Below are 112,318 nucleotides of genomic sequence, written 5' to 3' on the forward strand. Positions count from 1 at the left end.
GTCAGCCATCTGCCGCAAATTCACGGCCAGCGCCAACATGCCCCCCTCGTCCAACCCCGGCTCCTCCTCATGCACCGCATGCACCGCAAGACACCCGGCTGCGCGCTCAGCCCTCAGGTCAACTCGCGCAGCAATCCGTTCATGGTGCAAAAACGGCAACACGTAATAGCCATAGACCCGCTTGTGCTGTGGGGTGTAGATCTCCAGTCGATAGCGAAAATCAAACAAACGCTCGGTGCGACTGCGCTCCCAGATCAGTGAATCAAACGGTGACAACAACGCACTGGCGGGCACCTTACGCGGGACTTTCGGTTCAGGCGCACAATAGGCCAATTGCTTCCAACCCTGAACCTGGCAAGGGACCAACAACCCCTCCTCCACTAACTCCGCCACGCGCGCACGGCTATCGCCAGGTTCCAGACGGAAATAATCACGCAGGTCTTTTTCAGTGCCTACACCCAATGCGCTCGCCGCCTGCAGCAGCAAACCTCGCTGCGCCTCGGCTTCGCTCAAAGGGGCTTGCTGGAGAATCTCGGCGGGAATCACGCGCTCCGGCAAATCATACAGCCGCTCGAACCCACGACGCCCGGCGACGGTCACCAGGCCCGCCGCGAACAACCATTCCAGGGCATGTTTTTCATCGCTCCAATCCCACCACGGGCCGGCGCGCTCCTGGCGAGTCGACAAACTGCCGGCACCCAAGGCGCCCTGCTGCTCGACGACGGCCAGGACCCGGCGAATGGTGGCCTGCTGCTCACGGCCAAAACGCGCCATCTGCTGGTAAATCCCCTCCCCCCGGGCCGCCCGCGCCATGCGCCAGCGCATCAACGGGTAAAGCGCCATCGGCAACAACGAGGCTTCATGCCCCCAATACTCAAACAGCGAGCGTCGCCGGCCCTGGCTCCAGGCCGCTTGCTCAAGAATCGCAGGGCAATAGTTGCCCAGGCGAGAGAACAACGGCAGGTAATGGGAACGCACCACGGCGTTGACCGAATCGATCTGCAGCACGCCCAGGCGCTCGATCAGGCGATTGACTTGCGCAGCCTTGATCAACGCAGGCGGCTGGCGGCCGGAGAAACCTTGGGCCGCCAGCGCCAGACGCCGAGCCTGCTTAAGAGATAAGGACAGTTCTGCGGGCATGTGCATCTCCTTGTATGCTCGCAACCTACCCTACCGCACCCCATGTTGTGTAGGGGCATCCAAGTCATTTGCGCAGCGGGTCTTCCCAAAAGTGGCGCTGGCTTTCCAACTCGACATCGGCGCGGCTCAGGCCGATATCCTTCAACGCATCGTCACTCATGGCGGCCAAATCAATACGCTCGCGGTACAGAGTCTGCCAGAGCGCTACCCTTTGAAACAGGCCACTAAACGGCCGCTTCGCCATCAACACAAAACCTTTTTGACCTTTCATCATCTCGCCCTCCAGTTGGGATGACTGAAGTCTGTGCCTGGGGTTATGATCAATCCAACGAATGTTTATTATGCAATACATCTCGGAGATTGATGAATTGTCCAGCTACCCAAGTATCGACACCGAAGTGCTGCGCACCTTCGTCGCCATTGCTGATCAGGGCGGTTTCACCCGCGCGGGCGAGCAGGTCAACCGCACCCAGTCAGCGGTGAGCATGCAGATGAAACGCCTGGAAGAAGATGTATTGCAGCGCAAGTTGTTCGAGCGCGACGGTCGGCAGGTCAAGTTGACGCCAGAGGGGCAGGTGCTACTGGGCTATGCCCGCAGGATCCTGAAACTGCACAGCGAGGTGTTCAACACCCTGCGCGAACCGCATATGGTCGGGCTGGTGCGCCTTGGCACACCCGATGACTACGTCATACGTTTTTTACCGGGCATCCTCAAGCGTTTCTCCAAGGCTTACCCACTGATCCAGATTGAAATGCATTGCGAGTCGTCAACGGTGCTGATGCAGCGCCGGGACCTGGACCTGACTGTCGTCAGTCGCGAGCCAGGTAATGACATCGGCGAGCCGCTGCGTCATGAACGTATGGTTTGGGTCGCTACACCCTGCTTCTGCGTGGATGACCACGCCACGCTTCCCCTGGCCGTTTCCGGCATGGACGGTTTCTGCAGCCAGTGGCCGCGCGCGGCGCTGGATGCCGAGGGACGCGATTATCGCCTGGCGTATCACAGCTCAAATGGTGCCGCAATCCAGGCAGTGGTGGGTGCCGGCCTGGCGGTGACAGCCACCATGGAAAGCCTGGTGACCGAAGACCTGCGGATATTGGGCACAGCCGAAGGCTTCCCTGCCCTGCCGTCGATCAATTTGCGGCTGCTGCGTAATCCGCGCACCACCTCCCCCATTACCGAGTGCCTCGCCGAGCACATCATCGAGGGCTTCAAACTTTAAAGGTCAACATCACCGCACAGACCACCAGGAAGCCGCAAAACAGGCCACGCAACAGGCGCTCAGGCATGGCATGGGCAACCTTCACCCCCCAACTGATGCTTAACAACCCGCCCACGGCCAGCGGTACGCCGATCGCCCAGTCCACCTCATGGTGGTAGGCGTAGGTCACCAGGGTCACACTGGTGCTGGGCAGCGCCAGCGCCAGGGACAGGCCTTGGGCAACCACTTGGCTGGTGCCGAAAAGGCTGGTCAACACCGGCGTCGCCACCACTGCGCCGCCAACACCAAACAACCCTCCCACAGACCCCGAGGCGGCGCCCAGCACACCCAGCCACGGCCACGAATAACGCATCTGCGCCAAGGGTGGCGCATTGTTGGTGAACATGCGCAAAAGGGTGTAGGCCGACAACGCCAGCAAAAAAGCGATAAACCCGAGCCGCATCACGTCCGCATTGATGCCCACTGCCCAGATTGAGCCCAGCCAGGCGAAACAGAACCCCATGACGCCCAGCGGCAATGCATGGCGCAACTCAATCCGGTTACGCTGGTGGTAACGCCACAACGCGAGCATCACATTAGGCACCACCATCACCAGCGCCGTGCCTTGGGCGATTTGTTGATCCAGTCCAAACAGCACCCCAAGTACCGGGATGGCAATCAACCCACCACCGATGCCAAACAAGCCACCGACTGTGCCCAGAAGCGCACCCAGCACCCCATACATCGCTAAATCCGCCACCACGCGCACCTCCAATCCCGAGCCTGCATGCTACGCAGTCCGCTCTAGTATGGAAACGCACAGCAACGCACAATGGCTATGCCAACTTCGCACAAGCAGCATTGCCATGAACCCCAATACCTTGACCGATCAGCTAAGCCTGTTTCTTGACGTGCTGGAAGCAGGAAGCTTCTCCGCAGCCGCCCGACGCCATCCCTTGACGCCCTCGGCCGTCGCCCGGCGGATCGACAACCTGGAAAACTCGGTAGGCAGCCGGCTATTTTTGCGCAGCACTCACGCGGTGATACCGACACCAGCCGGCCTGGCCTTTGCTGAACGAGCACGGCGGATTGTCAGTGAGCTGCAACTGGCACGGGCGGAAGCAGTGTCCTTGAGCCATGCGCCTGAGGGGTTGATCCGTGTAGATGCCCCCGCGGCCTTTGGTCGGCGGCACCTGGCACCGGCCATCGCCGACTTCCTCAACGTCTACCCCGGCCTGGATGTACACCTGCACTTGATCGACAGCTTCGTCGACATGCAAGGCGAGCACCTGGGCAAAGTCGACCTGGTCCTGCGGGCCGGGCATATCGTCGACTCCCGGCTGATTGCCACACCCTTGGCCAGCATCGTACGCATCGCTTGCGCCAGCCCGGCCTACCTGAAGCATCGCGGTACTCCTACTCATCCCCGAGAACTGAGCGAGCATGACGGCCTTGACTGGGAAGGCCTCGCCCCGCTGTTTGCCTGGCGCTTCGAGTTGGATGGGCGCAAGGCCAGCTACCGCCCGCAACGCATCCGCATGAGCGCCAACAATGCCGAAGCGCTACTTTCGGGTGCCCTGGCAGGGTTAGGGGTCGCGCACTTGCCGACCTGGCTGGTCAGCGAGTACCTGGTGCGTGGCGAACTGGTGCCACTGTTCTGCGAAAACGGCCTGCCCTCCCCGGAAACCGCCGGGATTTATGCGCTGCGCCTGGAGCAGCATGCCAACGCCCGCAGCCGGTTACTGCTGGAATACCTCAAGGCACGTTTCAGCCCTGTTCCACCCTGGGATCTGGCTTTGCAAAGCGGTTTGGGCTGACCGTTCGAACAGAATTATCTGGCGCGTTAAAGATTTGCCCGCTAGATTCCCGCTCAGACACGTTTTTAAGGCACAGCCATGACCACGACACCCGACACTTGCGAATCCTTGCTGCTCGACAACCAGCTATGCTTCGCCCTGCACTCCACCTCCTTGTTGATGACCAAGGCGTACAAACCCTTGTTGCAAGCCCTAGGCCTGACCTACCCGCAGTACCTGGCGCTGATGGTGCTGTGGGAAGAGGACGGCTTGACCGTAGGTGAGATCAGCCGCCGCCTGCTGACCGACCCGGGATCCCTAACACCCCTGCTCAAGCGCCTGGAAGCAGAAGGCCTGTTGAGCCGCACCCGCAGCCGGGAAGATGAGCGCGTGGTGGTGGTAGAACTGACTGACGCCGGGTGGGCCTTGCGCGATAAAGCCATGGATATTCCCCAGTGCATCCTCGGCGCCAGCCGCCTGGATATGAAACAACTGCGCAAGCTGCAAGCTGACTTGTTGGCCTTACGGGCAAATCTGCAAAGCAGCCTGTAGCTTCTTTCTGGATGAGCTGCGCCCCACTCGTGGCGCAGTCATCCTGCCTCCTCCTGCCTGAAGTGGTGCGGAAAAGGAAAAGTCCTATGTTCCGCCCTACAAAAGCTACGGCATAAAGCCCCCTTTCGCACAGCCCGCATCAGCGGCAGGAAATGACCTCTAATTATTTTCAATAATTTATATTGCGCGCAAACCATTAGCGCAGTACATTTACCTCGACATTTACTTAGCACGCAATTATTTAGCGCAAACAACGAGGAATACACCATGCAAACTCTCTACACCGCAGTCGCCACCGCCACCGGTGGCCGTGATGGTCGCGCCGTTTCAAGCGACAACATCCTTGACGTCAAACTCGCCACACCGAAAGAGCTGGGCGGTGCCGGCGGCCAGGCCACCAACCCGGAGCAGCTATTCGCCGCCGGTTACTCCGCTTGTTTTATCGGCGCCCTGAAATTCGTCGCCAGCCAGACCAAACGCAAAATCCCGGATGACGCCTCGATCACCGCCCATGTCGGTATCGGTCAAATCCCCGGTGGTTTCGGCCTGGACATTGACCTGCACGTGAGCCTTCCCGGCCTGGCCCAGGATGATGCGCAAAGCCTGGTCGATGCCGCCCACCAAGTCTGCCCGTACTCCAACGCCACCCGTGGCAACGTCGATGTACGCCTGCACGTAACCGTCTAATCCCTACCTGACCATCGGAGATGACCATGAACACTTTTGGCAAAACCCTGACCGGTACCCTGCTCGCTTTGTCCATCACCAATGCCTTCGCCGCTGCTGGTGACGTCGAACACAACACCCAGGCATTTCTTGATGCACTGAACGCCGGTACCGGTAAACCGATGGAGCAACTGACGCCCAAAGAAGCCCGTGCGGTTCTGGTCGGCGCCCAATCGGGGGTAAAGCTGACCCTGCCCGAGGCCGACATCAGCCAAAAGACCATCCAGGTCGACGGCCAGCCCCTGGACTTGACCATCGTGCGTCCAGCCGGGGTCAAGGGGGCATTGCCGGTGTTCATGTTCTTCCACGGTGGCGGCTGGGTATTGGGGGATTTCCCGACCCACGAACGCCTGGTGCGGGATTTGGTGGTGGGTTCAGGAGCGGCGGCGGTGTTCGTCAACTACACGCCATCACCGGAAGCCCACTACCCGGTGGCGATCAACCAGGCGTATGGCGCAACCCGCTGGGTGGCCGAGCACGGTAAAGAAATCAACGTTGATGGCAAGCGCCTGGCCGTGGCCGGCAACAGCGTCGGCGGCAACATGGCGGCCGTGGTCAGCCTGATGGCCAAGGACAAGGGCACGCCGGCAATCAAGTTCCAACTGCTGCTGTGGCCGGTGACCGATGCCAACTTCAACACCGCGTCCTACAACCAATACGCCGAAGGTCACTTCCTCACCAAGAACATGATGCAGTGGTTCTGGGACAACTACACGACTGACGCCAAGCAACGCGCCGAGATCTACGCTTCGCCGCTCCGGGCAACCACCGCACAACTCAAGGGCCTGCCACCGGCGATGGTGCAGACTGCCGGCGCCGACGTGCTGCGTGACGAAGGCGAAGCCTATGCCCGCAAACTGGATGAGGCCGGCGTACCAGTGACCGCCGTGCGCTACAACGGCATGATCCACGACTACGGCCTGCTCAACGTGGTCAGCCAAGTACCAGCCGTACGCTCTGCGCTGCTGCAAGCCTCGGGGGAACTCAAGCAACACTTGAAATAACGGCATGCAGTAAAAACAGCACCCACGAAAAAGCCCGACTCATGGTCGGGCTTTTTCGTATCGGTGATGCCAGAATTACTTCTTGGCGCGACCTTTGTACGAACCACCTTCACGGGTGTCGATCTCGATCATGTCGCCGATTTCGATGAAGTCAGCCACTTGCAGTTCGGTACCGTTGCTCAGTTTGGCAGGCTTCATCACCTTGCCCGACGTGTCACCGCGAGCGGAGCCTTCGGTGTAGTCAACCTTACGCACGATGGTGGTCGGCAGCTCTACGGAAACCAGGCGCTCTTCGAAGAAAATAGCTTCGCAGACGTCTTCCATGCCTTCTTCAATGAACGGCAGAACAGCTTCGATATCTTCAGCGTTCAGCTCGTACATGGTGTAGTCAGTGGTGTCCATGAACGTGTAGGTGTCGCCGCTGATGAAGGACAAGGTCGCTTCTTTGCGGTCGAGGATCACGTCGTCCAGTTTGTCATCGGCGCTGTAGACGATCTCGGTCTTGTAACCGGTCAGCAGGTTCTTCAGCTTGGTCTTCATGATTGCGCTGTTACGACCAGACTTGGTGAACTCAGCTTTCTGAACCAGCCAAGGGTCGTTTTCGAGACGGATCACTGTACCGGGTTTCAGTTCTTTACCAGTTTTCATTGCGAATATCCGAATTTGGATGGGATTTACAAAAATCTAGGCCGCGTATCATATCCAATTTAGGTAAAACTGTACCAGCACCGTCGCAAGATCGGCCTGCAAGCCCTGTTCCAGACACCATTTTTCAGCATGCGCAGTCAGTTGCGGCCAATGCTCAAGCAGCACTTTCCAGCTATGAGCCATATCGCCATCAGCGTTCCAGGCCTGCCAAAGCGCGACCACCGCAGCTTTGGCCGCCGGCGACAAGGCCTCGGTATACAGCTCAAGAAAGGCGTCAAGCTTGTCCAGGTGAATGTCTTCGTCCTGGCGATAGATGTGCCACAGCAGTGGGCGCCCGGCCCACTGGGCACGCACGAAGGAGTCCTCACCGCGCACGGCGTTGAAGTCGCAACACCACAGCAGGCGGTCATATTGCTCCTGGCGTACGAATGGCAGGACCTGCACGGTCAAGGCGCCTCGTTGATGGACATCCCCCACCGTCAACCCTTCCACGCCCAGCCAGCGCTGCACATCGCCGAGGATACGACCTTCCGGCACCAGCAGATGAGTGGCGTACCCATCTGCTGCCAGCACGTCCAGCCAACTGGCGAGCCCGGCGTTTTCATAGGCGAACAGCGACATCAGCCGCGTACCTGTAGCTGCAAACACGCCAAGGCCTTGCAGGAACTGCCGCTGGGCGACAGCGTCCTGTTGAAATGCCTGGCGCTGCTCCAGCAAGCCAGCTTCACGTAACAAACCACCGGTTCCCGGGCGAAAGCCGGGAAAGAAGAAGTACTTCTGCACGCCCTTGAATTTCACCGACGGCAGGCCGTGACAGCCGACTACCCAGTCTTCGGCGCTCAGGTAATCCAGGTTCATCCACAAAGGTGTGCGCTCGCGCTCGGCCATGGCCTCCATGTAGTCGGGCGGTAACTGGCAGGCGAACGCGGCGATCACCACATCGGCCGCCGCCGTCACTGGCCACTGCGCTGGCCAATGGCGTACATCAACACCCTCTTGCCATTGCTGCGCCCGCTGCACATCCACCTGTGGGCACATGCGTTCGAACGCCCGCAGGTCATCGACCCACAAGCGCACGGCGCAATCGTGTTCGGCCACCAATTGCCGGGCCAGGCGCCAAGTCACGCCAATGTCGCCGTAGTTGTCGACGACGCTACAAAAAATATCCCAGCGGGCTTTCATTCCGGGCTCCAACGATCAAAGGCTCGATTGTCCGTATAAATGCCTCGATGCAGAAGGCTTGATTGCGATTATTCTGCGCAACAGCTGTGCGACAATCGGCAACACCCACGTAACCTGCCCCACCCCAAATGCCAGTTCTGGCTGCAACAGGAGCAGAATGCGCCCAATGAAAAGAGCCAGGCCAACGTCTTGCAATGTTGCGATTGATGATCAAGCAGAGCCATGAATAAACACGCCGTCCACCAATTGATTCTGGAAAAGCTCGCAGTCGACCTCGATATCGCCCAGCGCGCCGCACAAACCGCCTATGAAACCGCGACACACGAAGAAAATATCGCGGAAAACAAATACGACACGCTCGGGCTGGAGGCTTCTTATCTGGCGGCCGGGCAGGCCAGGCGCGTCGAGGAAATCAAGCAAGCGCTGATACTCTGCCAGAACATGAACCTGCGTGCTTACGATGGGCAACGAGGTATTGAGGTAGGCGCACTGCTGGGGCTGGAGGATGAAAACGGTCGCCAGCAATGGCTATTTTTAGCGCCGGATGCCGCGGGCTTGAAGGTTAATGTAGTTGGCCAGCCGGTGACCGTCATCACCCCACGCTCCCCTTTGGGCAAAAGCCTGCTGGGTAAGCTGGAGGGCGACGAGGTGGAAATCCTGGTGGCTGGCGCCCGGCAACAGTTTGCGGTTACCGAGGTCAAGTAAGCCGATCAGTGAACCGGCAATTCAACGCCGTCGAACAGGTCTTCCAGTTCCTGCTTGTTATGGCACTGGATCGCCTTGGCCATGATTTCGCGGGTCAGGTGCGGTGCAAACTTCTCGATGAAGTCGCACATGAAGCCCCGCAAGAAAGTACCCCGACGGAAACCGATCTTGGTCACACTGGACTCGAACAGCTCGCTGGCATCCAGCACCACCAGATCGCTGTCGAGCTTGTCATCCACCGCCATCTTCGCGACGATGCCGACCCCCAGCCCCAGGCGCACGTATGTCTTGATGACATCGGCGTCGGCGGCCGTGAATACCACTTTGGGCGTCAGGCCACGATGACTGAAAGCTTCGTCGAGCTTCGAACGACCGGTGAAACCGAACACATACGTAACGATCGGGTATTCAGCCAAGGCTTCCAGGGTCAGCTTCGGCAGCTTGGCCAGTGGGTGCCCCTGGGGAACCACGACGCAGCGGTTCCAGCGATAACACGGCATCATCACCAAGTCGCCGAACAACTCCAGGGCTTCGGTGGCGATGGCAAAATCAACGGTGCCGTCAGCGGCCATTTCAGCGATCTGCATCGGTGATCCCTGGTGCATGTGCAGGGCTACGTCCGGGTACTGCTTGATGAAATCGCGGATCACCGGGGGCAGCGCGTAACGGGCCTGGGTGTGAGTGGTTGCAATCGACAGGGTGCCTTTTTTCTCGTTGGAGAATTCCTGGGCGATCTGCTTGATGCTTTCAACTTTGCGCAGGATCTCGCCAGCGGTAGTGATGATGCGCTCGCCGGCCGGAGTGACGCGGGTCAGGTGCTTGCCGCTGCGGGCGAAAACTTCGACGCCCAGTTCGTCTTCGAGCAGGCGGATCTGCTTGCTGATACCCGGTTGCGAGGTGTAAAGGCTTTGAGCAGTAGCTGAAACGTTGAGGTCGTGGTGCGCCACTTCCCAGATGTAGCGCAATTGTTGAAGCTTCATATGCATCCCTCAAAGCAGATAGACGCCACGGTATCAGCGACGATATATAACTATATTAAAGGTTGTAGTGATAAATCTAGAACTTTTTATCGAATCCTCACCCTCACACGTCCTCATTGCGCCTGCACTGCAACAGCGGCACCAGGTATACCGGTACCAGCGACAACTGCAATATTCGTGCAGCGGTTCGCCCCAACGGCGTTGCCGACCCATCGGCCTGGCTGTGACTACCTACGATCAACAAATCCACCGAGAGTTTCTGCGACTGCTCGAGAATCACCTTGCACGGATCGCCCTGAATCACTCGCACAGAGCGGATCAGCTTGAGGTCCTGCTCGCCCTCCCCCAACTCCTCGCGAAAACTGTCCAGCACCCGTTGCTCGATATTGGCCATCACCGTCGTCAGGCCCTGGCTCTGCCACTCACTCAAGGCCTGCTCATCAAGGTAGCTCTGCAGCACCGATTCGGCGAATAGTCCGATGGGCTCCACCACGTGAATCACATACAACTCGGCATTGAAGGTTCGCGCCAGCGTCAGCGCATGTTGCATCACATAAGGCGCATACAGTCCCAGGTCAGTGGCAAATAGCATCGAACGAATCATAGAACCTCCTGGCCTGCCAGGATGGCGGAGATTGATTCAGCTTAGCAGTGCCTTCGAGTGTGCGATGGACTTAGCTCCCTGCCTGGATTTTAAGCTCGTTGCTGATGCCATGCGGCACATGCCCGGTGGCCACCACCTCCCTGGCTTTCTCGCAATGACCGGCCTGATCATCGAAAAACACATCCGCGGCAAACGCCTCAAGAAACGCCGATTTTTCCAGGCCACCGAGGAACAGCGACTCGTCCAGTCGAATGTCCCACTCACGCAATGTACGGATCACCCGTTCGTGAGAAGGCGCCGAACGCGCCGTCACCAATGCCGTACGGATCGGGCAGGCATCGTCGGGAAACTCCCGTTGCAACAGGTTAAGCGCCGCCAGGAAACCCTTGAACGGGCCACCACGCAAAGGCTCGCGCGCCGATTCGCGCTCGCTGGCCTGGAAGGCTTCCAGGCCGCCCGATTGATAGATTCGCTCTGATTCATCGGAAAACAACACCGCATCACCGTCGAAGGCGATCCGCAATTCTGCACTGGACGCCCGGCGCGCGCCCCCGGACAGAATGGTTGCCGCCGCAAACCCGGCATCCAGGGCGCTGCGTACATCTTCGGCGTGGGTCGAGAGAAACAAATGACAGCCAAACGCCGCCAAATAAGGATAAGGGCTACGCCCACCGACGAACGCGGCACGGGAAATATCCAGGCCATAATGCTGGATCGAATTGAATACCCGCAGCCCGGTATCGGCGCTGTTGCGTGACACCAGCACCACCTCGACCCGGGCCCGGCCCAGGCTGGCGTTAAGACTCAAGAGTTTCTTGACCAGCGGGAAGGCATCACCCGGTTCGAGGGTTTCCTCCTCATGGTCAATCTGATATTTGCGGTACGCCTCGACACCTTGCGCCAGGTAGACCTTGTGGCTTTCACTCAGGTCAAACAGCGCCCGCGAAGAGATCGCCAGCACCAGTTTGTCGCCCATCCCTTTAGCCATGCTTTTTCCCCCGGCTCAAGCGTTGCGTCGATCGATAAAACTCAAGGCCTGGTAGAGCGCCTGCATCCGCGGCAACTCACAACCCGCGGCCTTGGCGGCGGCCAATGGCCGGGCGTAGATAGCCGCCAGCTCCAGCGGGCGTTTGTGTAGATGATCGTGGTACATGCTTGGCCAATAGTCGGTCAGGCTTTCAGTCATGGTAAACATCTGCTCGGCATAACTCTCGGCGATTTCATGGCCGCACGCCTGGGCACCCAGCACTACTTCGGCCATCAACGCCTGAATCAGCTCGCGGCTTGACTCATCGGCCATCAATGCCGTGGTCCCGGCGCCCAGCAACACAGAAAGACCGTTATACGGCACATTCCACACCAGTTTATGCCAGCGGGCCTGATGCAGGTTGGCCATGGCCTGGGAGTCGATACCCGCCTGGCGAAACAAGGCGGCGCCCTCTTCGACAATCCCTTGCCGCCTGAGGTCATCGTTGATGGCACTACCACTGTGATAGCCGAGGTTGATCCGCCCCAGCGCCTGATGCTCGACCACCCCGGGAGCCGAACGATGGACGCAGATATAACAAAGGCCACCGAGCAAATGCAGCGAGCCCGGCAGGTGCTCACGCAAGCTGTCTTCGACGTCCAGGCCATTTTGCAGCACCACTACCTTGGCATCCGGGGCTGCTACCTGGGCAATGATGGGCGCCAACTCAAGGTTGCCGGTGGTTTTCGTCCCGACCAGCAGCCAATCACAAGGCGGCATGTCCGATGCCCGGGCATAGGCCTGGACCGGGTGCAGGCTCAACGCGCCATGGACCACGCTGTTGAGGTGCAGGCCACGGTCATTCACCGCCGCGTATTCGCTGCGCAATAAAAAATGCACATCAAACCCGGCCCGCGCCAGCATCAACCCGTAAAAGCCACCGATGGCGCCGGTGCCGATAATACCGATCCGTGGCGGGGTTGCTTGCGTCATGGTAAATCCTCCGGGTGTGCGGGTGAGCGCCTGGTTAACGGCTTCGGCAAGATCACAGGCTATACAGGCGCACCTGCAACTGCCCGTGGAATTGACCCTCGCACATCACAAACAACCCAGGCAAATGAAAAATCCCGTTGCGCTCGACCGCACCGCCATTGTGGGCGGCGACGCATGCAATTACCCACGCGCCTGAAACCAGGCCACGGCCATCGGGATGCATACCCCTCACTCGGCGCTGGCGCTGGCTATCCAGGCTATTTGCCCCGTGGTGCTGCAACGCCCAGGTCGCCTTAGTTGGCCTTTGTGCAGCCAACGCTGGATTAAAGCGGCCTCTGCCCATTGTCGAGCAGGCTTGTTACGCGCTAAGGTTCCTCCCCCCTTGCACTTAAATCATGCTGTGCTCCGCCGCACGGGGATCGCTGGCGGCCGGCACCCGTGACCCTGACGAGTAACACGATGGCTGATTTACCGATCAATGACCTAAACGTCGAATCCAACGAGACCCTGATCACACCCGATCAGCTCAAGCGCGAAATCCCTTTGAGCGACGCTGCCTTGCAGACCGTCACCAAGGGCCGCGAAGTCATTCGTAACATTCTCGACGGCACCGACCACCGCCTGTTCGTGGTCATCGGGCCCTGCTCTATCCACGACCTCAAGGCTGCCCACGAGTACGCCGAGCGCCTCAAGGTACTGGCTGCCGAGGTATCCGACACCTTGTACCTGGTGATGCGTGTCTATTTCGAGAAGCCGCGTACCACTGTTGGCTGGAAAGGCTTGATCAACGATCCGTACCTGGACGACTCGTTCAAGATCCAGGACGGCCTGCACATCGGTCGCCAGTTACTGCTGGACCTGGCGGAAATGGGCTTGCCGACGGCAACCGAAGCCCTGGACCCGATTTCCCCGCAATACCTGCAAGACCTGATCAGTTGGTCGGCCATCGGTGCGCGCACCACCGAATCCCAGACCCACCGGGAAATGGCTTCCGGCCTGTCCTCGGCCGTGGGCTTCAAGAATGGCACCGATGGCGGCCTGACCGTGGCGATCAACGCCTTGCAGTCGGTCTCCAGCCCTCACCGTTTCCTGGGGATCAACCAGGAAGGCGGCGTGTCCATCGTGACCACCAAGGGCAACGCCTACGGCCACGTAGTGCTGCGCGGCGGTAACGGCAAGCCCAACTATGATTCGGTCAGCGTGGCCCTGTGCGAACAGGCGCTCACCAAGGCGAAGATCAAGCCCAATATCATGGTCGATTGCAGCCACGCCAACTCCAACAAGGACCCGGCCCTGCAACCACTGGTGATGGAGAACGTCGCCAACCAGATCCTCGAAGGCAACCAGTCGATCATCGGGCTGATGGTCGAAAGCCACCTGAACTGGGGTTGCCAGTCGATTCCCAAGGATTTGGCCGACCTGCAATACGGCGTGTCGATCACCGATGCCTGCATCGACTGGTCCGCCACCGAAACCACCTTGCGCAGCATGCACACCAAGCTCAAGGACGTACTGCCCAAGCGCTCGCGGGGCTGATAAAGACTGCGAACACAAGAACGCCGGGCTTTTAGCCCGGCGTTCTTGTGTTCGCAACTGCCCTATTGTGGCTCAGAGCTTCGCTGCATGACGCTGATGGCGCTCCATGTAGCGTTCCACATAGGAGCAGGACGGGATCACCGTGTAACCATGATCTTCGGCATATTTCAGTGCTTCCTCGGTGAGTGCCGCAGCGATACCGCGGCCCCGCAACGCGTTGGGCACAAATGTCCGATAGATATCCAGGGTCTGTTTCCCAAGGTCCATATAGGTCAGGTAGGCACGATGACCGTCCACATTGGTCTCGAACTGATGACCACTCTGGTCATGGTGGATGGACAACGCCTCGCTCATCACTACTCCTCGCGGGTCTTGGTTTATGACCCCTACCTTACCGATGTTTTTCCGGCGAAGGAACATCTACGCCACCCCGTGCCGGTTACGACAACGAGAAAAGCCGCCAGTGTCCTGCACTAGCGCACACAACCAGCCTGCAGGAATAGTAGGCGCCAATCGCGAAATTGCTCAAGGCCCGCCCCTCATCCATTGCCGCTGGCAGGCATAGAAAGGGCCAATCGAAAATGCCTGGGGTCGATGGCCTGAACATTGCCGGCAGTTGAAGCTTGAGACGAACATTCACTGTTTAAGTCACCTCAACATGCACAAAAGATACCGATTGACGAAAAGACAATCTGAACAAAAGTGTCAATACCGATATATAAATTGGCGTGTGCTTACAAGGCTTAACACCTGCTGGCTGGCCCTTGCAGGCGGGATCGGATTTTCGGCAGAGTGCAAAAAACTGGATATTTTTTATACAAACTCTCAAAAGATTAGCCAAAATAGAATCGGCGCAATAATTTTTTTTGCTTCTTGCGCTACGTCCGTTTACTTACTACAAGTAATGGGTAGTATGTACGCCGTCTATTAGCTCACTCTGAGCAAGTAGCCATTAATAGAAAGTCCTTGAAGGGGAACACGATGAACAACGTTCTGAAATTCTCTGCTCTGGCCTTGGCCGCAGTTCTGGCTACCGGTTGCAGCAGCGTCTCCAAAGAAACCGAAGCCCGCCTGACTGCAACTGAAGACGCAGCAGCTCGCTCCCAGGCTCGTGCAGACGAAGCCTACCGTAAAGCTGATGAAGCTCTGGCTGCTGCTCAAAAAGCACAACAGACTGCTGACGAAGCTAACGAGCGCGCTCTGCGCATGCTTGAAAAAGCAAGCCGCAAGTAATAATCCTCCGGGGTTATTATCAAGCCGATCCATTTTTGGATCGGCTTTTTTATTGCCCGAATTTCGCGCCGCCCCGCCTTCCCTTGCAGAAGCGAGGCGAATACCTACATATCGACCGGCGCGCTGGACACCATCGGAGCCTGGCCTGGCACTGCGATCTGCGTGGGCAAGCCATCTTCAGCGGCGACAACATCGCGCACCTCGTCCCAATTGACCCGCAGGTTATTGGCCAGGTCCTCATTCTTGAGCAGGGCGTTGATCACCGCCGTGTGCTTGTCCACTACGGACGGAGTGCCATCATCGTTTAGTGGCGTATGAGCTTCCAGGTAAACCTTGCCACCACTCATGCCAAACTTGTAGGCCTCGCTGATGATCCGCACGGAAGTGCCCACCGGCACCATGCCGGCCATTTCCAGCACGTTGTTGTTGAACATGCGAAAGCAACCGTGGCTGGTGCGGGTACCAATGCCGAACTTCGCGTTGGAGCCGTGGATCAGGTAGCCCGGCGTGCCCAGGGTGAACTTGAACGGCCCCAGGGGATTGTCCGGGCCTGCTGGCACCACATTGGGCAACGGGTCACCATTGGCGGCGTGCTCGGCCTTGATCGACGCTGGAGGTGTCCAGGTCGGGTTAGGAGTCTTGGCAATAATGCTGGTGTGAGCAATCGGAGACCCCCAGCCTTCACGGCCGATCCCCAGCGGGAAGGTATAAACGACGTTCTGGCCCTTGGGGTAGTAATACAGCCGATACTCCGCCAGGTTGATCACGATACCTTCCCGGGGACCCGGCGGCAGGATGAAGCGCGTCGGCAGCACAATCTCGGCACCCGCCCCCGGCAACCAGGCATCAATGCCCGGGTTGGCCGCAACCATTTCCGAATAACCCAGGTCGTAGGTGGTGCCCAGGTCGGCAAAGGTATCTTCGTATTTGGCCTTGATCACCTGGACCTGGCCGACAATGTCTTCACCCGGCGGCGGCAGAGGCAACTGCAAGGCAGCGGCAGGGCCCGCGGCACAAAGCGCAGCGAGAGACAGGCAGCAGGTGACAGCGGAAAGGCGAGACAACATCCGGGAATACCTTCGCAGATCGACGGGTAGTAGAACTTGATTGTACACGGGAGCCCGGCGGGGCACCCACATTCAAAGCTCGAAGCGCAACTCCGGCCAGATGGGCGGGGTACCGCGCTTCTGGGATTCGAGAATGGCCCGGCACAGCGGGCACAAACGCTGATCGTGAAAGAGCGAGCGATCCACCGATGACCAGCGCGGCTGGGCAGGCAATAACGTGCCGCAGAGCGTGCGGTCGATTGAGCCGCCCAACTCCAGTTGACGCGTTACCAGATGCACCCGGACTTCCTGGCAGGCGAACAGATCCAGCTGTTCGTCAGGCTCGATCAGTTGATAGGCAAACAAGGACCAGGCAGGGCGCGACATCGAGGGCTCCAAATCGGGGGGGCGCCACCTTAGCCGAAAGACCGCGGCTAGAAAAGCGTCATAGCAGCGGTTTTAGCGCCGGCCAGACATTTTCCAGCAACTTGCCCTGGGCTCCGACCGCCGGATGCAATTGATCGGCCTGCATCAGCTCTGGATTCCCCCCCACGCCCTCAAGGAAAAACGGCACCAACGGCACCTCCTTCTCCTTGGCCAGCGTGCCATATACCTCGGCAAATGCCTTGGTGTAGCGCGGGCCGTAATTGGGCGGCAACTGCATGCCCAACAGCAGTACCTTGGCACCGCCAGCCTTGGACTGGTCAATCATCGACGCAAGATTTTGTTTCAATTGAGCGGGAGGCTGCCCGCGCAATCCGTCATTGCCTCCCAGCTCAAGAATCACCAGGTCCGGCTTATGCTCTGCAAGCGCCGCCGGTAGCCGCGCCAGGCCTCCGGCACTGGTATCACCGCTGATAGATGCATTGACCACTTTATCGTCGAAACCTTCGCTCTTGAGCCGCTGCTCCAGCAACGCGACCCACCCTTTGCGGGTATCCAGGCCGAAACCGGCACTGATACTATCGCCAACGATCAGGACTGTACCCGCCGCTGCGTTCTGGGCCATGCACATCAAGGCCAGGCCAGCACTCAAAAACCACATTCGCATCGGATTCTCCATGGGCGCACGTATTCTCACCGCGCGAAACCTTAGCAAAGTGGTTCCCAGCGCGGAAGGTGAACTGACCATCCTGCACCAACTGAGCCTGGAACTGAACAAGGGCGATAGCCTGGCTATCGTCGGCAGCTCCGGTTCCGGCAAATCCACCCTCCTGGGCCTGCTGGCCGGCCTCGACCTTCCCAGCAGCGGCGAAGTCACCCTCGCCGGGCAATCCCTCGGCACCCTGGACGAAGACCAGCGCGCGCGCATCCGCGCCGAACACGTCGGTTTCGTGTTCCAGTCCTTCCAGTTACTGGACAGCCTCAATGCCCTGGAAAACGTCATGCTGCCTCTGGAACTGGACGGCCGCAAGGACGCCCGGGAACGTGCCAGGCACCTGCTGGAGCGCGTCGGCCTTGGCCAGCGCCTGACCCACTCGCCACGCCAACTCTCCGGCGGCGAGCAACAGCGAGTGGCGATTGCCCGGGCCTTTGCCGCCGAACCCGATGTGCTGTTTGCCGATGAACCCACTGGCAACCTCGACAGCCATACCGGCGAGCGCATCAGCGACCTGCTGTTCGAACTCAACCAGGAAAACGGCACGACCCTGGTACTGGTGACCCACGACGAGCGCCTGGCCCACCGTTGCCGACGCCTGATCCGTCTTGAAGCCGGCCTGATGGTCGCCCCCCTGGAGCCTTGATGGCACGTTTGCCGTTGTTACGCCTGCTCAGCCTTGCCCTGCGCCAATTGTTGCGCGATGCCCGCGCCGGCGAGTTGCGGGTGTTGTTCTTTGCCCTGCTGGTGGCCGTCGCCGCCAGTACGGCCATCGGTTACTTCGGTGCGCGCCTGAACGGCGCCATGATGTTGCGAGCCACCGAGTTTCTTGGTGCCGACCTGGTGCTCGAGGGCAGCTCGCCAGCCCGGTCCGAGCAAATCAAAAGCGGGACCGAGCTGGGGCTGGAACATGCCAGGGTCGTGGAGTTTTCCAGCGTCATCGCTACCGACAACGGCATCCAGCTTTCCAGTATCAAGGCCGTCAACGAGCAATACCCGCTACGCGGTGAACTGAAAAGCGCCGCCGAACCCTTCGGCGAAGAAACCCAGGGAGGTGGGCCGAAACCGGGTGAGGCCTGGGTTGAAGCGCGCCTGCTGACCGCGCTGGACCTGAAGATTGGCGACAGTATCGATGTCGGCATGAAACCCTTGCGCATGACCCGCGTATTGACCTATGAACCGGACCGCGCAGGCAACCTGTATAACCTCACGCCCCGGGTGATGATCAACCTGGCCGACCTTGAGGCCACCGGCGTAGTGCAACCTGGCAGCCGGGTCAGTTACCGCGAACTCTGGCGGGCGCCGCAAGCAGGCACGACCCTGCAAACCTATCGTGACCTGGTCAAGCCCGGTCTCGCCGCCAACCAGCGCCTGCAGGATGCGCGCGACGGTAACCAGCAGATCGGCGGCGCCCTGGGCAAGGCCGAACGCTACCTGAACATGGCCAGCCTGGTGGCCGTGTTGCTGTCCGGCGTGGCAGTGGCGCTCTCAGCCAATCGTTTCGCCAGCCGGCGTTTTGATGCCAGCGCATTGCTACGCTGCCTGGGCTTGTCGCGACGGGAAACGATGCTGCTGTTCAGCCTGCAATTGACCGTACTGGGGCTGTTGGCCAGCCTTACCGGGGCCTTGCTCGGATGGCTGGCGCAATTGGGGTTGTTTTATCTGCTGCATGACCTGCTACCGACGGACGTTCCACCGGGCGGCCTGTTACCCGCCATCGCCGGGATCGGCACCGGGCTGGTGGCCCTCGCCGGTTTCGCCCTGCCGCCACTGGCGGCATTGGGACGAGTCCCGCCGCTGCGGGTGTTGCGACGCGACCTGCTGCCAATCCCTTCCAGCACCTGGATGGTCTACGGCGCGGCACTGTTTGCCCTGGGCCTGATCATGTGGCGCTTGAGCCTGGACCTGGTTCTGACCTTCGCCCTGCTCGGTGGTGGAGTGGTGGCTGCACTGATCCTGGGCGGCCTGCTCCTGCTGCTGTTGCAAAGCCTGCGGCGGTTGCTCGCCCGTGCATCCCTGCCCTGGCGCCTGGGGCTGGGGCAACTGCTGCGCCACCCTCTGGCGGCAGCGGGACAGTCCCTGGCCTTTGGCCTGATCCTGCTCTCCATGGGGTTGGTCGCACTGCTGCGGGGCGAGCTGCTGGACACCTGGCAAAACCAGTTGCCCAAGGACGCCCCCAACTACTTCGCCTTGAACATCCTACCGGCAGACAAGGACGCCTTTGGTGCCCGCCTGCTGGAGTTGCAGGCGCAATCAGCACCGTTGTACCCGGTGGTACCAGGGCGCCTGATCAGCATCAATGGCGAGCCGGTGCAGGATATTGTCAGCAAGGACTCCAGTGGTGACCGCGCGGTCCAGCGCGATTTGAGCCTGACCTGGGCCGCCGACCTGCCACCGGGCAACAGCCTGACAGCCGGCTCCTGGTGGTCAGCGCAGCCGAACGACGACATTCCCGGCGTCTCGGTGGAGTCCAAGGTTGCTGAAAGCCTGAAGCTGAAACTCAACGATCACCTGGTCTTCACCGTCGGCGGCGAAAACCGCGAGGCACGGGTCACCAGTCTGCGGGAGATCAACTGGGACAACTTCCAACCCAACTTCTTCATGATCTTCCAACCGGGTACCCTGAGAGACCTGCCCACCACCTACCTGACCAGCTTCTACCTGGCAGCCGGCCATGACTTGCAGATCGTCGAGTTGTCCCGGGCCTTCCCGGCAGTGACTATCCTGCAAGTCGAAGCCCTGCTGGCCCAGTTGCGCAGCATCCTGGCCCAGGTGACCCTGGCAGTGGAGTACGTGCTGTTATTTGTTCTGGCCGCAGGGATGGCGGTGTTGTTCTCAGGCCTGCAAGCCACGCTGGATGAACGGATCCGCCAGGGTGCCCTGCTGCGCGCCCTGGGTGCCGAACGCAAGCTGCTGGTCAAGGCGCGACGTATCGAGTTCGGCTTGCTGGGAGCCGTCAGCGGCTTGTTGGCGGCGCTGGGGACAGAACTGGTGACGTTGGTGTTGTATCGCTACGCCTTCGACCTGACGTGGCACCCACACCCCTGGCTGCTGCTGCTTCCAGTGATTGGTGCGGTGCTGATTGGCGGTGCCGGCGTATTTGGTACTCGACGGGCCTTGAATGCCAGCCCGTTGACCGTACTGCGTGAAGGCTGAAAACGCCGATGGCCCGCTCTCCTCACGGAGTGCGGGCCATCAAGGCCTACTTTACGTACTCGATCGCAGTAATCCACCAGCACACCTCGCCGCCTGGGGTCTGCACAATGGCCTCATCATCCACCTCCTTTCGCAGCAACGCCCTGGCCATGGGTGAATCGATGGAGATGTAGTCCATGCGCTCATAAATTTCATCGTATCCAACGATACGAAAGCGCTTGGTCTCACCCTGCTCGTTCTCAATGCTCACCCAAGCACCAAAAAACACCCGCCCCTCCTGCTCCGGCATGTACTCAACCACGCGCATGTCTTCCAGACGCTTGCGCAAGTAACGTACCCGCCGGTCAATTTCGCGCAACAGCTTCTTGTTGTATTGGTAATCGGCGTTCTCGCTTCTATCCCCCAACGACGCTGCCCACGTCACTTTACGGGTGGTATCAGGGCGCTTTTCTCGCCACAGGTAATCAAGCTCTTTCTTTAGCGCCTCATGGCCTTCTTTGGTAATCAGCTTGGTACTCAAAAGCTATACGCCCCTTGGGAGTTCAAACACATTGCGATATCTGCCATAAGGCAGCAACCGCCCGGTTTCAGTCGACTGAAGCCGATGATAAATGAACAGGGAAAAGTAGCCAGGGCTGGTTCACCTGAGTGATCAGGCCATGTGCTCATCTCCCGTCCCCTGACCATGCTCGCCCTCCGGGCCGAGCATTTCGTCCAGGTCATGAAACAGCCCCCTGAGACTGTCCCGAAGCCGGAACATCTGCGACATTCCGGCTGCCAGTTGGTCCTCTCTATGACGGACAGCCAGGTCATGGCTGTGTAACTGGGCGGCCTGGCCTTCCAGGCGGTGCGCCAGCTCTTCCAGTCGGTGCTGTTCTACCTGCTGCGCCGCCAAGCGCCCTGCCAGTTGTGCTTCACGAGTATTCAGCGTCTGGGCCAACTGCTGCAAATCGAGCTCGTTTTCGGCAGCTCGCCCGGCCTCCTGTTGTTTTGCCTGCTCCCAATTGGCCCTTTCCTGCAACAACAGGCTGCGAGACTGGCCAAGCTCCTCTTCTTGTTTGAGCACAATGTTCTTCTGTTGCGTGAGCTCTTGAGCCACGCGAGCCAGATTGGTCAGGGTACTGTCCATCGCAAGCAATGATGACTGCGCTTCACTGGCAGGGGCAGGAAGCGTCTGGTCGCACTCCAGGGCCAACTGCACAGGCTCGATCGCCTCTGTCATCGATTCCAGCAGCGGTTCGGGCTGTGCCTGCGGCTCGGGAGTTGGCGATGGGGCATGCCTCACAGCGTTTGAAGGGGCCACCATTTGTGAGGAAAACCGAATCGAAGGAACAATCAGCGAACTGCTCTCGATGGCAGGTAAACCCGGTACCGACGCCCCCAGGGTGATCACCTTCATCACCAGCACCTTCTTGATCGTCAACGAATGATGATCTTCTGGCCGTGCGGGAGGCAGCCTGCACCCCTTCAAATCGACAAAATGATATGGAATGTGGGCCTCCGATGTGCCTCCAGGCTTGCCCCCCGACGCTGCAGCCACGGTCAGGATTTGCTTGAAAACATGCATCGCCACCTGCAAATCGCTGGGGGAGTCGATACCCCCAAGAAAATAACGCTCGGACTTTTTACGTAACGAGGCGATGTACACCCGTGAACTCCCCGGCTCTATCTCTTCATCCAGGCTATAGGCCAGAAAGTTCGAACCAATCTGAGTGACGGCGAAACCACAGAGCAGCGCACCATTAACCGGAGTGTCATGGCCAGAGTGCTCAAGGACAAGGGTACGTAGAAGCATCATGAAATTCAGGTTCCCTGTTCGGATTGATAAAACTTCAAGTACACATCAAACACTGAATAAGCGATAAACATCAGCAGGAACTGACCTAATTGTTTCAGCGACCATTCGGTTTACACGTAGGAGTTGGCTTATTCGAGCACCCTGGCATTTCCAAGGACGGACATTAAACGTACCATTTTTAAAACCCAACACCTGCGACTACCCACCCAATAGTTTTTCAAACTAAATATTTAAAAATACAATCAATCGACCCTTCTCCAGATCAATCCAAATATCGTTTCACTCGGTATGGCCGCCTAACTTACTCAGTAGAAAAATATAATGATCGAGATAAAAAATCTAACAAAATACTATGGTCGCAGTTGCGTCATCAGCGACTTTAATTTTTGTACCCAGCACAAAGAGAGCCTGGGAATATTTGGACATGATGGGGCTGGTAAAACAACCCTGATAAAAATGCTGGCCAGGGCAATTCTCCCCTCATCCGGGCACATAAAGATGTTTGGCAGCAATGCCGACATTACACATCAACAGGCAAAAAAAATAATTGGCTACCAGCCTGAAAGCGCACTCAGCCACAGTGCCATGACGGTGAAGGGGTTTCTCGAGTTCATTGCCGATGTTCGCGGTTTTTGCGGCGTGAACAAACGCAAAGTGGTGGATCGAGCCGTCGATCGCCTGGAACTCAGGCCCACCCTCAAATACCCGGTTGAAATATTACCCCCAGGGCTGAAGCGCCGGGTATCCATAGCCCAGGCCATTCTGCATGAGCCGGCCTTGTTATTATTGGATGAGCCCACGGAAGGCCTGGCCCCCCATCAAAAACAAGCCATCAGGACACTTATCAAGTCGTTGTCGAGCGAAATGAACGTCATCATTGCCTCCCGTGCTCCCGAAGAAGTGGCCTGTGTCTGCGATCGCGCCTTGATCATCTCTGGCGGCCGCTTATTGGCCGACTCACCGGTGCCAGACCTGATGCGCAGCTCCCGTCATTACCAAGCCGTCACCCTGGCGGCGGATGCTCCACTGGACCTGCTGGCACTGGCAGTATTGCCGGGTGTCGCGGGGATCGAAGAGCACCGTCAAACACCCGGCACAGTGACGATAGTGGCGATGCCGGGGCAAATCATTTATCCCCATATCATCGCTCTGATCGCCAACCGTCGCTGGAAAATCAATGCGTTGAACCTGGAACCCGGACGCCTGGATGATGTGGTCCACCACCTGAGCCAGGAGGCGTCGACGTGAAATTGTTACCGGTGATATTCAAGCGTCAACTCATCAATTATCTGTCTGCGCCTGCAACTTATCTATGTATCGCTGTTTTCTTGCTGGCGGCCGCCACGGCTGGTTTTCAGATAGAAAAGTTGCTTGAGCATGGCAGTGCCGACCTGCATATTTTTTTCCAGTTTCACCCCTGGCTTTATTTATTGCTTGTTCCTGTACTGTGCACACAGCTTTGGTCGGACGAGTGTCAAAAAGGGGCAATTGATTTCCTGAATACATTACCGATCAGTGCCTTCGAACTTGCCGTAGGGAAATTCCTGGCGGCCTGGACGATTTCAGGCCTCGCGTTACTACTGACATTCCCAATAGTTATTACCGTCAATTATCTAGGCGATCCAGACAATGGCACCATTGCATTGCAACTACTCGGTAGTTGGTTACTGGCCGGCGCTTATCTGTCGGGAGGTTGCTTCATCTGTGCACTCACCCATCACCGGCTGGCTATTTTCACGTTAACCTTGGGCTTAATGCTTGCGGTCAGCGGAGTGTCATCTGCCATCGACGCTCTTGACCATCAAGCACCGATCTGGATCATTGATAGTTTAATCTCGCTAAGTCCATTGACACGCTTCGACGCGATCAGCAACGGAGTGCTGGTATTGCAGGACTGTTTGTACTTCATCAGCATGATTATTGCGTTTCTAACCGCGACAACCCTCCTCCTGAAACTCGGAAAAGGTTGAAGGATAACTTCGATGAAAGCCCTCATCAGCGTCGGCGCAACACTTGTTGTCATACTGTTATTTTTTCTCGCACTCAATCTGGCATGGGTACCGAGACTGCCTGATATTCGACTCGACCTGTCCAAACAAAAAGTCCATACGCTATCCGAACCGACCAGAACCCTGCTGGCCACACTGGAAAGCTCCATGGACCTGTATTTTTTCAATTCAAGAACACACCCTGAAAAAAGCAGCGCGGTGAAACACTACAGCAAGCGCGTCGAGACGTTGCTCAAGGCATACGAAAAAGCGGCAAAGGGTAAAATCAGATTACACCTTATCAATCCTGCGCCTTTTTCCGAGGAGGCCTACAAAGCCGGGCTGTTGGGCCTGGACGACAAGCAAGGGTTCTTTGGTCTTATTGGAACCAATGGGAACCATGGCGCCCAAAAAATCGAATCGTTCAGCCCCAATCAGGAGCCGTTACTGGAATATGAGATCAGCCACCTGATCTCCAGGTTAGCCAACCCCGAACAGGCCGTTATCGGTCTGATATCGGGGCTGCCCATGGATGGCAAACGGGATCGACACAATCAGGTCTCCTCACCTCCCTGGCAGGCGTTGCAGGAGATACGTCGGCACTTTAACCTGATGAGCCTGGCGAACAATACCGAACACATTCCCGACCCGATTAACACCCTGATGCTGGTTCACCCCAAGCATTTACCCAGGCAAACCTTGTATGCAATCGACCAGTTTGTGCTGGGCGGGGGCAAGTTGATGATGTTTGTCGACCCGATGAGCGAACAGGATCCCAGCACCGAAACGCCAGGCAAGTCCTCAAGCCTGGCGGGCATGCTGACAGCCTGGGGCGTGCAGATGCCTACAGACAAGGTGCTCGCCGACAGCCTTTACAGCACGCCGATCATCTTCGCCGACGGACAATCTCCTTTGCGCCATCCGACAGCCCTCACCTTGCCCCGCCAGGCCATGGCCCAGAATGACGTCAGCTCCTGGAAGCTGAACACCGTAACCGTGCTGAGCAGTGGTGCGCTCACGCCCCTCAAACAAAGCCGTACTACCTTCACCCCCTTGCTCCAAAGCTCCGGGCAAGCGGCGCTGTTTGATGCCGGCCGTTTCGTCAGCCCCACCGCCTTCGATGCACTGAGCAGCGAGGCAACGGCCCGCGGCCAGCGTCATGTCATCGCCGCCCGCATCCAGGGCCCAGCCTACTCAGCATTCGTGGACGGTATCGACGGCCGAAAAGCCGGCTTGCAAAAGGCTGCCGACATTCATGTGGTGGTGGTCGCCGATACCGATTTGCTCAGCGACCGTATGCGGGGGGGCTCCGTGCAACAGAGCAATGGAAAAAACGCCGCCCTTTCGGACAACATACGGTTTGTGCTCAATACATTGGATAACCTGTCCGGCCCCGATGCACTGATGAACATTCGTCCTCATACCGATATCCATCGACCACTGGCGGTATTGGAGACGTTACGCAATGAGGCAGCGAAGAGTTACCGGGAAAAGGCCGCAGCCCTGGAACAACTCCTGGTGCAGACGGAAAAGCAATGGCAGTCCTTGCACAACCAGCCGCTGTCCTTCGGCACAGAGCCGGTCACGTCAAACCCACTGTTGCAAGCACTTAACAAGGAACGTTTACGCTTGCCCATGGAGCTTCACGTCTTGAAAAGCCAGGCTTACGCGAAGGTCCATGCCCTGGAGCGAAACGTGAAGCTGCTCAATATCGTTACGCTGCCGCTGCTACTGAGCCTGATTGCCCTGGTTGTTTTCCTGTCACGCCGGCGTCGACTTCCACTCTCGACGATCCTTTACTGACACAACTCAACGTCGTGTAATCAACCCCTGCCGTGAAATACGGGTCAGTTGCCGGATAACCTCCTCAGCCTCACTGGCACTGGGGGCTTGAATGACCGCCAGGTCGAAGCTGTCGCAGGCAAAGCGGGAAAGTGAATCACCGTCGTCGATAAACTGGATCAAAAAAGCCGATGGCCTGCCGGTACGGCGTGGCCAACCGTCCAGGTAACGCAACAGCGTAGGCTGATGCTTGCCACCCAGGAGGATTTTCGGATTGCGTTGAGTGAGGCCCGCAGTAATCGGGGCCAGGCGTATGAGGGGGCGTAGTGCATTCATCGTGTCGTGTCTCGGCCTCAAAAGTCTGCGGGCAGGTGAGAGGCAACACCGAACCAGCGCTTTAGCGGTATTTCAAAACCTGGGCCAGGTTTCTGTCGGGACTGTTCTCAGTCACCTGTGGCGCCCCGCAATTAGCTGTTTAAATCGGCGCATGCGCAGCATCCTAGAGAAGCGTGTGGGGCGGTGTCAAGAATCCCGAGCAACGAAAAGGCCCGCACATGCAGGCCTTTTCAGGGACTTGCAGGGGTTCAGTTGGCGATTGCGCGGTCGGCAGACCATTTGCCCGCACCTTCCAGCATCACGGCGATCGTGCCACCTAACAAGGCCAGCGCGAACTCATAACCATTGTTGGCCATGAACAAGCCGTGCTGGATGTGTACCGAGAAAATCGCCACCAGTGAAACAATGCTCAAGCCCAGCGCCGCAGGGCGTGCCAACAAACCGATGATCAGTGCCAGGCCGGCGAAGAACTCGGTACCGCCCGACAGCAGCGCCATCAAGGTACCCGGCGCCAGGCCGATGCTTTCCATCCATTGGGCTGTGCCGGCCAGGCCGCCACCGCCAAACCAGCCGAAGAGTTTTTGCGAACCATGGGCGGCAAAGATGATGCCGACAAAAATCCGCAGAACGGTCAGGCCGTAGCCTGCGCGAGTGGACAGGAGGTTTTTGATCATTGGGCTCATATTGATAATCCTTTTCAAGGTAGGAGGTTGGTTGGCCGCCATATTAATCAGTTTATAAAATGATAAAATCCGAAATAATGCCGAGCAAGTATCTATTTAATCGATCATTTACGTAAGGCTACCTTCGACGCATCTGGTTCGAGGGAGTCCCGCTCCCGATCAAACGCCAAATAGTACTTGTTGACATTATTAACATAGCTGACGCCGCCCATCCCCAACCGCTCCATGGCAATGCGCTCGACCTGGAAGAACCACTGGTTGGGGTTCAATCCGCGGCGTCGGGCTTCGGCGCGCATGCTTTGTACCCGCTCCGGCCCCATGTTGTAGGCCGCCAGGATAAACGCCATGCGCTCACGCTCATTAAGCTTGGGGCTGGCGAAAAACTTGCGCCGGATCAGCGCCAGGTAACGTGCGCCCGCCTGTACATTTTTATCCAGGGTCTGGATATTGTTGACCCCTACCCGCCTGGCTGCCGACGGTGTGATCTGCATCAGCCCGGTAGGAGCCCTGCTGTTTTTCACAGCCGGATCAAGAGACGACTCCTTGTACGCCAGCGCAGCCAGGTTCAGCCAATCCATGCCTTGTTTGCGGGCATGCTTCTGCAACACCGGGCGCAGTTTTTCCAGGCGCTGACGATCGGCCCGGGACAATGGATAACGCACGCGATACAGGCGACGGTAGATATTCTGGAAAGCCACATCCTGGCCAGACGGGGGTTTGTAGGTTTTCAGGAAGCGGTCAATGCTGGTTCGCAGCATCACAGCGTCCTGGCGGACAAACCAGTACTCCTCACCCGGCTCGCTGATGGTTACCTGCCGATCAAAACGTAGCTTGGGCAGGACCTTTGACCAGCGTAGGGCAATCGGGCGCTCGACGATGGTCAGGTGAAAAATTCCGGCATGGACCATTTCCAGCACATCTTCCACCGCCAGGCTGGGGTCGACCCACTCCACTTTCACCGGTGGTAATTTGCGCAGTGCCAGCTTCTGGTTGATCTGGCTCACCGCGTCCCCCGCCGCACTGCCCGTCGTCAGGGCCAGGGTACGGCCAGACAGTTGCTCCACCCGGGTAAGCCGACGCTCGCCCTTGACCCCGACGAGCCATAGCGGCACATCACTGGCGATCGGGGCACTGGCGCTGACCTTGTCCGTGGCTTTCATATCCAGCAACTCACCGGGAGCCACCAGGTCACCTTCGCCACGCGCCAACGCGCCCAGCAATTGATCCTTGGCTTTGGGAATGATCTTGAGGTGGATTGCCTGACCGTTACGGGCGTGACCATTGAGGTATTGCTCAAAGGCACGCAAGCGATGGTATTCAACACCGATGGCCTGGCCCCGGACCTGGCCGGAGCTGTTGCGGCTCTGGTTGATCAATACGCGCAAGGTGCGGCTGCTGCGAATTTGCGTCAGGTCGCGGACCTTGCCCGGCTTGGTCACTTCCGGCGGCCCGGCCGGACGCGCAACCGCTGCAGTCGGTAGCAGTAACGTCAGGCACAACATGAGCAACACCGAGGGTCGGATCATCCGTTCTCCGGAAAAACTACGGTCCAAGGCCTCATCCACGACAAAGCATTGGGGAACACAAACAGAGCGCAATGAGCGCAAGCGTTGGTCGCAAGGGTGGCACAGCAAAAGGCGCCCGGCCAACCACGGTGTTGCTTACGACATTCAAAGACAGCGTCAACTCGTTGTAGTTCTTGGTTTTTCTTATAAACCTACAGCTCTGATATGCTTTCCGACCGCAGGCGGAGATAGCACCATGCAACTCATTGATATCGGCGTCAACCTGACCAACCCAAGTTTCGACGACAAGCATCAGGTCGTACTCGACCGTGCGTACGCCGCCGGGGTCAACCAATTGGTCCTTACCGGTACCAGCGTGGAAGGCAGCGAACAGGCCCTTGAACTCTGCCACCGGCTGGATGAAACCGGCCAACGATTATTCGCCACTGGCGGTATTCATCCCCATACCGCCAGTGACTGGAACGCCGACAGTGCCCAACGCCTGCGCGCCTTGCTCAAGGAAAACCGCGTGCGTGCCGTCGGCGAATGCGGGCTGGACTTCAACCGGGATTTCTCACCGCGCCCGCAACAGGAAAAGGTCCTCGAAGAACACCTGGCACTGGCCGTGGAACTCAAGCTGCCGGTGTTTCTCCATGAACGTGACGCCAACCAGCGCTTGCTGGAGATCCTGCGGGACTATCGCGATCACCTGTGCGCTGCCGTGGTGCACTGCTTCACCGGTGAACAGCGGGCGTTATTCAGTTACCTCGACCTGGACCTGCATATCGGCATCACCGGCTGGATATGCGATGAGCGTCGTGGGACACACCTGCATCCACTGGTCAGGGAAATTCCCCGGGGCCGTCTGATGCTGGAAAGCGATGCGCCGTACCTGCTACCGCGCACCTTGCGACCCAAGCCTAAAAATGGCCGCAACGAGCCCGCCTACTTGCCGGAAGTCTTGCGCGAAGTCGCCCTGCACCGGGAGGAAAGCGTGGACGACCTGGCACAACACAGCAGCGCCTGCGCCCGGGCCTTTTTTGGGCTACCTGTTTTTGAAATGCCTGTAGCGGATTGACGCGGCGCGCGGTAGCCACCTTGGCCAGAAAATTGAGCCGGGCGGTTGGCCTGTTGACGTTATAGCTATAGCCCCGATAGCCAGCCTTGATTCGCGCGACTCCCCTGCCCAGCCTAAACTCCGTTCAAGTTGTTTCAGAACAGAGGATTCCATCATGGGCAAACGTCATCCCAACCTTCCCGCCTGGCAATGGCGCACCCCGCCGCGCAGCCACCAGCACGGGACCAACCATGCATTGCAACTGATTGCCCTGCCACTGTTCACCATTGGCTTCCTGCTGATGGTTTCCGGGGTGTTCAGCCTGAACCTGGCGAGTGTCGCCGTCGGTGTCGTTGGATTGCTGGCCGCCGTGGCGCTGCAGCATCACGGCCGCAACCTGGAAGCTCGCGCTAGCGAGGCCAGCAGCGATCAGCATCTGTTGGTCTGAAGGGTCAGGCGAACACCACTACGGTTTGCCGGCTCAAGGCAATCAATTGGCCGTGAGGGCTCCACAACGCGGCGGCAGCATGGCCATAGCCATCGCGGGCATGTTCGATCTGCACGTGATACTGGCACCAGTCCAGGGTGGTGAGATCTTGCAACGGTTGGACGAACTCGATGGTCCAGGTCAAGGTACTGCCCGGCGCCGGTTTGCTCAGGTGCGGAAGCAGGGCTGGCGGCCAGGCATCCACCAACGCGAGGATGTAGGCTTCAGTCAGCGGCTCTTCCTTCACGTCCCCACGCAACCTCACCCAACCGCCCATTTCACGCGACTTATTAGCGGTAAATGGCAGCCCGCCGACGCTCCAGCGCATGGCCAGGTGGCCCATGAACTCAGGCGTCACGCCTTTGATGTAAGGCAACTCCTGGCATTCATCCCAGTGCTTGAACGTGGGCGCCGGTTCGGCCACGACGTTGATCTCTGAGGGTCGCGAAGCACCGAAGCTGGCTTGCATCAGCGTCATCACCTCACCGTTCTGCACCACCCGGCCCAGTAACTGGCTGACGGCCTTGCCTTCACGCAGCACTTGGACTTCATAGCGTGCCGGCACGTCCGGCGCCACCGGCCCGACAAAGGTAATGGCCAGCGACCGCAGCGGCCGATCCGCCGGCACCCTGGCGCGCAGCGCTTCGTACTGCAAGGCGGCAACCAGGCCACCAAACGTGGCACGCCCCTGGGCCCAATCGGCCGGGATCGTCACGTTCAGGGGATTGCTGCGGGCAGCGTCGAGCAAATCACTAAAGCGCATGGCGACCTCAATACAAAGGAAAACAATTGAGGAATCTTAACCAGCGCATGGCCCGGGCACACCATCTATTCCGGCCAAACAAGCGGACAGATAAGCCTTAACCCGCGAAACAGTCGGCGCTCAATTTATCCAGCACCCGATCCGCCTTCCCTTCAGCGTGGGCCATGGTTCGATGCCAGACCGCAACACAAGGCTGCAAGTCTGCCTGATGTTCGGCCTGGGCCAGCCATTGCCAGCAATCGTGCCAATCACCCAGTGCGCTTTGGGCCGCCTTGAGGCGTGACATGGTTTTATTCGGCAACTTGCCCAATTGCGGGTAGGCCTCTGCCGCATAGCGCACACGCTTGATCAACAGGCGCAAGCGGTGACGGTCGTGGTCGGGGTCGTGCAATGCCTCATCAAGCCTTTGCCATTGCTTGGCCAGGCGTTTTTCAATACGCGAGTGCAGTCCCTTGAGCAGCTTTTGCCGCTGGGAAGCGCGGATAAATCGCGGGAATGCATCGAGAATCAGCAACAGTTGCGCCAACTCGGGCGCTTGGGCCACCTGGCGATAGGTGCCAGGTTGTTGCGCCATGCGCCGCGCCGCGGCCTCGTGATAGCCATGCTGATGAAGGTAGGCCGCCAGGACTTCACGGTCGCGAAGCGGCGTAGTCAATTGCCCAACGCCGCTGGCGGCCGCTTCCAACTGTTCGATACCGGGCAACCCGCGCAACGGTCGCAGCAGGCTGCGCAGGCGTCGCACCGTGATGCGCAGGTCATGCAGGGACTCATCGTCCGTGACGGCTGCAAGGCGAGCCTGGCAGTTCAGCAACCCAACTTCCAGGCCAATGACCTGAGCGACTAACTGATCTACCAAGGCAGACATCGTTTACCTCTCGTTATTTACACCCGTGCGATAGCGCAACCTCGTTTCACTCGTCAGCAGCGACAGATCAACGCCCGGCACGGGACTCACGAATGTAGAAACGGGCTTTCTCGGCCTTGTTGGAGCAACCTTCGAAAGCTTCGAATTGCTGCTGGGTCTTGGCACCTGTCAGCAGGGACAGTGCCTTGGAATAACTCACGGTGCCGGCAAAACCCTCGGCCTTGGCCAAGTCCAGCTCTTTCCAGGCCGAATCCAGCTGCGAGCCGCAGCTATCGCGATAAGCAGTTTTGCCAGCGCAACCGGCCAGCGCCAACACGATCACAGGCAAACACATCCAGGCTTTCATCAATGACACCTCAAAATAAAGAACAACAGTCGTGGGATGTAGACGTTACCTACAACAAAAAGTGCCTTGCCAGGCGGCCTGAAATCCAAACACCCATTGCCAAAGCATACCCGAGCGCAAGGGTACCTTCGCAAAATAATCCATGGAACGCCGAAGATTGAAGCCACTCCTCGATGGGTGCATTGTGAACATCTGTTTTGCGAAGGACCTGGATCATGAAGAAACGTGTTGCACTGGTACTGGGCTCCGGCGGCGCCCGGGGTTACGCCCATATTGGCGTGATCGAAGAAATTGAAAAGCGTGGCTATGACATCGCCTGTGTCGCCGGCTGTTCCATGGGGGCGGTAGTGGGCGGGATCTATGCCGCTGGCAAGCTGGACGACTATCGAAACTGGATCGAAAGCCTGGATTATCTGGACGTACTGCGCCTGGTAGACGTGAGCTTTCGTCTCGGTGCCATACGCGGCGAAAAGGTCTTCGGGCAGATCCGCAAGATCGTCGGCGAGATCAATATCGAAGATCTGCGCATTCCCTACACAGCGGTGGCCACCGACCTGACCAACCAGCAGGAAATCTGGTTCCAGGAAGGCTGCCTGCACCAGGCCATGCGGGCTTCAGCCGCGATTCCCAGCCTCTTCACCCCGGTGATGCAGGGCAATCGCATGCTGGTGGACGGTGGCCTGCTCAACCCGCTGCCCATCGTGCCGGTGGTGTCGAGTCATTGCGACCTGATCATCGCGGTCAACCTCAATTCCACCAACCAGCAGCATTACCAACTGCCAGTGATTCAGCGTCCAGCGGCATTCAAGAGTCGCTTTAACAACCTGGTACAGTCCTTGGGATCGCATCTGCCGTTTCGTCGCAAGCAGGCCGAGCAGTTATTGTTGCTGGAGCAGGAAGCGCTACTGGCCCAGGCGGCCGATATCAACCCGTGGCTGGACTCTGCCAAACCCGAGGCACAACAGCCCGCCGCTGCCCCGGAAAAAGCCGGGGCACCGAAGTCTGCCACTGGTTCGTTCATTATCGACAACGTCGGCCCTGCATCGCTGCTGGACCTGATCAACCAGAGTTTCGAGGTGATGCAAACCTCATTGGCGCAGTACAAGATCGCGGGTTATCCGCCGGACATTCTGATTAACGTGCCGAAGCGGGTGTGTCGGTTTTTCGAGTTTTACAAGGCTCCGGAGTTGATCGCATTGGGGCGGGAGATTGCCAGCGATACGCTGGACCGGTATGAGAGTGAGCAGCACTGAGTTCTTTAGTGAGGTCAGTTGTTTGGGGTCTGTACATCTTTGCTAGCGGGATTTTTTGGGTTGGTTGGTTGGTTGGAGTACATATCCGTTGCTGTGGTCACGGCTGCGTATGGTTTCGCTTTTACAGCGACTCACTTTGGAAAAGCCCCAAAGTAAGCAAAGGGCTCTTGCCCCCACCACTTGGTGCCTCGCCCAGACTCGGCATGCCCGAACGCAGGCATTACTCCGTGGGCCGCCCAAGATCAAAAGCCAGAGCAGAGCGGTCTTCTGTAGGAGCGAGCTTGCTCGCGAAAAACCTGAGGACGCCTCGGGGTACCAGATTTCCCGCGTTATCGTTAACGACCTTCGCGAGCAAGCTCGCTCCTACAGGGGGAATGTATTCACAAAATCAGGTCGGCTGTCAGGCCGCCGTGCTTGTGATGTTGATCTGAAGCGCCCCGTTAAACCACGATGGCCGGAGTCCGGCATTGATTCGGGGGGTAAACCGGCAGGACGCCGGTTTAGCCGCACTGGGCCAGGGATGGCCCATTGCGGCGGCCCCCCGAATCAATGTCGGAGTACGGGCACACCGAGCCTGAGCGAGGTGCCGAGTGGTGGGGCAAGAGCCCTTTGGTTACTTTGGGGCTCTTTTCCAAAGTGACCCGCCGTAAGGGCGGAACCCTACGCAGCCGTGACCACAGCAACGGATATGCCCCCCTCCGCATGTGCTATATAGTCAGCCAAGCAAGTGCTTGGTTGGCTATCGCGGATCATCGCAGCACACAGGAGCGCGCCCCATGTCTGTGGCTTTTCGTTTGCCGTTGCAGGTCTTCTTTGAGCGTGAAGCGCGGCATCCGCGCCAACGTTTTATGGTTCAGCCCATCGGTGGTGGCGAGGTACAGACCCTCACCTGGAGCGAGGTCGGTCACCAGGCTCGCTGCGCCGCCCACTGGCTGAGGGCGCGGGAGCTGCCTCAAGGCTCGCACATTGCCCTAATCTCGAAAAACTGCGCCCACTGGATCATTGCCGACCTGGCGATCTGGATGGCCGGACATGTCTCGGTGCCGCTGTACCCCAACCTCACCGCCGATTCCGTCGCCCATGTGCTGGAACATTCCGAGGCGGCGCTGGTGTTTATCGGCAAGCTCGACGACTGGCCCTCCATGGTTCGCGGGGTCAAGGCCAGCTTGCCGACCATCAGCCTGCCGCTGTGCCCCGAGGGTCAATTCGATTTCACCTGGGCCGACCTGCAAGCCTGCTCACCGATCCAGGACGCCCCGGCACCTACCCCTTCGGATCTGGCCACCATCATCTACACCTCCGGTACCACCGGCTTGCCCAAGGGGGTGATGCACAGCTTCGGCGCGCTTGGTTTTGCCGCTACAAGGGGCACCGAGTTGTTTGGCCTGGGGGAGGGGGACCGACTGTTGTCGTACCTGCCGCTGTGCCATGTGGCGGAACGGATGTTTGTCGAATTGGCCTCGATCTATACCGGGCAGACGGTGTTTTTCGCTGAAAGCCTCGACACCTTTCTCACGGACCTCCGGCGGGCGCGACCTACGGCACTGTTCGGTGTGCCGCGGATCTGGACCAAATTCCAGATGGGTGTGTACGCCAAGATTCCGGAAAAACGCCTCGATACCCTGCTGCGCCTGCCGCTTATTGGCAAGCGAGTGGGGCATAAGGTGCTCGCCGGGTTGGGCCTGGATGCATTGCGCATTGCGCTGTCCGGCGCAGCACCGGTGCCTGAGACGCTGTTGCGCTGGTACCAGCGCCTGGGGTTGGATGTGCTGGAGGTCTACGGCATGACCGAAGCTTGTGGTTACTCCCATGTGTCTCGCCCCGGCCAGCAGAAAATTGGCTGGATCGGCCTGCCGTGCCCGGATGTCGAGGTGCGCATTGATCCCACGGGTGAAGTGCAGGTGCGCAGCGCAGCGACCATGCTCGGTTACTTCAAGGACCCGGAGAAAACCGCCGAGAGCCTCACCGAAGATGGCTTCCTGCGTACTGGCGACAAGGGTGAGCAGGACAGCGAGGGCCGGCTGCGCCTGACCGGGCGCCTCAAGGAAATCTTCAAGACCAGCAAAGGCAAATACGTGGCCCCGGCGCCCATTGAGAATCGTCTGGCCGAGCATGCGCGAATCGAACAGGTGTGCGTAGTCGGCGATGGGTTGAGCGCGCCCATGGGCCTGTGTGTGTTGTCGGCGGTGGGCCTGCAAGACGCCGCAGGCCACGCGCGCCAGGCACTGCACGGCAGCCTGGAACGCTTGCTGGAGGAGGTCAACCAAGCTCTGGATAAACACGAGCGCTTGCGTCAATTAGTGGTGGTGAAAGACAGTTGGGCGGTGGAAAACGGATTCCTGACCCCGACCTTGAAGATCAAGCGTAACGTCATCGAATCCACTTACGGGCCACAGTTCCAAGCCTGGAGCGAGCGCTCCGAGGTCGTGCTGTGGCAGGATTGAGACCTTCATAAAATCAATAAGGACAGATTAATGAGCCTGTGGCGCACGCAACCTGATATCGAACAACTCAATGCCATTCAAAAAAACACCATTGGTGAAGTGCTGGATATTCGTTTCGAGCGTTTTGACCAGGAATCGCTGACTGCCAGCATGGTGATCGACCAGCGTACCCACCAGCCATACGGCCTGCTGCACGGCGGGGCCTCGGTGGTGCTGGCGGAAACCGTCGGCTCCATGGCCAGCTACCTGTGCATCGACGCCAGCAAGTTCTACTGCGTGGGCCTGGAAATCAATGCCAACCACCTGCGGGGCCTGCGATCGGGACGAGTGACGGCGGTGGCCAAGGCGATTCATATCGGGCGTACTACCCATGTCTGGGACATTCGCCTGACCAGCGATGAAGGCAAGGCCAGTTGCGTGTCGCGGCTGACCATGGCGGTGGTGCCGCTGGGTGAGAATCCATCGGCGCGATAGCCATGGCGTGAGTGTCATCATTCCTGGCAGTTACAGTCATTGCTGTGGCGGCCGGGCATGGGGACAATCAATTTCTGTTTTCGGTGATGGGTCCAGTATGTCGCAGCACGTGTTTTTCGCTCACGCCAATGGCTTTCCTTCGGCCACCTACGGCAAGTTGTTTGCCGCCCTGGCCCCGGAATATTGCGTGGCGCATTTGCCGCAGCACGGGCACGACCCCAGGTTCCCCGTGGATGATAACTGGCAGAGTCTGGTGGACGAGCTGATCCATCATCTGGAGCTGCAACCGGGGCCGGTATGGGGCGTGGGTCATTCCTTGGGTGGTGTGCTGCATCTGCATGCGGCCATGCGTTGCCCGCAGCTGTATCGGGGCGTGGTGATGCTGGACTCCCCGGTACTGACCCTGGCTGACCGCTGGGTGATCCGCGCCGCCAAGCGCTTTGGTTTTATCGACCGCCTGACTCCGGCCGGCCGCACCCTCGGCCGCCGTGAAGAGTTCGCCGACCTGGACGCAGCGCGCAAATACTTCGCCGCCAAGACCCTGTTTCGCGCCTTCGATCCCGACTGTTTCGACGCTTATTTGCAACACGGCCTGCAACAGGTCGGTGATCGCCTGCGCCTGCGTTTTGACTCAGCCACCGAAATCAGTATCTACCGGGGTGTGCCCCACACAAGCCCAGGCCAGGCCCGTCAATTGAAAGTGCCGCTGGCCGTGGTGCGGGGCCGGCAGAGCCGGGTAGTCATGCGCCATCATGCCAGTGGTGTCGGGCGCATGCCCCAGGGCGAAATGTTGACCATGCCAGGCGGCCATATGTTTCCCCTTGAGCGCCCCCAGGACACTGCGGCTTTGCTCAAGAGCCTGTTTGCCCGCTGGGAAGCCCGGCAGTGCGAGCCCGACTGCGCATGACCATACCCGTTGAAGAAGTGCGCCTGAGCCTGCCCCACATCGAACTGGCAGCCCACTTGTTTGGCCCCCAGGACGGTTTGCCGGTGATTGCCCTGCATGGCTGGCTGGACAACGCCAACAGCTTCGCGCGCCTGGCCCCGAAACTCAGTGGCCTGCGCATCATTGCCCTGGACATGGCGGGTCATGGTCACTCCGCCCATCGACCCGTTGGGGCGGGTTATGCCTTGTGGGATTACGTCCATGATGTGCTGCAAGTGGCCGAGCAGCTGGGCTGGAAACGTTTTGCATTACTTGGCCATTCCCTTGGCGCCATCGTTTCCCTGGTGTTGGCCGGCGCCTTGCCCGAGCGGGTGACGCACCTGGGATTGATTGATGGCGTGATCCCGCCGACCGCTACCGGCGAGAATGCCGCCGAACGTCTGGGTATGGCCTTGCAGGCGCAATTGAGCCTGCAGGACAAGCGCAAGCCGGTGTACAGCACCCTGGATCGCGCCATTGAGGCGCGGATGAAGGGCGTGGTAGCGGTCAGCCGCGAAGCCGCCGAACTGCTGGCCCAGCGCGGCCTGATGCCGGTGCCGGGGGGATATACCTGGCGTAGCGACAGCCGACTGACCCTGGCCTCACCGATACGTCTGACGCAAGACCAAGCCATGGCCTTTGTGCGTCGAGTAGCCTGTCCGACACAATTGGTGGTGGCTAAAGACGGCATGTTGGTGAAACATTCCGAATTGCTTTCACAGCTTCCTTTCAATCTGACGACTTTGCCGGGTGGCCATCATTTGCACCTGAATGACGAGCCAGGTGCGGTCCTTGTTGCAGACTGTTTCAATCGGTTCTTCACCATGCCTTGACTTGGCGGGAGCAACTGCCGAGGCTGGGCGGATCGAAAAGGAGTCAATCATGAACAAGCTCAACACCGCAGCGACCCCACCCGGCCGTGGCTCGCTGACCCAATGAGTATGCCGAAGGGATTTATCCGTATTCTTGGGCTGTGCTGTTTCAGCCCGCTGGTGTTTGCCGCCGATGTGCCAGGTAGCCAGGATTTGCCCACCGTGCCCCGTCAGGCTGATGCCCAGATAGTTGATTACCGTCCAGCCGCAGAAAAAGAGCGTATCTATCCGATGGGCCCGATCCGCAAGATCAGTGGCCAATTACGTTACGAAGGCCAGGTCACTGCCCGTGGGCAAGCCACCGCCATCACCTATGAACTTCCTGCTGAACATACCTCCAGTGCCGCCTTTACTGCGACGCGAGAAGCCTTGCAAGCCCAGGGCGCGCAATTGCTATTCTGGTGCCAGGCTCGAGATTGTGGGGAAAGCAGCCTGTGGGCCAATGAAGTCTTCGGCAGCGCCAAGCTGGTAGGCGCCGATGGCCAGCAGGAGTTTTTGCTGCTGCGCCTGGCCGCCCCCCAGGACAACTCTCTGATAGCGATGTATGGCATCACCCGGGGCAATCGTCGGGCTTACCTGCATGTCGAGCAACTCGATGCCAGTGCGCCACTGGGGGATTTGCTACCCACTTCGGCCACGTTGTTGCGGGAGCTGAAAAGCACTGGCGAGCTGGACTTCCCCATGTTTGGCGCCGAACCCGACGCCACCTGGCTGACCTTGATTTCCCGCGGATTGAACCTGGACACTACTTTGCGGGTCAGTTTGACAGGTCCCAATGCTGAAGCCTGGCGCCAGGGGCTGATCGCTCAGCGCGTGCTTGCCGCACGGCTCGAAACAGGCACCACAGAGGCCAAGGGCCTGCACCTGCAATTGCTGCGTTGATCGTTTCTGGGCGAACGGACCCGCGCCGTTCGCCTAAGCTCTTCATCTACAGTCTTCTTTTCGAGAAACCACATGCTCAACAATGATCGCCTGCTGGTGCAGATCCTGCTTCTGGTGCTGTTTGGTGCCAGTTTCTGGGTGATGGCGCCGTTCTGGTCGGCGCTGTTCTGGGGCGCGGTGCTGGCGTTTGCCAGTTGGCCGTTGATGCTCCTGCTGACTCGCTGGTTGGGAGGACGTGAGTCCCTGGCCGCAGGCATTCTGACCTTGGGCTGGATGCTACTGGTGGCGGTGCCTCTGGTCTGGCTGGGCTTCAACCTGGCGGATCATGTGCGTAGCGTCGTGGTGTTGATCAAGGATGTTCAGGTCGACGGCTTCCCCCAGGCGCCAGCCTGGCTGGGTTCCATTCCCTTGATCGGCGAGCGCCTGGTGGGCATGTGGGACAGCATCGACCAGCAAGGCACTGCTCTGATCGCCAGTCTCAAGCCTTATCTGGGGCAGGTCGGCAACTGGTTGCTGGCTCGTAGCGCACAGATCGGCGGCGGAATCCTGGAACTGACCCTGAGCCTGGTGTTCGTGTTCTTTTTTTATCGGGATGGGCCGCGCCTGGCGATGTTTGTCCATCGTTTACTGGAGCGTTTGATCGGCGACCGCGCGGGTTACTACATCGAACTGGTGGCCGGTACGGTGCAACGGGTGGTGAACGGGGTCATCGGCACGGCGGCGGCCCAGGCGTTACTGGCGTTGGTCGGTTTCCTGATCGCTGGTGTCCCGGGGGCGCTGGTACTGGGGATCGTGACCTTCCTGCTGAGCCTGATCCCCATGGGCCCGCCGCTGGTCTGGATTCCAGCCACAGCGTGGCTGGCATGGAAAGGCGATTACACCTACGCGGTATTCCTTGGGGTATGGGGGACGTTCATCATCAGCGGCGTGGACAACGTGCTCAAGCCGTACCTGATCAGTCGTGGCGGCAACCTGCCGTTGGTCATCGTGTTGCTGGGGGTGTTTGGCGGCCTGATTGCCTTTGGCTTTATCGGCTTGTTTATCGGGCCGACGCTGCTGGCGGTGGCTTATAGCCTGTTGATCGACTGGAGCGCAAACCAGGCCCAGGCACGCCGGCAGGAGGACCAAGGCCGCGACGGACTGTAGCCGCTGACGAGGAACGAGGCTGCGATGGGCTGCGAAGCAGCCCCGCCGTTGGCCCTGCCGAGCTTACACCCGAGGCAACCACATAACGGCTGTCAACCCACCCCCTGGCGTCTCTTCCAGGCTCAACTTTCCACCGAGCCGCTCTACCGCCTCCCTGGCAATGGTCATCCCCAATCCCACTCCGCCGGAGTTGCGGTTACGCGAACCTTCCAGTCGGAAAAAAGGCTCGAATACCGCTTCGTGCTTTTCGACGGCAATCCCCGGCCCATGGTCGATCACCCGTACCACCAAGGCCTGGGGGCTGTCCGCCAGATCAATGTGTGCCGTGCCGGCATAACGCAAGGCATTGTCGATCAGGTTATTGAGACTGGAGCGCAAGGCCATTGGTTGTACCTGCAAGGGCGCGCACTGCCCGCTGCATTGCACGTGCGAACCTCGGTCCTGGGCATTTTCACTGAGGGATTCCACCAGCGCCTGGACGTCCAGCCAATGCCGGGTTTCGCTGGTGCGTTGTTCGTGCAGGTAACTGAGCGTGGCGTCGAGCATACCGATCATGTCATCCAGGTCCTGGCGCATCTGGCCTTGCAGTTGGGTGTCCTCAATCTGTTCCAGGCGCAGCTTGAGCCGTGACAACGGAGTGCGCAGGTCATGGGAGACGGCCCCGAGCATGCGTGCCCGTTGCGTGACCTGCTCGCGGATGCGTTTTTGCATCATGTTGAAAGTTGAGGCCGCCTGTCGCGCTTCCTGGGGGCCGGATTCGTCCAGTGGCGGGCTATTGAGGTCGACACTCAAGCGCTCGGCCGCCGCGCTCAGGCGCTGGATGGGCCGACTGAGCAGTTTGGCGCCGTACCAGGCAGCGATGATCAGTGAGATAAATTGAAACGTCAGCGGCACCACCGGGCCGCCGAACCAGGGGCGACGGTGCTCGTGCTGTTTACTCATCAAGCTGCCGTCAGCCTGCTCGACCAAGGCTGCGGTTGAGCGTGGCGGCGGCGGGTCGTAGTGGTGAAACCAGAAGATAGCGAGCGCATGGGCCAGAACAATGGCCACCAGCAACACCCCAAACAGCCGGCCGAACAGCGTGTTGAAGGCGTTGCGCATCAACCGATATCCCGAGCATCAAACAGATAGCCTTCGCCGCGCACGGTCTTGATCAGTTGTGGTGCTTTCGGGTCATCCCCCAGCTTTTGCCGCAGGCGCGACACCAGCAAGTCAATGCTGCGGTCAAAGGCTTCGATGGAACGACCACGGGCCGCGTCCAGCAGTTGTTCGCGGCTCAGCACCTTGCGCGGGCGTTCGATAAACACCCACAACAAGCGAAACTCGGCGTTGGACAGCGGAACCACCAGGCCATCATCGGCCACCAGTTGGCGCAGCACGCTGTTCAGGCGCCAGTTGTCAAAGCGGATATTGGCTCGCTGTTCGGTGCGATCGTCGCGCACCCGACGCAGAATGGTTTGGATCCGTGCGACCAGCTCACGGGGCTCGAATGGCTTGGACATATAGTCGTCGGCCCCCAACTCCAGGCCGATGATACGGTCGGTGGGCTCGCAGCGGGCGGTGAGCATCAAGATCGGTATGTTCGACTCGGCCCTCAGCCAGCGGCACAAGGACAAGCCGTCCTCGCCAGGCAGCATCAGGTCGAGTACCACCACATCGAAGGATTCGGCCAGCATGGCCTGGCGCATGGCCGTGCCGTCGGTCACGCCGCTGGTGAGAATGCCGAAACGGGCCAGGTAATCGATCAGCAGCTCGCGGATCGGTACGTCATCATCGACAATCAGCGCTCGGGTGTTCCAGCGCTTTTCATCGGCGGGCACGGTACCTTTTTGATCGTCATTCGTCGCTGGGGAACGGGTTTGCATAGTGCGCTCATCTACCTGATAGGCCGCGGGGCCCAAGGGCGGCGGCGAGGTTTGTCACGTTCAGCATAGGCGCCCGATCCTGTGGCTGTGAAGTGCTGGACACTGGGGTCATGGGCGAGGCTAGCCTTCAGGGTTGTTGCAGGCATGTCGTGAATGTATCGACATTGAAATATTTGCCCGCCACTGAGCGAGTCCTGAGGATTTACCGATCATCGGATCCCGCAACGGCGCTGCTTGCGCTACAATTCGCGCCGATTTCGACTTGCCTGAGAGCCCATTCCAATGTCCGTTTGCCAGACGCCTATCATCGTCGCCCTGGATTACCCCACCCGTGACGCCGCACTGAAGCTGGCTGACCAGTTGGACCCCAAGCTGTGCCGGGTCAAGGTCGGCAAGGAACTGTTTACCAGTTGCGCTGCGGAAATTGTCGGTACCTTGCGTGACAAAGGCTTCGAGGTATTCCTCGACCTGAAATTCCACGATATTCCCAACACCACGGCCATGGCGGTCAAGGCGGCTGCAGAAATGGGCGTGTGGATGGTCAACGTTCACTGCTCCGGCGGCCTGCGGATGATGGCCGCTTGCCGTGATGTGTTGGACCAGCGCACCGGCCCAAAGCCATTGCTGATTGGCGTGACTGTACTGACCAGCATGGAGCGTGAAGACCTGGCCGGTATCGGCCTGGATATCGAGCCACAGGAGCAAGTGTTGCGCCTGGCGGCCCTGGCGCAAAAGGCCGGCCTGGACGGTTTGGTCTGCTCGGCGCTGGAAGCCCAGGCCTTGAAAACTGCCCATCCTTCGTTGCAACTGGTCACCCCGGGGATTCGCCCGGCGGGCAGTGCCCAGGACGACCAGCGCCGTATCCTGACCCCGCGCCAAGCGCTGGATGCCGGTTCCGACTACTTGGTGATCGGCCGTCCGATCAGCCAGGCGGCCGACCCGGCCAAGGCATTGGCGGCGGTGGTTGCCGAGATCGCTTGATAGCGACGCCCACGTGTAGGAGCGCTTGCTCCTACACCTTCAGCACCAACTTCCCGAAGTTCTCTCCGTTGAACAACTTCATCAACGTTTCGGGGAATGTCTCCAGCCCCTCGACAATATCTTCTTTGCTCTTGAGCTTGCCCTGCGCCATCCAGCCAGCCATTTCCTGCCCGGCGCTGGCGAAGTTCGCCGCATGGTCCATCACCACAAAACCCTCCATGCGTGCCCGATTGACCAGCAGTGACAAATAATTGGCCGGTCCCTTCACCGCCTCTTTGTTGTTGTACTGGCTGATCGCACCGCAAATCACCACCCGGGCCTTCAGTGCCAACCGGCTCAGTACCGCGTCGAGAATGTCTCCGCCGACGTTATCGAAATACACATCCACACCTTTGGGGCACTCACGTTTGAGACCGGCATGCACGTCTTCGTTCTTGTAGTCGATGGCCGCGTCAAACCCCAGTTCATCCACCAGGAACTTGCATTTGTCGGCGCCTCCGGCAATTCCTATCACACGGCAACCCTTGATCTTGGCGATTTGCCCGGCAATGCTGCCCACCGCCCCGGCAGCGCCGGAAATGACCACGGTTTCCCCGGCCCTGGGCGCACCGATGTCCAGCAGGGCGAAATACGCGGTCATGCCGGTCATCCCCAGTGCCGACAGATAACGTGGTAGCGGCGCCAGTTTCGGATCGACCTTGTAGAAACCCCTGGGCTCGCCGAGGAAGTAATCCTGCACACCGAGAGCGCCGTTGACGTAATCCCCTACGGCAAATTGAGGGCTGTTTGAAGCAATGACCTTGCCGACCCCCAGTGCTCGCATCACTTCTCCAATGCCTACCGGTGGAATGTAGGATTTACCTTCATTCATCCAGCCGCGCATGGCAGGGTCCAGGGACAGGTACTCGTTGCGCACCAGAACCTGCCCCTCCTGCGGTGTGCCCACCGGCACTTCCTGATAGGTAAAGGTCTCCCGGGTAGCCGCGCCGACCGGGCGTTTGGCGAGCAGGAACTGGCGATTGGTCTGGTCAGTCATGGCAGGGACTCTGAAGAAGTGGAGTTTGAGTGATAGACCCTCTTGGCGCGGGGGGCAAGTTGGGCCGACAGGTGCGAATGCCCGCCGATACACTGCAATGATAGTGGGGCTGGCTGACTTATCACTGCCACTCATGGAGCGTTAACCGGCCTTCTAATAGTGCTGACAGGCCTGTGCTGCCACTGGCTAGACTGGGGCAACGGGTATCTCATCCAAGGATCCAACCATGAGCATGACATTTTCCGGCCAGGTCGCCCTGGTCACCGGCGCGGCTAATGGTATTGGCCGCGCCACGGCGCAGGCGTTTGCCGCCGAAGGTTTGAAAGTAGTGGTCGCCGATCTGGATGTTGCAGGCGGCGAAGGCACGGTGGCGTTGATCCAGCAGGCCGGTGGCGAAGCGGTTTTTGTGCGTTGCAATGTCACGCTGGAAGCGGATGTGCAGCAGTTGATGCAACACACCCTGGCCACCTACGGTCGCCTGGACTACGCCTTCAACAACGCCGGCATCGAGATCGAGAAAGGCAAATTGGCTGACGGCAGCCTGGATGAGTTCGACGCCATCATGGGTGTCAACGTCAAGGGCGTATGGCTGTGCATGAAGTACCAGTTGCCGCTGCTGTTGGCACAGGGTGGCGGGGCGATCGTCAACACGGCATCGGTTGCCGGGTTGGGTGCAGCGCCGAAGATGAGTATTTATGCCGCGTCCAAGCATGCAGTGATTGGCCTGACCAAGTCGGCCGCCATCGAGTACGCAAAAAAGAAGATCCGGGTCAACGCAGTCTGCCCGGCGGTGATCGACACCGACATGTTCCGCCGAGCCTATGAGGCCGATCCGAGAAAAGCCGAGTTTGCCGCCGCGATGCACCCGGTCGGTCGTATTGGCACGGTTGAGGAAATCGCCAGTGCGGTGCTCTATTTATGCTGCGACGGTGCTGCGTTCACCACCGGCCAAGCGCTGGCCGTGGACGGCGGCGCCACTGCTATCTAGGACTACAAGCCACTACCTGATCAGAATACCTTTGAGGTGCTGTGAGGCTTTTCCGTAGATGGCAAGGTGCCTGCTCAAAATGTGTTTCATTAGGTAAATAATATAATTAAATCAATGATTTAATAAATATTTGAAGCTGCGCTGACCAACGTCTGTGCTTAACTGTTTTGGGTTTAAATGACAAACAGTTGAAGTGAGTGGCTCATGGATTTAGGGATCGATCGACAAGCCCTTGTACCGGTTGTTCAGCAGATCGTCAGCGCAGTTGCCGCATGGATTCGGGAGGGCGGGGTCAGCCCCGGGACACGCTTGCCGTCCATCCGGCAACTGGCCCGTGACAATCTGCTCAGTCAATCCAATGTCATTGAGGCATGTGAGCGGATGGTGGCCCAAGGGTTATTGGCCTCGCGGCAAGGCTCGGGTTTTTTTGTCGCCGAACAGCCCGCGGCCAGCGACCCGCAGCACGAATGCCAATGGTATGAGGGCGCGGAACAAGGCTGGGGAAGCTTCACTGATAATCCTCTGGGTGAGTTGACGCTGGGGTGCGGTTGGTTGCCGGATACCTGGCGTGAAAGCGACGACATCAGCTATGCGATTCGTGAAGTCACCCGTACCAATACCGCCGGGTTATTCAGCTATAGCACGCCGCTTGGGCTGCCGGCGCTGCGCGAGCAACTGCTCAAGCGCCTGACCCACATTCATATTGGCACCAGTGCCGACCGGATCCTGACCACCCAGGGCGCCAGCCACGCTCAGGACCTGCTGATACGTACATTACTCAAGGCGGGTGACAGGGTGGTGGTTGAAAGTCCCGGTTACGGCAATCTGTATCGCTTGCTGGCCTTTCACGGCGTCACTTTGCTGGAGGTCCCGAGGACTCGTGGCGGTCCGGATATTCCTGCGCTGGAGATGCTGCTGCGAGTACATCGTCCCAAGTGCTTGTTCATCAACAGCCTTTATCACAACCCGACCGGTACCAGCCTTTCCCTGGCGGTGGCTGAACGTTTGCTGCAACTGGCCCAGGCCCAGGACTTCTTTATTATCGAGGAAGATGTCTATGGCGATCTGCAGCATGCCACCTGCACCCGGCTTTCAGCGTTACCCCACAAGGATCGGGTCATCTATGTCTCGAGCTTTTCCAAGACACTCAGCAGTGCCTTGCGGGTTGGTTATCTTACTGCCAGTACGGCAATCATCGAGCAACTGGTCAAGGTCAAGACCCTCACCGGCATCGGTACCTCACGGTTTGCCGAAGCGGTGGTGGCGACCTTGCTGGCCAATGGCACCTACCGCAAATGGGTGCAGCGTTTGCGCAAGCGTCTGAGTACTGAAATGGCTATGACCCTGCAGGTGCTGGAAGACGAAGAATGGGAGGTGTTTGCCGTGCCGGCGGGGGGGATGTTTCTCTGGGTTCGACCTGGCGTAGGCAACTGCCTGCAGTGGCAGGACAAAGCGCGCAAACTTGGGGTGTTGCTCTCGCCGGGCTCGTTGTTCAGCCCGACGGGCGAACACAATGACTGGCTGCGCATTAATGTGGCCTATGCTTGCGATCAACGTGCCCTGGCGCTATTCAAAGCCATGGGGCCGGCAAGATCGACCTCCACTGTTCTGAAAGCGACGGGTATGTAGCTTTTTGCCATTATTGCGCCATCAAAGCCTTGTGTTCGATACCGTGTCGTTGCCAATCTTCCTGCATTGAAAGTGGGCTTGATGGCATTCGCCAGGCCAAGAGGACTCAAGTGCAATGATTACGGTCGTGCAACGACGTTTTGCCAACCTCGGTATGGCGAAGAAACTCGGCCTGGGCTTTGCCCTGGTGTTGCTGTTGACGGCCCTCGTGGCCGCTATTGGGGTGTGGTCGTTGCAGGCCGTCGGCCAGCGATTCGAAAGTCTGAAGGCGATGTCTTCGCTCAATAGCGGTTTGTTGAAGGTACGCTTGATTGAGCAGGCCTATGCACTGCATACCGATCCCAAGTCCATCGACGCTTTGCATGAAAGCGTCGATGCCTTGTCTGCCCTTGCTACGAGCCTCAAGGCGCAGTCCACCGTTAATGTGCCGGTGATGACGGATGTAGAACAGGCCCTGATCGCCTATCGCAAAGCGTTTGATAAGTTTGTCGAGCTGACCCAGGCCAAGGACCTGGCGCTGGAAATGGCCAGTTGGTCGGTCTCCAGTGTCGCCAATAACCTTGATGTGTTGCAGGCTGGGCTGGCAGATGACGGTGCCTACGGTCTCAAGGAAAGCCAGGGTAAGGATGGCGCCGAGTTTATCGAGCAAGCGGGACAGGTCAGCCAGGTCTCGCGCTTGATGTTGCAAGCCATGAACGAAGCGCGGGTGCGCCTGGATCAAAGCCGCAAGGGTGATGACGAAAATACCAGGCAAGGCAAGATTGAACAGGCCGAACAGGCGTTGGCCCAGGCCGCGCAACTGAAAACTACGGTCAAGGATCCTGGTTACCAGACGGTGCTCAATGAAGTCGCCGGGCATATCGCGGCGTTCAGCGAAAGGCTCAGTGAATACACTGCCTTGCTGGCACAGGAAAAGACCGTCTATAAACAGCTGCATGAGCGCGCCGACCAAGTGGTGACCCGGGTCAACCAGGCCTATGCCGCGCAAGACCAATCGATGCAAGCGCAGTTGAAAAAAAGCGCCTTGCTGATTATCGGTTCGTCAGCCTTGGCCTTGTTGGTGGGGATGATTGCGGCGTGGGTTATTACCCGGCTGATCGTCACCCCGTTGCGCAGTGTAATTTGCGTGGCGCAGCACATTGCCGCAGGTGACCTCAGTGATCGAATGGAGGTTAGCCGTCGCGATGAGATCGGCCAACTGATGCAGGCCATGCAGCAGATGGGTATGGGATTGAGCACGATGGTCAGCGGCTTGCAGGCGGGTATCGAGCAGTTGGCAAGCTCCGCCCATTCGCTGTCCAGCGTGACTGAGCAGACCAATATCGAGGTTGGCAGCCAGAAAGAGGAAACCGAGCAGGTTGCCACTGCAATGAACCAGATGACCGCCACGGTACATGATGTGGCGCGTAACGCCGAAGAGGCGGCCCAGGCGGCACAAAGGGCGGATGATAAGGTCGACAGTGGCCAGCAGGTGGTTCGCCAGAGCTTGCAGCGGATTGAGTTGCTGGCTACTTCTGCCACTTCGGCGAGTACCAGTATCGAAAGCCTGAGTGCGCAAATCCACACCATAGGTACCGTTCTGGAGGTGATCAAGAGCGTGGCCGAACAGACCAACTTGCTGGCCCTGAATGCGGCGATCGAGGCGGCGCGAGCAGGGGAGCAGGGGCGTGGGTTTGCGGTGGTGGCCGATGAGGTGCGAGCGTTAGCCAGGCGTACTCAGCAGTCGACCGAGGAAATCGAACAACTGGTCAGCACCTTGCGCAGTGCGGCACAGTCTTCGGTACAGCAGATCAAGCAGAGTGGCGAGTTGGTCAAGCTGGCGGTCAGCGATGTGCTGGAAACCGAAAGTGCCCTTGGCAGCATTGCGGTAGCGGTGTCGTTGATCCAGCAAATGAATCAGCAGATCGCTGCAGCGGCCGAGGAGCAAAGTTCGGTGGCCGAGGAAATCAATCGCAGTGTCACCAGTATCCGTGCCAGCGCCGACCAGTCGGCCCAGAGCATGCAGGACAATGCGGCGTCGAGTATCGAGTTGGCAACGCTTGGGGCAGAGTTGAAAGGGATGGTGGGGCACTTCCGGCTTTGATCGCCGCCTGAGTGCGGCGATCAAAGTGCAGGGGTCAGGCGTTATTGGCCAGGAACGTCAGCAGCGCCTCGTTGACGAAGTCAGGGTTTTCCCGACTGCTGATGTGCCCTGCATCCGGAATCAGCGTCAGTGAGCAGCCAATCAGGCTGGCCATTTCCTCAGACTCCGCCGGTGGCCGGGGCTTGTCTTGATCGCCGCACATCACCAGGGTGGTGTCGGCATCCAGGCGGGGCAACTGTTCCAGGACATCGTCGCGGCTGAAGATGAGCCGACCCAGGGGCACGATGCTTTGTAGCAGGCGTTCCTTGGAAAACGCCTTCAATGCGTTGCGAAAGTCCTGGTACAAGGCCGATTCCCGGTCGATCCCCGGTCGAAAAAAGATGGGCGCGATCACATCCAGCAAAGGCTCCGGGATGGCGCCGACATCTTCGATCATCTTGAACAGCGAGAAGTAATACTGGCGAGTGGCCTCAGGCTCGGCGCCCAGGTACGTGTCCATCAGCACCAGGCTGTTGACCCGCCTAGGCACTTGCAACGCCAGGCGCGCGCCCCACATCCCACCTACCGACAGGCCTACAAGGTTGATTTGGGCAATGTCCAGGTGATCCAGCAGAGCCAGGGCCTGGCGCGCCAGGTCATCCATGGAGGCCGTTGCCTGAGGCAGCGGGCCGGAGTCGCCGTGGCCCCATAACTCGGGAACGATCACTCGGTACTGTTGGGACAGGGCTTCGATCTGCGGCGCCCACATGTGGCGATCCCACAGGTAACTTTGGCCAAGCAGGACGACCGGGCCGGTGCCCTGGTCCAGGTAATGCAAGGGTTGTCCATCAATGATGGCGACAGGCATAGCGAGAGCCTCTTGCTTTAACGGAGTGAGGGGCACTTTTTTACGCTAGTCATGGGCGCAGGGATAGATGCAGGGTGATGACACAGGAAAATCCTATAGGCGCGAGGGAGGGTTAGTCGTAGATGGCTTTCTTCTTCCAATCCGCATCCGCGTCCGCGACTTTCAAGCCTTCGGTCAACTCATTGACCTCATCTTCAGCGGGTTTAATGTTGCTCAGCACCATGGAGTTGGCACGGCCCAGTTGTTTCTCCAGCCACTGCAACTGTTCGCTGTAGAGCACCGGTTCAGCCTGCTTGCGTAAATACTGCACGCCGCGTTCGAACGCCAGGCGCGCCTGGCCCGGTTGCCCCTGTTGCAAGGCATGCTGGCCGAGGTTGTTGAAGAACTCGATGTGCAGCAGCACCAGGATATGGCGGATTTCCTTGATCCAGTGCTTGGCCTCGTTGGTTGGCAAGAAGCCGTCCTGGGCCGCACGGGTCACTTGGCCGTGCAGTGCCTCCAATAGAAAACGCACGTCCTTGGCCTTGGCTTCGGTCTGGATGGGGCCGGGAGGGTTGGTCACCGGGATCGATTCGCCCTGGGCCACCAGTGCGGTGAGCTCATCAATACGTGCTTTAAGAGGCGCGCTGGACTTGTTCAGGTTCAGCAGGCGCTGGTTGACGTTGAGTTCCAGGCGGGTCAGCAACAGCTTGAGCGCCGGGGTCATCAATTGCCCTGGGAACGTTTCGGTGATTTCGCCGCAGCGACGCAGTCGATCATTGAGCTCGATTTGGGTCCGAGTCTTTTCCAGTTTGTTGTTTTCCACCACGTGGTTCATGTAGCCAATGGCGATCAGTATTACGATCCCGGCTATTACCAGCAGGGTGATCATGAGTGGTGTCACCGGTGAGACCTCTTTGTTGGGTGTTCATTGGAGTGTAGTGACTGGGGCATTGGGCGGATAGGAATGATCGACGAGTTGACCCGGCACTTTCCTCTATATAGGTAGGCAGCCTCGGAATAGATGCACATTGCCATCATTCGCTGGTGCGAACTATAGCGTCTTGTCGGACGCCAGAATATAGGCGCCAAACCCTGGACGGCGAGAATGCCCGGGAAGCCCGGTAAAGCGCATCGAAGTCATTGATTTAAATAAATTTATAGTTGGGGGTTGACGACCTCCCAATCCATCCATAGAATGCGCGCCACTTACAGCGTAAAGCACACAGCGAAACGCGGTAGGGAGTGAATGTTGTACGTGTGTCCCCTTCGTCTAGTGGCCTAGGACACCGCCCTTTCACGGCGGTAACAGGGGTTCGAGTCCCCTAGGGGACGCCATTGCGGGAATAGCTCAGTTGGTAGAGCACGACCTTGCCAAGGTCGGGGTCGCGAGTTCGAGTCTCGTTTCCCGCTCCAATTTTAAACAGTGTTGCTTTCGGGCGGCACTGAGTGAAACCAGGACCAAGTCTTCGGGCTAGGGTCTGGGCACTGAAATACACACCATGTGTTTCAGTTAGCGTGTCCCCTTCGTCTAGTGGCCTAGGACACCGCCCTTTCACGGCGGTAACAGGGGTTCGAGTCCCCTAGGGGACGCCATTTGCGGGAATAGCTCAGTTGGTAGAGCACGACCTTGCCAAGGTCGGGGTCGCGAGTTCGAGTCTCGTTTCCCGCTCCATATTTAACAAAAACGCCGCTCAGCAATGAGCGGCGTTTTTGTTTGTGCATTATTTTTATGCCTGGCTGTTCGACTTTGCATCGGGATCAAAGCCGGACCCGCCGTAACAGCAGGTCCGAAAAGGGCGTCAGAGCTTCGGCAGTTGCCCGATGCGCCCCATCATCTCGGTCACGATCTGCAGGTCCAGCAGGAACTGGTCGACTGTCTTGAACTCGTTGTCGGTGTGGCCGGTGTATTTGACGTTGGGCATCGCCAGGCCGAATTGCACACCATTGGGCAGGTCATGGACCGAAGTGGCACCGGCGGAGGTGCCGAACGTGTGTTCCATTCCCAGGTTTTCAGTGGCCACGGCCAGCAGGGCCTTGACCCATTCACCCTCTGGGTTGCGGTACATCGGTGCCGCGATCGAGTAGTCGAAGGTTGCTGCAATGTGCGCCTTTTTGCTCCAGGCGCCGATCTTGTCGGAAATTTCGGATTTGAGCACTTCTGGCGACTTGCCCTTTGGCACCCGCAGGTTGACCGCGAGCTTGAAAGCTTTGTCATCCATCCCGACAAAGGTCAGGGACGTGGTCAGTGGGCCCATAAAGTCATCGGCAAACCCGACGCCCAATTTGCCCCCCAGGTAATCCAGCCCCCAGTTATCGGCCGCATAGCGGGCGGCATCGGTGATGTGGTTGTGCTTGAGGGCGACTTTTCCGTCCAGGCCGTTGATAAAACCCAGCATCCTGGCGACCGGATTCACACCTGATTCGGGCTCCGAGGAATGGGCGGAAACGCCGGTGACGGTTAGCTTGACGTCGTTGCCGTCGACCTTGGCTGTGACCTCGAAGTTGCCGCCATTACTCTTGACATACTCACCGCCGGCCTGTTGCAGGCTGGCGGCCAATTCGGCGGGTTTGTCAGTTACCAGGGTGGCAACCGACGCCGACGGGATCTGGTTGGTGGCCAGGCCGCCGGTCATTGAGGTGATCTCGGCGCCTTTGCCCTCACCTGTGCGCCGGGCAAAGTTCGCCATGACCGTGCCGTAGCCTTTTTCGGCAATCACTACCGGATAGCCACCGTCCAGCGCCAGGTTGTAGTTGGGTGTCGGGTTGCGTTCAAAGTAATAAGGGATGGCGTCGCCGCTGGTTTCCTCGGTGGTGTCTACCAGCAGTTTGAAATTCCTGGCCAGTGGCAGCTTCTCTTCCTTGATGACTTTCATGGCATAGAGCGTTACCACGATACCGTTCTTGTCATCCTCGGTGCCGCGGCCATACATGCGGTCGCCGATCAGAGTGACCTTGAATGGATCAAGTTTGGTGCCGTCCTGCAGGACCCAGTTTTCCGGTGTCACGGGCACAACGTCGGCATGGGCGTGAAGGCCCACCACTTCCTCGCCAGTGCCTTCCAGGGATATTTCATAGACGCGGTTGTCGACGTTGCGAAAGTTGAGGTTGAAAGCCTGGGCAAGGTTCTTGATTTTGTCGGCGATCTTGATGAATTCGGGGTTGTCGTGCTGGGCGACGCCTTCCACGCGGAAGGTTGGAATGGCCACCAGTTCGCGCAGAGTCTCAAGGGCCGCGTCGCCGTATTTCAGCCGGGTATAAATACCCAGTAAGCGATGGACTTCGTTCTGTTGTTCAGCGTCAAGGGGTTTGTTGCTCTGGAAAGCACTGATAGCTGCGCCGAGATTATCGGTTTTGGCCAGGTCGCTCTTGGCCAGGCTTGCCAGGAACTGCCTGAAATCCGTAACCGGTACATCGCTGAAGGACTTGAGGATAGTCGCGCTCTGTTGCGGGGTGATGTTGGCGAACGCTGGCGCGGTGAACGATGAAAGGCTGGCCAGAATCAGGGTGGTTGCAGCCAGGTGTTTGAGTGAGAAGTCCATTGCTGGGGCATTCCTTTGCAGGCGGCTGGTAGGAAATATCTGATCAAAATGTCAGAAATATTTCTACACACTAACACCGTAAAGGAAGGGTAGGGCAGACCCTGACGCGGGATTTGTCCTGCTGAAATACAAAAATGTCGTTTGGAAACAAACAGCATTTTTGTTTGTGGGCAGTTGTCCTCAAGGCGCGCCCGGGTTGCTTGTCATGGGGGCTGCTCTCCCTCAGTCGAGGGTATAGCGCACCGACAGCGCGCCTTTTTTCTCGGACAGGGCGAGGATCGTTACCTGGCCCACCTCCCGCAATGTCTGCACATGTGTGCCGCCACAGGCATAGGGCGGCAGGTTGCCGAAGCCGACTTCACGTACACCTTCCTTGAGGGTCAGTTGACGGGGCAGGTCAGCGGCGATCCATTGGTTGACTTGGTGTTGTATCGCCTGGGCGTCCATGACTTGCGCAGACTCCCCGCGTATAAAAGTGATCTTTCCCTCGCCTGGCCAATGATGTGCCTTGGTCGGCATCCAGCCCAGGCTTTGGCCCGCATTGCCGATCAGGTGACCAGCGGAGTGCAAGCGCGTGTTCAGGGTGCGACGGGGCTCATCAAGCCGCGCCTGTATCAGTCCAGGCCTGACCGGCTGGCTCACGTAATGCACGATGCGATCCGCTTCCTGGGTCACCTTGAGCACGTGACTGTCTCCCAGCCAGCCGGTATCGAAGGGTTGACCGCCGCCCTGGGGGTGAAAAATGGTCGATTGCAGAGTCACCGCAAAGTGGTCTTCGTGAGGCACGCAGTCCAGTACTTCAAGCTTGGCTGTCAGGTGATCGTGGGTAAAAAACAGGCGCTGGGTCATCATCTACATCCGCATCAGTGTTCTGTCGGGCAGTATAAATAGTGCGCGAATGGGTGATAATCCGCTCAACTATCAATGGACTTGTGCGTCATGAGCATTAATCTTCCTCTGCCATTGTTGGGTGAAATGGCGACATTCGTCAAAGTGGTGGAAACCGGCAGTTTCTCGCAAGCCGCGCGGCAGATGGGGGCTTCGCCGTCGTCGGTAAGCCGCAGTATTTCGCGCCTGGAAAAGGCCTTGGCTATTCGGTTGTTACAGCGTACCACCCGCAAATTGCGCCTCAGCGAAGGCGGCGAAGAAGTGTTCAAGCGCTGCCAGGAGATGGTCAATGCGGCGCGCTCGGTGATAGAGATCAGCGGGCAATACACCCATGAAGCCGAAGGGCTGGTACGGGTCAGCGTGCCCAAGGCGGTGGGCCGGTTTGTGGTACATCCACATATGCCTGAGTTTCTACGGCGTTATCCCAAGGTCGATGTGCAGTTGATCCTCGAAGACCGTCATGTAGACCTGATCGATGACAATGTCGACCTGAGCATCCGCATCACGGACAGTCCGCCGCCGGGCTTGGTGGGGCGTCAGTTGCTGCCCATCGAGCACCTGCTCTGTGCGACACCGCAGTACCTGGCCGAGCACGGCACACCGAGCCATCCCCATGATTTACTGGGGCACAGTTGTATTTATCTGGGGGAAACCCCGGGCGATGCGCGCTGGAAATTCCGCCAGGGCAGCAAGGTGGTAACGGTGGGTGTGGGTGGACGGTATGCGGCCAATCACACGGGCGTGCGGCTGGATGCGGTGTTGCAGCATGTGGGGGTGGGCAGCTTGCCCTATTTCACGGCGCGACATGCGTTGGAAGAGGGGGCGTTGGTGCAGGTGTTGCCGGAATGGGACTTTATCGCCTCATACCATGGTGATGCGTGGTTGCTGCATTCGCCGACGCGTTATCTGCCACCGAAGTTGCGGGTGTTTATCGATTATCTGGTGGAGTGTATGGCGCGGGAGCCGACGTTACGCAAGGGGTAGCGTGGCCGGGAGCTGGTGTGGCGAGCGGACTGGCCGGATCGCCACGGTGTAAGCGCTCAGTAAGTCTGATCAGTGCTTGGCCTGGTCGTTGGACATGGCCAACAGCTGTTTTTCCTGGTTCCAGTCGAACGGTTCGTCGTTCTGTTCGGCTTCGAAGCGGCGCTCTTCCAGAGCCTGGTACAGGTCCAGTTCGTCGTCCGGCATGAAGTGCAGGCAATCACCGCCGAAGAACCACAGCAGGTCCCGTGGCACCAGATGGGCGATTTGCGGGTAGCGCAGGATGACCTGGCTCATCAGGTCCTGGCCCAGGTATTGGCTTTCGATCGGGTCGATGGGCAGCAGGGCGCGCAGTTCATCGAAGCGCTCCAGAAACAGGGCGTGGCTTTCCTCGGGCACTTGTTCGGCTTCGCCGACGGCAACCAGGATGGTGCGCAGGTGGTCGAGCAAGACGAGATGATCGGCAACGACGTTGGACACGAGATAAGTCCTCAAGAGCAAAACGGGCGCGAGAGTATATAGCCCTCGTGCCCGCTTTTATATGGGCACTGGTTTCAGCGGACTTTTCCGTCGGCCTGGCTCAGCTCTTCCTTGCTGAAGTCATCCACATCGATCACCTTGCGCCGCTCTGCTTCGGCGTCATGCAAGGTCTGCGCTTCGGCCGGTTGCAGCACGCCGGCCTGCAGCGCAGCATCGATTGCATGTTCGCCGGCGGCAGGCTTGACCTGGCCGCTCTTGAGGCCTTCGTGGAGTTTTTTTTGCAAGGGGTGGCTGGCGGCCAACAGGTCGTAGGCATGTTGCAGGGCGCCTACCGGATCGTCGGCCGATTGCGGGCGATAGCATCCCGCCAATACGGCTTCGAGGGCCGGGTCGTCCTTGGCGCGGCCAATTACCGCCGCGACTTCGGCATCCAGCGCATCGGACGGGCCCTTGTGGCGACGCCCGAACGGGAACACGATCACTCGCAGCAAACAGCCCAGTACCTTGTTCGGGAAGTTGTCCAGCAGTTCATCCAGCGCTCGCTCCGAATGGCCCAGGCTTTCCTCCATGGCCCAGGCAAACAGCGGTTGCAGGTGATCAGGCGAATCCAGGTCGTGATAACGCTTGAGTGCCGCCGATGCCAGGTACATGTGGCTCAGTACATCCCCCAGGCGCGCCGACAGGCGTTCACGGCGTTTCAACTCACCGCCCAGCAGCATCATGCTCAAGTCCGCCAGCAGGGCAAACGCTGCCGCCTGGCGGTTGAGGGCGCGGAAGTAGCCTTGACTCAAGCGGTTGCCCGGGGCTTTTTCGAAATGCCCTAGGCCTAGGTTCAGTACCAGGGTGCTGGCGGCATTACTTACGGCAAAACCGATGTGCTGCATCAGCAGGCCATCGAACTCTTTCAGCGCCTGGTCGTGGTCTTCGCGACCGGCGAGGGCCATTTCCTTGAGCACAAATGGATGACAGCGAATGGCGCCCTGGCCGAAGATCATCAGGTTGCGCGAGAGAATATTCGCGCCCTCCACGGTGATGAAGATCGGCGCCCCCTGCCAACTGCGGCCCAGGTAGTTGTTAGGGCCCATGATGATGCCCTTGCCGCCGTGCACGTCCATGGCGTGGCTAATGCACTCGCGGCCGCGCTCGGTCAGGTGATACTTGAGGATCGCCGACAGCACCGAGGGTTTTTCCCCCATGTCCACGGCATTGGCGGTGAGTATCCGTGCGCTGTCCATCAGCCAGGCATTGCCGCCGATACGGGCCAAGGCTTCCTGGATGCCTTCGAAGGCCGACAGGGGCACGTTGAACTGCTCGCGCACCTGGGCGTATTGGCCGGTCACCAGGCTGGTGAACTTGGCCGCGCCGGTACCGACCGCAGGCAGTGAAATCGAACGGCCCACCGACAGGCAGTTCATCAGCATCATCCAGCCCTTGCCGAGCATTTCCTGGCCACCGATCAGGAACTCCAGAGGGATGAATACGTCTTTGCCGGAGTTCGGGCCGTTCATGAATGCCGCGCCCAATGGCAGGTGGCGACGACCGATCTCCACGCCCGGGGTGTCAGTGGGGATCAGCGCGAGGCTGATGCCCAGCTCTTCATGGTCGCCCAGCAGGTGGTCCGGATCATGGGCCTTGAACGCCAGGCCCAGCAGGGTCGCCACCGGGCCGAGGGTGATGTAGCGTTTTTCCCAGTTCAGGCGCAGGCCGAGGGTTTCCTTGCCTTCCCATTGGCCTTTGCAGATCACTCCGGTGTCGGGCATGGCACCGGCATCGGAGCCTGCCAGCGGGCCGGTGAGGGCAAAGCATGGAATATCGTCGCCACGGGCCAGTCGCGGCAGGTAATGGTTGCGTTGTTCATCGGTGCCGTAATGCAGCAGCAATTCGGCTGGCCCCAGGGAATTGGGGACCATGACCGTAGAGGCAAGGTCGCCGCTGCGAGTTGCCAGTTTCATGGCGACCTGGGAGTGAGCGTAGGCGGAGAAACCTTTGCCGCCGTATTCCTTGGGAATGATCAGGGCAAAGAAGCCATGTTGCTTGATGTGTTCCCAGGCTGCGGGCGGCAGGTCCATGGCCTGGCCGATTTCCCAATCGCTGACCATGGCGCAGAGCTCTTCGGTGGGGCCGTCAATAAAGGCTTGTTCTTCTTCGCTCAGTTGCGCCTTGGGGTAGGCCAGCAGCTTGTCCCAATCGGGACGGCCGCTGAACAGTTCACCGTCCCACCATACGGTGCCGGCATCAATGGCGTCGCGCTCGGTCTCGGACATCGGCGGCAGGGTTTTCTGGAACCAGTTGAACAGCGGCGCGGTGAAGTACTGGCGGCGCAGGTCCGGTAGCAGCAGGGGGGCTGCCACGACGGCAATCAACACCCAGAAGACCAGTAGCAACCAGCCCGGAGCATGACTGAAGGCGCCCATCGCCAATAGATAGACGGCAACCACGCCCAAGGCGGGCAGGGGCGCAGTGCGGCGGTGTGCCAGGTAGGCAATGCCGACCAACAGAACCAGTATCCACAACAACAGCATATTCAATCCTCCGTGAAGCCAGGGGCAAAATTACCCTCAGAGCTTAGTCGGCATCCGAAAAAACGGGGTGACGAGGGTGTTACGTGTTGTGCCGGGCTACAGGTTTCAGGGATAGGTATCAAGCGCCGGCATTTGGCCGAATCGTCGTTATCTCTGGAGCAGGCCTGTGGTTAGACTCAAGGTTCGCCTCGGAGATTGTGCTTATGGATACCTATTTGAATCCCAGCCGCTTCATCGATAGTGACCACCCCGCAGTGGTGGAGTTCGCCGAAAAACATCGGGGTTCAAGTACCGATCCCCGTGACCAGGCAGTCAGTCTTTACTACGCCGTGCGTGAGGCGGTGCGCTACAACCCTTACACGTTCAGCCGCGACCCGCAAACGTTGAGCGCCAGCTATGCACTGGGCGCCGGCGAGAGCTATTGCGTGCCCAAGGCGACTTTGCTGGCCGCCTGCGCAAGGCATTGTGCGATCCCCGCGCGAATCGGCCTGGCCGACGTGCGCAATCACCTCTCGACGCCGCGCCTGATCGAGCTGCTCAAAAGCGATGTGTTCGCCATGCACGGCTACACCGAGCTGTATTTGCAGGGGCGCTGGGTCAAGGCCACGCCGGCATTCAACCAACAGCTGTGTGAGTTATTTGATGTGCCGCCGCTGGATTTCGACGGGATCCACGACAGCGTTTTCCACCCCTTCAACCGCCAGGGCCAACGGTCCATGGAGTATGTGGTGGATCATGGGCAATTTCCTGATGTGCCCGAGGACTTTTTCTTCGCTCACCTGGAGAAATGTTACCCGCACCTGTTTGCCGAGCCGTTGCCGGTGTTGCTGGGGGATATGCAGAGTGATTTAAGCCGCCGGTGAACCGGCGTATGCTGCCTCGGCATTCATCCACCATATTCATCACATCGGGGCGGTCATGCTGAAAATCTGGGGTCGTAAGAATTCATCAAACGTCAGGAAAGCACTGTGGTGCGCCGAGGAACTCGGCCTGGACTATGAGGCAATTGATGCGGGCGGGGCTTTTGGTGTGGTCGATACGCCGCATTATCGGGCGTTGAACCCCAATGGCCGGGTGCCGATGATCGAGGATGGCGACTTTGTGTTGTGGGAATCCAACACCATCGTACGTTATCTATGTGCCAGGCATGCTTCCGACTCTGCCTGGTACCCGAAGGACCTGCAGGCCCGGGCCAGTGCCGAAAAGTGGATGGACTGGACCACCTCGACGCTCGCCGAGCCCTTCAAGACGGTGTTCTGGGGCATACTGCGCACTCCCGCCGACCAGCAGAACTGGGACAATATCCATGCTGGGCGCAACACCTGCATTGACGTTTTGAGCACCGTGGACCAAGCCCTGGCCGCGCAACCGTACCTGTCAGGTGACGAGATCGGCATGGGTGATATCCCTTTGGGTTGCTTTATTTACGCCTGGTTTGAAATGCCTATCGAACGGCCGTCGATGCCCAATCTAGAGGCCTGGTACCAGCGCCTTCGCCAGCGTCCGGCTTATCAGAAAGCGGTGATGACCGCGTTGACTTAATACTGACTATTAATACAGGTGACTGTACTTGTGCGGTGCGGGCAAGCAACATGCTTGCCATGCGCCGCCGTTGTATTACGTGCGGTCAGCCCATATGTAACATCTCTATTCCTCTTCTTTGGTGCGTATTCCGATATGAGTTCCGCTCTGTCCATCCGGCAGCTAACCAAAACCTACGGCAACGGTTTCCAGGCCTTGAGTGGTATCGATCTGGATGTCGCCGAAGGTGACTTTTTCGCCTTGCTCGGCCCCAACGGTGCCGGCAAATCCACCACCATTGGTATCCTCTCGACCCTGGTCAACAAGACCAGCGGTACAGTGAATATCTTCGGTCATGACCTGGACAAATCCCCGGCCGCGCTCAAGCGCTGCATTGGTGTGGTGCCCCAGGAATTCAACTTCAATCAGTTTGAAAAGACCTTCGACATTGTCGTGACCCAGGCCGGCTACTACGGCATCCCTCCGAAGATCGCCAAGGAGCGGGCCGAGCAATACCTGACCCAACTGGGGCTGTGGGACAAGCGTGACGTGCCTTCACGCTCGCTCTCTGGTGGCATGAAGCGCCGCCTGATGATCGCCCGCGCACTGGTTCACGAACCGCGCCTGTTGATCCTCGACGAGCCGACCGCGGGGGTCGACATTGAACTGCGTCGTTCGATGTGGGCCTTCCTCACCGAGCTGAACGAGAAAGGCATCACCATCATCCTCACCACCCACTACCTGGAAGAAGCTGAACAGTTGTGCCGTAACATCGGCATCATCGACCACGGTACCATTGTCGAAAACACCAGCATGCGTAGCCTGTTGAGCCAGTTGCACGTCGAGACCTTCCTGCTCGACTTGAAAAACAACATGGACGTGGCGCCGCAACTGATTGGCTACCCAAGCCGTCTTGTGAACACCCACACCCTGGAAGTCCAGGTGGATAAAGCCGTGGGCATCACCGCGTTGTTCGGCCAGTTGGCCACCCAGAATATCGAAGTGCTGAGCCTGCGTAACAAAACCAATCGCCTTGAGGAGTTGTTCGTGTCCCTGGTGGAGAAAAATCTGGCGAAGGTGGCGGTATGAATTCCGAACTGCAACCCAACCTTGTCGCACTCCAGACCATTGTCTATCGCGAAGTGAAGCGCTTTACCCGGATCTGGCCGCAGACGTTACTGCCACCGGCGATCACCATGGTCTTGTACTTCGTGATATTCGGTAATCTGATTGGCCGGCAAATCGGTGATATGGGTGGTTTTACCTATATGGAATACATCGTGCCGGGGCTGATCATGATGTCGGTGATTACCAACTCCTATGGCAACGTGGTCTCCAGCTTTTTCGGCAGCAAGTTCCAGCGCTCTATCGAGGAGTTGATGGTATCGCCGGTGTCGCCACATACCATCCTGATCGGCTACACCTTGGGCGGTGTGCTGCGCGGCCTGATGGTCGGTGTGATCGTGACGTTGCTGTCGCTGTTCTTCACCCATTTGCAGGTGCATCACCTCGGGCTCACCCTGCTGGTGGTGGTACTGACGGCGACGATCTTTTCGTTGCTGGGTTTTATCAACGCAGTGTTTGCACGTAACTTCGATGATATTTCGATTATTCCGACGTTCGTGCTGACGCCGTTGACGTACCTGGGCGGGGTGTTTTATTCGATCACCTTGTTGCCGCCGTTCTGGCAGACGGTGTCGCTGGCCAACCCGGTGTTGCACATGGTCAATGCGTTTCGCTATGGGATTCTAGGGGTTTCGGATATCAAGATCAGTGTAGCGATCACGTTCATGCTGGTGGCGACAGTGGTGCTGTATATCGGCTGCGCGCGCTTGCTGGTGAGTGGGCGTGGGATGCGTACGTGATCGGCGTTTAGAAATGAAAAACGGCCTCATGATGAGGCCGTTTTTTATGGGGTACATAGATCAAAGTGTAGGAGCTGCTGCCTGCAATCACCTGTAGCCGCAGGCGCAGCCTGCGATCGGCTGCGCAGTAGTCGCCTGGGTCTTCAGATTTGTGTAGATACCTATGTTCATCGCAGCGCGACCTCGATCAGTTCATGCAGCTCTTCAATCTGCAATGGCGCGTTGGAGAACAGAATTCGAAACACCGTCGGTGCGGCAATCAGGTTTAGCAGATGGTCCAGGCGGGGTAACACTTCACCATTGTCCTGATAGCGATCCAGGATGATCTGCAACTGCCCACCGAGGATTGCCACGCAATAACCCGGGGCCTGGCTGCACTGCACATCGCGCATCATGTTGCGCCCAGGCTCTGAACTCATTTCATCCAGGTATTGCTCGGCCCAGGCGCGTATATCGCCGCGCAGGCTACCGGTGTTGAGCGGTTCACTGTCCGGACGCATGCGGGCCAGGGCCACATCGGCGAGGAGGGCGGACAGGTCGCCCCAGCGTCGATAAATGGTGGACGGTGTTACGCCCGCGCGGGCAGCGATCAGAGGCACAGTCACGCTGGCGCGCTCCTGTTCTTCCAGCAACTCTCGCGTTGCTCGATGCACCGATTCTTGTACCCGGGCACTACGACCCCCCGGGCGAAGGCCTTCTTTTATCGCCATGATCAAACCTTAACACAAAGAATTTGCTTTAAGCGCCAGGCAGTAGCACACTCCACAAAAGCAAAATATTAGCTTTAGCGGAGACTGCCCATGTCCAGCGTCACTTCACATCGATCCAGCCTGGCATTCCTGGCGATCACCTTACTGACCTTTCTTGCCGCTTCCAGTGCGCCCACGCCGTTGTATCACCTGTATCAGGAAGGCCTGCATTTTTCCGCGGCGACGCTGACGTTGATCTTTGGCGTGTATGCCATCAGCCTGTTGGCCGCTCTGTTGACCGTGGGCTCGCTGTCGGATCACCTGGGGCGCAAACCGGTGATCTTTGTTGCGCTGGTCCTGGAAATGCTGTCGATGTTGTTATTTATCAATGCCGACAATGTCGCCTGGTTGATTGCCGCTCGCACGCTGCAAGGTTTTGCCACCGGAATGGCGACGGCAGTGCTGGGGGCGGCCCTGCTGGACACTGATCGCCAGCAGGGCCCACTGGTCAACAGCGTGGCACCGCTGCTGGGCATGGCCTGTGGTGCCATGGGCAGCAGCGTGCTGGTGGAGTTCGCGCCGTTGCCCACTCAGTTGATTTACTGGACGTTGCTGGCATTGATGCTCTTGCAGGCGCTGTATGTCTGGCGCTTGCCGGAAACCGTCAGCCGGATACCCGGCGCACTGGCCTCGCTGCGGCCCACCTTGCATGTGCCGCCCCAGGCGCGCCGGGCTTTGTGGCTGTCGCTACCGGTGGATATTGCCGTGTGGGCCATGAGCGGTTTCTACTTGTCACTGGCGCCGTCGCTGGTCCGGGCGGCAACCGGGTTCACCTCCAACCTGATCGGTGGCAGTCTGGTGGCGGTGCTGACCTTGAGTGGTGCGGTGATGATTTTCAGCCTGCGCAATCGCCCGGCGGACAAAGTCCTGCGTTTGGGAGCGAGTCTGTTGGCCGTGGGCGTGGCCCTGATCCTGAGCGCCGTCCACAGCGCCAGCCTACCGCTGTTTTTTATCGCCACGCTGATCGCTGGCAGTGGCTTTGGCGCGGGGTTCCTGGGTGCATTGCGCAGCGTCGTGCCGCTGGCCTTGCCCCATGAGCGAGCGGGCCTGATGTCGGCGTTCTATGTGCTGAGTTACTTGGCGTTCTGTCTGCCATCGTTGCTGGCCGGCAATCTCATCCGCACCTTTGGCTTGATTGCCACCACCGATGCTTATGGCGCGGTGCTGATTGTGCTGGCGCTCAGTGCTTTGCTCGGCCTGATGATGCAGGGTGCCGACAAGGTCAGGGCGACGCCTGGCAACTGATTCGGCAATAATCAGCGTCCTTCATCGAGTACGCACAGAGATTCAAGTATGAAGATCATCCGCAGTAGGGACTTCACCGGTAGCCACGCCTGGGAGGCGCTGGATATCGCCAGCATGAACGGCATCACCACGCGCTTGCATTGGACCGATCAGCCGTACCGCTGGCACGTCAATGATGGTGAAGAAGTTTTTGTAGTGCTTGATGGCGAGATACAGATGCGCTATCGGGAAAATGGCCAGGAGCAGGTGGCTGTACTCAAGGTAGGTGACATTTTTTACGCCAGTGTCGGTACCGAGCATGTGGCTCATCCGCTGGGGGTGGCGCGGGTGTTGGTGGTCGAGTCGAAAGGCAGCGTTTAGCTGGATATCTACAAAACAGATAACAGTTAGAGATATTACCCGTTATATAGATATTCGATACGGTTCTACCATGGGCTCAACCTCATATGAGGAAGAGGATAACACCATGACTTGCCCCGCCAGCATCACCACAAGATTCAAGCCGTTCAGTCACCTGGCCCGTCCACGGGAAGTGATTCGCCAATTCACCCCTAATTGGTTTGCCGCCACCATGGGCACTGGCGTGCTGGCGCTGGCATTGGCGCAGCCTGCGCTCAATCTGCCAGGGCTGCATGCCGTCGCCGAAGGGCTGTGGCTGTTGACGATTTTGCTGTTTGTACTGTTCAGCGTCTTGTACACCGCGCGCTGGGTCATGTTTTTCGAGGAAGCACGGCGGATTTTCGGGCACTCCACCGTCTCGATGTTTTTCGGCACGATTCCCATGGGCCTGGCGACGATTATCAATGGCCTGCTGTTGTTCGGCCTACCACGTTGGGGCGAGGGTGTGGTGCCCCTGGCCGAAGTGCTGTGGTGGCTGGATGTGGCGATGGCCCTGGCCTGCGGCGTGTTGATCCCGTTCATGATGTTTACCCGCCAGGAGCACAGTATCGACCAAATGACGGCTGTCTGGTTGTTGCCGGTGGTGGCCGCCGAAGTCGCCGCCGCCAGCGGTGGCCTGCTGGCGCCGCACCTGGCAGACGTCCATTCGCAACTGGTGATGCTGGTGACTAGCTACGTGCTGTGGGCATTCTCCCTGCCTGTGGCGTTCAGTATCCTGACCATCCTGATGTTGCGCATGGCCTTGCATAAACTGCCCCATGCCAACATGGCCGCGTCGAGCTGGCTGGCCCTGGGGCCCATCGGCACCGGTGCCTTGGGTATGTTGCTGCTGGGCGCTGATGCCCCCGCCATCTTCGCCGCCAACGGTTTGCCCGGCGTGGGTGAAATAGCCAACGGTATCGGTCTGGTGGCCGGTATTACCCTATGGGGCTTTGGCCTGTGGTGGATGCTGATCGCCGTATTGATTACGCTGCGTTATCTGCGTGCCGGTATCCCGTTCAATCTAGGCTGGTGGGGTTTCACTTTCCCGCTGGGAGTCTACGCGCTGGCCACGCTGAAATTGGCGGGCACCTTGCACTTGGGGTTTTTCAATGGGTTTGGCTGTGTTCTGGTAACGGGCCTGGCCTTGATGTGGTTGATCGTCGCCAAGCGCACCGTGCAGGGCGCCTATAGAGGCGAGCTTTTTGTCTCACCCTGTATTGCAGGATTAGGGAATTAGTAAGCGGGATTAGGTAAAGTCGTGGCCTGAAATTCAGCGTTAGACCTATAACAGCCTTCAGGCCACGCAGGAACACGGACGATGAGTCACCCCTCGCAATTCACTTTGCTGCGCAAACGGCGTTTCCTGCCGTTTTTCATCACCCAGTCCCTTGGGGCGTTCAACGACAATATCTTCAAGCAGTCGCTGATCCTGGCGATTCTCTACAAGCTGGCCATCGAGGGTGACCGTTCAATCTGGGTCAACCTCTGCGCTTTGCTGTTCATCTTGCCGTTCTTTCTATTCTCGGCCCTGGCCGGACAATTTGGCGAGAAATTCAACAAGGACGCGTTGATCCGGATGATCAAGATCGGTGAGATCGTGATCATGGCAGTAGGGGCCGTCGGCTTCATGTTCAGCCACCTGGAATTGATGCTGTTGGCGCTGTTCGCCATGGGCACCCACTCGGCGCTGTTTGGCCCGGTGAAGTACTCGATCATGCCCCAGGCCTTGCATGAAGACGAACTGGTGGGCGGCAACGGCCTGGTGGAGATGGGCACGTTCCTGGCCATTCTCGCCGGGACCATCGGCGCCGGGGTCATGATGTCTTCCACGCACTATGCGCCAGTGGTATCCACGGCTATCGTTGGCGTGGCGGTGCTCGGTTACCTGGCCAGTCGCGGCATTCCCCGTGCGGCGGCTGCGAGCCCCGAGATGCGCTTGAACTGGAATATCTTCAGTCAGTCCTGGGCCACCCTACGCCTGGGCCTGGGGCAAACACCGGCAGTGTCCCGCTCGATTGTCGGTAACTCCTGGTTCTGGTTTGTTGGTGCGATTTACCTGACACAAATCCCGGCCTACGCCCAGGAGTGGCTGTACGGTGATGAAACCGTGGTGACGTTGATCCTTACCGTGTTTTCGGTAGGGATCGCCATGGGCTCAATGCTCTGCGAAAAACTGTCCGGGCGTAAGGTGGAAATCGGCCTGGTGCCCTTTGGCTCGTTCGGTCTGACGGTGTTTGGCCTGCTGTTGTGGTGGCATTCTGGCGGCTTCCCGCAGAACGTCCAGGCCAATGACTGGCTCGCGGTACTCGGCTATGGGCAGGCGTGGTGGGTGTTGATCGATATCCTGGGGCTTGGGGTGTTTGGTGGCTTCTATATCGTGCCGCTGTATGCGCTGATTCAATCGCGTACCGCCGAAAACGAGCGGGCGCGGGTGATTGCGGCCAACAACATTTTGAATGCGCTGTTTATGGTGGTGTCGGCGATTGTCTCGATCCTGCTGCTTAGCGTAGCCAAGCTGTCGATTCCCGAATTGTTCCTAGTGGTGTCGCTGCTCAACATCGCGGTCAACACCTACATCTTCAATATCGTCCCCGAGTTCAGCATGCGCTTCATGATCTGGCTGCTGAGCCATTCCATGTACCGTGTCGAGCACCGTAACCTGGAACTGATTCCAGATGAAGGCGCGGCGTTGCTGGTGTGCAACCACGTATCGTTTGTTGATGCACTGTTGATTGGAGGGGCGGTGCGTCGGCCGATTCGCTTTGTCATGTACTACAAGATCTACCGTTTGCCAGTGCTCAACTTTATATTTCGTACCGCCGGGGCGATTCCGATTGCCGGGCGCCACGAGGACATCCAGATCTACGAAAAGGCCTTCACGCGAATTGCCCAGTACCTGAAAGAGGGTGAGCTGGTGTGCATCTTCCCGGAAGGTAAATTGACCGCCGACGGTGAGATGAATGAGTTCAGGGGCGGGCTGACGCGCATCCTTGAAGAGACGCCGGTGCCGGTGATCCCGATGGCGTTGCAGGGGTTGTGGGGGAGTTTCTTCAGCCGCGATCCGAACAAAGGGTTCTTGCATCGAATCTGGTCGCGGGTGACCTTGGTAGCGGGGCAACCGGTGGCTGTTGAGGCGGCGACACCGCAAGCGCTGCAGGGATTGGTGGGGGAATTGCGGGGGCGTGTTTTGTAGCCTCTGCCGAGGTACGAGGCTGCGATGGTCCCAGGGGGCGATCGAGCGAACGGCCCCCATGAACCGCATCGCAGCCTTCGTTCATGGTCAGTGGCTACGCGCTGATCTTGAGCCCCACCAGCCCGGCAATAATCAACGCCACACTGGCCAGCCTGAACAGCGCCATGGATTCTCCGAACAGGATAATCCCGGCGATCACCGTGCCTACCGCTCCGACACCGGTCCAGATGGCATAGGCAGTGCCCAGGGGCAACTCTTTCATCGCCAGCCCCAGCAGGCCCAGGCTGATGGCCATAGCGGCAATCGTCAGGGCCGTTGGCAAGGGCTTGCTGAAACCGTCGGTGTATTTCAGGCCGACGGCCCAGCCAACTTCAAACAGGCCGGCAAAAAACAGAATGATCCAGGACATGATGGTCTCCATCGATAGATGGGGTCGTCCCCGGATTGAACACTCGATTGAGCCGCAAGGTCGTCCCCGCGTAGGTTCGTAGAGTGCCGAAAACTGCCGGTGCGATCAACACTCAATCGGCTCGTTGTTCCAGCAGTTCACGATCGTCTTTCTCGCTCATTTTACGGAAATACGTCGACAGCAATGCCCCGGAAATATTGTGCCATACGCTGAACAGCGCGCTCGGCACCGCCGCCAGCGGCGAGAAATGCGCGCTGGCCAGCGCCGCACCCAACCCCGAGTTCTGCATGCCCACTTCCAGCGCCAACGACTTGCGTTGCGCCAACGGCAGTTTGAACAGGCGGCCGGTGAAGTAACCCAGCAAGTAACCGAAGCTGTTGTGCAGCATCACCACCGCCATGATCAGCAGGCCTGATTCGGCAATCTTCGCCTGGCTCGCGGCAACCACGGCGGCGACGATGGCCACGATGCACACCACCGACACCAGCGGCAATACCTCCACCGCATGACGCACCCGGTCCCCCAGCAGTCGTTGCGCAGCCACGCCGAGTACGATGGGCACCAGCACCATTTGCAGGATCGACCAGAACAACTCCATGAACGAAACCGGCAACCAGGCTGAAGCCAGCATCCAGATCAGTGCCGGGGTCAGCAGCGGGGCGATGAGGGTGGTGATGGAGGAGATGGCCACTGACAATGCCAGGTCGCCACGAGCCAGCCAGGTCATTACGTTGGAGGAGGTGCCGCTTGGGCAGCAGCCCACCAGAATCACGCCGACGGCAATTTCCGGCGGCAGATGGAAGGCCTGGCACAGCAACCAGGCCACGCTAGGCATGATCACAAATTGTGCGGCCACACCCAAGGCGACGCGCCATGGATGGCGAGCGACCTCGGCAAAATCATCAAGTTTGAGGGTCAGCCCCATACCGAACATCACCAGGCCCAGCAGGGGGACGATGGCGCTTTTCAGGCCAATGAACCAGCTCGGTTGCAGGAATGCGAGTACGGCAAAAAGCAGTACCCAGTAAGCGAAGGTATTGCCGACGAAGCGGCTCAAGGCGGCGAGTGCGCGCATGGGGTGTCCTTGTTATTAGAAAGTGCGGATGCCTCTGTAGGAGCGAGCTTGCTCGCGAAGGACTCAAGAACACCGCGCCAACCAGACAGGGCGCATTATCGTTAACGTCCATCGCGAGCAAGCTCGCTCCTGCAGTAAAGCAGTTAGATCCCTTGCGGCGTCTCTTCGCCACCCAGAGCCTCAACCAGCGCCGGCAGGAAGTCGCCAAAGGTCAACATCATCAGGGTAAAGCTGGCGTCCTGCTGGCCCAGGGCCTCGTCGCCGCCATCCTGTTCCGCTTGATCCTGCAACAGGTCTTCGAACTTCAGGCGCTTGACCACCATCTTGTCGTCCAGCACGAAGGACAACTTGTCCTGCCAGGCCAGGGACAGTTGGGTGACCACTTTGCCGGTGCTCAGGTGCAGCTGGATTTCTTCGCCGGTCAGATCCTGGCGCTTGCAGCGCACGATACCACCGTCTTCATGGGTGTCGCGCAGTTCGCATTCGTCGAGGACAAAGAAGTCATCAGCCGGCTTTTGCGTGGTGACCCAGTCGGTCATGGTGGCGGTCGGGGCCATTTTCACCGTCAGCGGACGCACCGGCAGGGTGCCGATCACTTCACGCAGGGTAGAGAGCAGGTCTTCGGCACGCTTGGGGCTGGCCGAGTTGACCAGGATCAGGCCTTGTTTCGGCGCGATGGCGGCGAAAGTCGACGAGCGACGAATAAAGGCCCGGGGCAGGAACGCCTGGATAATTTCATCCTTGATCTGGTCCCGTTCCTTTTTGTAGACCTTGCGCATTTGCTCGGCTTCGATCTCGTCGACTTTTTCCTTCAGCGCGTCACGCACCACACTACCCGGCAGGATACGTTCTTCCTTGCGGGCGGCGATCAGCAGGAAGTCACCGCTGACGTGTACCAGCGGTGCGTCTTCGCCTTTGCCGAACGGGGCGACGAAACCGTAAGTGGTCAACTCCTGGCTTGCACAAGGGCGCGCCAGTTTGGTGGCCAGTGCAGTTTCCAACGCCTCGGCATCAACAGGCAGATCTTGGGTCAGGCGATAGATAAGCAGGTTTTTGAACCACATGGGGTGAGTCTCTCCTTTAATACAAAGGGGGGCATTATTCTCCTCGTAGCGCCATAGGCCAACCCCGCCTAACCCATTGGAAGGCCTGAAAAAAATATTTAAGAAAGTGCTTGCCAGAGCATGGGACGCTCCGTAGAATGCGCGCCACACCGAACGTGAAGGGTGATTAGCTCAGCTGGGAGAGCATCTGCCTTACAAGCAGAGGGTCGGCGGTTCGATCCCGTCATCACCCACCATTCGCATTCAGTGTTAAGCGCAGCGGTAGTTCAGTCGGTTAGAATACCGGCCTGTCACGCCGGGGGTCGCGGGTTCGAGTCCCGTCCGCTGCGCCATATTCGGTAACCTGGAACGCTGAACGCCAGGTCACCACACAGAAAGCCCGCTTAATCGCGGGCTTTTTGCTGTCTGGGGAATGACAAATAATCGTTCGATGAAATTTTTTAAATAAATTGCATTTAAATCAACACATTACAATTTTTTGGTATATGATGCGACCCGCACCGAACGTAAAGGGTGATTAGCTCAGCTGGGAGAGCATCTGCCTTACAAGCAGAGGGTCGGCGGTTCGATCCCGTCATCACCCACCATTACGTCCAATGCTACGCGCAGCGGTAGTTCAGTCGGTTAGAATACCGGCCTGTCACGCCGGGGGTCGCGGGTTCGAGTCCCGTCCGCTGCGCCATATTTGCTTCCACTAAGGCCCACTGAGCGCCTGGAAGCCACGAAAATAGCGGCCTTGAGCCGCTTTTTTCGTTTCTGGATTCTACTGGAACCCATCTCCAGCCACGGTTTAAGTACACATTTAAGTACACCGCTGGCACAGCCTTTTACGACTTCTTGCGCATCAATTTTTGTATTGGTTCGTCTACCGCAGGGTTGTATTTGTTACCGCCACTGCATTTTGACCCAGGTGCCGAGGCTATTCTGACCCAACCCAGGCGTCTGAAAGCGAAATTCAATAACGAATTCGGTGTTGACACTGGGTACCGCCCAATTGACCTCATTTTAAGGCATGGCGGTGTCTACGAAACCAGGGGTGATTCACTTCACGGGGTCAGGCACTGCTGCAAGTTTTCAAGGAAGATCGCTTCAGCGCGACTCATGCGCTGCTCACGGTTCCACAGCAGGTGAATATCCACATCGGCGATGCCTTCGTGGGGCGGCAGGCGCCAGAGCAAACCAGCCTCGACGTCAGCGGCCACTACATGCTCGGGCAGGCAGCCGATACCGAATCCGGCGATCACCAGTCGCCGGACTTCCTCCAGGCTCGATGACGATGCGACGATGCGCCCGCTGAAACCTTGCTGGTCACGGAAAATGGTCAGTGGCGAGAGCATGCCGCCGATCTGGTCGCTGGTGAAACTGACGAAATTCTCTTTCTGCAAGTCGCCTTCGGCCACGTTGTCCCGACCAAACAGGGCGTGGTGCTTGCCGCAGAAAAACACATAGCGCTGACGCAGGAACAGACGTTGTTCCAGGCGTGATTGCGGACGGCGGTTGAGACTCAGGCCCAGGGTTGCGGTTTTTTCCAGCAGAGCGCTGACGATGTCCGAGCTGCGCATGACCTCTACTTCCAGATCGACCCGTGGATGCTGGCGATGAAAGTTGGCGAGGAAATCATCGAAGCGCTCGGAAAAAATCCGGCTGATGATCAACAGTCGCACCTTGCCAATGACTTCGTCGGCGGACTGTTCGAGCACACTGCTGACCTGGGACATTTGCCCATAGATTTCCCCGGCGAGGGCGAAGATCTGCTCACCGATTTCGGTCAAGGCGAAGCGCGGTCCACGGCGGGCAATCAATTGCCGGCCCAATTGCTGTTCCAGCCGTTTCAGCGCCTGGCTGACGGCGGGCTGAGTCAGGTGCAAGCGGGCAGCGGCGCGGCTGATGCTCAACTCCTGGCCGATCACCCGGAAGGTGCGCAGCAGATTCCAGTCCAGGCGGTCATTGAGCAGGCGGTGGACATCGTGGTCGGACATAACGAAGCTCTGATAATAAGCATGGTTAATAATTAGCATAATAAATAGAAATTTGACTAATTATCTAGCCGGGCCGATAAATAACTTCCATCCAGGCGCCATCAGAGCGCCACGAGCTGTTCTCTCCTGCCAAAAAAATAACCAAAGGAGCCTGACCCATGAAGCCTTCCGCTTCGCCCCAGCCTCGCCGGGCTGCGGCCGCTGCATTTATCGGCACCATGATCGAGTGGTACGACTTTTACATCTACGCCACGGCCGCCGCGCTGGTGTTCGGTGCGTTGTTCTTCCCTTCCGACGATAAATTGTTCAGCACCATGGCCGCCTTCGGGACCTTCGCCGTCGGCTTCTTCGCTCGCCCACTGGGCGGGATTATTTTCGGCCATATCGGCGACCGGATCGGCCGCAAAAAATCACTGATCATTACCCTGCTGATGATGGGCGTGGTCACCGTCTGCATCGGCCTGTTGCCGACCTACGCGCAGATCGGCGCGGCGGCTCCGGTGCTGCTGATTCTGCTACGGATCGTCCAAGGCATTGCAGTCGGTGGTGAATGGGGCGGGGCTGTGTTGATGGCCGGCGAGCATGCGCCCAAGGGCCGTCGAAATTTCTTTGCCTCCTTCGCCCAACTGGGTAGCCCGGCCGGTTTGATCCTGTCGTTGCTGGCGTTCAGTGCGGTCACCCGTTTGCCCGAAGAAGACCTGATGAACTGGGGCTGGCGTTTGCCGTTCCTCGCCAGTTCGCTGTTGCTGCTAGTGGGCCTGGCGATTCGCCTGGGGGTCAACGAGTCGCCGGAGTTTCTCGCCAGCCGCGAGCGCGCCAGCAAATCCAAACGCAAAGAGCAGGCGCCGGTGATGGAAGTCCTGCAAACCGCCTGGCGCCCGCTATTATTGTGCATCGGCGCCAACACCCTGGGGATCGCCGGGGTGTATTTCACCAATACCTTCATGATCGCCTACACCACCCAGCAACTGGCATTGTCACGCTCGCTGATTCTTGAGTGCCTGTTTGTGGTGGCGATCATTCAGTTCTGCATCCAGCCGCTGGCGGCCTGGATCGCCGAGAAAGTCGGCGCGACGCGTTTCCTCTGTGCCATGGCAATTCTGGCAATGGCTTCGCCTTACCCGATGTTCGTGCTGGTCAGTTCGGGGCAGGCGCCGCTGATCATTCTTGGCATCGCCCTGGCGGTGGTGTGCATGGCCTCGTTCTACGCGGTGATTGCCGGTTACGTCAGTGGCATGTTCGAGACCCGCGTGCGCTATACCGCGATTTCCCTTGCATATCAGGTCTGCGGTGCAGTTGCCGGTGGCCTGACGCCGCTGATCGGCACCTTGCTGGCCCATAGATTTGCCGGTCAATGGTGGCCGATGGCGCTGTTCTACACCCTGATCGCTGCGGTATCGCTGGTCTGCGTATTGAGTCTGGCCCGTCGGCATGCCACGGCCCAACGTCTGGAAATGGCCCAAGGTACTTGAGCGTCGCCTCAGTTTTGGAGAAGTACTCATGTTAAAAATCAACGGCGAACGTCTGTGGGCCAGCTTGATGGCCATGGCTGAAATCGGCGCAACGGTGCGCGGTGGTAGTTGCCGTCTGGCCCTGAGCGAAGAAGATAAAGCCGGGCGCGAATTGTTTGCCCAGTGGTGTCGCGAAGCCGGGATGAGCTTAAGCGTGGACCCGATCGGCAACCTGTTCGCCCGACGTGCCGGGACCGATCCGGATGCCGCCCCAGTGATGATGGGCAGTCACCTTGACACCCAGCCCGAAGGTGGGCGTTTCGACGGCGTGTACGGCGTGCTCGCGGGACTGGAAGTGGTACGCCGCCTCAATGACCTCGACATCAAGACCCGCAAGCCGCTGGAGGTGGCGGTCTGGACCAACGAAGAAGGTGCGCGTTTCACTCCGGCAATGTTCGGTTCGGCGGTGTTCACCGGCATCATGGATCTGGATACAGCACTGGCCGTGCGTGACATAGATGGCATCAGTGTTGCCGAGGCGCTGCAACGCATCGGTTCCGTGGGTGAGCGGCGATTGGGCGGGGCAGTGGATGCTTATTTTGAAGCCCACATCGAACAGGGCCCAATCCTTGAAGACAACGCCAAGAGCATCGGCGTGGTCAGCGGTGGCCAGGCAATTCGCTGGCTCGACGTACGGGTCGAGGGCATGGCCGCCCACGCCGGCACTACACCTATGCCGTTGCGCCAGGATGCCCTCTACGGTGCCGCGCAGATGATTCAGGCAGTGGAAGCACTGGCTACTGATTTCGTCCCCGAAGGGCTGACCACGGTCGGCGAACTGAGCATTGCCAAGTCCTCGCGCAATACCATTCCAGGCTTGGTGAACTTCACAGTGGATTTACGTCATCACCGGGATGAAGCCATCGCAGCCATGGAGCAGCAGGTTCGTGAACACTTGCAGGCCATCGCCGGGGGCCGTGGCTTGAAGGTGACCATCAGCCCGCACTGGATCAGTCCGGCGACGCCGTTCGATACCGAATGCGTGGCGGCAGTGCAGTGGGCAGTGGACGGTCTGGGCTACGCCCAGCAAACGATTGTCAGCGGTGCCGGGCATGATGCGATTCACCTGGCGCGGTTCTGCCCGACGGCCATGGTATTCATTCCCTGCATCGGCGGCTTGAGCCATAACGAAGCCGAAGACGTGCTGCCCGAAGATGTGCGTCAGGGCACTGACGTGTTGCTCAATGCGGTACTGGCTCGCGCCGGTCAGGCGTAATTAATAAGGAGACACTGATGCGCAGTTTTTTCCACCCCGAACAGTTGCTCCATCATCCGCGCAGTTACTACTCTCGCGGCCAGATGCGCACACCACAGGAAGTCCCCGAGCGCGCGCAGCGGCTGGTACAGGCGGCGCATGCTCTTGGCTTTGAGGTCGTGCAACCTGCGGATGCTGGCATGCAACCTTTACTGGCGGTGCATGGTGCGGCTTATCTGGAATTTCTCCGGGAGGCCCATGAGCGCTGGAAGGAAGTCCCCGAAGACTGGGGCGATGAGGTGATGTCGAACATCTTCGTCCGCGAACCCAATGCGCTACGCGGGATTCTCTCCCAAGCTGCGCGTTACCTGGCCGATGGCAGTTGCCCGGTGGGTGAGCTGACCTGGCGTTCGGCCTATTGGTCGGCGCAAAGCGCAATTGCCGGTGCCCAGGCGTTGCTCGATGGCGAGTCGGCAGCCTACGCCTTGTGCAGGCCACCAGGGCACCATGCGCGCGCCGAAGCGGCGGGTGGCTTTTGCTACCTGAACAACGCGGCGATCGCTGCCCAGTTGCTGCGCAGCAGGTTTGGCCGGGTCGCGGTGCTGGATACCGATATGCATCACGGTCAGGGTATTCAGGAAATCTTCTACGACCGCGATGATGTGCTGTATGTCTCGATCCATGGCGATCCGACCAACTTCTATCCGGGAGTGGCCGGGTTTGCCGACGAGCACGGTACCGGTGTGGGGGAAGGTTTCAATCTCAACCTGCCGATGGCCCACGGTGCCAGTGAGGAGGACTTCCTGGGACAACTAGAACTGGCGTTGGTGGCGGTGAAGGATTTCGACGCACAGGTGCTGGTGCTGTCTCTGGGCTTCGATATTTATGAGCTGGACCCGCAAAGCAAGGTGGCGGTAACCCGCGAAGGTTTCGTCAGATTGGGAGAGCGTATTCGTAGCCTTGGCTTGCCGTGCCTGATCGTGCAGGAGGGCGGGTATCACCTGGAGAGTCTTGAGGATAATGCGCGTGCGTTTTTTCAGGAGGCTGGCGCGTGGCAGCTCTAAAGGTCAAGCACCGACTTTGAGTGAACGCTTCCCGCGTTGTAGTGAACAAGCTCGGCGCCGTCGGCAGACAAGCTTGCTCCAGGGATTTGCCAAAACCTGCAGCCATAAAAAAACGCCCCCGATCATTGGTAATGATCGGGGGCGTTTTTTTATGGCTGTAGAAGTCCCGGCAAGTGGTGAGCTGGCTGAAAGCGCCGCCGATGTACAGATCGGCTGAGCCACTGAGGATTTCACCAAGGTGATATTCGCGGTTCGCGCGGTGACGATCGGTGTTTTGAGCGCCGGGTCGTGTGCTGAAATTGGCTGCGAAACACATCCGTTCTTATATGAAAAAAAATAACATTTGATATTGGTTGCTATTTACAAACGCGAATAACTCTCTAGTATCCTGCCTCAACGTTGCCCTTTGCCACAGGTCGAGCGCCCATCTCGGGAGTTGTCTGCAAAGTCGGCACACCGCCATTCCCCTCTGCAGGATCTCTGAGATGCTTCGTTCCTTTATGCCCGGTTTGACCGGTGCCATGGCCCTTGGCTTTTGCGCTACAGCCCTGGCTGCCCCGGTCAGTTTGAATCTGCCAGCTCAATCCTTGTCGACCTCCCTGGCGCAACTCGGCCAGGCCAGTGGCATACAGGTGAACTTCGATGCTCAGTCGGTCGCCGGTAAACAGGCACCGGCACTGCGAGGCAACGTTGAGCCGGGGCAGGCGCTGAATCAGTTGCTGGCGGGCAGCGGCCTCACTGCCACGGTGGATGGTAATTTCGCGCAGGTTTTCCAGGCCAGCGCAGGTTCATTGACTCTCGGTAACGTCAACGTCAGCGCCGAAGGTGGCATTGCCGGCAGCGCCACCACCGAAGGCAGTGGCTCCTACACCACCGGTTCCATGAGCACTGCCACTAAGCTGCCGTTGTCGATCCGCGAAACGCCGCAATCGGTGAGCGTGATTACCCGCCAGCGCATGGACGATCAGGGCATGAACGACCTCAATGACGTGGTCAAGTACGCACCGGGCATCACCCTGCGCAAGTTTGGTGGCGACCGCCAACAATTCCTCGCCCGTGGCTTCAGCATCGACAACCTGATGTACGACGGCCTGCCCACCAGCCTCAGCAGCTTTACCCTAGACACTATTTCCGGTGCTGACCTGGCCATGTATGACCGCGTGGAGGTGGTGCGCGGTGCCACCGGCCTGATGACCGGCGCCGGCAGCCCGTCGGCGACCCTGAACCTGATACGCAAGCGTCCCACTGCAACGCCTCAGGTAAGCATTACCACCAGTGCCGGTAGTTGGGACCGCTACCGCACTCAGTTCGATGCCTCCAACAAACTCAATGAGTCGGGTACGCTGCGTGGTCGCATAGTGGCCGCCTATGAAGACAACAAGAGCTACATCGATGTCCGCGATAAACAACGCCAGACGTTCTACGGGATTCTAGAAGCCGACCTCAGCGATTCCACCACCTGGACCATCGGCGCCTCCAAGCAGCGCGACGATGCCACCTCCGACTGGGGTAGCCTGCCGGCCGGGCCCAATGGCGAAAACCTGCACCTCAAGCGCTCGTCATTTCTGAGCAACGACTGGGCCTACTGGGACCGGGATAACGTCAGCGTGTTCACCGACCTTACCACCCGTTTCGACAACGGCTGGACCTCCAAGCTGGCAATGGCGAAAGTCTGGGCGCAGTCCAACACCTTCTCCAGCTATTTGAGCGCCGCCGATGGCGGTGGATTCGTCCAGAATTCCGGGCAGTACGACACTAAGGATGTGCAGACCAACCTCGATGGTTCGCTCTCCGGCCCGTTCCAGTTGTTCGGGCGCGAGCATGAGCTGACCGTTGGCGCGAGCCGCCGCCAGGAGAAGTTCGATCAGAAAGGCGGTTATTGGAACACCAATACGCCCGTGGATATTCACAACTTTGATCCAGGCCTGATTGGCAAGCCTTCCCTGGGCGACCGCCAACCCTACCAGAGCATGAACACGGCGACGGAGGAGGGCATCTACGCCGCCGCGCGCTTTAACCCGATTGATCCGCTGCATGTGATCCTCGGCTCCCGGGTAAGCTGGTACGACTACGACAATCGTTCGGGCGCAGGCGATTACAAGGTCACCCAGGAAGTCACGCCGTATGCGGGCGTCATTTATGACCTGAACGACACCTATTCGGTGTACGCCAGCTACACCGAAATCTTCAAGCCGCAAACCGAACAGGATGTCGGTGGTTCGGTACTGGCACCGATGACTGGTGAAAGTTATGAAATCGGCCTCAAGGGTGAATATTTCGACGGTGGCCTGAATGCCTCGGTAGCACTGTTCGACATGACCCAGCAAAATCGCGCTTATGCGATCCCTGATCAACCGGCCAGTTGCCTTAACGCAAATCGCACCTGCTACGAAGCAGCAGGCGAGGTGCGCAGCCGTGGTATCGACACTGAAATCAGCGGTGCCCTTACGCCAAACTGGCAAGCCTCTGCTGCCTATACCCTGTTGCTGAGCCAATACGTCAAGGACAAGACCTATGAAAAAGGCAACCTGTTCGCGCCCAGCCAACCCAAGCACCTGTTCAAGGCCGCGACGACTTACAACCTGACCGGCAACCTGGAAAAAATGCGTATCGGCGCAGACGTCCTGGCGCAAAGCTCAACCTACGGCCGGGTTGGTAACGGGCATTCCGAGCAGGACTCATACGCCGTTGTCGGCCTGATGGCCGGCTATCGCCTTAACGAGCATTGGGATGCCCGGGTCAACCTGAACAACGTATTTGATGAGAAATATTGGCAGGGCATTCCTACCGCCAGCGGCAGCGGTACTTACGGCGACCCGCGCAACCTGATGTTTTCGCTGAAATGGTCGCTCTGATAGACCACCGCGCAGGCGTGATAACCCCAGGCCCCGATCACTGATCGGGGTTTTTTTGTGTTTTTTTCGGCCTTCATCGCTGCGTAACTGTGCGCTTCGCTACCAGCCTGACCCCCGCGTGGTGCGTCATGACGTGGCGGAATACCCCCATGCCCATTGGTCGATTGCACCGAATGTTGCATAAACGGTTATCTATACCCACACGAAGACTTCAAGGCGAGCGCACATCAGCAGGAGGCGCGGTGCTCGTCCTCTAACAATGGCCTGTGAAGGCAAATAAAAATAATGTGTCCGGGGAATCGCACGACATGAAATATCCATTGCGTCCTTTGGTCTTCTGGCCAACCTTTCTGATTTTGCTGGCAGCGGTCGTGGCCAGCTACGTCGACCTGAATGCATTCCTTGCGGTGAGCAAACAGCTCAATACGATCATCCTGGAAAACTTCTCCTGGCTGTTCAGCGCCGGCTCCTTTGCCATGGTAGTACTGACCGCGATTGTCTACTTTTCGCCCTTGGGCAAGGTGCGTATCGGGGGTGAAGGCGCCAAGCCTCTGCTGAGCAAATGGCGCTGGTTCATGGTTGCCCTGTGTACCACCCTGGCGGTAGGGGTGTTGTTCTGGACCACGGCCGAGCCGCTCTACCATCTGTATTCGCCACCCACCAGCCTGCCAATCGAGGCGGGCAGCGCGGCGGCCAAGAGCTTTGCGTTGTCGACCATGTTCCTGCACTGGACGCTCACCCCGTATGCGATTTACCTGGTGCCATCCCTGGTGTTTGCGTTGGTGTTCTACAACCTGCGCAGCAACTTTTCCATTGGCGCCATGTTGCAACCCTTGCTGGGAGCCGAGCGGGTTAAGCGCTACGCCGGGCTGATCGACACACTGGCAATGTTTGCCCTGGTGGCGGGCATGGCTTCGTCCCTGGGCACGGGGGCGCTGACGCTGTCCGGCGGCCTGAGCCAGTACATCGGCGGTGAAACCACGCCACTGCGCCTGGCGCTGATCATTGCGGTAATCGTCTTCACCTTCGTCGCTTCGGCAGCCAGTGGCCTGCAACGCGGCATTGTCCTGTTGTCGTCGTTCAACACCGTGATCATGCTGGCCCTGGGGGCGTTCGTGCTGCTGTTTGGGCCGACCCTGTACATGTTCGGCCTGGGGGTGGAGTCGCTGGGCGTTTACCTGGACACCTTCTTCAGCCGCAGCCTGTTTACCGGCGCGGCCAGTGGTGACAGCTGGCCGCAAAGCTGGACAGTGTTCTACTGGTCGGTGTGGTTCGCCTGGGCACCGGTCAGCGCATTGTTCCTTGGCAAGATCGGCCGGGGTTACACGGTGCGCGAGTTTATCCACATCAATATGTTGTACCCGGCGCTGTTCACCGCGCTATGGATCTGTATTTTTTCCGGCAGCAGCCTGTATTTCGATGCCCTGGGTGATGGCAGCTTGAATCGCGTGCTCAACGAGCAGGGCGTGGAGCATGTGTTGTACCAGATGTTCCAGCAGTTGCCGGCCAGCGGCGTGATGATCGCGTTCCTGTTGTTCGTCGCGTTTATCTCATTCGTCACCGCTGCCGACTCCAGCACCGATGTGATTGCCAACCTGTGCAGCAAAGGTGTCACCGCCGATTCGGACCTGGACGGTAATCCGCTGCTGAAGATTGTCTGGGGCGTGATCATCGGTAGCGTGTCCTGGGTCATGGTGGCCTTTGTCGGCATCGACGGGGTGAAGATGCTTTCCAACCTTGGCGGTTTACCGGGGATGATCCTGGTGTTGTTGGCCAGTACCTCATTGATCTACTGGCTCAAGAACCCCGCACTGCTGGAGATGAAAGCCGCCCCGGCGCCGGCTGAGCCTGGCCTGCGTGGGGCTAGCCCTGTGGCGGATTTCGCCCGCTGACTGACTTCTGTGTGTTTCCTTGCGCGCTTACTGGAGCGCGGGGAGCCGTTTGCCTATTTGTTTCTGGAGCTACCGATGGAAATCGTCACCGAGTTTGCCCATAAGGTTCGTGAAATCGAACATTGCCTGATCCCCATGAGCGACGGTACGCAACTGGCGGCCCGGATCTGGCTGCCGGACACCGTTGGCGTCCAGGCCTTCCCGGCGATTCTCGAATACCTGCCTTATCGCAAGCGTGACGGCACCGCCGTGCGCGATGCGCTGACCCACCCGTGGATGGCCGGGCAGGGCTACGTGTGTGTACGCGTGGACATGCGCGGCAACGGCGAATCCCAAGGGCTGATGGCCGACGAATACCTGTTGCAGGAACAGGACGACGCCCTCGAAGTGATCGAGTGGCTGTGCCAGCAACCCTGGTGCGATGGCAATCTGGGGATGATGGGCATCTCCTGGGGTGGCTTCAACAGCCTGCAAGTGGCGGCACGCCAGCCCGAGGCGTTGAAGGCGATCATCACCCTGTGTTCCACCGATGACCGCTTTGCCGATGACATCCATTACAAAGGCGGCAACCTGCTGATGGAAAACTTCGGCTGGGCCGCGACCATGCTCAACTTCAGCGCCGCCGTGCCCGACCCGCTTCTGGTGGGCGAGGCGTGGAGAACGCTCTGGCAACAACGCCTGGATGCCATGCCGCTGTTGGCCGAGACCTGGCTGCAACACCAGACCCGCGATGACTACTGGCGCCACGGTTCGGTGTGCGAGGACTATTCGGCGATCAAGGCCGCTGTTTACGCCATTGGCGGTTGGGGTGATGCCTACAAGAATGTGGTACCACGCCTGATGGCAAACCTGCCAGGGCCGAAAAAAGCCATGATCGGCCCGTGGATTCACAAGTACCCGCATTTCGCCGTGCCCAACCCGGCCATCGGCTTTCTGCAAGAAGCCAGGCGCTGGTGGGACCACTGGCTCAAGGGCATCGACAACGGAGTGATGGACGACGGCGCCTGCACCTTTTACCTGCAGGATGTGCTGCCACCCAAAGGCAGTTATGCCGAGCGGCCGGGCGTGTGGGTGCAGACGGCAGGCTGGCCCGATCCTCAAATTCAATGGGCCGACTACAGCCTCGACGACCGTGGCCTGAGCCCAGGGCGACAGCCGCTGACCCGCCAGCACAGCATCTGCTCGCCGCTGACCACCGGCCTGCATCAGGGCGAATACTGCGCCATCTGGTTCGGTCCCGATGGCCCGACGGACCAGCGCCGCGACGATGCGCACTCGCTGTGCTTCGACTCACAACCGCTGGCCGAACCACTGGCGTTGCTGGGGGATGTGCGCCTCAATCTGCGCTTGGCCAGCAACACAACCTGCGGCCAATTGGTGGCTCGTCTCAACGCCGTCGCCCCGGATGGCCAGGTCACGCAAATCACCTATGGCGTACTTAATCTGACTTTACGCGAAGACGTTTCCTACGTGACACCACCAGTGCCAGGCGAGCCGATGCACGTGCAATTGAGCCTGGATCACGTTGGCATGCGCTTGCCGGCCGGCTATCGTTTGCGCCTGGCCCTCAGCACCGCCAGCTTCCCGTTGCTGTGGCCGAGCCGCGAACTGACGACCCTGACCGTGTTGCCCGCGCTGCAAGGCGTGCAGTTGCCGATCTTCACCGGGGAGGCAGTGGAGTGCCCATTCGAAACCCCGCAATCCGCAACCCCGGCGGCCCTGGAGACCCTGAGAAGCGCCGCACCCAAGCGTACTGTGATTGAAGACGTTGGCAGCGGTGAAGTCTGCGTGAAAATAGAGGATGACCTGGGCGCAGTTCGTTTCACCGACCATGGCTTGTGGGTGGACCAGCGCTGCACCGAGCACTACCGCACCTTGCCGTGGGACCCTCTGTCTACTCGCGCCGATATCCAGTGGCATTACCGCGTCGGCCGTGATTCGTGGTCGGTGGAAGTCGACAGTCGCCTGCAGGTCCATGCCGATGCGCAGTGGTTCTATGTGGAAGCTGAGCAGTTGGCACGGGAAAACGGCACGCAGGTTCATCAGCGAACCTGGAGTAAACGCGTCGCGCGTATCGCGTTGTGAGTGGGCAAGTGGCAGGATGCCTGCCAACGTGATTACCCGCTGGCCCTGCAATACCGGGCCAGTGCTTGCCATTGGAACCTGTCATGTCGCGCCGAAACGTCGATCTTCCGCCGCTGAACTGCTTGCAGGCCTTTGAGGCGGCCGCCCGACATTTGAGTTTTACCCAGGCGGCCCACGAGCTGAACCTGACCCAAAGTGCGGTGAGCCGGCAGATCAAGCGTCTGGAGGAAGACCTGGCGCGGCCGCTGTTTCATCGCCTGGCGCTGGGCATCAGCCTGACGCCTGCCGGTGAGCGCTATTTCCGTACCGTCCAGCGGCTGTTGCGCGAACTGGATCGCGAATCCGCTGAACTGCGCCGTCGCGGTGCCGACCGCCAGCTCACCCTGGCCAGTACGCCGACCATCAGTTCCATCTGGCTGGCCTCGCTGTTGCCGGTGTTCCAGAGCCAGCACCCGGACCTGGATATCCGCATTCTGTGCAGTGAAAGCCCGAGTCACCTGGATGTCAGCGAATATGACCTGGGCCTGTTCTATCACCTGGACGAACTGCCTGCGCCCCATGGCCTGGAGCTGACGCCGGTGTTTGACAGCGAGCAAGTGATTGCCGTGTGCAGCCCCGGTTATATCGAGCGCCACGGCGCAATTCGCGACCCGCAACACCTGCTGCACAGCCATACTTTGCTGATCGTCGAAGACCACTATCATGACTGGCTGACCTGGGCCGACTGGTTCGCCGACACCGGCGCCCAATACCACACCCCACGTCATGCCTTGCGCACCAACAGCTATCAGTTGCTGATGCAATCGGCGGTGATGGGGCATGGTGTGACGTTGGGCTGGAAGAGCCTGTTGGAGGGCGAACTGGCCGCCGGACGCCTGCAAATGGCCCTGGCGCACCACATGCACAGTCGTGGTCGCCTGCAACTGATGCAACCGCACCATCGCAACCCACCGTCGGCGGCCCGCAGTTTCCGCCAGTGGTTGCTGGCCCATGCCAGTACCTCGAAAACCATCGCCTGACCTGGCCGCCATGGCCCGGCACCAGCCGCGGGCCATGCTCGATCCGCGGGCGGGTTCTCAGGCAATTCTACGGAGCGTTACGGCTGTGCCGGTAATCGCTGACGGCCTCGTACACCGCTTTGCGCAAGCGATTGATCCCGCCAATCGGGCGGTGTTCTTCCAGGCCGAACCAGGGGTTGAATGACTGGTTGTCGCAGGCCAGGTTCAGAGCGGGTGTATCAAAATCCTGGGCCGGGATGCGGATGTTGGCGACCGTCTCGTACGGTGCATCGTTTTCCTTCCACTCGATGCTCGTGTCTTCGATGGGCATGTATTTTTGCGGGTTCTGGCGCTGGATCTGCAACACAAAACACGCCTCCACGCGGTCGGTGGACAACTGTTGGCTCAAGGCGCTGCGCAAGAAGTTCGGCAGGGCCTGATTTTGTTCGGGCAAGTCATAGTGCGGACAGCTTTGTGGGTCTGGCGCGACACGGAACTTGGCGTTGGCCGCGCCGAACTTGTAGGGCGATACCGAAAAATACGTGGTCTGCGTCGGGCTGGCTGGTGCGGGTGCCAGGGTCGCCAGCGCGATAAACAGATGACGCACCTGCCAACTGCGCGGGTCGATGCTCGGGAAGAACGCCATGACTTTTTTGCCATCGGCCTGGGCGCCGACGTTCTGTGCATATTCCGCCACGTCGCTGACAAAGAAGTTCGGGTGGCTGAACATCACAAAATCCTGTTCCGTGCGCGCCTGTTGATTGGCCAGCAGTTGCTTGCCCGGCACGTCCAGCAACTTGATCGCCATGCCGCGGGCATCACGGATGCTGTCGAATTGCGGATAAGCGTTGCCATTGGACAGGCGCAGCATTGCCTGCCAGGTTTTGCCCGGTTCGGTGAACACACCCTGGCGCAACGCCGGGTCGAGGTCCGGTAACACACTGACTTGCGCTTTTACGCAGCCGTGAGCCTTGGCATGGGCATCACGCAGGTAGCGGGTGCCTTCGCGGTGCTGGTCAACGATGCGCACGGCGGTTTGAATGATGCCTTGGGTCATGGCTGCTTCCCCAGGCGGAACCTGTTCGTCCGCGGACACCGGGCCGCTGTGTTGCCAGGCAAACCACAGCGTGGTGAGCAACCAGCCGAGCAAGCCAAGACCTACCAGCCACAACAGGGTTTTGCCGAGAAACACGCCGAGGCGCAGCCACAGTCGAGCGAGCATTGAACGATCCTTTTGGCGAAGAGGGGAGGTCATGGCAGTTGTTGCTCCATGGGGCCACCCAATACTTTCAAGTACTCCAGCAGTGCCCAGCGCTCCTGGGGCGCAAGTGCCCGGCCGATGACCCCATTGCCACGCTTGCCGGCACGGAATTCATGGCCGCTGTTGTGGTTACCGGTGATTGAGGTATCGAACAGGAACGCGTTTTTAAAGGCCTCGGTGCGATAGCCCAAATGGCGCGGGTCGTAATTGAAGGTGCCTTTATAGAAGGTGCGGCTGCGCTCGTCCTGAGGCGAAAGCAATTGGTAGATCGTTGGCACCGAGCCGTTGTGCAGGAACGGCGGTGTGGCCCAGACCCCGGCCAGCGGGCGCGCCTTGTAGGCCCGCAGTTCACGCACGCCAATGGGCAAGCCGTAGCCGTCCAGGCGCGGACGTTCTGCCGGGGTCACACCTGCTGCACGGTAGGCATGTTCTTCGACAAACGCGGTGACGTACGCCAGGCCCTTGGCCACCGATATGTTGCGCAGGTCCAACGGTTCGGTGGGCGTCGGGTGCAGTTCGACGTTCAACTGCGCCAGCTCCGCCGTATCCCATTGCAGGGCGCTGAGGTCGTAGCGGTGGTTGGCAATGTTGTCGGCGGTGCCGGGGTCGGTGCCAATGACTTCGACGGGGAGCATCTTCAGTTGCTGCACCGGGCGGCCGTTTTCCTGCGTAACGGTGGGCACGTGGCAGTCGGCGCAGTTTTCGCTGAACAGGGCGCGGCCTTGGGCCGCCAGTGGTTTGTCGACGGCGCCGAACAACGCTTCAGGCCAGGTCGGTGGCTTGAGCCGTTGCAGGGTTTCTTCGATCAGGTTCAGGTCACGTACGCGCACGCTGGAGGGGTAGCGTGCATCACCCTTGAGGGGTTGGCCGGCGTTGTCGAAAAACTCCAGGGTCGCGCCTACGCCCAGGGCTTCGCCAATATTGCGCGCCATGGGTTGCTGGGCCGAGCCGTTCCACTGCACCCAATCGAATGTCCACATGTCCCACAGTTGTGGGTAATCCACCGGAGCGTTGGCAATGCGGTAATTGTCCGGGGAAATAGCATCGCCAAAGCTCGCATTGGCGATGCGGCCGAACGCGTCGGTACGTCCAGGGCCTTCTTCGGTGGGGTAGAGGCCGCGGTGGGTGTCATTCCAGGCGACCTTGAGGAAGGTGTCCAGGGACGTTTTGAAGTCCTGGCGCAATTGATCGTACTGGGCGTCGTACTGATCACCCAGCACGTTGCGGGCAAAGCGCTTGAACTTCCAAGGGTTGTAATAGGTGGCAGCGAGGCTGGCCACCAGGGCCTGGCCGAAGCTGCCGCCGCGCAAGGTCGGCACGCTGGAGGGCAATACATGCTGGGCCGAGCCTCCGTCGATGCGAAGAGCCTGGCCCTTGAAGTGCAGTTCGCCGGTGTGGCAGGCGGCGCAGGTAATGTCGAGAAATTCGTCACTGCTGCCGGCATTTTTGTGCCGGGCAAAACCCACTGGCAGGTTGCCCGGGTTTTGTACGCTGGCTACTTGCTTGGGATCGACGAGAAAACCGAAGCGTGCCAGATACTGCACAGTGGCAAAGCGTTGCTCCGAGAACGGCAACTCCAGCGCGGTGAACCAGTCATAGCGCAGGCCTTTGACCTGAGTACCCTGGGGCGTGAAGTAGTAGATCTGTCGATCAGCCGCACTCCATTGATCCTGATAGTGCACTTGCTTTACTGGCACATAATCCGCAAGTTTCGGGTTGATGACGTAATAGAGCACCACCGCCAGGATCAGGCCCAGCAATGCGAGGATCAGGAGTAAAACACGGGAAAAAATGCGCAAGATAACTATCCTTGTCGAGTTATAGGGTTCTTATGCCATTACGCCATAGGTGCGGCAAGTGGCTATGAGTCCTGTTTTTAGCGGTCCTGCTGTCCGTAGCAGAGCCTTGGATTGAATGAAAATGCTTTTAAACACGTGAACTTATCAGAAATTTCCTGCTCACATGCCGGTAGCCATTGGTCGTGGCCGCCTGATAAGCTCGCGACTTTACTCGATTGCCCTTTTGGCGCATGAACAAGGAAATAGCATGAAACAGCATCGGTTGGCGGCGGCGGTGGCCCTGGTTAGCCTGGTACTTGCGGGTTGTGATTCGCAAACCAGCGTAGAGCTGAAAACCCCGGCGCAAAAAGCTTCCTACGGTATTGGCCTGAACATGGGCAAAAGCCTTGCCCAAGAAGGCATGGATGACCTGGACTCCAAAGCGGTAGCCCAAGGTATCGAAGATGCCGTCGGCAAGAAAGAGCAGAAGCTGAAAGATGACGAACTGGTCGAAGCCTTCGCTGCGCTGCAAAAGCGCGCTGAAGAGCGCATGACCAAAATGAGCGAAGAGTCGGCAGCCGCCGGCAAGAAATTCCTCGAAGAAAACGCCAAGAAGGAAGGGGTGGTCACCACTGCTTCCGGCCTGCAATACAAGATCGTGAAAAAAGCCGATGGCCCTCAGCCAAAGCCGACTGATGTGGTGACTGTTCACTACACTGGCAAGCTGACCAACGGCACCACCTTTGATAGCTCCGTGGATCGCGGCAGCCCGATTGACCTACCGGTCAGCGGCGTGATTCCGGGTTGGGTCGAAGGACTGCAACTGATGCATGTGGGCGAGAAGTACGAGTTGTACATTCCGTCCGACCTGGCCTACGGTGCCCAGAGCCCAAGCCCGGCGATTCCAGCAAACTCCGTGCTGGTATTCGACCTGGAACTGCTGGCGATCAAGGATCCAGCAAAAGAAGCAGCCGCAGCCAAGTAATCTGCGCCTGAACACACAACGCCCCGTCTCGACGGGGCGTTGTTGTTTCTGGCTGGGCTCGACAGTTCGACTATTTAAACCTTGGGAAGGTCCAACCGAACGGACGCGTCCCCAGGCAGTCTGATAAAAGAATTGAGTGTGGGTAGTCGCAGATAGCCCTCAAGTCAATGAAATATTGGCTTTTTTTTATGTGCGCAAAAAACGCCCGATCTGACTGTAGGCCTTGTATTACGAGGCTTTCAGCCTTGAAAATGTGCTCTGTTCACAAGGTTATCCACAATTTGTGTGGATAACCTTTTCTGTCACCTGGAACTGGAGTGATAATGAAAGCGCCCTGGAATTTCACCCGTTTCCTGCCAATGGCTGCGCGCTTGATTGGTCGCGGTCGTTTGCCGACTCTGCTGTTTGCGGTGGCTGCCAAAGGTTCGCGCCAGGGTAATCGACTGGGCAAGCTCAAGGATGACCTCAAGCTGCTCCAGGCTCTGTGCCTGGCCTACTGGCGTGGCGAGTACCGGGCCATCAGCCCCAAGGCGCTGATTTCAGTGGTGGCAGGTTTGATGTATTTCCTCAGCCCGATTGATGCGATCCCGGATTTCCTCCCCGTGTTCGGCATGTTCGATGACATTGCCGTACTGGCCTGGATCATGAAAACCCTGGACGGCGAGCTGAGTGCTTTCCGTGCCTGGCGCGAGGGTCAACGGCCTGAGAAGCTCGCAGTGGTTGAGAGGCTGCCAGAGACGCGACAATTGCTTGAGCAAGAAAAACCGCAAAAAAACTGAGCCTTCAGACTATCCCCCTAAGCTCTTTGTGGCTGTTAGGATTACACTCTTGAGGAAAGTACTTACTCAGTAAGTGTTGTAATCCTACGGGGAAGTCATGGATATACAAATAATTTCAAGGGATGGCGAACCTGAATACGCGGTTCTGTCATGGGGTCAGTACCAGGCACTGTTAAAAGCAGCCGGTCTGCAGCAGCCAGCAACGCCCTCTTCAAACCCTGCCCAGGCCGCAGTCGCCGAAGATTTACGGCCTCTGGAGCAGTTACGCGGTCTGCGGGAAGCCAAGGGGCTGGCCTTGGAAACCCTGGCTCGCACGGTGGGCATCAGCCCGTCTTACCTGGGAATGATCGAAAGTGGTGAACGCCAGCCGGACGCCGCCATTCGTCGTAGCCTGGCTTGGGAGTTGGGCGTACCAGGCTGGAGGGAAGAACCGTGAGTGTACGCATCAGCCGGCAACATTGGGATGGACTGCTCAACGAACTCGACCAGGCTCGCCGCCAGCGACATCTTTTGACCTACCGCGCGTTGCTGGAGCGCCTGCAATTTCCCACTCCCGCCATGCAGACCTTGACCGCCGCCCTGGAACACTTGGCGGCCCTCGATGCCAAGGCGGACCAACCACTGCGCAGCTCCCTGGTGATCAGCCAGGGCGCCAGCCGCTTGCCGCGCACCGGTTTCTTTGAGTGTGTCGAACGTCTTGGACGCTTTTGCGGACCGTCCGACGGAGTGGCCGCCGCCTCTTGGCACGCTTCTGAAGTGGTGAGAGTCTTTGAATACGAATACCCGGAATCAGCGGAGGCCTAGTGTTCTGGAAGCTCAAAGCGTATGTCAGCTACTGGCTGGCACGAAAGCTGTTTCATTGGGCCTGGTTCATGCAGCAGCCCCGTGGCTGGCGCTGGCTGGAAGGACAGTTTGCACGCATGGCCAACCTGGGTGATGTCGGAGCACAGAGCTTCTATGGTCACATCCTGACCTTTCGTGGCCTGGGCCAGGGCGCGCGTGAGGAGGGCGTGCGCTTGCTGCGCCTGGCAGCCCTGGCTGGCGATGGCAAGGCCGCCTACCAGGTTGGCGTGTTGAGCCTGGCGGGCAGCCTTGGCAAGGCACCTGATCCGGTTGAGGCTGAGCGTTGGTGGAGGATCGCTGCCAAGGCCGGGCATCCCCTGGCGCAGATTCGCCTGGAACAACTCTGACCCCTTGCTCTACGAGAGGGCGGGATCAGTTCTACCTGCAAACCAATACCCCTAGAGCGACCCTGATGCCGGGTCAGGTTGACGGTCGCCAGAAAGTCGACCGTCGCGCTGAGACCTTTGGGCCTGTTGACTGATTTACAGATCAGTTAGGAACAAATCAGGTACTTGACTTGGCAACGAGTGGGTCACGTTGTTCCGGTGAAACATCCCCCATGACATTTAACTTATGTAACGACTTCCCCCTGAATTGATTCCCTCGCTCTATCGATAGATATTTACGCTATGTTTCAGTCAAAATCGCTGCCCGCGCCGGCGACCTGAAGCGCGGGCTGGTGCTGATCCTGCATTGCCCGGGCCAGCGCCGATGGGCTTTCATGGTTCACCTCATCGGCGATCAACGGTATCTGCGCCAGTGAGCATCACGATGGTGTCGGACAATTATCCAGGCCACCATCAAAGCGCAGTGATGCCGCCGCCTGGGCTTTCTCGATCGAAAAAAAAGGACCCGCCCCCTCTGTTAAAAGTAGAGGGGGCGGGTCCTTTTTTCACGGCAGGGTAATGCCTATATGATGACGCTTCCAAAAAGATGGAATTAAATTACCGTCACTTACTGCTTGGCCACTGTCTTGCTGATCTTCAAGTAATCCAGCAAAACCCTCCCAGTCTCACTCAGGTAGGCATCATCTTCCGGCTTGGTCTTTTCAGGTTCGGTCGGCAGTGCATCTTCGTCTTCTTTCTTCAGCTCCTTGAGTGGCGCCTCACCTTTGGCCTTGCGGCGGGTGTTCTCCAGCACAAGCTGCTGACTCTCGATGTCGGCGTGCTGTGCGCGCCGGTCCACCTCGTTGAGGCTGACGGTTTTCTCTGCCATCAGTTTCTTCGCCAGTGCCAGTTTGTCGCGGACAAACATGAACTCGGCGTCCTTGGCGGAGCGAGCGTCATGGTCGGCCTTCAACTGAGCCAGGTACGGTTTGAACGGATCGACCGCAGGCTTGATCGCCGGACGGATGGTGTCCCATGGCATGGCTTCGGGCAGGGCGCTTTCGCCGATTTCCTTGGTGTCGATGATTGACGGGAAGTCGATATCCGGCAGTACACCCTGATGTTGGGTGCTCTGCCCGGAAACCCGGTAGAACTTGGCCAACGTAAGCTTAAGCTCGCCGTGGTTCAGCGGCTGAATGGTCTGCACCGTACCTTTGCCGAAGGTCTGGCCACCGATGATCAGCGCACGGTGGTAGTCCTGCATGGCGCCGGCGAAAATCTCCGAAGCCGATGCCGAGAGACGGTTGACCAGCAACGCCATCGGCCCTTTGTAGAAGGCGCCCGGGTTTTCGTCTTCCAGCACGTCGACCCGGCCGTCAGCGTTGCGCACTAGCACTGTCGGGCCCTTGTCGATAAACAAGCTGGTCAGCTCGGTGGCTTCCTGCAAGGAGCCGCCGCCATTGTTGCGCAGGTCGATGACTACGCCGTCGACTTTTTCCTTTTGCAACTCGGTCAGCAGCTTCTTGACGTCGCGAGTGGTGCTCTTGTAGTCAGGGTCACCGGCACGAAACGCTTTGAAGTCCAGGTAAAAGGCCGGGATTTCAATCACACCCAGCTTGTAGTCCTTGCCATCCTGCTTGAGGTTCAGGACCGACTTCTTCACCGCCTGGTCTTCCAGCTTCACTGCTTCACGGGTGATGGAGACGACCTTGCTGGTCTGGTCGTTCGGTGCGTTGGTGTGCGGAATCACTTCCAGGCGTACCACGCTGCCTTTCGGACCGCGAATCAGCTTGACCACTTCGTCCAGGCGCCAGCCGACCACGTCGACCATCTCTTTGTCGTCCTGGGCTACACCGATGATCTTGTCGGCCGGGGCGACCTGCTTGGTCTTGTCCGCCGGGCCTGCGGGCACCAGGCGCACGATCTTGACCTGGTCGTTATCGCTTTGCAGGACGGCACCGATGCCTTCCAGCGACAGACTCATATTGATATCAAAATTTTCCGCGTTATCTGGCGACAGATAATTGGTGTGCGGATCGTAGGACATGGCAAAGGTGTTGATGTAAGCCTGGAAGATGTCTTCGGCACGGGTCTGATCCAGGCGCGCAAGTTGATTCTTATAGCGCTTGGTCAGCAGTTCCTGGATCGCCTTGGGCTCTTTGCCGGCAATCTTCAAGCGCAGCACTTCGTCCTTGACGCGTTTGCGCCACAGGTCATCCAGGGCGGCGGTGCTGGTCAGCCAAGGGGCATCCTTGCGATCCACCAGCAAGGTTTCCTTCTGGGTGAAGTCGAGCTTGTCCACGCCTTTGTTCAGCTCCGCCAAGGCGAAGTCCAGACGCGCCTTGACGCGGTCCAGGTAGCGTTTATAGATAGTGAAGCCGGGCTGCAGGTCGCCGCTCTTGAGGAGATCGTCGAACTGCGTCTTCCACTTGTCGAACTCGGCAATGTCGCTGGCCAGGAAATAGCTGCGCGAGGGATCCAACAGCTTGAGGTAGCTGTCATAGATGATCACCGAGCGAGCATCATCCAGCGGCGGTTTGCTGTAATGGTGGCGCTTGAGCAACTCGACGATGTTAAGGCTGGCAATCACCTCATCGCGATCAGGCTGAAGTTTGTCCCAGCTGTTGGCTGCGAACGTATTGGTCGATAGCGGCAAAAGGCCGAGACCAATGAAAAGAGCGAGGGCGGTGCTGGGGAACAAATGCTTCATGCTGATTCGACGCGGGGGCAATTGATAACGCATATTAGGCCGTCTTTGAAGTCGCCGGTTCCATGTGGACCGGTCGCATAATGCAAAAAGCCCGGCGCTACAGCAACGGGCTCAGTCCAGACTCACTATGGAGGCACTGTGAAAGCATTGCAAGGCGTTGAAGGTCATGTGGAGTGGGTCGAAAGCCCAAGTCCTACCTGTGATGTAGGGCAAGTACGTATTCGAGTGGCTGCTGCGGGATTGAATCGAGCCGATTTATTACAGCGTGCCGGACTCTATCCGCCACCTCCCGGCGCCAGCCAGGTACTGGGCCTGGAGTGTTCCGGGGTGATCAGCGAAGTGGGCGCCGGTTCGTCCTGGCAAGTCGGTGATCGCGTCTGTGCGTTGCTGGCCGGTGGTGGCATGGCCGAGGAAGTTGTGGTCGACGCCCGCCATGTGTTGCCGGTGCCAGAAGGCTTGTCCTTGGCGGAGGCGGCAGCCTTGCCAGAGGTCTACAGCACCGCCTGGTTGAATCTGTTTCAACTGGCGGCCCTCAAACCCGGTGAAAAGGTGCTGCTGCATGCGGGTGCCAGCGGCGTGGGGTCGGCGGCGATCCAGCTGTGCAAGGCCTTTGGCAGCCCGTGCTGGGTCAGTGTCGGCTCGGCAGATCGCCTGGCGTATTGTGAAGCGCTGGGAGCCCAGGGCGGCGTGGTACGTACGGACGGGATCGAGAGTCTGAACGACTTTGCTCCGTTCGACGTAATCCTCGACCCCGTGGGAGGCAATTACGCGGCGTTGAACGTCAAGCTGTTGGCCCTTGATGGCCGATGGGTGTTGATTGGCCTGATGGGCGGCCGCGAGGCACCGCTGGACCTGGCGAAGGTGCTGGCCAAGCGCGTGCAACTGCTGGGGTCGACCTTGCGCAGCCGGGATGAGCAGTTGAAGGCTGACCTGCTCAGTGACTTGAGCCAGCACGTCTGGCCACTGTTTGCCGAGGGCCGCTTGAACCCGCAATTGGCCAAGACTTTCCCGATCCTGGATGCCGAGGCGGCGTTTGCCGAATTGGCGACCAATCAGATTTCCGGGAAGCTGGTACTGGTGATCGACGAAAGCCTGGCCTGACAGTGACTCCGCGTTGAAATACAGCCGAATGTGGAGGCCGCGGCTACAGAAGCCGGTCACCTGTAGCCGCTGGCGCAGCCTGCGATCGGCTGCGATCGGCTGCGCAGCAGTCGCCTGGGCCTTGAAATGGCTGAAGGTCCTGCGGCCCTTATCGCAGCCTCGTACCTCGTCAGCGGCTACACAAAGCCAAGCCTTCAGGCGTTGTATCGATATCTATAGCGATACAGCTCCCGCATTTTCTGTGTCGTGTCAGACCCAGTGATGAATCGGCCACCCGGCCTTTTGCGCATGTTCGCGTAACACCGGGTCCGGGTTCACCACCTGTGGGTGTTCCACCTTGAGCAACAACGGCAAGTCATTGCGCGAATCAGAGTAGAAGTACGCGCCCTCCAGGCTTTCACCTTCCTCTTCCAGCCATTGCAGCAGGCGGGTGATCTTGCCTTCGCGGTAAGTCAGTACACCAACGGTACGGCCGCTGTACACACCATGGCTGATATCCAGCTCAATCCCCAATACTTCATCAATACCAATACGCGCCGCAATCGGCCTGACCAGATGAGTACCCGAGGCCGAGATCACCAGGATCCGGTCACCTCTCTTGCGATGTTGGGCAATGGTCTTGGTCGCATCGCTGTAGATCAGCGGTTCGATGATGTCCTCTACCCAAGGCTCCACCAGGTGTTCGATTTCTTCCGGGGTACGGCCGATCATGGGCTCCAGGCTGAAAGCCATGTAGTCCTCCATGGCCAGCTCGCCCTTGCTGTAGGCAAGCATCAGCTGATCATTGCGGTGCATAAAGGATTCAGGGTCCACCCAGCCCAGCCGGCCCATCTGCCGGCACCACTCGGTGGCGCAGTCGCCATGGATCAGGGTGTCGTCCAGGTCAAAAATTACCAAAGCCATCAGTCACGCTTCCTTCGTCAAATCGTTTGAATCGGTCAATCCCCTCAGGCTACCTCACACAGCGCACTGGGGTTGATGGAAAGTGCCAGGCGTTGACCGTCCGGGTGCAAATCGTCCGCCGAGCGATTGAGTACGTCTACCACCAGCTCTACCCCGCGGGCTTCGATCCGGTAGCGAATCACGTTGCCCAGCAAGCTGTGGCTGCGTACCAGTGCATCCAGCTCACCGCTGCGGCTCAGCTCAATGGCTTCGGGGCGAATGGCGATCCGCCCACTGATAGGCCGTTGCAACAATTGACTGGCCTTGTCGGCGTCCAGCAGGTTGTAGTTGCCGATAAAACCGGCGGCAAACGCATCCACCGGCGCGGTGTAGAGGGTCTCGGCATCGCCGCTCTGGACGATCTTGCCCTGGTTCATCAGGAAAATGCGATCGGACATGGTCAGGGCTTCTTCCTGATCATGGGTGACGAAGATCGTGGTCAAGCCCAGCTCGCGCTGGATCTGGCGGATCTGTTCACGCAGGTGTTTACGAATCCGTGCATCCAGGGCCGACAGCGGCTCATCCAGCAACAGCAGGCGCGGGCGGGTCACGAGCGAGCGCGCAAGGGCCACGCGCTGGCATTGGCCGCCAGACATCTGGTGCGGGTAGCGGCCGGCGAGGTCTTTCAACTCCACCAGTTGCAGCACTTCCTGCACGCGCTTGTGGCTGTCGTCGGCGTTGACCTTTTGCATGCGCAGGCCGAAGGCAACGTTCTGTTCCACGGTCATGTTGGGGAACAGCGCGTAGCTTTGGAACACCATGCCGATGTGACGTTTCTGCGGACTCAGCGGAACGATGTCCTGGCCGTCCAGAAGAATTTTCCCACTGTCTACCGACGTCAGGCCGGCGATGCAGCGTAGCAGGGTGGACTTGCCGCACCCGGATGGCCCCAGCAGGGTGACAAACTCACCCTTGGCGACTTCACAGTTGATGTCACTGAATACCGGGGTGCCAGAGTAGCCTTTTTGCAGGTGTTGGACGCTGACGAAGCTCATTGGCTTTTGTCCTTGTTCAAGATATTGGCGGCCCAGGTCAGCAGCAGCACAAAGAAGAAATAGGAGATCACCAGCGCACTGGTGAAGTGGCCGCTGCTGTTACGCATATTGTTGAGGTATACCTGCAGAGTCTCGTAGCGGGTGCCCACCAGGATATTGGCGAACACGAATTCGCCGAACAGGAACGAGAACGACAGCAGCAACGCCACCATCAAGCCCTTGCGCAGGTTGGGCAGCACCACCAGGAATGCAGCTTGCCAGGTGCTGGCGCCGAGCAGTTGGGCGGCGTCCATCAGGTCCCGTAGGTTGATGGCCTGCAGGTTATTGGTGATCGCCCGGTACATGAAGGGCAACGCGATGGTGAAGTAACAGCCGATCAGAATCCACGGCGTGCCAACCATGGCCAAAGGCCCGGAACCATACAGTTGCAACAGGCCCACCGACGACACCACCGGCGGCACCGCGAAGGGCAGCAGGATCAGGATATTCATCAAGGCATCAAGCTTGGGAAAGTGGTAATGCACCACAAACAGCAACGGCAGAATCAGCACCACCGATAGGATCAGCGCGCCAACGCACACCAACAGCGACTGGCCAAAGGCATGAAGAAACCGCGGGTCGCTCCACAGTTGCACATACCACTTGAAGGTAAAGCCCGAGGGCAGAATGGTCGCCGACCAACTGCTGGCGATGGAGTAGACCAGGGTGCCGATCAGCGGCAACACCAGGATTGCGAATAGCAGATAGACCACTACCCTATGGTAGAGGGCTACCGAGCCCGTTTCAGCGCGAGACATGATAGCTCCTCTTGAGCAGCACTTGATGAACCACGGTCACCACCGTCATCAGCGCCACCAGCACTACGGCCAGGGCGCTGGCCATGTTCGGGTCCAGGGTAATGTCGCCGGAAACCATTGCCGCAATGCGGATCGGCAGTATGTTGAAGTTGCCGGTGGTCAATGCATACACCGTGGCGTAGGCGCCGAGTGCGTTGGCCAGCAGGATCACGAAGGTGCCGAGCAAGGCAGGTGTCAGCACCGGCAAGCCGATATGCCGCCAGAACTGCCAGCCGTTGGCCCCGAGCAAGGCGGCGGACTCGCGCCAGTCTTCACGCAAGGCGTCGAAGGCGGGGTAGAGCAGCAATACGCCGAGGGGGATCTGAAAGTAGGTGTAGAGAATGATCAGCCCGGTCTTGGAGTACAGGTTGAAGTCCTGAATGATCCCGGCCTGCTTGAGCATGATCGTAATGCTGCCGTTGAAACCCAGCAGGATGATGAAGGCAAAGGCCAAGGGGACACCGGAGAAATTACTGGTCATATTGGCGAAGGCGGTGACGAAATTGCGCAGTGGCGAATCCACCCGACGCAATGAGTAGCTGCCCAGCACGGCGATGATGATCCCGAACACGCTGGAATAGAAACTGATTTCCAGGCTGTGCTGGATCGCCTGCAAATAGAATTTCGAGCTGAAGATCTTGTTGAAGTTGGCCAGGCCCCAGCCGAACTCTTCCGATTGCAGGCTGTTGACCATCACCCAAAGCAGCGGGGCGATCTCGAAAACGATAAAGAACAAGGCGAAAGGTACCAGGCACAAGGCAGCCAGCCATTTGCCACGGGTCATGGAGTTCACTTCAACAGCTCCCGGCAGGCAGGTTTGTCGTGGGGCACACCGAGCAGCTCGCAGATGGTTCCGCACAGCTCGGTTTGCTTGGGCGTGGTGTTGGGATCAAGCTTGAATGCCGTGCCCAGGACAAACAGTGGCACTTCCCGTTCTTCCGGCAGCAGGCCGTTGTGGGAGCGATCGTTGTTCATGCCGTGGTCGGCAGTCACCAGTACCTGGTAACCGGCGTCGAGCCAGCCTTGCAGATAGTCGGCGAGGATGATGTCGGCCGAACGCGCGCTGTTGCGGTATTGCGGGGTATCGAGGCCATGCTTGTGGCCGGCATCGTCGATGTTCATCGGGTGCACCAGCAGGAAGTTTGGTGCGTGTTTGAGACGCAGGCTCTCGGCGTCGGCAAACAAGTGTGAATCCGGATAGTGGTCATTCCAGTAGAAATGCCCGTGCTGGATCGCCATTGTGCTGTCGTCGGTATGACGATCACGGGCGGCGATGAACGGGGAACGGTTATATAACTCGCTGACCCAATGATAGGCCGCTGCCGCAGTGCTCAAGCCTGCGTCGGTGGCGTAATGGAAGATGCTGCGTTGGTTGGACAGGCGTGAGACATGGTTGTGGACAATGCCGCTGTTGATCGGTGGTACGCCGGTGAGAATGCATTCGTACAAGGGGCGGGACAGGGCCGGCAGTTCACATTCCAGTTTGTACAGTGCTGCGCGTCCTGCGCCGATATAGGCCTGAAGATGCCCCATGGCGTGCCGGGCAACCTCGTAGTTCAGGCCGTCGAGCACCACAAGGATGACGTTGTGCTTCATAGGGGCTGGGGCTCCGCAAGCGAGAAGAAGAAATACCTCCTGTGTAGGAGCGAGCTTGCTCGCGAAGATCGTCAACGAAGACATGGGGAGCCTGACTCCCCGTGGCGTTCTCAGGTTCTTCGCGAGCAAGCTCGCTCCTACAAGGAGGGAGGTCTTATTGCATATTGATGATGACTTCTTCCTGCCACTTCTGCGGCAGTGCCTTGGAGGTTTTCTCCCAGGCATCGGCGTCTTTGATCGGCGTCACATTCTTGTACTGCTCGTTCGGCAGCAGCTTGTCCTGCACGTCCTTTGGCAAGGTCAGGTGCTCGGCACGAATCGGCCGCGCATTACCCTTGGCCAGGTTGATCTGGCCGGCGTCGCTGAAGATGTATTCACGGGTCAGCTTGGCCGCGTTGGGGTGCTTGGCGTATTTGTTGATGATGGTGGTGTAGCCGGAAATCACCGAGCCGTCCGATGGGATCAGCACCACGTAGTCATCCGGGTTGACCATCTTGGCCTTGTAGCTCAAACCGTTGAAATCCCAGACCACGCCCACTTCCACTTCGCCCTTTTCCATCGTGGCGATGGTTGGGTTGGCCAGGGACAGGCGACCTTGCTTGGCGATGTCGGCAAACATCAACAACGCAGGCTGGATGTTCTTCTCGTCGCCACCGTTGGCCAGGGCTGCCGCGAGTACGCCGTTGGCGGCCTGGGCGGCGGTACTGACGTCACCGATGGAAACCTTGTATTTGCCGGTCTTCAGGTCAGCCCAGCTTTTCGGGGCTTCGGAGCCGTGCAACAGCTTTTTGTTGACGATGAAAGCGATGGTGCCGGTGTAGGCCAGTGCCCAGTTGCCTTCTTTATCTTTCGCCCAGGCCGGGACTTGTTCCCAGGTGCTTGGCTTGTATGGCTGGACCACGCCCTGTTTCACTGCAATCGGACCGAAGGCCGCACCCACGTCGCCGATGTCGGCACTGGCGTTGTCTTTTTCCGCCGCGAACTTGGCGATTTCCTGGGCCGAGCTCATGTCGGTATCGATGTGCTTGAGGCCATAGGTCTTGGCCAGGTCTTCCCAGGTGCCTCTCCAGTTGGCCCAGTCATCGGGCATACCGACACTGTTGACAGTGCCTTCCGCCTTGGCAGCGGCTTCCAGGGTTTTTAGATCGGTATCAGCGGCCATGGCGGCGGTGCACATGGCAATGGTCGAGCCTAACAGTGATGCCAGGAAAAGCTGTTTCATCCGAAGCTCCTTTGGACGTTTTAACGCTGCGTTTTTTATGAACGTTGGTCTAGGTCAGCAATACCTGAGCCAATTTAGGCCCGGTGGATGACAGTTTCATGTCGATGTCGTTTTTTGTCGGCATGGACGGACGATTGCCGGGTAAGCGTAGACCAAGGGCAAGTGCCCGTAAGCCTTGGACTTGGCCGATGTATTGCAGGTCATAGGGAGGAGCATTGGCAGGTGCTGTCATCTGTCGGTCATGTGCAATGCCTAGGCTTGCTCGCAGTAGCAATGGCGTATTGGCGTGGCGTTTTGTGCACCCAGACAGTGCTGGTCTAGTCCAGATAGGTAACGTTGATGCGTGATGAGGCAATTAAAGCGGTGACAACCATTGGCTTGGCGCTGCAAGAGCAGATCGACCACGGACTGTTGCCGGCTGCCAGCAAACTACCGGCCGAACGTAAGCTCAGCGAGTTGTTTGGTACCACCCGGATTACCGTTCGGGAGGCCTTGTTACAACTTGAGGCCCAGGGGCAGATATATCGCGAGGAGCGCCGCGGCTGGTTTGTGTCGCCCCCCAGGCTGGCCTACAACCTGATGCAGCGCAGCCACTTTCACGCGATGGTCAGTGCCCAGGGGCGGGTACCTTCGACTGAGGTGATTTGCGCGCGGTTGCAGCCAGCTTCGGCGGCGGTGTGTGCGTGGCTGCAACTGCCGGCGTTGTCCAGCGTGATCCAGATTTGCCGGGGGCGCAGGATTGATGGGCGCTTGGTGTTGTATGTGGAGCACTATCTGAACCCGCAGTATTTTCCGGGGATTCTGGATTGCGATTTGAGTGAGTCGATGACCGAGTTGTATGCGCGGATGTATGACTTGCACTACGGTCGGGTACGGTTTGAGATTGTGCCGACGTCATTGCAGGTGGAGGCGGCTGCGGCTTTACGGGTGTCGGTTGGGAGCCCGGGGTTGCGGATTGCCCGGGTTAATTATGATCAGCATGAGCGGTTGATTGATTGTGATCTGGAGTTTTGGCGCCATGATGCGATTCATGTGGGGGTGGATGTGGTTTGATCGCTGATCGTTTGAATGAGTGCATATCCGTTGCTGTGGTCATGGCGGGTTATGGTTCCGCCCTTACGGCGGGTCACTTTGAAAAGCCCAAAGTAACCAAAGGCTCTTGCCCCACCACTTGGCACCTCGCTCAGGCTCGGTGTGCCCGTAGTCCGACATTGCTTCGGGGGGCCTCAGATTAAAATCAAAAGCACGGCGGCCTGACAGCCGACCTGATTTTGTGAATACATTCCCCCTGTAGGAGCGAGCTTGCTCGCGAAGGTCGTTAACGATAACGCGGGAAATCTGGTACCCCGAGGCGTCCTCAGGTTTTTCGCGAGCAAGCTCGCTCCTACAGAAGACCGCTCTGCTCTGGCTTTTGATCTTAGGCGCCCCGTTAAACCACGATGCCTGCGTTCGGGCATGCCGAGCCCAGGCGAGGCACCAAGTGGTGGGGCAAGAGCCCTTTGCTTACTTTGGGGCTTTTCCAAAGTGAGTCGCCGTAAGGGCGAAACCCTAAGCAGCCGTTACCGAAGAAACAGATATGCCCCCTCAAGGCGCCGCATTGGCATACAAATAATCCGTCGCCAACGAAGCCAACGTCCTAACCCCCACCACCAGCGCCGACTCATCCACAAAGAACCCCGGATTATGATTCGGCGCCGCCTTGCTCATCTCCTGGTCCCGCGGCGTTACCCCAAGGAACACAAACAACCCCGGCGCCTCCTTGGCATAAAACGAAAAGTCCTCGGCCCCACCCACCAGCGGCCCCTGGACCACATCACCGTTAGCCGCCCACCGCAGGCTCGGCAGCATCTTCTCGGTCAATGCCGGATTGTTAATCGTCGGATCGTACTTCTCAATAATCGTCACCTCAGCCTTCGCACCGCCGCTTTCAGCGATTTTCTCCACCGTCTGGCGTACATCCGCGTGCAGTTTCTGGCGGATACCGTAGTCGTAGGAACGAATCGTGCCGCTCATGTCCACCGACTCAGGGATGATGTTGTAGCGGGTGCCGCCATTGATGGTGCCAATGCTTACCACCGACGGAAACGAGGAAATATCGGTGCGGCGGCTGACCACGGTTTGCAGGCCGACAATGGTTTGTGCGCTCACGGTGATCGGATCGATGCCGTCCCATGGCCTGCCGGCGTGGGTCTGTTTGCCGAGGATCTTGATGCGCAGGTCGTCGGAGCTAGCCAGGGTCGGTCCCGGGCGATAGGCGATTTGCCCGGCAGGCACGCCAGCCCAGACGTGCAGGCCGAACACCGCATCCGGCTTGGGTGATTTCATCACGCCTTCCTGCACCATCATCTTCGCGCCCCAGGTGTTTTTGCCGTCGGGAATGAAGTCGCTCGGGCCTTCTTCGGCCGGCTGGAAGTAGAACACTACGGTGCCAGGCAGGCGGTCGCGCATACCGGTAAGGATTTTCGCCGTGCTGAGCAGGATCGCAGTGTGGGCGTCGTGGCCGCAGGCGTGCATCACGTCGACTTCCTTGCCCAGATAGACACCTTTGGCTTTGGAGGCGAAGGGCAAGCCGGAGGTTTCCTTGACTGGCAGCGCGTCCATGTCGGCGCGCAAGGCGACGGTCGGGCCGGGCAGGGCGCCCTTGAGGATGGCAACCACGCCAGTGCGGGCGACGCCGGTTTTCACCTCCAGCCCCATCTCCCGCAGTTGTTTGGCCACCAACTCGGCGGTGCGTTTTTCGGTGTTGCCCAGTTCAGGGTGGGCGTGGATATCGCGGCGGGTTTCCAGCAGGGCCGGTTCAAGGATTTTCGCCTGTGCGGCGATCTCTTCCCGGGCGCTGTCCTGGCCGCTGCTGGCGGCGATTACTGCACTGCTGGCGACACCGCACAGCAGGCCAAAAACCCATTGGTGGGTAAAACCGGTTAATCGCATAGGGGCTTCTCCATGATTATTGTTGTTGATCCTCACGTCGGCCGGGCCGCCGCTTATTCTTTCTCTTGGGGACTTCCCGCCGTCACCACCTGCACACTCAAACGTGGTGTGGCCAGGTCCAGGCCGGATTCGTCCAGGTGACGCTTGAGGGACAGGTTGAACGCCCGCGATACTTCCCACTGCTTGATGGGTGCTGTCTTGAAGCGTGCGCGAAGAATCGCACTGCCGGACTCGAAACTTTCTACCCCCTGGATCTCCAGTGGAGACCAGATATTGCGTCGCTGCAATGGATCGTTGCGCATTTTCTGGCCAACATCGCGCATCAACTTGATAGCGTCGTCGATCTCCATGTTGTAGGGGATGGCCACCCGAAAGATCGCATAACCAAACTCCCGGGAGTAATTCTTGATGCTCTTGATTTCGCTGAACGGAATGGTGTGGACGATGCCATCGATATCCCGCAGCCGTACCGTACGAATGGTCAGCCCTTCGACCGTCCCCAGGTGCCCGCCGACGTCGACATAGTCATCAATCGCCAGCGAATCCTCGATGATGATGAACAGGCCGGTGATCAAGTCAGCCACCAGGGACTGTGCACCAAAACCGATGGCCAGACCGATCACGCCGGCACCGGCCAGCAGTGGCGTGACGTTCATGCCCATGTTTGCCAGGGCGACGATGGCGGCGATGATAAAGATCGTCACGAACAGTACGTTGCGAATCAACGGCATCATGGTTTGCGCACGGGCGTTGGCCAGGCCTTTGCGCGAGCGGGTGAGGGCGTGGTGGATCGCGGTGTCGGCGAGAATCCAGATCAACCAGGAAAACAGCAGCGTGCCACCGAGGCCGAACAGCTTGACGCTGATTTCATGGCCATCGCCCTGGGTAAAGCGAATCAACGACAAGCCCCAGACCCGCAGGCCAAACTCGATAAACACCAGCCACACCAGCAGGTGCGCCAAGGTGTAGACGAAACTTTTCAGCCGGTCGGAATACAACGCATGGCGCTTGTGCCCGCGCTGGGGTTTGAGTGAGTGACGGCGCACCAGGCCGTTGATCACCATGCACAGCACCAGCAACACCGTACACAGCAGGGATTGGCGCAGGGCGGTGCTGGTGTCGCCGGCGGAGATGAAGGTGGCGAACAGCGAGATGCTCACCAAGAGCAGTGCCGGCAAGTACCAGAAGGTACCGATGATTTCGATTGTGTCGCTCAGCGCACGGCGGGTTAGGCGGCGTGACAGGGGCTGATTACGGATCAGGTGCGCAATGGGCCGACGGAAGCGCAGGATAAACACCCCAGTGGACAGCGCGGCCATTACATTGGCGATGGTGGCTGCCGTATGGGCCAGGTGAGTACCCAGGCTTTCCATCATGCGCGGGTCGCTCAGGGCTTCACCGAATGCGGCGAAGCTGCCGATCAGCCAAAGCGGGCGGAACGCTTGGTGACGCAGGATGTACAGCGCCCGGTGGCGGTGGGCGCCATCGAGTACGGAAAAGGCGATGACGCAGATCGCCGAGAAACAGGTGCCCACTACCAGTGCGTAGGCCAGCACCATCGCCAGGGATTTGCCCAGGGACGAAGGCAGCGCGTAGCTCAGGTAAACGGTGATTACCAGGGCAATCAGCCATGGCCCCAACTTACGTAGGGCAAAGCGCAGCATGTCCCAGGTCCTGGGGTGTTGTGGCAGTTCTTCACTGAGGCCGAAACGCTCCCGCACTCGGTGACTGATCCAGATCAGCGCGGCGGCCAGCAGGCTCCAGAGCGCCAGGATTACTGCAAACCCAAAGATGATCGGCAGCCAGTCTTTGGCCGGGAGTATCAGCGCTGCCAGCTCGTCCTTGGCTTGGTCGACCTCGTTGGACCAGCGGCTCAGCGGGCTGTCGGTCCCGGAAAACTGTTGTTCAAGGCTGCTCAGAGTACTGCCGATCAGCCCGAGTACGCCTTGTTCGGTGGCGGGCTGGGCCTTTTGGGTGGCTTCACGAAGTTTTTTCAAATCGCTCAGCAGTGTGGTGCGCTGCTGGTCGTTTTCCAGGGTCTTGATCACCTCGTCCAGGGATTGCCCCAGAGGCACTTCGGCCGCAGGTTGGGATTTGTTGGTGCCGCCCAGCAGCCCCGGCAGGCCAACAGCCTGGGCAGGGGCCATGGGCAACAGGGTGAGCAGGCAAACAAGCAAGCAATATGGCAGGGCGAAGAGACGGGCAAGCACGAGGCGGTCAACCTTAAACACGACGAATTGATCGAGTGTACGAGGCCACTATGCCCAATGCGAGTGCATTTATTACGCGGCGAGTTTGGCGAGGATCTTGTAAACCACAGTAGCGAGGATCAACAGCATGCCGATCCACATGCTGAACACGCCAAGGTTCTTGTCGCGGAAGTTGAAGCCGATGGCCAGCAGGATCATGCCCGTGAGGATGGGAATGAGCATGGAATGGAAGGCAGACAGGGTGATCATGGGCGACGGCCTTGTCGGAGGGGATAGGTATCAGTCTAGGCCGGTTTATGGGAAGTGGAAGGCAAATAGCATATGCCGCTGCCGAGGCACGAGGCTGCGATAAGGTCCGCAGGACTTTCGGCACTTTCAAGGCCCAGACGACTGCTGCGCAACCGATCGCAGGCTGCGCCAGCGGCTACAAGTGATCGGTAATCGACGGTCCTTTGTAGCCGCTGTCGAGGCACGAGGCTGCGATAAGGGCCGCAGGACCTTCGGCAATTTCAAGGCCCAAACGACTGCTGCGCAGCCGATCGCAGGCTGTGCCAGCGGCTATATCAAGGCAAATCACGGCTCGCGTAGAACGCACTCAACACTTTCACCAGGTGCGCCAGGTCATGACTACCGCACAGCTCGCGAATCGAGTGCATGGCAAAGGTCGGCAGGCCGATGTCCACGGTGCGTACCCCCAGGTGGCTGGCGGTGATTGGGCCGATGGTCGAGCCGCAGCCCATGTCGCTGCGCACCACGAAGCTTTGCACCGGCACTTCTTCGGCCATGCACAGGTGGCGAAAGAACCCGGCAGTTTCGCTGTTGGTGGCATAGCGCTGGTTGCTGTTGACCTTGATCACCGGGCCGGCGTTGAGTTTCGGCCCATGGTTGGCGTCGTGTTTCTCGGCATAGTTGGGGTGTACGCCGTGGGCGTTGTCGGCGGAGACCAGCAGTGATTTCTGGATGGTGCGTACGAACTCATCACCTTCGGGCAGCAGGCGCCGCAGGGTCTGTTCCAGCATCGGGCCGTCGGCGCCGCAGGCCGAGCAAGAGCCGACTTCTTCGTGATCGTTGCACACCAGCACACAGGTTTCTTCGGTATCGCTGGTGAGCAGGGCTTGCAGGCCGGCGTAGCATGACAGCAGGTTGTCCAGCCGCGCGCCGGCGATAAAGTCGCCATGCAGGCCAATCACGGCGGCGCTTTGGGTGTCGTAGAAGCTCAGTTCATAGTCGAGCACCACGTCAGCGTTCAGGCCATGCTCGCGGGCCAGCTGGTCAGTGAGCACGGCACGGAAGTCCACGCGCTCGTCACCGGCAAACTGCGCGAGGATTGGCGGCAGTTCCGTCTGGGCATTGATCGCCCAGCCCTGGTTGGCTTCACGGTTAAGGTGAATGGCCAGGTTGGGGATGATGGCGATGGGCAGAGTGAAGTCGATCAACTGGCTTTCGACCTTGCCGTCGCGGCGGAAGGTCACGCGGCCAGCCAGGGACAGGTCGCGGTCGAACCACGGCGCCAGCAGTGCACCACCGTAGACTTCCACACCCAACTGCCAGAAACCCTGGCGTTGCAGTTCCGGCTGCGGCTTGACTCGCAGGCACGGGCTGTCGGTATGGGCGCCTACCAGGCGGATGCCGTCTTGCAGAGGGGAGTGGCGGCCGAGCTTGAAGGCAATGATCGAGGAGTCGTTACGGGTCACGTAGTAGCGACCGTTGGCCTCGGTGGTCCAGGTCTCGCGCTCGTCAAGGCGCTGGAAACCGGCTGCTTCCAGGCGTTGGGCGAGGGCAGCTGTGGCATGAAAGGGGGTGGGAGAGGCCTTGAGGAAGTCGATCAGGCCTTGGTTCAACGCTTCGCGCATAAGTAGCTCCAGACAGCAATGGCGCGAGTTTACCGTATTGGCCCGGCCGATTCATTGCAGGAGCGTATTTCCCTTTCAGAAAGGCGCAGGACACTCAAAGCGCAAGCGCTCGCCGCTTTGCGGATGAGTAAAGCTCAACATGCTCGCATGCAAGCATAGCCGTGGCCATGCGGCCAACGCCTGTTCATGGGCGTACAAGCCATCACCCAACAACGGATGACCGATGGACAGCATATGCACCCGCAGTTGGTGCGAGCGCCCGGTAATGGGCGTCAGCTCAACCCGGCACCAGTCGCCACAACGTTGCAGTACCTTCCAGAAGGTCAGGGCGTGTTTGCCGAACTCATGGTCTACCACGTGACGGGGCTTGGTTGGCGGGTCGTAGCGCAATGGCAGGTCGATGCTGCCGCTGTCCAGTTCCGGCTGGCCCCAGCACAGGGCGGTGTAGGCTTTTTCGGTTTCCCTGTCATGGAACTGGCGAGACAGTTCGCGGTGGGTATCGGCATCTCGCGCCAGCAGGATGATGCCTGAGGTTTCCCAGTCCAGGCGATGGACGATACGGGCCTCGGGGTAGCCGTTTTCCTGCAGGCGGGTGATCAGGCAGTCCTTGTTGTCGTCGGCGCGACCGGGCACCGACAGCAGCAGGGTAGGCTTGTTCACCACCAGGACGGCAGCGTCCTGGTGAAGGATATGGACATTGGACAGTGGCATTAAACAGCCTCGTAACAAATGCCAACGGCGGCTCGGCTACCTGGCACCCTTTGTAGGAGCGAGCTTGCTCGCGAAGAACCTGAGAACCATGCGTTTATTCAGAATGAACGCAGTGGCCTTGAGTTCTTCGCGAGCACGCTCGCTCCTACGGGGATCAAGGTAACCGAGCCGCCGTGGCGACCACCTGTTCAATCAACGATCAGGCAGGGTGATATTGAGTTCCAGAATCGAGCAGCTACCGTCATTTTCCAGGGCGACATGCACGTCATCGTTACCAATATTGACGTACTTGCGAATCACCTCCACCAGTTCCTTCTGCAAGGCTGGCAGGTAATCCGGGGTACTGCGTTGGCCGCGTTCGTGCGCCACGATGATCTGTAGACGCTCTTTCGCGACCGACGCGGTACTTGGCTTTTTGCTGGCCCGAAAGAAGTCGAGAAATTTCATTGTTTAGTTGCCTCCAAAGATACGCTCGAAGAATCCCTTCTTCTTTACATCGAGGAAGCGATGTTCCACGGTCTTGCCCAGCAGGCGATCGACGGCATCGCTGTACGCCTGGCCGGCGTCGCTCTGGTCGTCAAGAATCACCGGTACGCCCTGGTTGGACGCCTTGAGGACGGCCTGGGACTCTGGAATCACACCCAGCAGGGTCACTGCCAGAATGTCCTTGACGTCTTCAACGCCAAGCATTTCGCCATTGCTGACGCGTTCAGGGTTGTAGCGGGTCAGCAGCAGGTGTTCCTTGATCGGGTCTTCGCCCTTCTCGGCGCGCTGGGATTTGCTGGCCAAAAGGCCCAGCATGCGGTCCGAGTCACGTACCGAGGAAACTTCCGGGTTGGTCACCACGATAGCTTCATCGGCGTAGTACATGGCCAGGTGAGCACCGGTTTCGATACCTGCCGGGGAGTCGCAGACCACGTACTCAAAGGTTTCCTTGAGTTCGGCCAGGACTTTACCCACGCCTTCTTTGGTCAGCGCGTCTTTGTCGCGGGTCTGGCTGGCAGCCAGTACGTACAGGTTCTCAAGGCGCTTGTCCTTGATCAGGGCCTGCTGCAGGTTGGCTTCGCCATTGACCACGTTGACGAAGTCATACACCACGCGGCGTTCGCAGCCCATGATCAGGTCGAGGTTACGCAAACCGACGTCGAAGTCGACGATGACTGTCTTGTGGCCGCGCAGAGCGAGGCCGGTACCGATAGCGGCACTGGTGGTGGTCTTACCCACACCACCCTTGCCGGATGTAACCACGAGAATCTTGGCCAAGGTGTTTCACCCCTAAGGAAAAAGGACTTTTAGCCCCTGAAAAACATCTCTTGGAACTCGCTGCAGGCGGACAGCCAGTGTAGGAATGAGCTGAAAAAAGTGCGGTTTACTCAAAATAAACAGTACTTTCCAATTGTTCCTACGCAAGTTTTGCCGTTTTCGCTGTGCTATTAGAGTTTAGAGATGCTTGGAAAATGCGGCAGTATCCGTTAAAGACGGATGATGTTCAACACATCGCCCGACAGGCTGACTTGGACCCCGGCCCCCCACAGCGGATCGCGGCGCAAATCTTCCGAAACCTTGTACTGGCCTGCGATCGACACGAGTTCAGCGCTCAACTGCTGGCAAAAAATACGGGCCTTGGTATCGCCCTTGATGCCGGCCAATGCGCGACCGCGCATGGGGCCGTATACATGGATATTGCCATCGGCCAGAAGTTCCGCTCCAGGACTGACCGAAGCGATGACGACCAAATCGCCACCCTGGGCATAAATCTGCTGTCCGCCGCGAACTGGCGAGGTAATGATCTTGGTTGGCTTGACCGTCGGCTCCGGCGGTTTCTCCGGTTTTTTCTTCACTGCGCCCTCTTGTGGGTCCAGCGAGCGCTCGCGTGCGCCGGACGGCGGCAAGACGGGCAGCTCAATGGCAATGGCGGCGGCAATGTCTTCGATGCGGCTGGCGCGGATGGCCAGGGTACGCAGGCCATGTGAGCGGCACACGCGCATCAGCCCGGGCAGATCAACCGCGCCCTGGTCGACGGGAAGTTTGTCCAGGGCCAGTACCAGCGGGGCGTTGTTGAAGAAATTTGGCGCCAGGGCGACCTTGGCGGCGAGCTGGCGATCCAGGGCGTCGAGGTCGTTGCGGGCCAGTTCCAGCACGGTAATGGCGAGCATGCTGCCCTTCAGCTGGAACACGGGATCTTGGTCTAGCGGTTCGGTTTGGCTCATGGTCGGCATAAAGCGGCTTGTCACGAAAAGTGTCGAGACTTATAACGAGAACATCCGCGGGCCGCAAGCCGAGTCGAACCGTTGTAGAATGCACGACCCTTGTCTTTACCGGAATCTGTAATGGATCGCCCGCGTTTTCGAGCTGTATTTTTTCACCCGCGTTTTTGGCTGTTATGGCTGGGACTCGGCTTGTTGTGGCTGATCGTGCAGTTGCCGTATCGGGTTTTACTGGGGGTTGGTCGTGCCTTGGGCGCGGTGATGTACCGAGTGGCCGGTGAGCGTCGGCGTATCGCTGCGCGAAACCTGGAGCTGTGTTTTCCGGAAAAGTCTGCCCAAGCGCGCAAAAAGCTGCTCAAGGAAAACTTTGCCTCCACCGGCATCGCCTTCTTCGAGATGGCCATGAGCTGGTGGTGGTCTAAACCACGGTTGGCGCGCCTGGCCCATGTCGAAGGGCTTGAACACCTCAAGCAGGCCCAACTGGACGGCAAGGGCGTGATCTTGATGGCCCTGCATTTCACCACCCTGGAAATCGGTGCGGCCTTGCTGGGACAGAAGCACACCATCGATGGCATGTATCGCGAACACGGCAACCCGTTGTTCGATTTCATCCAGCGCCGTGGCCGCGAACGGCACAACCTTGACGCCCTGGCGATAGAACGCGAAGACGTGCGGGGCATGCTCAAGCTGCTGCGGGCCGGTCGTGGGATCTGGTATGCACCGGACCAGGACTATGGCGCCAAGCAGAGTGTGTTCGTGCCGCTGTTCGGCATTCAGGCAGCGACGGTCACCGCCACCAGTAAATTTGCCCGCTTGGGCAAGGCGTTGGTGGTGCCCTTTACCCAGGAGCGCCTGGCCGATGGCAGCGGCTACCGGTTGGTCATCCATCCGCCACTGAGGGATTTCCCGGGAGAAACCGATGAAGTGGACTGCCTGCGTATCAATCAGTGGGTAGAGGCTTGCGTTCGCGAATGTCCCGAGCAATACCTGTGGACCCATCGCCGCTTCAAGAGCCGGCCGCCGGGTGAGCCAAAACTGTACGAAAAGCGCCGTCGTTGATGTGAGGCCCCCACGCACCATGGAGTGATGCAATGCGTCCAGCTGAACCGGTCACAGGTTTGATTCTTTCCGGCGGTGGAGCACGGGCCGCCTATCAGGTGGGGGTATTGGCGGCGATTGCCGAGCTGTTGCCGCCGGGGGCAAACAATCCGTTTCCGGTGATCGTCGGCACGTCGGCCGGGGCGATCAATGCGGTGAGCCTTGCCAGCGGCGCGATGGATTTCAAGGCCGCGATCCAGCGGCTGAGCGCTTTCTGGCAGGGCTTTCGCAGCCATCTGGTGTTGCGCAGTGATTGGCCAGGCGTGATCAGCCAAGCCAGTCGATTTTTTACTCACAGCCTGCTGGGTTTCGGTGCCCCGTTGCCGGTGGCACTGCTTGACAGCTCTCCGCTGCGAGCGCTGCTGCAAGACAAGTTGCACCTGGAAGGGATCGATGAGGCGATCCGTCAGAAACATCTGCACGCGGTGGCCATCACGGCTTTTGGCTACGAGTCGGGGCAGGCGGTGACCTTCTATCAGGGCGGCGGCACCATCGATGCCTGGCTGCGTCATCGGCGTATCGGCGTGCCTACTCAGTTGACGGTCGAGCATTTGTTGGCCAGCTCAGCCATTCCGTTGTTGTTTGCACCGGTCAAGCTGGACCAGGAGTATTTCGGGGATGGTGCGGTGCGCCAGTCGGCACCGATCAGCCCGGCGTTGCACCTGGGGGCCAACCGTGTGCTGGTGGTGGGAGTCAGCGGCAACCCACGCGGTCTTGACCCGGCCAATCCATTGCAGCGTACTTACACAGGGCTTGAGCCCACCTTGGCCCAGATCGGTGGGCACATGCTCAACAGCACCTTCATCGACAGCCTGGAAAGCGATATCGAGTTATTGGAACGCCTGAACCAGTTCAGTCACCTGTTACCGGCCAGTAGCGCAGCGCAAGGCCTGGCTCCAGTGGAGGTGCTGGTGATTGCGCCCAGCCAGCCGATTGATGAAATCGCTGCCCGCCATCGCCAGGAATTACCCGCAGCGTTGCGTTTGTTTCTGCGAGGTTCGGGGGCCACCAAGACCAGTGGTGCGGGAGTGCTCAGTTACTTGCTGTTCGAGGCGGGGTATTGCAGTGAGTTGATCGAGTTGGGACGACGGGATGCGTTAGCCAAGCGCGAGGAGTTGTCGCGATTCCTCGGCCTGACCTGATCCCCTGTAGGAGCGAGCTTGCTCGCGAAAAACCTGAGAACGGCGCGTTTATCCTGAATGAACGCGGTGCCTTTGTGGTCTTCGCGAGCAAGAGCTAGGCGTCCCTCGCTCCTACAGGGAGTCGTAGTCAGCCGTCAGAAGTGATACTTGACCAACAAGCTCGCCGTGTCCTGATTGGTCTCGAACGCGCCTGAATCCTGGATGCCGTACTTGTTTTTCCAATAGTCGTATTCGAAACCGACATACAGCTGCTTCTCGCCCCAGTGCAGCGCCTTGCCCAGGTCATACTTGACCTGCGGGTTGAAGTGCAGGTTGGCGTGGTAAGTGCCGCGGGCGTTTTTATCGTTATCCACCACCCAATCCATAAATCCGTCGATCAGCACGTCGGAATTGCCCACGGGAATGGTGTACGACCACACCGGCGTGATCTGCCACACGCCATCACCCGGACGATTGCCTTCGGTGTGGCGCTGGTAGAAGTTCAACTGGAAGTAGTCGAAGCCGGGGATTGCCAGGTCAAAGGCCGGGCCCACCAGGTAGGACTCGTTATCGCCTTCGCCGAACTCGTAAGTGAACGCCAGCAACACATCCTTGATCGGTCCGAATGACAAGTCCTTATCGAGGATCTTGCCAAACGACAGGCGTGGGCTGAACTCACCGTAGTAAGTGTTGGGGCCGACGTTGCCATCTTCCTTGCCGTTGTAAAAGATGCGATCGAGGAAGAAGAAGTTGTCGCCATACTTCCAGGCATCGGCGTGCTCGAAAGTGACAGTTTGCTGGATCTGCGGGTTAACAGTGAAGTTCTTGCCCCACAGGTAGGTCAGGCTGTTGTTCTGCCACTGCAGCAGATCGCCGGCCATCGCTTGGCCCCCGGCCAGCAGGGATCCTGCCAGCATCAGGCTGTTTACGGTACGTTTCATTCGGTTGCTCCCGAGTTAAAGTTTTGTATTTTTTTTCTAAACAAAACGCTCTGGTTTGGCGTCTTTTGAGGTGCTGCAAAAATCATCTGTTTGGTCAGCTTTAGTGCTTTTAGCAAAAGCTGCGCCAAGGCGTAAAAAAAGCCAAAAAACCCCTGTCGGCGGCGATAAACGCAGTCGAGTTCAAGGGTCTTTTGCATGCCTGGACCGCTGACCGTGGGCTGGGATAAGTTGGCTTTCCAGTCAGGTTTTACAGTCGCTGTTTTTTTTTGAGTTGATTTGAGCGGGCGCGGAGAATACTGGCTCCCAAGCCTGTGCTCAAGTGCGCTCTTGCAGAGCGCGTGGGGCGAGAATGGGGCATGGCCTGAAGCCGGCCCCGGGTGAATGGCGTGCATGGTGTTGCTCCCTGATCGTTCTTATTGTTGTTGTGACGCCGGGTGAGCCGTTTTCTAAATCAATGCGAGTGGGCGTGTTCGCTGGCCGCAGCCCGCTCGGCACCGCCCAGAATGTTGAACAACAGGTTCAGCGACAATGCGCTGAGCGTGGCCATGGCGATGCCGCTATGAGTAATCGGGCTCATCCACAGCGGCAGTTGAGCGAAGAACTCAGGACGTACCACCGGAATCAATCCCATGCCGATACTCACGGCCACCAGTAACTGGTTGCGACGGTCGGCGATGTCGGCTTCCTGGAGGATCTTGATTCCGGTGGCCGCCACCATGCCGAACATGGCAATGGCCGCGCCGCCGAGTACCGCCGGTGGAATCGAGGCCACCAGAAACGCCGCCTTGGGCAGCA

The 112,318-nt window shown here is 58.9% G+C and carries 106 protein-coding genes, 8 tRNA genes and 5 pseudogenes (1 of these 119 cut by a window edge); 61 read left to right on the forward strand and 58 right to left on the reverse strand.

Going from position 1 to position 112,318, the window contains the following annotated elements; all coding sequences use genetic code 11:
• Window positions 1–1,140: winged helix-turn-helix domain-containing protein (locus GIR22_RS09675; RefSeq protein ID WP_154743124.1), on the reverse strand; the 1,140-nt coding region annotated here is incomplete at its 3' end.
• 64 nt (window positions 1,141–1,204) lie between these two features.
• A complete protein-coding gene (locus GIR22_RS09680) occupies window positions 1,205–1,411 on the reverse strand; it encodes a YjiS-like domain-containing protein (protein ID WP_154743240.1) in 207 nt (68 codons plus the stop codon).
• Between the two features lie 70 nt (window positions 1,412–1,481).
• On the opposite strand from GIR22_RS09680, the gene GIR22_RS09685 reads away from it, so the two are divergent.
• Window positions 1,482–2,363 carry a LysR family transcriptional regulator gene (locus GIR22_RS09685; protein ID WP_154743125.1) on the forward strand — a complete coding sequence of 294 codons (882 nt, stop codon included), beginning with the start codon at window positions 1,482–1,484 and terminating at the stop codon, window positions 2,361–2,363.
• Here the strand turns inward: GIR22_RS09685 and GIR22_RS09690 are convergent.
• Window positions 2,353–3,102 carry a TSUP family transporter gene (locus tag GIR22_RS09690; protein ID WP_178122175.1) on the reverse strand — a complete coding sequence of 250 codons (750 nt, stop codon included), beginning with the start codon at window positions 3,100–3,102 and terminating at the stop codon, window positions 2,353–2,355. The two genes, GIR22_RS09685 and GIR22_RS09690, sit on opposite strands and share 11 nt — an antisense overlap.
• Before the next feature lie 106 nt (window positions 3,103–3,208).
• Between GIR22_RS09690 and GIR22_RS09695 the strand changes: the two genes are divergently transcribed.
• The 4 genes from GIR22_RS09695 (at window position 3,209) to GIR22_RS09710 (ending at window position 6,420) form a co-directional block, all read left to right on the forward strand.
• The gene (locus tag GIR22_RS09695) at window positions 3,209–4,159 is read left to right on the forward strand and encodes a LysR family transcriptional regulator (RefSeq protein ID WP_154743126.1); all 951 of its coding nucleotides are present in this window, start codon (window positions 3,209–3,211) and stop codon (window positions 4,157–4,159) included.
• Between the two features lie 78 nt (window positions 4,160–4,237).
• A complete protein-coding gene (locus tag GIR22_RS09700; protein ID WP_154743127.1) occupies window positions 4,238–4,690 on the forward strand; it encodes a MarR family winged helix-turn-helix transcriptional regulator in 453 nt (150 codons plus the stop codon).
• 267 nt (window positions 4,691–4,957) lie between these two features.
• Window positions 4,958–5,377, forward strand: a complete 420-nt coding sequence (locus tag GIR22_RS09705) for an organic hydroperoxide resistance protein (RefSeq protein ID WP_154743128.1) — start codon at window positions 4,958–4,960, stop codon at window positions 5,375–5,377.
• 26 nt (window positions 5,378–5,403) lie between these two features.
• The gene (locus GIR22_RS09710; protein ID WP_154743129.1) at window positions 5,404–6,420 is read left to right on the forward strand and encodes an alpha/beta hydrolase; all 1,017 of its coding nucleotides are present in this window, start codon (window positions 5,404–5,406) and stop codon (window positions 6,418–6,420) included.
• A gap of 75 nt (window positions 6,421–6,495) precedes the next feature.
• Here the strand turns inward: GIR22_RS09710 and GIR22_RS09715 are convergent, their stop codons facing one another.
• Both GIR22_RS09715 and earP read right to left on the reverse strand, forming a co-directional pair.
• A complete protein-coding gene (locus GIR22_RS09715; protein WP_154743130.1) occupies window positions 6,496–7,068 on the reverse strand; it encodes an elongation factor P in 573 nt (190 codons plus the stop codon).
• Between the two features lie 48 nt (window positions 7,069–7,116).
• A complete protein-coding gene (earP, locus tag GIR22_RS09720) occupies window positions 7,117–8,250 on the reverse strand; it encodes an elongation factor P maturation arginine rhamnosyltransferase EarP (RefSeq protein ID WP_154743131.1) in 1,134 nt (377 codons plus the stop codon).
• A 222-nt stretch (window positions 8,251–8,472) separates the two neighbouring features.
• Between earP and GIR22_RS09725 the strand changes: the two genes are divergently transcribed.
• Complete coding sequence (locus tag GIR22_RS09725; protein WP_154743132.1) at window positions 8,473–8,955, forward strand: GreA/GreB family elongation factor; 483 nt, start codon at window positions 8,473–8,475, stop codon at window positions 8,953–8,955.
• 5 nt (window positions 8,956–8,960) lie between these two features.
• Here the strand turns inward: GIR22_RS09725 and cysB are convergent, their stop codons facing one another.
• The 5 genes and pseudogenes from cysB to GIR22_RS09750 form a co-directional block, all read right to left on the reverse strand.
• On the reverse strand, window positions 8,961–9,935 hold the full coding sequence (cysB, locus tag GIR22_RS09730) for an HTH-type transcriptional regulator CysB (protein WP_154743133.1): 975 nt from the start codon (window positions 9,933–9,935) through the stop codon (window positions 8,961–8,963).
• Between the two features lie 103 nt (window positions 9,936–10,038).
• Window positions 10,039–10,539, reverse strand: a complete 501-nt coding sequence (locus tag GIR22_RS09735) for a universal stress protein (RefSeq protein ID WP_154743134.1) — start codon at window positions 10,537–10,539, stop codon at window positions 10,039–10,041.
• Window positions 10,540–10,609: 70 nt separating this feature from the next.
• Window positions 10,610–11,527: a 5'-nucleotidase gene (locus GIR22_RS09740; protein ID WP_154743135.1), complete on the reverse strand. Its 918-nt coding sequence runs from the start codon at window positions 11,525–11,527 to the stop codon at window positions 10,610–10,612.
• A gap of 15 nt (window positions 11,528–11,542) precedes the next feature.
• Window positions 11,543–12,499, reverse strand: a complete 957-nt coding sequence (locus GIR22_RS09745) for a putative 2-dehydropantoate 2-reductase (RefSeq protein ID WP_154743241.1) — start codon at window positions 12,497–12,499, stop codon at window positions 11,543–11,545.
• A 12-nt stretch (window positions 12,500–12,511) separates the two neighbouring features.
• Window positions 12,512–12,668, reverse strand: a pseudogene (locus tag GIR22_RS09750) (thioredoxin); the annotation flags it as partial.
• A 290-nt stretch (window positions 12,669–12,958) separates the two neighbouring features.
• Here GIR22_RS09750 and GIR22_RS09755 point away from each other — a divergent pair.
• The gene (locus GIR22_RS09755) at window positions 12,959–14,035 is read left to right on the forward strand and encodes a 3-deoxy-7-phosphoheptulonate synthase (protein WP_154743136.1); all 1,077 of its coding nucleotides are present in this window, start codon (window positions 12,959–12,961) and stop codon (window positions 14,033–14,035) included.
• Between the two features lie 72 nt (window positions 14,036–14,107).
• Here GIR22_RS09755 and GIR22_RS09760 read toward each other — a convergent pair whose 3' ends face one another.
• On the reverse strand, window positions 14,108–14,389 hold the full coding sequence (locus tag GIR22_RS09760; RefSeq protein WP_154743137.1) for a GNAT family N-acetyltransferase: 282 nt from the start codon (window positions 14,387–14,389) through the stop codon (window positions 14,108–14,110).
• A 627-nt stretch (window positions 14,390–15,016) separates the two neighbouring features.
• On the opposite strand from GIR22_RS09760, the gene oprI reads away from it, so the two are divergent.
• Window positions 15,017–15,268 carry an outer membrane lipoprotei OprI gene (gene oprI / locus GIR22_RS09765; RefSeq protein ID WP_003172710.1) on the forward strand — a complete coding sequence of 84 codons (252 nt, stop codon included), beginning with the start codon at window positions 15,017–15,019 and terminating at the stop codon, window positions 15,266–15,268.
• A 104-nt stretch (window positions 15,269–15,372) separates the two neighbouring features.
• Here the strand turns inward: oprI and GIR22_RS09770 are convergent, their stop codons facing one another.
• The 3 genes from GIR22_RS09770 to GIR22_RS09780 all read right to left on the reverse strand — a co-directional run bounded on the left by GIR22_RS09770 (window position 15,373) and on the right by GIR22_RS09780 (window position 17,365).
• Entirely contained in the window at window positions 15,373–16,335 is a 963-nt protein-coding gene (locus tag GIR22_RS09770; protein WP_154743138.1) for a L,D-transpeptidase family protein, read from the reverse strand.
• Window positions 16,336–16,407: 72 nt separating this feature from the next.
• Window positions 16,408–16,701, reverse strand: coding sequence for a hypothetical protein (locus GIR22_RS09775; RefSeq protein ID WP_154743139.1), 294 nt, complete (start codon window positions 16,699–16,701; stop codon window positions 16,408–16,410).
• 58 nt (window positions 16,702–16,759) lie between these two features.
• Window positions 16,760–17,365, reverse strand: coding sequence for an arylesterase (locus tag GIR22_RS09780; protein ID WP_178122176.1), 606 nt, complete (start codon window positions 17,363–17,365; stop codon window positions 16,760–16,762).
• Between the two features lie 10 nt (window positions 17,366–17,375).
• On the opposite strand from GIR22_RS09780, the gene GIR22_RS09785 reads away from it, so the two are divergent.
• The gene (locus GIR22_RS09785; RefSeq protein ID WP_154743141.1) at window positions 17,376–18,059 is read left to right on the forward strand and encodes an ABC transporter ATP-binding protein; all 684 of its coding nucleotides are present in this window, start codon (window positions 17,376–17,378) and stop codon (window positions 18,057–18,059) included.
• A complete protein-coding gene (locus GIR22_RS09790) occupies window positions 18,059–20,569 on the forward strand; it encodes an ABC transporter permease (RefSeq protein ID WP_154743142.1) in 2,511 nt (836 codons plus the stop codon). The genes GIR22_RS09785 and GIR22_RS09790 overlap by 1 nt, the downstream gene beginning before the upstream one ends.
• Before the next feature lie 46 nt (window positions 20,570–20,615).
• Here the strand turns inward: GIR22_RS09790 and greB are convergent, their stop codons facing one another.
• Complete coding sequence (gene greB, locus GIR22_RS09795; RefSeq protein ID WP_154743143.1) at window positions 20,616–21,089, reverse strand: transcription elongation factor GreB; 474 nt, start codon at window positions 21,087–21,089, stop codon at window positions 20,616–20,618.
• Window positions 21,090–21,221: 132 nt separating this feature from the next.
• A complete protein-coding gene (locus GIR22_RS09800) occupies window positions 21,222–22,367 on the reverse strand; it encodes a hypothetical protein (RefSeq protein WP_154743144.1) in 1,146 nt (381 codons plus the stop codon).
• Window positions 22,368–22,688: 321 nt separating this feature from the next.
• Here GIR22_RS09800 and GIR22_RS09805 point away from each other — a divergent pair, with 321 nt between their 5' ends.
• From GIR22_RS09805 to GIR22_RS09815, 3 genes are read left to right on the forward strand one after another with little or no spacing between them, the layout of a single operon-like run.
• Window positions 22,689–23,615, forward strand: coding sequence for an ABC transporter ATP-binding protein (locus tag GIR22_RS09805; RefSeq protein WP_154743145.1), 927 nt, complete (start codon window positions 22,689–22,691; stop codon window positions 23,613–23,615).
• The gene (locus GIR22_RS09810; RefSeq protein WP_178122177.1) at window positions 23,612–24,337 is read left to right on the forward strand and encodes an ABC transporter permease; all 726 of its coding nucleotides are present in this window, start codon (window positions 23,612–23,614) and stop codon (window positions 24,335–24,337) included. The genes GIR22_RS09805 and GIR22_RS09810 overlap by 4 nt, the downstream gene beginning before the upstream one ends.
• Window positions 24,338–24,349: 12 nt before the next feature.
• On the forward strand, window positions 24,350–26,158 hold the full coding sequence (locus tag GIR22_RS09815; protein ID WP_154743146.1) for a Gldg family protein: 1,809 nt from the start codon (window positions 24,350–24,352) through the stop codon (window positions 26,156–26,158).
• 6 nt (window positions 26,159–26,164) lie between these two features.
• Here GIR22_RS09815 and GIR22_RS09820 read toward each other — a convergent pair whose 3' ends face one another.
• The 3 genes from GIR22_RS09820 to GIR22_RS09830 form a co-directional block, all read right to left on the reverse strand.
• A complete protein-coding gene (locus GIR22_RS09820) occupies window positions 26,165–26,473 on the reverse strand; it encodes a class I SAM-dependent methyltransferase (RefSeq protein ID WP_154743147.1) in 309 nt (102 codons plus the stop codon).
• Window positions 26,474–26,721: 248 nt separating this feature from the next.
• A complete protein-coding gene (locus tag GIR22_RS09825) occupies window positions 26,722–27,156 on the reverse strand; it encodes a DoxX family protein (protein WP_154743148.1) in 435 nt (144 codons plus the stop codon).
• Between the two features lie 104 nt (window positions 27,157–27,260).
• The gene (locus GIR22_RS09830; protein WP_154743149.1) at window positions 27,261–28,682 is read right to left on the reverse strand and encodes an MltF family protein; all 1,422 of its coding nucleotides are present in this window, start codon (window positions 28,680–28,682) and stop codon (window positions 27,261–27,263) included.
• 235 nt (window positions 28,683–28,917) lie between these two features.
• Here GIR22_RS09830 and GIR22_RS09835 point away from each other — a divergent pair, with 235 nt between their 5' ends.
• Together GIR22_RS09835 and GIR22_RS09840 are read left to right on the forward strand one after the other, a co-directional pair.
• Window positions 28,918–29,739 (forward strand): TatD family hydrolase, encoded by an 822-nt coding sequence (locus GIR22_RS09835; RefSeq protein ID WP_154743150.1) that lies wholly within the window; start codon window positions 28,918–28,920, stop codon window positions 29,737–29,739.
• Between the two features lie 154 nt (window positions 29,740–29,893).
• Window positions 29,894–30,151 (forward strand): annotated as a pseudogene (locus tag GIR22_RS09840) (terminase); the annotation flags it as partial.
• A 19-nt stretch (window positions 30,152–30,170) separates the two neighbouring features.
• Here the strand turns inward: GIR22_RS09840 and GIR22_RS09845 are convergent.
• From GIR22_RS09845 to GIR22_RS09855, 3 genes are all read right to left on the reverse strand, one after another.
• Complete coding sequence (locus tag GIR22_RS09845) at window positions 30,171–30,968, reverse strand: acyl-CoA thioesterase (protein WP_154743152.1); 798 nt, start codon at window positions 30,966–30,968, stop codon at window positions 30,171–30,173.
• Between the two features lie 97 nt (window positions 30,969–31,065).
• Window positions 31,066–31,833 carry a CHAD domain-containing protein gene (locus GIR22_RS09850; protein ID WP_154743153.1) on the reverse strand — a complete coding sequence of 256 codons (768 nt, stop codon included), beginning with the start codon at window positions 31,831–31,833 and terminating at the stop codon, window positions 31,066–31,068.
• 67 nt (window positions 31,834–31,900) lie between these two features.
• Window positions 31,901–32,179, reverse strand: coding sequence for a hypothetical protein (locus GIR22_RS09855; protein ID WP_154743154.1), 279 nt, complete (start codon window positions 32,177–32,179; stop codon window positions 31,901–31,903).
• A gap of 215 nt (window positions 32,180–32,394) precedes the next feature.
• Between GIR22_RS09855 and GIR22_RS09860 the strand changes: the two genes are divergently transcribed.
• Window positions 32,395–33,432 carry a patatin-like phospholipase family protein gene (locus GIR22_RS09860; RefSeq protein ID WP_154743155.1) on the forward strand — a complete coding sequence of 346 codons (1,038 nt, stop codon included), beginning with the start codon at window positions 32,395–32,397 and terminating at the stop codon, window positions 33,430–33,432.
• A gap of 268 nt (window positions 33,433–33,700) precedes the next feature.
• Here GIR22_RS09860 and GIR22_RS26370 read toward each other — a convergent pair.
• Window positions 33,701–33,787: pseudogene (locus tag GIR22_RS26370) on the reverse strand (outer membrane lipoprotein carrier protein LolA); the annotation flags it as partial.
• A gap of 421 nt (window positions 33,788–34,208) precedes the next feature.
• On the opposite strand from GIR22_RS26370, the gene GIR22_RS09865 reads away from it, so the two are divergent.
• From GIR22_RS09865 to GIR22_RS09890, 6 genes are all read left to right on the forward strand, one after another.
• Window positions 34,209–35,876: an AMP-binding protein gene (locus tag GIR22_RS09865; protein ID WP_154743156.1), complete on the forward strand. Its 1,668-nt coding sequence runs from the start codon at window positions 34,209–34,211 to the stop codon at window positions 35,874–35,876.
• A gap of 30 nt (window positions 35,877–35,906) precedes the next feature.
• Window positions 35,907–36,350 (forward strand): hotdog fold thioesterase, encoded by a 444-nt coding sequence (locus GIR22_RS09870; protein ID WP_154743157.1) that lies wholly within the window; start codon window positions 35,907–35,909, stop codon window positions 36,348–36,350.
• Window positions 36,351–36,447: 97 nt separating this feature from the next.
• Entirely contained in the window at window positions 36,448–37,257 is an 810-nt protein-coding gene (locus tag GIR22_RS09875; RefSeq protein WP_154743158.1) for an alpha/beta fold hydrolase, read from the forward strand.
• Window positions 37,254–38,108 (forward strand): alpha/beta hydrolase, encoded by an 855-nt coding sequence (locus tag GIR22_RS09880; protein ID WP_154743159.1) that lies wholly within the window; start codon window positions 37,254–37,256, stop codon window positions 38,106–38,108. The genes GIR22_RS09875 and GIR22_RS09880 overlap by 4 nt, the downstream gene beginning before the upstream one ends.
• 102 nt (window positions 38,109–38,210) lie before the next feature.
• The gene (locus tag GIR22_RS09885; RefSeq protein WP_154743160.1) at window positions 38,211–39,029 is read left to right on the forward strand and encodes a DUF4892 domain-containing protein; all 819 of its coding nucleotides are present in this window, start codon (window positions 38,211–38,213) and stop codon (window positions 39,027–39,029) included.
• A 72-nt stretch (window positions 39,030–39,101) separates the two neighbouring features.
• The gene (locus GIR22_RS09890) at window positions 39,102–40,175 is read left to right on the forward strand and encodes an AI-2E family transporter (protein ID WP_154743161.1); all 1,074 of its coding nucleotides are present in this window, start codon (window positions 39,102–39,104) and stop codon (window positions 40,173–40,175) included.
• Window positions 40,176–40,238: 63 nt separating this feature from the next.
• On the opposite strand, the gene GIR22_RS09895 is transcribed toward GIR22_RS09890, so the two are convergent.
• The gene (locus tag GIR22_RS09895) at window positions 40,239–41,276 is read right to left on the reverse strand and encodes a HAMP domain-containing sensor histidine kinase (RefSeq protein ID WP_154743162.1); all 1,038 of its coding nucleotides are present in this window, start codon (window positions 41,274–41,276) and stop codon (window positions 40,239–40,241) included.
• Window positions 41,276–42,040 carry a response regulator gene (locus GIR22_RS09900; protein WP_154743163.1) on the reverse strand — a complete coding sequence of 255 codons (765 nt, stop codon included), beginning with the start codon at window positions 42,038–42,040 and terminating at the stop codon, window positions 41,276–41,278. The genes GIR22_RS09895 and GIR22_RS09900 overlap by 1 nt, the downstream gene beginning before the upstream one ends.
• A gap of 282 nt (window positions 42,041–42,322) precedes the next feature.
• On the opposite strand from GIR22_RS09900, the gene pyrF reads away from it, so the two are divergent.
• Entirely contained in the window at window positions 42,323–43,021 is a 699-nt protein-coding gene (gene pyrF / locus GIR22_RS09905) for an orotidine-5'-phosphate decarboxylase (protein WP_154743164.1), read from the forward strand.
• A gap of 31 nt (window positions 43,022–43,052) precedes the next feature.
• Here the strand turns inward: pyrF and GIR22_RS09910 are convergent, their stop codons facing one another.
• The gene (locus tag GIR22_RS09910; RefSeq protein ID WP_154743165.1) at window positions 43,053–44,057 is read right to left on the reverse strand and encodes an NADP-dependent oxidoreductase; all 1,005 of its coding nucleotides are present in this window, start codon (window positions 44,055–44,057) and stop codon (window positions 43,053–43,055) included.
• A 226-nt stretch (window positions 44,058–44,283) separates the two neighbouring features.
• On the opposite strand from GIR22_RS09910, the gene GIR22_RS09915 reads away from it, so the two are divergent.
• From GIR22_RS09915 to GIR22_RS26745, 4 genes and pseudogenes are all read left to right on the forward strand, one after another.
• Window positions 44,284–45,045: an SDR family oxidoreductase gene (locus GIR22_RS09915; protein ID WP_154743166.1), complete on the forward strand. Its 762-nt coding sequence runs from the start codon at window positions 44,284–44,286 to the stop codon at window positions 45,043–45,045.
• A 204-nt stretch (window positions 45,046–45,249) separates the two neighbouring features.
• On the forward strand, window positions 45,250–46,674 hold the full coding sequence (locus GIR22_RS09920) for an aminotransferase-like domain-containing protein (RefSeq protein WP_154743167.1): 1,425 nt from the start codon (window positions 45,250–45,252) through the stop codon (window positions 46,672–46,674).
• A 1,066-nt stretch (window positions 46,675–47,740) separates the two neighbouring features.
• Window positions 47,741–47,896, forward strand: a pseudogene (locus GIR22_RS26740) (HAMP domain-containing protein); the annotation flags it as partial.
• Between the two features lie 18 nt (window positions 47,897–47,914).
• Window positions 47,915–48,757, forward strand: a complete 843-nt coding sequence (locus GIR22_RS26745) for a methyl-accepting chemotaxis protein (protein ID WP_377664109.1) — start codon at window positions 47,915–47,917, stop codon at window positions 48,755–48,757.
• 34 nt (window positions 48,758–48,791) lie between these two features.
• Here GIR22_RS26745 and GIR22_RS09930 read toward each other — a convergent pair whose 3' ends face one another.
• Complete coding sequence (locus GIR22_RS09930) at window positions 48,792–49,604, reverse strand: alpha/beta fold hydrolase (protein ID WP_154743169.1); 813 nt, start codon at window positions 49,602–49,604, stop codon at window positions 48,792–48,794.
• Window positions 49,605–49,716: 112 nt separating this feature from the next.
• Entirely contained in the window at window positions 49,717–50,487 is a 771-nt protein-coding gene (locus GIR22_RS09935; protein ID WP_178122178.1) for a hypothetical protein, read from the reverse strand.
• Between the two features lie 358 nt (window positions 50,488–50,845).
• Between GIR22_RS09935 and GIR22_RS09940 the strand changes: the two genes are divergently transcribed.
• From GIR22_RS09940 to GIR22_RS09955, 4 genes are all read left to right on the forward strand, one after another.
• Window positions 50,846–50,921, forward strand: a tRNA-Glu gene (locus GIR22_RS09940).
• A gap of 2 nt (window positions 50,922–50,923) precedes the next feature.
• A tRNA-Gly gene (locus GIR22_RS09945) sits at window positions 50,924–50,999 on the forward strand.
• Window positions 51,000–51,103: 104 nt separating this feature from the next.
• Window positions 51,104–51,179: transfer RNA gene (locus GIR22_RS09950), tRNA-Glu, on the forward strand.
• Between the two features lie 3 nt (window positions 51,180–51,182).
• A tRNA-Gly gene (locus GIR22_RS09955) sits at window positions 51,183–51,258 on the forward strand.
• Window positions 51,259–51,385: 127 nt separating this feature from the next.
• On the opposite strand, the gene GIR22_RS09960 is transcribed toward GIR22_RS09955, so the two are convergent.
• Window positions 51,386–53,125: a dipeptidase gene (locus GIR22_RS09960; RefSeq protein WP_154743170.1), complete on the reverse strand. Its 1,740-nt coding sequence runs from the start codon at window positions 53,123–53,125 to the stop codon at window positions 51,386–51,388.
• Window positions 53,126–53,347: 222 nt separating this feature from the next.
• Window positions 53,348–53,974: an alanyl-tRNA editing protein gene (locus tag GIR22_RS09965; protein WP_154743171.1), complete on the reverse strand. Its 627-nt coding sequence runs from the start codon at window positions 53,972–53,974 to the stop codon at window positions 53,348–53,350.
• A gap of 90 nt (window positions 53,975–54,064) precedes the next feature.
• Here GIR22_RS09965 and GIR22_RS09970 point away from each other — a divergent pair, with 90 nt between their 5' ends.
• Entirely contained in the window at window positions 54,065–54,997 is a 933-nt protein-coding gene (locus GIR22_RS09970) for a LysR family transcriptional regulator (protein ID WP_154743172.1), read from the forward strand.
• 69 nt (window positions 54,998–55,066) lie between these two features.
• Here the strand turns inward: GIR22_RS09970 and GIR22_RS09975 are convergent, their stop codons facing one another.
• Window positions 55,067–55,474 (reverse strand): PA2817 family protein, encoded by a 408-nt coding sequence (locus GIR22_RS09975; protein ID WP_178122179.1) that lies wholly within the window; start codon window positions 55,472–55,474, stop codon window positions 55,067–55,069.
• 74 nt (window positions 55,475–55,548) lie between these two features.
• Entirely contained in the window at window positions 55,549–57,996 is a 2,448-nt protein-coding gene (locus GIR22_RS09980) for an acyl-CoA dehydrogenase (RefSeq protein WP_154743174.1), read from the reverse strand.
• Between the two features lie 203 nt (window positions 57,997–58,199).
• On the opposite strand from GIR22_RS09980, the gene GIR22_RS09985 reads away from it, so the two are divergent.
• The 4 genes from GIR22_RS09985 (at window position 58,200) to GIR22_RS10000 (ending at window position 61,382) form a co-directional block, all read left to right on the forward strand.
• A complete protein-coding gene (locus GIR22_RS09985; protein ID WP_154743175.1) occupies window positions 58,200–58,859 on the forward strand; it encodes a transglutaminase-like domain-containing protein in 660 nt (219 codons plus the stop codon).
• Window positions 58,860–58,914: 55 nt separating this feature from the next.
• Window positions 58,915–59,538: a glutathione S-transferase family protein gene (locus GIR22_RS09990; RefSeq protein ID WP_154743176.1), complete on the forward strand. Its 624-nt coding sequence runs from the start codon at window positions 58,915–58,917 to the stop codon at window positions 59,536–59,538.
• A 135-nt stretch (window positions 59,539–59,673) separates the two neighbouring features.
• Window positions 59,674–60,606, forward strand: a complete 933-nt coding sequence (locus tag GIR22_RS09995; protein WP_154743177.1) for an ABC transporter ATP-binding protein — start codon at window positions 59,674–59,676, stop codon at window positions 60,604–60,606.
• Window positions 60,603–61,382 carry an ABC transporter permease gene (locus GIR22_RS10000; RefSeq protein ID WP_154743178.1) on the forward strand — a complete coding sequence of 260 codons (780 nt, stop codon included), beginning with the start codon at window positions 60,603–60,605 and terminating at the stop codon, window positions 61,380–61,382. Before GIR22_RS09995 ends, GIR22_RS10000 begins: the two co-directional genes overlap by 4 nt.
• Window positions 61,383–61,549: 167 nt before the next feature.
• Here GIR22_RS10000 and GIR22_RS10005 read toward each other — a convergent pair whose 3' ends face one another.
• Entirely contained in the window at window positions 61,550–62,092 is a 543-nt protein-coding gene (locus tag GIR22_RS10005; RefSeq protein WP_154743179.1) for a TetR/AcrR family transcriptional regulator, read from the reverse strand.
• 90 nt (window positions 62,093–62,182) lie between these two features.
• Between GIR22_RS10005 and GIR22_RS10010 the strand changes: the two genes are divergently transcribed.
• The 4 genes from GIR22_RS10010 (at window position 62,183) to GIR22_RS10025 (ending at window position 66,950) form a co-directional block, all read left to right on the forward strand.
• Window positions 62,183–63,376 (forward strand): MFS transporter, encoded by a 1,194-nt coding sequence (locus GIR22_RS10010; RefSeq protein WP_154743180.1) that lies wholly within the window; start codon window positions 62,183–62,185, stop codon window positions 63,374–63,376.
• Window positions 63,377–63,424: 48 nt separating this feature from the next.
• The gene (locus tag GIR22_RS10015) at window positions 63,425–63,736 is read left to right on the forward strand and encodes a cupin domain-containing protein (protein WP_154743181.1); all 312 of its coding nucleotides are present in this window, start codon (window positions 63,425–63,427) and stop codon (window positions 63,734–63,736) included.
• 106 nt (window positions 63,737–63,842) lie between these two features.
• Window positions 63,843–64,994 (forward strand): TDT family transporter, encoded by a 1,152-nt coding sequence (locus tag GIR22_RS10020; RefSeq protein ID WP_154743182.1) that lies wholly within the window; start codon window positions 63,843–63,845, stop codon window positions 64,992–64,994.
• An 81-nt stretch (window positions 64,995–65,075) separates the two neighbouring features.
• On the forward strand, window positions 65,076–66,950 hold the full coding sequence (locus GIR22_RS10025; protein ID WP_154743183.1) for an MFS transporter: 1,875 nt from the start codon (window positions 65,076–65,078) through the stop codon (window positions 66,948–66,950).
• Window positions 66,951–67,044: 94 nt separating this feature from the next.
• On the opposite strand, the gene sugE is transcribed toward GIR22_RS10025, so the two are convergent.
• The 3 genes from sugE to rdgC form a co-directional block, all read right to left on the reverse strand.
• Window positions 67,045–67,359 carry a quaternary ammonium compound efflux SMR transporter SugE gene (gene sugE / locus GIR22_RS10030; RefSeq protein WP_154743184.1) on the reverse strand — a complete coding sequence of 105 codons (315 nt, stop codon included), beginning with the start codon at window positions 67,357–67,359 and terminating at the stop codon, window positions 67,045–67,047.
• Window positions 67,360–67,471: 112 nt separating this feature from the next.
• Window positions 67,472–68,434 (reverse strand): bile acid:sodium symporter family protein, encoded by a 963-nt coding sequence (locus GIR22_RS10035; RefSeq protein WP_154743185.1) that lies wholly within the window; start codon window positions 68,432–68,434, stop codon window positions 67,472–67,474.
• Window positions 68,435–68,577: 143 nt separating this feature from the next.
• A complete protein-coding gene (gene rdgC, locus GIR22_RS10040; protein WP_154743186.1) occupies window positions 68,578–69,498 on the reverse strand; it encodes a recombination-associated protein RdgC in 921 nt (306 codons plus the stop codon).
• 160 nt (window positions 69,499–69,658) lie between these two features.
• Here rdgC and GIR22_RS10045 point away from each other — a divergent pair.
• The 4 genes from GIR22_RS10045 to GIR22_RS10060 all read left to right on the forward strand — a co-directional run bounded on the left by GIR22_RS10045 (window position 69,659) and on the right by GIR22_RS10060 (window position 70,180).
• Window positions 69,659–69,734 (forward strand) — tRNA-Val (locus GIR22_RS10045).
• 19 nt (window positions 69,735–69,753) lie between these two features.
• Window positions 69,754–69,830: transfer RNA gene (locus tag GIR22_RS10050), tRNA-Asp, on the forward strand.
• 179 nt (window positions 69,831–70,009) lie between these two features.
• A tRNA-Val gene (locus tag GIR22_RS10055) sits at window positions 70,010–70,085 on the forward strand.
• Window positions 70,086–70,103: 18 nt separating this feature from the next.
• Window positions 70,104–70,180, forward strand: a tRNA-Asp gene (locus GIR22_RS10060).
• A gap of 364 nt (window positions 70,181–70,544) precedes the next feature.
• On the opposite strand, the gene GIR22_RS10065 is transcribed toward GIR22_RS10060, so the two are convergent.
• Window positions 70,545–71,477 carry a LysR family transcriptional regulator gene (locus tag GIR22_RS10065; RefSeq protein ID WP_154743187.1) on the reverse strand — a complete coding sequence of 311 codons (933 nt, stop codon included), beginning with the start codon at window positions 71,475–71,477 and terminating at the stop codon, window positions 70,545–70,547.
• Between the two features lie 158 nt (window positions 71,478–71,635).
• Here GIR22_RS10065 and GIR22_RS10070 point away from each other — a divergent pair, with 158 nt between their 5' ends.
• The 7 genes from GIR22_RS10070 (at window position 71,636) to GIR22_RS10100 (ending at window position 83,098) form a co-directional block, all read left to right on the forward strand.
• On the forward strand, window positions 71,636–72,949 hold the full coding sequence (locus GIR22_RS10070; protein ID WP_154743188.1) for an MFS transporter: 1,314 nt from the start codon (window positions 71,636–71,638) through the stop codon (window positions 72,947–72,949).
• Between the two features lie 28 nt (window positions 72,950–72,977).
• Window positions 72,978–74,204: a Zn-dependent hydrolase gene (locus tag GIR22_RS10075; RefSeq protein ID WP_154743189.1), complete on the forward strand. Its 1,227-nt coding sequence runs from the start codon at window positions 72,978–72,980 to the stop codon at window positions 74,202–74,204.
• Between the two features lie 17 nt (window positions 74,205–74,221).
• Complete coding sequence (locus GIR22_RS10080) at window positions 74,222–75,247, forward strand: histone deacetylase family protein (RefSeq protein WP_154743190.1); 1,026 nt, start codon at window positions 74,222–74,224, stop codon at window positions 75,245–75,247.
• A 485-nt stretch (window positions 75,248–75,732) separates the two neighbouring features.
• Window positions 75,733–78,102: a TonB-dependent siderophore receptor gene (locus GIR22_RS10085; RefSeq protein WP_178122180.1), complete on the forward strand. Its 2,370-nt coding sequence runs from the start codon at window positions 75,733–75,735 to the stop codon at window positions 78,100–78,102.
• Between the two features lie 308 nt (window positions 78,103–78,410).
• Window positions 78,411–79,994: a BCCT family transporter gene (locus GIR22_RS10090; protein WP_154743191.1), complete on the forward strand. Its 1,584-nt coding sequence runs from the start codon at window positions 78,411–78,413 to the stop codon at window positions 79,992–79,994.
• Between the two features lie 75 nt (window positions 79,995–80,069).
• Window positions 80,070–82,079 carry a CocE/NonD family hydrolase gene (locus GIR22_RS10095; protein WP_154743192.1) on the forward strand — a complete coding sequence of 670 codons (2,010 nt, stop codon included), beginning with the start codon at window positions 80,070–80,072 and terminating at the stop codon, window positions 82,077–82,079.
• An 83-nt stretch (window positions 82,080–82,162) separates the two neighbouring features.
• Window positions 82,163–83,098, forward strand: a complete 936-nt coding sequence (locus tag GIR22_RS10100; protein ID WP_154743193.1) for a LysR substrate-binding domain-containing protein — start codon at window positions 82,163–82,165, stop codon at window positions 83,096–83,098.
• 67 nt (window positions 83,099–83,165) lie between these two features.
• On the opposite strand, the gene GIR22_RS10105 is transcribed toward GIR22_RS10100, so the two are convergent.
• Both GIR22_RS10105 and GIR22_RS10110 read right to left on the reverse strand, forming a co-directional pair.
• The gene (locus GIR22_RS10105) at window positions 83,166–84,299 is read right to left on the reverse strand and encodes a catalase family protein (RefSeq protein ID WP_154743194.1); all 1,134 of its coding nucleotides are present in this window, start codon (window positions 84,297–84,299) and stop codon (window positions 83,166–83,168) included.
• Between the two features lie 29 nt (window positions 84,300–84,328).
• Window positions 84,329–86,137 carry a di-heme-cytochrome C peroxidase gene (locus GIR22_RS10110; protein ID WP_154743195.1) on the reverse strand — a complete coding sequence of 603 codons (1,809 nt, stop codon included), beginning with the start codon at window positions 86,135–86,137 and terminating at the stop codon, window positions 84,329–84,331.
• Window positions 86,138–86,384: 247 nt separating this feature from the next.
• Between GIR22_RS10110 and bamJ the strand changes: the two genes are divergently transcribed.
• From bamJ to GIR22_RS10135, 5 genes are all read left to right on the forward strand, one after another.
• Window positions 86,385–87,101 (forward strand): BamJ family beta-barrel-assembly machinery protein, encoded by a 717-nt coding sequence (gene bamJ / locus GIR22_RS10115; protein WP_154743196.1) that lies wholly within the window; start codon window positions 86,385–86,387, stop codon window positions 87,099–87,101.
• 323 nt (window positions 87,102–87,424) lie between these two features.
• Complete coding sequence (locus tag GIR22_RS10120) at window positions 87,425–87,880, forward strand: YkvA family protein (RefSeq protein WP_154743197.1); 456 nt, start codon at window positions 87,425–87,427, stop codon at window positions 87,878–87,880.
• Between the two features lie 97 nt (window positions 87,881–87,977).
• The gene (locus tag GIR22_RS10125; protein WP_154743198.1) at window positions 87,978–88,316 is read left to right on the forward strand and encodes a helix-turn-helix domain-containing protein; all 339 of its coding nucleotides are present in this window, start codon (window positions 87,978–87,980) and stop codon (window positions 88,314–88,316) included.
• On the forward strand, window positions 88,313–88,684 hold the full coding sequence (locus GIR22_RS10130) for a hypothetical protein (protein WP_057440671.1): 372 nt from the start codon (window positions 88,313–88,315) through the stop codon (window positions 88,682–88,684). Before GIR22_RS10125 ends, GIR22_RS10130 begins: the two co-directional genes overlap by 4 nt.
• Window positions 88,684–89,070: an SEL1-like repeat protein gene (locus tag GIR22_RS10135; protein WP_178122181.1), complete on the forward strand. Its 387-nt coding sequence runs from the start codon at window positions 88,684–88,686 to the stop codon at window positions 89,068–89,070. The genes GIR22_RS10130 and GIR22_RS10135 overlap by 1 nt, the downstream gene beginning before the upstream one ends.
• 607 nt (window positions 89,071–89,677) lie before the next feature.
• Here the strand turns inward: GIR22_RS10135 and GIR22_RS10140 are convergent.
• Complete coding sequence (locus GIR22_RS10140; protein WP_178122182.1) at window positions 89,678–91,759, reverse strand: carboxy terminal-processing peptidase; 2,082 nt, start codon at window positions 91,757–91,759, stop codon at window positions 89,678–89,680.
• A 138-nt stretch (window positions 91,760–91,897) separates the two neighbouring features.
• Between GIR22_RS10140 and GIR22_RS10145 the strand changes: the two genes are divergently transcribed.
• Window positions 91,898–92,860, forward strand: coding sequence for a zinc-binding dehydrogenase (locus GIR22_RS10145; RefSeq protein ID WP_178122183.1), 963 nt, complete (start codon window positions 91,898–91,900; stop codon window positions 92,858–92,860).
• Window positions 92,861–93,109: 249 nt separating this feature from the next.
• On the opposite strand, the gene GIR22_RS10150 is transcribed toward GIR22_RS10145, so the two are convergent.
• From GIR22_RS10150 to GIR22_RS10180, 7 genes are all read right to left on the reverse strand, one after another.
• Window positions 93,110–93,763: an HAD family hydrolase gene (locus GIR22_RS10150; protein WP_154743200.1), complete on the reverse strand. Its 654-nt coding sequence runs from the start codon at window positions 93,761–93,763 to the stop codon at window positions 93,110–93,112.
• Between the two features lie 44 nt (window positions 93,764–93,807).
• Window positions 93,808–94,797 (reverse strand): ABC transporter ATP-binding protein, encoded by a 990-nt coding sequence (locus tag GIR22_RS10155; RefSeq protein ID WP_154743201.1) that lies wholly within the window; start codon window positions 94,795–94,797, stop codon window positions 93,808–93,810.
• On the reverse strand, window positions 94,794–95,594 hold the full coding sequence (locus GIR22_RS10160) for an ABC transporter permease (protein ID WP_154743202.1): 801 nt from the start codon (window positions 95,592–95,594) through the stop codon (window positions 94,794–94,796). Before GIR22_RS10160 ends, GIR22_RS10155 begins: the two co-directional genes overlap by 4 nt.
• Window positions 95,581–96,417: an ABC transporter permease gene (locus GIR22_RS10165; RefSeq protein ID WP_154743248.1), complete on the reverse strand. Its 837-nt coding sequence runs from the start codon at window positions 96,415–96,417 to the stop codon at window positions 95,581–95,583. The genes GIR22_RS10160 and GIR22_RS10165 overlap by 14 nt, the downstream gene beginning before the upstream one ends.
• A 5-nt stretch (window positions 96,418–96,422) precedes the next feature.
• A complete protein-coding gene (locus tag GIR22_RS10170; RefSeq protein ID WP_154743203.1) occupies window positions 96,423–97,229 on the reverse strand; it encodes an alkaline phosphatase family protein in 807 nt (268 codons plus the stop codon).
• A gap of 154 nt (window positions 97,230–97,383) precedes the next feature.
• Window positions 97,384–98,451, reverse strand: coding sequence for an ABC transporter substrate-binding protein (locus tag GIR22_RS10175; protein ID WP_154743204.1), 1,068 nt, complete (start codon window positions 98,449–98,451; stop codon window positions 97,384–97,386).
• A 49-nt stretch (window positions 98,452–98,500) separates the two neighbouring features.
• On the reverse strand, window positions 98,501–98,683 hold the full coding sequence (locus GIR22_RS10180) for a hypothetical protein (RefSeq protein WP_154743205.1): 183 nt from the start codon (window positions 98,681–98,683) through the stop codon (window positions 98,501–98,503).
• 107 nt (window positions 98,684–98,790) lie between these two features.
• Between GIR22_RS10180 and GIR22_RS10185 the strand changes: the two genes are divergently transcribed.
• Together GIR22_RS10185 and GIR22_RS26380 are read left to right on the forward strand one after the other, a co-directional pair.
• Entirely contained in the window at window positions 98,791–99,504 is a 714-nt protein-coding gene (locus tag GIR22_RS10185; protein WP_154743206.1) for a UTRA domain-containing protein, read from the forward strand.
• Between the two features lie 249 nt (window positions 99,505–99,753).
• A pseudogene (locus tag GIR22_RS26380) lies at window positions 99,754–99,840 on the forward strand (outer membrane lipoprotein carrier protein LolA); the annotation flags it as partial.
• Window positions 99,841–100,035: 195 nt separating this feature from the next.
• Here GIR22_RS26380 and GIR22_RS10190 read toward each other — a convergent pair.
• The 8 genes from GIR22_RS10190 to minC form a co-directional block, all read right to left on the reverse strand.
• The gene (locus GIR22_RS10190; protein ID WP_154743207.1) at window positions 100,036–101,382 is read right to left on the reverse strand and encodes an amidohydrolase; all 1,347 of its coding nucleotides are present in this window, start codon (window positions 101,380–101,382) and stop codon (window positions 100,036–100,038) included.
• A 53-nt stretch (window positions 101,383–101,435) separates the two neighbouring features.
• Window positions 101,436–103,592 carry a mechanosensitive ion channel domain-containing protein gene (locus GIR22_RS10195; RefSeq protein WP_178122184.1) on the reverse strand — a complete coding sequence of 719 codons (2,157 nt, stop codon included), beginning with the start codon at window positions 103,590–103,592 and terminating at the stop codon, window positions 101,436–101,438.
• A 72-nt stretch (window positions 103,593–103,664) separates the two neighbouring features.
• Entirely contained in the window at window positions 103,665–103,841 is a 177-nt protein-coding gene (locus tag GIR22_RS25950) for a hypothetical protein (protein WP_178122185.1), read from the reverse strand.
• A 314-nt stretch (window positions 103,842–104,155) separates the two neighbouring features.
• Entirely contained in the window at window positions 104,156–105,445 is a 1,290-nt protein-coding gene (locus tag GIR22_RS10200; protein WP_154743208.1) for a M18 family aminopeptidase, read from the reverse strand.
• Between the two features lie 75 nt (window positions 105,446–105,520).
• Entirely contained in the window at window positions 105,521–106,156 is a 636-nt protein-coding gene (locus tag GIR22_RS10205) for an RluA family pseudouridine synthase (RefSeq protein ID WP_154743209.1), read from the reverse strand.
• A gap of 192 nt (window positions 106,157–106,348) precedes the next feature.
• Window positions 106,349–106,603, reverse strand: coding sequence for a cell division topological specificity factor MinE (gene minE, locus GIR22_RS10210; protein WP_084381587.1), 255 nt, complete (start codon window positions 106,601–106,603; stop codon window positions 106,349–106,351).
• Window positions 106,604–106,606: 3 nt separating this feature from the next.
• Complete coding sequence (minD, locus tag GIR22_RS10215) at window positions 106,607–107,419, reverse strand: septum site-determining protein MinD (RefSeq protein ID WP_154743210.1); 813 nt, start codon at window positions 107,417–107,419, stop codon at window positions 106,607–106,609.
• Between the two features lie 209 nt (window positions 107,420–107,628).
• Window positions 107,629–108,366, reverse strand: coding sequence for a septum site-determining protein MinC (minC, locus tag GIR22_RS10220; protein ID WP_154743250.1), 738 nt, complete (start codon window positions 108,364–108,366; stop codon window positions 107,629–107,631).
• A 120-nt stretch (window positions 108,367–108,486) separates the two neighbouring features.
• On the opposite strand from minC, the gene GIR22_RS10225 reads away from it, so the two are divergent.
• Both GIR22_RS10225 and GIR22_RS10230 read left to right on the forward strand, forming a co-directional pair.
• On the forward strand, window positions 108,487–109,422 hold the full coding sequence (locus tag GIR22_RS10225; protein ID WP_154743211.1) for a lipid A biosynthesis lauroyl acyltransferase: 936 nt from the start codon (window positions 108,487–108,489) through the stop codon (window positions 109,420–109,422).
• Window positions 109,423–109,454: 32 nt separating this feature from the next.
• Window positions 109,455–110,603 (forward strand): patatin-like phospholipase family protein, encoded by a 1,149-nt coding sequence (locus GIR22_RS10230; protein WP_154743212.1) that lies wholly within the window; start codon window positions 109,455–109,457, stop codon window positions 110,601–110,603.
• A 134-nt stretch (window positions 110,604–110,737) separates the two neighbouring features.
• Here GIR22_RS10230 and GIR22_RS10235 read toward each other — a convergent pair whose 3' ends face one another.
• The 3 genes in view from GIR22_RS10235 to GIR22_RS10245 are tightly spaced (at most 59 nt apart) and all read right to left on the reverse strand, a layout consistent with a single transcriptional unit that may run on beyond the window.
• On the reverse strand, window positions 110,738–111,523 hold the full coding sequence (locus tag GIR22_RS10235; RefSeq protein ID WP_154743213.1) for an outer membrane protein OmpK: 786 nt from the start codon (window positions 111,521–111,523) through the stop codon (window positions 110,738–110,740).
• Entirely contained in the window at window positions 111,520–111,915 is a 396-nt protein-coding gene (locus GIR22_RS10240) for a hypothetical protein (protein ID WP_154743214.1), read from the reverse strand. Before GIR22_RS10240 ends, GIR22_RS10235 begins: the two co-directional genes overlap by 4 nt.
• A gap of 59 nt (window positions 111,916–111,974) precedes the next feature.
• Window positions 111,975–112,318, reverse strand: the 3' portion of a protein-coding gene (locus GIR22_RS10245) for a nucleobase:cation symporter-2 family protein (RefSeq protein ID WP_154743215.1). 1,012 nt of this gene lie beyond the right edge of the window; only the last 344 of its 1,356 coding nucleotides appear in the window; the start codon falls outside the window, past its right edge; its stop codon occupies window positions 111,975–111,977.

It is taken from the genome of Pseudomonas karstica, assembly GCF_009707515.1.
In the GTDB taxonomy this organism is placed as follows: Bacteria; Pseudomonadota; Gammaproteobacteria; order Pseudomonadales; family Pseudomonadaceae; genus Aquipseudomonas; species Aquipseudomonas karstica.

Coding starts and splice junctions, on each gene's coding strand:
- GIR22_RS09680 (WP_154743240.1), bottom strand. CDS start 1,411: ATGAAAGGTCAAAAAGGTTTTGTGTTGATGGCGAAGCGGCCGTTTAGT.
- GIR22_RS09685 (WP_154743125.1), top strand. CDS start 1,482: ATGCAATACATCTCGGAGATTGATGAATTGTCCAGCTACCCAAGTATC.
- GIR22_RS09695 (WP_154743126.1), top strand. CDS start 3,209: ATGAACCCCAATACCTTGACCGATCAGCTAAGCCTGTTTCTTGACGTG.
- GIR22_RS09700 (WP_154743127.1), top strand. CDS start 4,238: ATGACCACGACACCCGACACTTGCGAATCCTTGCTGCTCGACAACCAG.
- GIR22_RS09705 (WP_154743128.1), top strand. CDS start 4,958: ATGCAAACTCTCTACACCGCAGTCGCCACCGCCACCGGTGGCCGTGAT.
- GIR22_RS09710 (WP_154743129.1), top strand. CDS start 5,404: ATGAACACTTTTGGCAAAACCCTGACCGGTACCCTGCTCGCTTTGTCC.
- GIR22_RS09715 (WP_154743130.1), bottom strand. CDS start 7,068: ATGAAAACTGGTAAAGAACTGAAACCCGGTACAGTGATCCGTCTCGAA.
- earP (WP_154743131.1), bottom strand. CDS start 8,250: ATGAAAGCCCGCTGGGATATTTTTTGTAGCGTCGTCGACAACTACGGC.
- GIR22_RS09725 (WP_154743132.1), top strand. CDS start 8,473: ATGAATAAACACGCCGTCCACCAATTGATTCTGGAAAAGCTCGCAGTC.
- cysB (WP_154743133.1), bottom strand. CDS start 9,935: ATGAAGCTTCAACAATTGCGCTACATCTGGGAAGTGGCGCACCACGAC.
- GIR22_RS09735 (WP_154743134.1), bottom strand. CDS start 10,539: ATGATTCGTTCGATGCTATTTGCCACTGACCTGGGACTGTATGCGCCT.
- GIR22_RS09740 (WP_154743135.1), bottom strand. CDS start 11,527: ATGGCTAAAGGGATGGGCGACAAACTGGTGCTGGCGATCTCTTCGCGG.
- GIR22_RS09745 (WP_154743241.1), bottom strand. CDS start 12,499: ATGACGCAAGCAACCCCGCCACGGATCGGTATTATCGGCACCGGCGCC.
- GIR22_RS09755 (WP_154743136.1), top strand. CDS start 12,959: ATGGCTGATTTACCGATCAATGACCTAAACGTCGAATCCAACGAGACC.
- GIR22_RS09760 (WP_154743137.1), bottom strand. CDS start 14,389: ATGAGCGAGGCGTTGTCCATCCACCATGACCAGAGTGGTCATCAGTTC.
- oprI (WP_003172710.1), top strand. CDS start 15,017: ATGAACAACGTTCTGAAATTCTCTGCTCTGGCCTTGGCCGCAGTTCTG.
- GIR22_RS09770 (WP_154743138.1), bottom strand. CDS start 16,335: ATGTTGTCTCGCCTTTCCGCTGTCACCTGCTGCCTGTCTCTCGCTGCG.
- GIR22_RS09775 (WP_154743139.1), bottom strand. CDS start 16,701: ATGTCGCGCCCTGCCTGGTCCTTGTTTGCCTATCAACTGATCGAGCCT.
- GIR22_RS09780 (WP_178122176.1), bottom strand. CDS start 17,365: ATGCGAATGTGGTTTTTGAGTGCTGGCCTGGCCTTGATGTGCATGGCC.
- GIR22_RS09785 (WP_154743141.1), top strand. CDS start 17,376: ATGGGCGCACGTATTCTCACCGCGCGAAACCTTAGCAAAGTGGTTCCC.
- GIR22_RS09790 (WP_154743142.1), top strand. CDS start 18,059: ATGGCACGTTTGCCGTTGTTACGCCTGCTCAGCCTTGCCCTGCGCCAA.
- GIR22_RS09800 (WP_154743144.1), bottom strand. CDS start 22,367: ATGATGCTTCTACGTACCCTTGTCCTTGAGCACTCTGGCCATGACACT.
- GIR22_RS09805 (WP_154743145.1), top strand. CDS start 22,689: ATGATCGAGATAAAAAATCTAACAAAATACTATGGTCGCAGTTGCGTC.
- GIR22_RS09815 (WP_154743146.1), top strand. CDS start 24,350: ATGAAAGCCCTCATCAGCGTCGGCGCAACACTTGTTGTCATACTGTTA.
- GIR22_RS09820 (WP_154743147.1), bottom strand. CDS start 26,473: ATGAATGCACTACGCCCCCTCATACGCCTGGCCCCGATTACTGCGGGC.
- GIR22_RS09825 (WP_154743148.1), bottom strand. CDS start 27,156: ATGAGCCCAATGATCAAAAACCTCCTGTCCACTCGCGCAGGCTACGGC.
- GIR22_RS09830 (WP_154743149.1), bottom strand. CDS start 28,682: ATGATCCGACCCTCGGTGTTGCTCATGTTGTGCCTGACGTTACTGCTA.
- GIR22_RS09835 (WP_154743150.1), top strand. CDS start 28,918: ATGCAACTCATTGATATCGGCGTCAACCTGACCAACCCAAGTTTCGAC.
- GIR22_RS09845 (WP_154743152.1), bottom strand. CDS start 30,968: ATGCGCTTTAGTGATTTGCTCGACGCTGCCCGCAGCAATCCCCTGAAC.
- GIR22_RS09850 (WP_154743153.1), bottom strand. CDS start 31,833: ATGTCTGCCTTGGTAGATCAGTTAGTCGCTCAGGTCATTGGCCTGGAA.
- GIR22_RS09855 (WP_154743154.1), bottom strand. CDS start 32,179: ATGAAAGCCTGGATGTGTTTGCCTGTGATCGTGTTGGCGCTGGCCGGT.
- GIR22_RS09860 (WP_154743155.1), top strand. CDS start 32,395: ATGAAGAAACGTGTTGCACTGGTACTGGGCTCCGGCGGCGCCCGGGGT.
- GIR22_RS09865 (WP_154743156.1), top strand. CDS start 34,209: ATGTCTGTGGCTTTTCGTTTGCCGTTGCAGGTCTTCTTTGAGCGTGAA.
- GIR22_RS09870 (WP_154743157.1), top strand. CDS start 35,907: ATGAGCCTGTGGCGCACGCAACCTGATATCGAACAACTCAATGCCATT.
- GIR22_RS09875 (WP_154743158.1), top strand. CDS start 36,448: ATGTCGCAGCACGTGTTTTTCGCTCACGCCAATGGCTTTCCTTCGGCC.
- GIR22_RS09880 (WP_154743159.1), top strand. CDS start 37,254: ATGACCATACCCGTTGAAGAAGTGCGCCTGAGCCTGCCCCACATCGAA.
- GIR22_RS09885 (WP_154743160.1), top strand. CDS start 38,211: ATGAGTATGCCGAAGGGATTTATCCGTATTCTTGGGCTGTGCTGTTTC.
- GIR22_RS09890 (WP_154743161.1), top strand. CDS start 39,102: ATGCTCAACAATGATCGCCTGCTGGTGCAGATCCTGCTTCTGGTGCTG.
- GIR22_RS09895 (WP_154743162.1), bottom strand. CDS start 41,276: ATGCGCAACGCCTTCAACACGCTGTTCGGCCGGCTGTTTGGGGTGTTG.
- GIR22_RS09900 (WP_154743163.1), bottom strand. CDS start 42,040: ATGCAAACCCGTTCCCCAGCGACGAATGACGATCAAAAAGGTACCGTG.
- pyrF (WP_154743164.1), top strand. CDS start 42,323: ATGTCCGTTTGCCAGACGCCTATCATCGTCGCCCTGGATTACCCCACC.
- GIR22_RS09910 (WP_154743165.1), bottom strand. CDS start 44,057: ATGACTGACCAGACCAATCGCCAGTTCCTGCTCGCCAAACGCCCGGTC.
- GIR22_RS09915 (WP_154743166.1), top strand. CDS start 44,284: ATGAGCATGACATTTTCCGGCCAGGTCGCCCTGGTCACCGGCGCGGCT.
- GIR22_RS09920 (WP_154743167.1), top strand. CDS start 45,250: ATGGATTTAGGGATCGATCGACAAGCCCTTGTACCGGTTGTTCAGCAG.
- GIR22_RS26745 (WP_377664109.1), top strand. CDS start 47,915: ATGGTCAGCGGCTTGCAGGCGGGTATCGAGCAGTTGGCAAGCTCCGCC.
- GIR22_RS09930 (WP_154743169.1), bottom strand. CDS start 49,604: ATGCCTGTCGCCATCATTGATGGACAACCCTTGCATTACCTGGACCAG.
- GIR22_RS09960 (WP_154743170.1), bottom strand. CDS start 53,125: ATGGACTTCTCACTCAAACACCTGGCTGCAACCACCCTGATTCTGGCC.
- GIR22_RS09965 (WP_154743171.1), bottom strand. CDS start 53,974: ATGACCCAGCGCCTGTTTTTTACCCACGATCACCTGACAGCCAAGCTT.
- GIR22_RS09970 (WP_154743172.1), top strand. CDS start 54,065: ATGAGCATTAATCTTCCTCTGCCATTGTTGGGTGAAATGGCGACATTC.
- GIR22_RS09980 (WP_154743174.1), bottom strand. CDS start 57,996: ATGCTGTTGTTGTGGATACTGGTTCTGTTGGTCGGCATTGCCTACCTG.
- GIR22_RS09985 (WP_154743175.1), top strand. CDS start 58,200: ATGGATACCTATTTGAATCCCAGCCGCTTCATCGATAGTGACCACCCC.
- GIR22_RS09990 (WP_154743176.1), top strand. CDS start 58,915: ATGCTGAAAATCTGGGGTCGTAAGAATTCATCAAACGTCAGGAAAGCA.
- GIR22_RS09995 (WP_154743177.1), top strand. CDS start 59,674: ATGAGTTCCGCTCTGTCCATCCGGCAGCTAACCAAAACCTACGGCAAC.
- GIR22_RS10000 (WP_154743178.1), top strand. CDS start 60,603: ATGAATTCCGAACTGCAACCCAACCTTGTCGCACTCCAGACCATTGTC.
- GIR22_RS10005 (WP_154743179.1), bottom strand. CDS start 62,092: ATGGCGATAAAAGAAGGCCTTCGCCCGGGGGGTCGTAGTGCCCGGGTA.
- GIR22_RS10010 (WP_154743180.1), top strand. CDS start 62,183: ATGTCCAGCGTCACTTCACATCGATCCAGCCTGGCATTCCTGGCGATC.
- GIR22_RS10015 (WP_154743181.1), top strand. CDS start 63,425: ATGAAGATCATCCGCAGTAGGGACTTCACCGGTAGCCACGCCTGGGAG.
- GIR22_RS10020 (WP_154743182.1), top strand. CDS start 63,843: ATGACTTGCCCCGCCAGCATCACCACAAGATTCAAGCCGTTCAGTCAC.
- GIR22_RS10025 (WP_154743183.1), top strand. CDS start 65,076: ATGAGTCACCCCTCGCAATTCACTTTGCTGCGCAAACGGCGTTTCCTG.
- sugE (WP_154743184.1), bottom strand. CDS start 67,359: ATGTCCTGGATCATTCTGTTTTTTGCCGGCCTGTTTGAAGTTGGCTGG.
- GIR22_RS10035 (WP_154743185.1), bottom strand. CDS start 68,434: ATGCGCGCACTCGCCGCCTTGAGCCGCTTCGTCGGCAATACCTTCGCT.
- rdgC (WP_154743186.1), bottom strand. CDS start 69,498: ATGTGGTTCAAAAACCTGCTTATCTATCGCCTGACCCAAGATCTGCCT.
- GIR22_RS10065 (WP_154743187.1), bottom strand. CDS start 71,477: ATGTCCGACCACGATGTCCACCGCCTGCTCAATGACCGCCTGGACTGG.
- GIR22_RS10070 (WP_154743188.1), top strand. CDS start 71,636: ATGAAGCCTTCCGCTTCGCCCCAGCCTCGCCGGGCTGCGGCCGCTGCA.
- GIR22_RS10075 (WP_154743189.1), top strand. CDS start 72,978: ATGTTAAAAATCAACGGCGAACGTCTGTGGGCCAGCTTGATGGCCATG.
- GIR22_RS10080 (WP_154743190.1), top strand. CDS start 74,222: ATGCGCAGTTTTTTCCACCCCGAACAGTTGCTCCATCATCCGCGCAGT.
- GIR22_RS10085 (WP_178122180.1), top strand. CDS start 75,733: ATGCTTCGTTCCTTTATGCCCGGTTTGACCGGTGCCATGGCCCTTGGC.
- GIR22_RS10090 (WP_154743191.1), top strand. CDS start 78,411: ATGAAATATCCATTGCGTCCTTTGGTCTTCTGGCCAACCTTTCTGATT.
- GIR22_RS10095 (WP_154743192.1), top strand. CDS start 80,070: ATGGAAATCGTCACCGAGTTTGCCCATAAGGTTCGTGAAATCGAACAT.
- GIR22_RS10100 (WP_154743193.1), top strand. CDS start 82,163: ATGTCGCGCCGAAACGTCGATCTTCCGCCGCTGAACTGCTTGCAGGCC.
- GIR22_RS10105 (WP_154743194.1), bottom strand. CDS start 84,299: ATGCTCGCTCGACTGTGGCTGCGCCTCGGCGTGTTTCTCGGCAAAACC.
- bamJ (WP_154743196.1), top strand. CDS start 86,385: ATGAAACAGCATCGGTTGGCGGCGGCGGTGGCCCTGGTTAGCCTGGTA.
- GIR22_RS10120 (WP_154743197.1), top strand. CDS start 87,425: ATGAAAGCGCCCTGGAATTTCACCCGTTTCCTGCCAATGGCTGCGCGC.
- GIR22_RS10125 (WP_154743198.1), top strand. CDS start 87,978: ATGGATATACAAATAATTTCAAGGGATGGCGAACCTGAATACGCGGTT.
- GIR22_RS10140 (WP_178122182.1), bottom strand. CDS start 91,759: ATGAAGCATTTGTTCCCCAGCACCGCCCTCGCTCTTTTCATTGGTCTC.
- GIR22_RS10150 (WP_154743200.1), bottom strand. CDS start 93,763: ATGGCTTTGGTAATTTTTGACCTGGACGACACCCTGATCCATGGCGAC.
- GIR22_RS10155 (WP_154743201.1), bottom strand. CDS start 94,797: ATGAGCTTCGTCAGCGTCCAACACCTGCAAAAAGGCTACTCTGGCACC.
- GIR22_RS10160 (WP_154743202.1), bottom strand. CDS start 95,594: ATGTCTCGCGCTGAAACGGGCTCGGTAGCCCTCTACCATAGGGTAGTG.
- GIR22_RS10165 (WP_154743248.1), bottom strand. CDS start 96,417: ATGACCCGTGGCAAATGGCTGGCTGCCTTGTGCCTGGTACCTTTCGCC.
- GIR22_RS10170 (WP_154743203.1), bottom strand. CDS start 97,229: ATGAAGCACAACGTCATCCTTGTGGTGCTCGACGGCCTGAACTACGAG.
- GIR22_RS10175 (WP_154743204.1), bottom strand. CDS start 98,451: ATGAAACAGCTTTTCCTGGCATCACTGTTAGGCTCGACCATTGCCATG.
- GIR22_RS10180 (WP_154743205.1), bottom strand. CDS start 98,683: ATGACAGCACCTGCCAATGCTCCTCCCTATGACCTGCAATACATCGGC.
- GIR22_RS10185 (WP_154743206.1), top strand. CDS start 98,791: ATGCGTGATGAGGCAATTAAAGCGGTGACAACCATTGGCTTGGCGCTG.
- GIR22_RS10190 (WP_154743207.1), bottom strand. CDS start 101,382: ATGCGATTAACCGGTTTTACCCACCAATGGGTTTTTGGCCTGCTGTGC.
- GIR22_RS25950 (WP_178122185.1), bottom strand. CDS start 103,841: ATGATCACCCTGTCTGCCTTCCATTCCATGCTCATTCCCATCCTCACG.
- GIR22_RS10200 (WP_154743208.1), bottom strand. CDS start 105,445: ATGCGCGAAGCGTTGAACCAAGGCCTGATCGACTTCCTCAAGGCCTCT.
- GIR22_RS10205 (WP_154743209.1), bottom strand. CDS start 106,156: ATGCCACTGTCCAATGTCCATATCCTTCACCAGGACGCTGCCGTCCTG.
- minE (WP_084381587.1), bottom strand. CDS start 106,603: ATGAAATTTCTCGACTTCTTTCGGGCCAGCAAAAAGCCAAGTACCGCG.
- minC (WP_154743250.1), bottom strand. CDS start 108,366: ATGAGCCAAACCGAACCGCTAGACCAAGATCCCGTGTTCCAGCTGAAG.
- GIR22_RS10225 (WP_154743211.1), top strand. CDS start 108,487: ATGGATCGCCCGCGTTTTCGAGCTGTATTTTTTCACCCGCGTTTTTGG.
- GIR22_RS10230 (WP_154743212.1), top strand. CDS start 109,455: ATGCGTCCAGCTGAACCGGTCACAGGTTTGATTCTTTCCGGCGGTGGA.
- GIR22_RS10235 (WP_154743213.1), bottom strand. CDS start 111,523: ATGAAACGTACCGTAAACAGCCTGATGCTGGCAGGATCCCTGCTGGCC.
- GIR22_RS10240 (WP_154743214.1), bottom strand. CDS start 111,915: ATGCACGCCATTCACCCGGGGCCGGCTTCAGGCCATGCCCCATTCTCG.